Here is a 115,343-nt window from a genome sequence, read left to right as displayed (position 1 = left end):
CACTTGCGATCCCAAACGGACTGGACAACAGCGTCGAACGCCCGGGCGAACGTGCCCCGTTGGTGTTGGGCGACACGACCTTTCACGACATCACCGAAACGGTGTGCTGTGTTGCCGAACGAAAGCCAAACAAGGCGTGGGTGATCGGGTTCCTGATCTCGTTCGCGTTGCTGCAGTGGTTCGGAATCTGCATTGCGTATCTGCTGTACACCGGTGTCGGCGTGTGGGGAAACCGCTCGCCGGTTTTCTGGGGCTGGCCGATTGTTAACTTCGTGTTTTGGGTCGGTATCGGTCACGCAGGTACTCTGATCAGCGCGATTTTGTACTTGTTCCGACAAGACTGGCGAACGGGAATCAACCGAGCTGCCGAGGCGATGACGATTTTCGCCGTCGCATGTGCCGGTACCTTTCCGGGTATCCACGTTGGCCGAGCTTGGCTTGCGTTTTGGTTGGCACCTTACCCGAGTTTGAACCTTTGGATGTGGCCACAATTCCGCAGTCCATTGCTATGGGACGTGTTTGCTGTTTCGACGTACGGCACCGTTTCGCTGCTGTTCTGGTACATGGGCATGGTGCCTGACTTGGCAACATTCCGTGACCGATCCAAGAACAAGTGGCGACGAATGGCCTACGGCATTCTGTCCCTCGGTTGGTCGGGATCATCGCGTCACTGGATGCGTTACGAAAAAGCTTATGCGTTGCTGGCTGCTTTCGCCGCTCCGCTTGTTTTGTCGGTACACACAATCGTTTCGTTTGACTTCGCGGTTTCGCAAGTTCCCGGTTGGCACACGACGATCTTTCCACCGTACTTTGTTGCCGGAGCGATCTTCAGCGGATTTGCGATGGTGCTGACACTGATGATTCCCGCCCGCACCATGTTAGGCCTTGAAAAGCTGATCACGATTCGCCACTTGGACAACATGTGCAAGATCATTCTGGCGACGGGTTCAATCGTGGGCTTGGCCTACGGCACTGAATTCTTCATCGCTTGGTATGGCCAAGTCCCCGAAGAAAAGTTTGCATTCCTCAATCGTGCCTTTGGGCCGTATTGGTGGGCTTACTGGACGATGATCAGTTGCAACGTCATCAGCCCTCAATTTTTCTGGTTCAAGAAAATCCGCACAACGCCTTGGATGATCGTCATCGTCTCCATATTCGTGAACATTGGAATGTGGTTCGAACGTTTTGTCATCGTCATCAGCAGTCTGTCGCGAGATTACCTGCCCAGTGCATGGGCTTACTTCTCGCCAACTTGGGTTGACTGGTCGATGTTGATCGGATCGTTCGGGTTGTTCTTCACGCTGTTCTTGTTGTTCTGCCGCTTGATGCCGGTGATCAACATGGCCGAAGTGAAATGGACGTTGGCGAAGCAGCATCATATGACCCATGAAGACGAGCACTGAAATAACGATGTCAGAATCTAAAGATAAAAAAATCCACGGGATCGTCGCAGAATACGCAACGGTCGACTCGTTGATGGCTGCTTGTCGCAAAGTCCGCGATGCCGGTTACACCAAGACGGATGCCTTCGCACCGTTCGCGGTTCACGGCATCGACAAGGCGCTCGGCATCAAGCCGACGAAGCTGCCTTGGATTGTGCTTTGCTGCGGCCTGACCGGCACTGCAACAGGCCTGCTGATGCAGATCTGGATGAACGGTATCGACTACCCGTACATCATCTCGGGCAAGCCCTTCATCTCGTTGCCGGCATTCATTCCGGTAGCGTTTGAATTGACCATTTTGTTTGCATCGTTTGGTGCGTTCTTTGGCATGTGGGCACTCAACGGTTTGCCAAAGTTCAGCAATCCTGTTTTTACCGACCCGCGTTTCGACCGCGTCACCGACGATCGTTTCTTTGTCTACATTGACTCGACCGACGAAAAGTACAACCAATCGAGCGTTGAAAAACTGTTCGGCGAAACCGGTAGCGAGTACATCCAATCGGTCCTCGAAGACGACTCGCCCAAGAAGGTGCCGAAGTTCATGATCACGACCTGGATCGTGGTGATGGCGTTGTCGGTGATCCCGTTGTTGGTTGTCTTGCGAATGCGAGTAACCAACAGTCCGCTGCCGCGTTTCCACGTCTTTTATGACATGGACTTCTCGCCATCGAAGGACGCCCAGCAAAACACGACTCTGTTTGCTGACGCTCGTGCGATGCGACCGAACGTTCCCGGAACCGTCGCTCGTGGCCAGATGGACCTCAACTTCCAAACGGGTATCGACATCGACGCGCTCGCAAAAATTGACGGCCCTCGCGCCGCCATGTTGGTGCGAGCTCTCGATGACGCTGACTTGGCTGAAGAGGACGAAGCTGTCAACGAAGAAACTGCCAAGCCAGCAGCCAGCGTGATGGATACGACGCCGTGGTTGAGCGAGAATCCACGCGAAATATCGCTTGAACTAGTGGAAAAAGGACAGCAACAATTCGGCATCTACTGCTCGGTCTGTCACGGCATGAACGGCAGTGGAAACGGATTGGTCAATCGCCGCGCACAGAAGCTGTTGTCGGCGACCTGGATTCCACCGTCCTCGCTGCACCAACAAAGTTTGTACGCCGAAAACTATCCGGACGGCAAACTCTTTAACACAATCAGCAACGGCATTCGCAAGATGCCTGGCTACGCCTCGCAAATCAAGGTTGAAGATCGCTGGGCCATCGTCGCCTACGTTCGAGCACTTCAGAGCAGTCAAAATGCGTCGATGGACCAAGTACCGGCTAGCGAAAAGAAGCGAATCGAAAAGCTAAAGACGCAAGTCGACAAGAAACTGAAAGAACAAGCCGAAGCCGAAAAGAAGGCTGCTGATGAAGCAGCGGCAAAGGCTAAGGAAGCCGAGAAAGAAGATGCCGAGGCTGCCGCAGCCAAGACACCTTCGGCGTAACTAAGTTTTCTTGATTGAAACTTAGTCAACATTCACCCTCCACTTGAATTTTACAAGCGTCCGCACTGATGTCACACGCACGCCCCGTCGTTAAGCCAGCCGACGACCCAGCTTTCAAGCTTCCGGCTTCGCTATCTGCAATGACCCTGCCGCTGTTGGGCGGTGGTTTGTTGTTGTTGATCGCTGGTTGGGCAATCGGCAATTTCATGGGCAATGCCCGTGTCGCCATGTCCGCCTACTTGGCCGCGTTCATTTACTGCCTGACTCTGGCAACTGGCTCGCTGTTCTTTGTGCTGATCCAGCACTTGGTCCGAGCGGGCTGGAGTACCGTGATTCGCCGCATCGCCGAATTAGTGATGATGATGCTGTTCCCGCTGGCAATTCTGTTCCTGCCGATCCTGATGACTTTGTTCATGGGCGAAGGCACCCTGTTTCGCTGGGACGACCCGAACTACGCGTCGGCCAATCACTTGCCGATGGACGCTTGGACTGAAAAGTCGCGTTGGCTCAATCAATCTTGGTTTACGATTCGGGCCGTCATCTACTTTGCCGTTTGGTTGGGCTTGGCACTGTATTTTTTCCGCGGCAGCACCCAACAGGACGAAACCGGCGAACGTGCAATGACCGATCGCCTGCAGTACTGGAGCGGCCCCGCCACGATGGCATTTTGCGGCGTCACTTCATTCGCAGCCTTCGACTGGGTAATGAGCCTGTCGCCGATGTGGTTTTCGACCATGTTCGGCGTCTATTTGTTCGCAGGAAGTGTGCTTGCCACCCACAGCATGTTGGCGGTCGCCGCCTACAAGCTGCAAAAGAGCGGCGCGATGCGAGACGAAGTCACGACAGAACACTACCACGACCTGGGCAAGCTGATTTTCGGGTTCCTGCTGTTCTGGATGTACATCTCTTATAGCCAATACATGCTGATTTGGTATGGCAACATCCCGGAAGAAACCGAGTGGATCTATCACCGGCAATTGGGCGGTTGGGGAATGTGGACAGTCTTACTGATCTTTTTCCACTGGCTGTTGCCGTTCCTGGGCTTGATGAGCATGTATGTTCGTCGCCGTCCGAAAATGGTCGTGTTCTGGGCTGCTTATGTACTGCTGGTCCACTTCGCCGATATCACCTGGATCATCATGCCCGAAGCATCCGAAGCCAGTGCACTGCCTTATGCAGTCAATTGGATCGGCATCCTTTCAGCATTTATGTGCATGGTCGGCATGATGTCGCTGTTAACCGGACTGGTCTTGAAAGTTGCCGGTGATACGCGAGTGATTGCGGCTCGTGACCCCCGGTTGGCGGAGTCCATGGCGTTCGAAAATGTTTGAGCGAGTGAGTTATTGACCGGTCAAGAAATTTCCCGGAACAGTTTGGGCTGTGTCGTGATGACGCAGCCAGCATCATTTTTCATCTCAAGAAGCACATTTTACGCGACAATAAGACCATGGCAGCCTACGACGACCTAAACGCAAAGCGAATTTTTACCGTTGCAATTATCTCGGTGGTTGTGACCGCAGTGACTGCTTTAGCGGTTCAAGTACTGTACTTCTCGATGAAACAGTGGCACGAAGCCGAAACGGTGTCGCAAAACGACTATCGCCGACAAAACAAGATTCTCGATGATCAGACCGCACAGATATCAAGTTTTGGCGTCGACGCAGATTCGGGCAACATCACGATTCCCGTTTCTGACGCGATGAAGTTGATGGTCGAGAACAAAACCAAAACGAACAGCAGCGAAAAGAAAAGTGACAACGACGAAACGTAACCTTCCGATTCAGCATGCTGGTCGGCGTAGCAACAGCGGAGTGCTTGCGGTAATTGCCGTAATCATGACATCGATGGTTGCGCTGCCCGTCTCGGCGATCGCACAGGGCTTGCAAAACGGTGCCGAGGTTTCGCTCAACAATGGTGTCCCCCGCGAAGTCGCGAACGTCACAGTAGAACAGAATCTTGGTGCACGGATTCCGCTGAACCTACCATTAACCGATTCTAACGGTCGCAAGGTCAAGACCGGCCATTACATCGACGGCAACAAGCCCACCATCATATCACTCAACTACAGCAACTGCCCCATGCTTTGCAGCGTGCAGTTGAACCAGCTGACAAAATCACTAAATGAACTTGATCTTCAGATTGGCCAAGACTTTCAATTGCTTAGCGTGAGCATCGACCCGAAGGAAAAGCCAGAGACCTCACTGAAGACTAAACAAAAGTACGTCGAGCAACTTCGAAAGAGTCAGCCCGGCGCCGCACAGGGCTGGGAATTTTGCACAGCCCAGCAACCGATCATCACCAAGTTGGCCGAAATACTCGGCTTCAAATATACCTATGACAGTAAATCTGGCGAATACTATCACCCGGCGATGTTGGCGTTCGTATCTCCAAAAGGCATCGTCACACGATACTCGTTGGCTGTTGCGTTCGAACCAGAAGATTTACGCAAGGCGATCATCGAAGCTGGTGATGGAACCGTCGGAACGCCAGTCGATCAATTCGTGCTGTGGTGTTTCAGCTATGACCCGGACAGCAACAGTTACGTACCTCAGGCATGGAAGATCATGCGTCTAAGTGGAGCAGCGACCGTCGGATTGATGATTGCTTGCCTGACGCCCTACTGGATCGGCCGTAAAGGACGAAACCATCCTCAAGACAGCGACGACTTGGCGGAAAGCCCGCCGTCACCACCGACGCCCAGTGCGTAATTTGTACAACTCACAACCGTAATTCAAAACCGTTTCAGACCCCGTCATGATGTTGATGAAACTTACAAACGCATTCTCGCTGGTCGGTGACTACGCTGAACCGTATGCGTGGTTCCCGGAATCGGCTTCAACGTTTTCGGAAACGAACGACTGGCTTTACAATTGGATCACGTACACCTGCGTCGTGTTCTTTGTCCCGATCATGTGTGCTTTGTTTTACTTCGCGGTGAAGTACCGAAAGCCCAAGGGAGCGAAAGCTGAAAGCAATGTGTCGCACAACACAGTGCTGGAATTGACCTGGTCGATCGTTCCATCGTTTTTTTTGGTCGGCATGTTCGTGATGGGCGCGCGTGCTTACTTGGACATGCGAGACGCCCCTGAGGGTGCAAACGAAGTCAACGTCCAAGCCTTCAAGTGGGGCTGGACCATCGATTACGGCTCGGGCGTTTTCCACCCTGAATTGCACCTTTTGCTAGACGAACCGGTCAAGTTGTCGATGCGTTCAACCGACGTCATTCACAGTCTCTACATCCCAGCATTCCGTGCCAAGAAAGATATCGTTCCGGGTCGCTACAACTTCATGTGGTTCAAGCCGACCGTCGCCAGTGAAAAAGTCAGCGATGAAGAGTTGGCAGCGGCTACGAAACAAACCAAAGAACGCGGCGAATCGTGGAGCTATGACGACCACCAATTTACTCCGGATGGTTACAGGTTTTTCGACCTTTACTGCGCTGAATACTGTGGCACCAATCACTCGGAAATGCAGACTGTTGTTGTCGTCCACGAGACGCTTGAAGACCTGAACGCGTGGATTAAAAAATATAGCGCTCGCCCCACGGGTGTCGACCCAGCAACCTACGGCGCGACGCTGTACAACAACCGCGGATGTGCGGGTTGCCACAGCCTTGATGGTAGTAAGCGCGTCGGACCTTCTTTCCAAGGGCTGTACGGGCGTCCCGAGGAAATGGTCACGGGTGAGTCGATCAAGGCAGATGAAAACTACATCCGCGAATCGATTTTGTACCCGAAAGAAAAAGTGGTTGCCGGATACCAGCCAGTAATGCCAAGTTATAAGGGTCAACTTAGCGACGACGACATCTACTCGATCGTCGAGTACTTGAAAACACTTTCAACGACCGGCGCCGCGACGAAATAGATCGTCGCCCGATTCGCCGTATTTATCAAACACATCGCATCATCAGTTTTAGAGGTCCCTTCCATGTCAGCCGGTTCTATTCCGAAAGGCTCCGTCGTTCGCGATCCGGGGTATCCCACCGCGAGTGAGAATTACCTCACGAATTCGAAGGGTGTCCTTAGCTGGATCTTTACGCTTGATCACAAACGGATCGGCGTGATGTACTTGGTTGGCGTCACCTGTGCTTTCGCATTCGCAGGCCTGTTGGCGTTGCTGATCCGGCTGCACTTGTTTCAGCCCGACGGGATGATCTTCAAGGGTGCCGAAGCAAACAACTATTACAACCAGTTGTTCACACTGCACGGTGCGGTGATGGTGTTTCTTTTCATCATCCCCAGCATTCCCGCAGCACTAGGCAACTTTTTGGTCCCCGTCATGTTGGGTGCGAAGGATGTTGCCTTTCCGCGGCTGAACCTTTGCAGCTTCTATCTCTGGTGCGCTGGCGCGATGTTTTTCATCGGCGCATTGTTCAGCACTGGTCTTGATACGGGCTGGACGTTCTACACCCCATACAGCACAACGACCGATACGTCCGTAATCGCTGCCACGATGGGTGCGTTCATTTTGGGTTTTAGTTCGATTTTCACCGGACTGAACTTTATTGTCACGATCAACACGATGCGTCCGCCAGGCATGACGTGGTTCCGAATGCCGCTTTTCTTGTGGGCGACTTATTCGACCAGCATCATCCAAGTTCTGGCGACGCCAGTTCTAGGCATCACGCTTTTGTTGTTGATCGCCGAACGGACAATGCACATCGGTATCTTCGACCCTGAATTCAACGGCGACCCGGTCACGTACCAGCACTTTTTCTGGTTCTACAGCCACCCCGCCGTTTACATCATGATTTTGCCAGCATTCGGCGTTATCAGCGATTTGATCAGCGTCCACAGCCATAAACGAATCTTTGGTTATCGATTCATCGCGTATTCATCGATCGCAATCGCCCTGCTGGGATTTCTGGTATGGGGACACCACATGTTCACCGCGGGCATGAGCCCGATGACGACGATCATTTTCAGTGCTTTGACGTTCACCGTGTCGGTACCTTCGGCGATCAAAGTATTTAACTGGATTGCAACGATGTACAAGGGATCGATCAGCTTGACGACTCCGATGTGCTTTGCCATCGCGTTCATTTTCTTGTTCACGATCGGCGGATTGACAGGACTGCACTTGGGAACGCTTGCGACCGACATGCACTTGCACGACACGTACTTCGTGGTCGCTCACTTCCACTATGTGATGGTCGGCGGAACTCTGATTGCCTTCTTGGGCGGCGTGTTCCACTGGTGGCCAAAAATGTTTGGTAAGTTGTACAGTGAGTTTGGCGGCCGATTGTCTGCAGCGATCATCTTCGTCGGTTTCAACCTGACGTTCTTGCCACAATTCGTACTGGGCAGTCGCGGGATGCCTCGACGCTATGCGACTTATGACCCCGAGTTTGCATACTTGCACCAAATGAGCACCATCGGTGCGTTGCTGCTGGGTGTCGGTTTGTTGGTCGCCTTAGTTGTCTTGCTGACCTCGCTGGTCAAGGGCAAGAAGGCGCCGGCGAATCCATGGGGCGGTGCGACACTTGAATGGCATTGCACCAGCCCGCCACCTTTCTACAACTTTGAACATGCACCGGTCGTCGGCGATCCCTACGATTTCAGCAATGTCGAATGGGACGGGGCGAACGAACGCTACGTTTCCACCGAACCTGAACGCAAAATCGCACCAAGTGAAATACCCGATGCGGTGCCCGCGCACGCCAAAGACGGTCACTAAGACGCGGTCATTCGCTCACCAGAGAAAAGCAGTCCCTGACTTGCGTCGAGCGGGTTAGGACGCTAGTGCTAAATCAAAACAACGACCGGTCCGTCTCTGGACGTACCGCCCATAATTTGTAGGATGACAGTCTGTCATCTCGGACCCTCTTTCAGATTCAATCCATGTCCACCATCGACGTTGCTCCCGAAAATGCGCACGACGCGCACGGTCACGATCACGACCATCCGTCGTTTTTGGCGCACCATTTTGACACTCCCGAGCAGCAATTTGACAGCGGTAAGTTGGGCATCTGGCTGTTTCTCGTTACTGAAGTGTTGTTTTTCGGCGGTATGTTCTGCGCCTACGCGATCTTCCGCATGCTCAGGCCCGATGTTTTTGAAGGTAGCAGTCAGTTTTTGAACACCAAACTTGGTGCGATCAATACCGGCGTGTTGTTGTTTAGCTCGCTGACGATGGCATGGGCTGTGCGTTGCTCCCAGACCGAGGAATACAAAAAGCTGACCGCGATGTTGGCGTCGACGCTGTCCTGTGCCATGATCTTTTTGGGCGTCAAGTCCATCGAGTATTCGCACAAATGGGGCATGGGTTTGTTGCCCGCCGGATCATTCTTTTACGATCCCGCCAACCCACATCCAACTGCGACCGAAATGGTCGAAAAGCATGGTTTTTCGGCGGGCACGGCTTTCTTCCTTGAAAACGGCCTGTACTTTTTGTGTGCGCCATTCGCGTTGCTAATGGTTGGCGTTCTGGTATGGCTAGCGGTTTCAGTTTTGAAGGGCGACAAGTTCCAGACCGCGTGTGCGATGCCATTGTCGGTCGTCTGCATCTGCTTCTTTGTGGGTGTTGGACTTGGTATGATCTTAGAAAGCGGTAGCGACGAGGGACACGGTGCACACACAGTGGCGGGCGAACACGCCGGCGATGGACATGTGGCGACTGGCGATCATGATCATGACCACGCGTCCCCAGCTAAACATGCTGCGGTCCAGGTTGGCACTGACTCGGACCTGACAATCCGCGAGCGCCTAGCGACAGACGTGACGAACTCGGGAATCAGCAGTGAACTGTCTGCTCGAGAACGTCAAACGACTTTGGCCCAAGGATCGGTTGTCACCGACACTTCAACGATCGAAGGTGGCATTAGCGAAACAGAACAAAATGTTTTGACTCCCCGGACTGCTGGCATCTTCTTCGGCATCTACTACTGCATGACCGGCGTTCACGCGATCCACATTTTATGCGGGATCGGGGTTCTGACTTGGTTGTTGATCCGGTCAGTCCGACATGACTTCAACCGTCAATATTTTGGCCCCGTCGATTATGTTGGGCTGTACTGGCACTTGGTTGACTTGATTTGGATCTACTTGTTCCCGCTATTGTATTTGATCCGTTAGACCGACAGGTTGAATCAAAACGCGAAGAAACATTACCAACGAATTTAGATTAGAAAAGAATAAGATGTCAGCTCACTCCCATGCAGAAGACGGCCACGGCGAACATCGCGAAGGCTATGACTTTGCTCACCCGATGCCGGTATCGATGTTGCTGACAGTCTTCGGGATTTTGATCGGCTTAACGATCTTGACCGTCGCCCAAGCAAGCTTTGACTTTGGCAGCTTTGACTTGTACATCGTGATGGGAATCGCGACCGTGAAGGCACTGTTAGTGGGCCTGTTTTTCATGCACTTGCTGTGGGACAAGCCGTTCAATGCTATCCTGTTTTTGGGGTCATTCGTCTTCTTGGCTTTGTTCATCATTTTGACATTGACCGACAGCAGTCAGACGTCGGATTCATTCGAACCCAAGATTGATGACGTCGTCCCAGTTGTCGCGGAAGGTTAAATCCGGTTTCGAAAAAGCCTTAAATGTGGGCCTACGACGTCGGGCAACGGCGTGAAACCCACTTCGGGGTTCCTTTTGGGTTCTTCATTTTTCGCGAGCCGCTTTACCTATTGGCTCGCTACTCAAGAACACTTCCATGTGTTTACCACTGAGACTCTTCTAAATTAGTGGCATGTTCTTGGTCGCTAAAAGCGCATTGTTTACCGGTTAGGCGGATTATGCCGTGCTAGAGCGATAAGAGCTTCTAGGATCGTGTTATCCGCCCCTGGGGATCATGACGGCACTGATTTACACTGGCGTTTAGTCGTCGGCACGAAAGTAGCCGGTCGCTTTTTGTTTCGTCACGCATTGCGGGCACCGAGATTCATGGCGCTGATCATTCTTCGTTTTCTGTTTTTGCTATGCGCCGGTGGCGTATCGGCAATTATCAATACGCAGTTGCTCGACACGTCGACTTCGGTGCCTTGGCTGGTGTTTGCCGGGACAATGGCGTTCGCCATCGTGATCGTGATCGCTGACATTTTTGCCCCCAAAAAGAAGATCGACACGATCTCGTCGATCTATTTTGGATTGCTAATCGGCGTGTTACTGACTTACGTCTTGTCGATTGCAATCGCGCCTCTGCTTGCGCAAACAGTGATCGGGCCAGCGATTCCGCAAATGGTGATGGCGTTAGTGCTGTGCTACATCTGCGTCAGTGTGCTGCTTCAGACTAAAGATGACTTCCGTTTTTTGATTCCCTATGTCGAGTTCGTCCGTGAAGTGAAGGGTTTCAAACCATTGATCTTGGACACCAGCGTGGTGATCGATGGCCGGATTGCTGATTTAGTTGGTACGGGAATCTTTGACAACCAGTTAATCATGCCTCGATTTGCGTTGACCGAATTGCAGGCGATCGCCGACAGCAGCGACAAGCTTCGTCGAACACGTGGACGCCGCGGGTTGGATGTGCTGAACCGAATGCGCGCGGACGACAATGTTGACCTGATGATTTTTGACCGCGAGCTTCCTGAACTCGCCGGCCAAACGGTTGATTTAAAATTAGTGCTGTTGGCAAAGCACCTGGAAGGCAAAGTGGTCACGGGCGACTTCAACTTGAACAAGGTCGCCAAACTGCACAATGTTCCCGTGATCAACTTGAATGAGATCAGCAATTCGCTTCGACCAGTTTTCTTGCCAGACGAAACATTCCGCTTGAAGGTCATCAAGGCTGGTGAAGGTGCCGAACAGGGCATCGGATACCTGGACGACGGCACAATGGTCGTGATCGAGGGTGGGCGTAATCGGATTGGACAAGAGCTTGATGTGCGAGTGACCAGCACGCTGCAGACCAACGCTGGCAAGATGATTTTCTCGAAAGTCGAAAGCCGCTAGAGCCGAAGCCTGGCTGATCGGAAGCGATTGATGTGGTTCCTGTTGATTCCAATTGCGTGGCTGTTGGTGTCATTTTCGTTGGCTCGAATGAGCGGTTGGGCGCAGCTGTCCAAACGATATGCTTGCCGTGAGTTTGCAGCCGATGAAACGGGACGGTTTCGCACCGCCACGTTCGGTCCTATCCAGTACCATTCTTCGCTGACCTTTGGCGTCAACAACGACGGGCTCCAGATTGCCATGCCGTTTCTGTTTCGGCTTGGGCATCCACCGCTGGTCGTGCCGTGGGCAGAGATGCATCGCATCGAACTGGACAATCGCCTGTACTCGCACCGCGTCAAAGTTTCCTTTGGCAAACCGGCGATCGTACGAGCGACGCTGCCCGGATGGGTCCGTTATCGAATGCCGATTGAAATCAGACCGCACTGAAATCGTGCACGGCGAATCAAGCCGAAGTTTAGAGAGAACCGGCCCATGATCCGTCGGCGGTTACCGGACGGATCGGACAGCGCATCGACGCTAGCGCCGATACGATTTCGGTGACGGCCCAATCTTGATCGTCAACTTCCAAACGGTATTCAGGCCATCTGCCACCAGCTGGCCACATTTGATGCGGTGCGGGCCAGCATGTCGCTGGGGTGATGCGTTGGATCCTTACGATCAAACGAGGCGTCATCGGCAATGATTCATCGCTGCCCGATTCCATTGGAAGCGGTGGAACAAAGCTGGACACCCACGACGCGTGATCGCGACATTTCGCCGGATCCGTTTCCGGATCAGTGAACGTTTTGACGCCATGCTCGGCCTCGAGCCGTTGGCAAAGATCTTCGCGAATCGTTCCCTCACCGCCGATCATCGAAAGCGAAGCTGCGCCTTTGCTGAGGTGACAAGAGAGTTGCTCGATCGTCCAGCCGAAACGAGGATCTCGATAGTGCGGTGCGACATCACAGGCGGGCTGCAGCACAAACTGACGCGCGGTGTAACGAGGATGGGGAACCACCAACGCACTTGACCCGCCAATCAACTCGCCGTGTAAGACGACGTCCAAGTCAATCGACCGTGCACCCCAGCGTTGCCGTCGCAGTCGTCCCAGTCGATTTTCGGTGTCTTGCAGTAGTTCGAGAACTTCGCGTGCGGTCGCCGTGGTATCGAATGCAGCGACCGCGTTCAGAAAGGGTTCCTGGCCGCCCGGGCCACCAATCGGTGGCGTTTCAAACAAACGGCTGGCCAAAAAATTTTTGACTAGCGGCGACTGAGAAACAATCGCGGCCGCATCGGCGATTCGCTGGTCTCGGTCGCCAAGATTGCTGCCGAAACTGATCAAACATTGTGCGTTCATGAGATTGGCCTACCGTTCCGATCGATCGGCGGGTGTCACCAGTCGCCGCACCAGGTAGCGGGCATAGGCATCACAAACGTCCCGTCGGCAAGACAGAATCGCCATTTGCCCCTCGCGCCGCGAATGGATCAAATTCGCCGCCACCAGTTCCTTCAGATGGTGCGAGATCGTGGCCTGAGTCACGGGAAATTCCGCGACTAACGTTTTGCAGGGAATCTCTGTCGTCGCTGCGATGCAACTTAGAATGGCAAACCGCTGGGGGTCAGCGATTGCTTTGGCGATCCGGTGAAACTGTTCCTCGGATAGTGGGTCATCGATTTTCGAATCGCAGCTCGGCGGTGTAAACGAATCATTCATTGCACCACTCTAGGCTGATCGGGACGACCTTTGAAGTCCCAAACCGTCACAGCACTGACGCGTTTGATGTTGCGGCGGAAACCGTGCTGTTACGACCGGTGATCGAATCAGCAGCCCCATTTCTGTTGGGATGGCGGGTCTACACGACCGTGTCGACGTGACACAATGTAGCGGCAGCCTAGGCTGACAGTCGTCGCTGCTGCCGGCCGCCTGCGGCAAACGATTTCCTACTGAAAAATAGTGTGTCTGTGGACGAACTTGAAACCGACGACCCTCAATCCGACGATCAATCGCCCGAGGATTTCTTTTTTACGGCAGTACTCTTCGAATCAGCGTTAGGCGCAGTTGCGATTCTATTGGGTTGGCTATTGGGCCCAGACACTCGGGCGGCGATCCCCGAAATCGATCTGGCATGGCCAATCGATTGGGAATCGCTGCAGCCAATCGGCATCGGCTTGGGATATGGCTTGATTGCGACCATCCCGATGCTAGTGGCGATTGACGGTTTACGGCGTCTGCCGTGGGAACCTGTTCGCAAGCTGGAACGCCTAAGCGACGATGGCGTGATCCAATCGCTGTTGCAATTGCGAGCGTCCGAAATGATCGTGATCAGCCTGTGCGCAGGGATCGGCGAAGAATTGCTGTTTCGCGGCTGGCTGATGCCTTGGCTATCGCGGGGCTGGACGGCCGTGCAGCCAGCCGAAATCTCGGCACCAATGGCGATGGCGGTGGGGCTGGTCGGTTCATCGATTGCATTCGGCTTGGTTCACCCGCTGACGAAGCTCTACATCGTCGTGGCGACCGTGATGGGGTTCTACTTCGGCGGTCTGTTGATTTGGAGCGGCAATCTGCTGGTCCCAATCACTGCCCACGCAGCTTACGACACGGTGCAATTACTGATGACGGCAAGATCTGCCAGAAAATTGCAAACTGCGTAGCAGGATTGCTCGGGTTCGACCAACGAAAAAAATCCCCTCGGCGATCCCACATCGGCTATCCTAGGGCGGTTCTCTAATCCCACTTCGAGAATCCCCGCCTTGCAAAATCTCCCCCCAAGCCGTCGCAGTCGTTTCGTCCTTGTTGCCACATCCATCGCGGCAATGGTCGTCGCTGTGTTATGTGCGTTTCCGTTTTCGATCTTGGCAAACGCCGAATCCAAAGCGGAGACGAGCGAACAATCGATGCGTTTTTTCGAGTCTCGCATTCGACCAATCTTGATCGACCGCTGTTACGAGTGTCACAGCGGCGAATCCAAAGAGGGCGGATTGCGGCTAGATCAACACGATTCGATTTCGGTGGGCGGCGATAGCGGTGCGGCGGCGATCGCGGGTGACCCTGACTCCAGCCTATTGATGGCGGCGATCCGATATGACGGTCTTGAAATGCCACCGGATCAGCCACTTAGTGACGCCGAGAAAGCCGACTTTGCGACTTGGATTCGACAAGGTGCGTTTTGGCCGATCGCGAAAACGGCAAGCTCAATTCCCGGCGGCCCTGGTTCGGATGAAACCGATCCTGCGTCTGATCAAGGCTGGGCATCGCATCCCATCGCGACAGGCCCGTTGCCCGATCCAGTCCCCGGCATTCGATCTCCAACCGTCATCGATCGCTACATCGACGCGGGTCTACATAGTGCCGGACTTCATCGTGCACCGACGGCCGATCGCATCCGATTGATTCGCCGCTTGTCGTACGACTTGCTCGGCGTCCCGCCATCCCCAGAATCGATCGATCGATTTGTCGCCGACCGTCGTCCGAATGCTTACGTGCGATTGGTCGATTCGATGTTCGCTGACCCAGCGTACGGCACCCGGATGGCTCGGCTATGGCTGGATCTGGTTCGCTATGCAGAATCCGATGGATGGCGAGCCGACGCTTATCGGCCCCAAGCATGGCGGTATCGTGATTTCGTCGCCGGCGCGTTCAATGACAAAATGCCGTACGACGAATTCGTATCGCTTCAGATCGCGGGCGACGAAATTTCGCCTGGCGATGATCGTGCGCTGGCAGCCGTTGGATTTTTACGCCTTGGGATTTTTGAATACAACCAACGCGATGCCGAAGGCCAATGGCAAAACATCGTCGACGAGATGACCGACGTGACGGCCGACGTTTTCTTGGCAACGGGTTTAGCGTGTGCAAAATGCCACGACCACAAGTTCGATCCGATTCCCCGGTCAGACTACTTTCGGCTGCGGAGTGTTTTTGAACCCGTCGTGTTTGTCGATCGCGCGATCCCGACGGCGGTCCCAGAACAAGAAAATGAAGTCAATGACCTGCTAGCCGAACTGTCGTCGGTCGAGGGTGAAGAAGTCCGCAAGATGAGCGACGCACACGCGGAACGTTTTCCAGCTGACGTGCTGTCGGCGTACCGCAAATCACCATCCGAACGCAATTCCTACGAACATCAACTCGCTTACTTAGTCGCTCGGCAAGTCTTCGAAGAAGGACTGCAGGACGGAAAAGTCAAAAGCGCATTAGGCCCCGAGCGATACAAAAGACGCGGTGAAATCTTGCACCGGCTCAGCGAGTTGGGTGCGAATCCGTATACGCTGGACGTCATGATCAGCGTCGCCGACGCGACCGGTCCAACCAGACCGACTCGTTTGCCAGGACGCAGCCAAGGCAGCGAGTTTCAACCTGGCATCCCACAATGGTTCGGCGGTCAGGATCTAGAACCGACGCCACCAGCCGAATCACCTCAATCGAGCGGTCGTAGATCTGCACTCGCCGCTTGGATCACGTCGCCGGACAACCCCGTGACGGCGCGAGTGATGGTCAATCGGCTGTGGCAGTATCACTTTGGACAAGGCATCGTCCGCAGCCCTAACGACTTTGGCAGCCTTGGCGAGCAGCCAACGCATCCCCAACTGCTGGATCATTTGGCTAGTCGGTTCATCGACTCTGGCTGGTCTATCCAATCGATCCAGCGAGAAATTGTGACCAGTGAGACTTACAAACAATCCGCCGTTAATCCGGATGCCGAATCAGCGATGGATATTGATGCCGGCAACCGACTGATCTGGCATCACCCGGTTCGTCGCCTCGATGCGGAACAGTACCGGGATTCGCTGTTGATCGCGATGAACAGTTTGATCGATGAAGTTGGCGGCCCAGGGCCTTCGGGTACTCAAGGTCGACGGTCGATATATCTGCGTCGGTTCCGAAACAAGTCCGACGAAATGCTTGCGACCTTGGATGCACCGCCCGGCGTGGTCGGGACCGCCCGGCGAGACGTGACGACAACCGCTCCCCAGTCGCTAATGATGATGAACAACCCGCGGATCTTGTCAGTCGCAAAGTCCTTTTCGGCTCGTGTCCGAAAAGACGTTCAAGGGATTGCACCTGAGCAGCGTTCAGATGCGTTCATCGACCGGGCGCACCGCATTCTGACCGGCGTCGCCCCGGATGACGAAGTTCGTCATTGGCTGTCGCCACTGGTTCAGTCAGGTGAAGACGGCGAAGTCAACGTTTGCCACGTCTTGCTAAACAGCAACGCATTCCTGTTCGTGGAGTAAAACAGTGAAGAATCCGAACGAATCGAGCCTGTGCCGCAGCTTCGGTGTGCCACACGTGCAACATGCGCATAACAGGCGTCAGTTCCTAGCTTCGGCTGGTGCGGGCTTTGGTGCGTTAGCGTTGCAAGGCATGTTGTCATCGCAGGCCAGCGACACGGCACATCCTTTAACACTGCACCACCGCCAGACCGCAAAGAGCGTGATCTTTCTGTTCATGGAAGGCGGCCCCAGCCAAATGGACACGTTTGATCGCAAGCCTCTATTGAATAAGCTGGCGGGCCAAGGTTTACCGTCCAGTTTCAAAACGCCGATCACGGCGATGGGCGAACATGGCGCGCCGCTGCTAGCTTCGAAACGAAAATGGTCGCGTTATGGCGAAAGCGGTCTTGAGATCAGTGACTGGTTTCCGAACGTCGCCCGGCATGCGGACGACTTGGCGATCATCCGATCTTGCTATGGCGAAGGCATCAATCATTCCGGTGGCTGCAATTTGATGAACACCGGCTCGATCCTGGGTGGCCGCCCATCGCTGGGGTCGTGGATCACCTACGGGCTGGGCAGTGAAAACCAAGATTTGCCTGCGTTCGTAGTGATGACGGACCAGCCGAAACCGGCCACCAACGGCGTGCGAAGTTGGGGACCGGGGTTCTTGCCGGCGACCTATCAAGGCACGCCGGTTGGCAACGGCCCCAACGGTGAAGCGATTGCGAACCTTAAACGGCCACCTGGTGTGACGTTCGAAACCCAGATGCAAAAGCTGGACCTGATCAACCGCATCAATTCCCAGCACGCAATGCGGTTGCCAAACGTTTCGACACTCGACGCCAGAATCCGATCATACGAATTGGCCGCCCGAATGCAATCGGCTGCACCAGAGGCGGTGGACCTGTCAATCGAATCCGCCGAAACGCAGAAGCTTTACGGATTAGACAATAAACGGACCAAAAACTACGGCGAAATCTGCTTACTGGCTCGCCGCTTAGTTGAACGAGGCGTCCGGTTCATCCAGCTTTATAGCGGCACCGGCAGCGGCTGGGATGCCCACGCCAACATCGAAGGCAATCACGGCCGGTACTGCGGCGAAGTCGACTTGCCAATCGCCGGATTGTTGACTGATCTGAAACGTCGCGGATTGCTAGACGAAACGTTGGTCGTATGGGGTGGTGAGTTTGGACGGACACCGATGAGTGAGAAAGGCGATGGGCGCGACCACAATCCAACGGGGTTTACGATGTGGATGGCGGGCGGAGGCGTGCGCGGCGGACAAGTGATTGGCGCGACCGACGAACTCGGCTTGTACGCCATCGAAGAACGCGCTCACGTCCACGACATTCATGCAAGTATCCTGCATTTAATGGGACTCGATCGACTAAAGTTGTCCTACAACCACCAAGGCCGACTCGAACGTCCCACCGTCAATGAGGGAGCGATGATCCGGTCTCTTGTCACGTGAAATCTAAAGCGATCGAAACTCCCAAGGCAATTGTTGGCCGACAACCATTGCTGCCTAGCATTTACCACCTACTTTTATCCGAGACTTTCAAAATGCGTTTTTTTGCGTTTCTATTTTCGATGGCTCTTTCGTTTGCAGTTGCGACGGCCAATGACGGACCGCTCGTCTATCAGGGCGATGCAGGTGTCGGCGTCGGCAAGCACATTGTGTTTCTAGCCGGCGATCACGAATACCGAAGCGAAGAAGCACTGCCAGCGCTCGCTCGTATCATGGCAAAGCATCACGGTTTCAAATGCACGGTGCTGTTCAACATCGACTCCAAAACAGGATTCATCGAGCCAGGCAATAGCAACATGCCACATACAGACGCGATCGCGGATGCGGACTTATTGGTGTTCGGCCTGCGATTCCAAAACTTTCCCGCCGAACAAATGCAACCAATTGTCGATTACCTCAATCGCGGTGGCCCGGTCGTCGGCACGCGAACAAGCACGCACGCCTTTAAGATCCCGAAAGATTCACCATTTGCCAGGTTCGACCATAAATACAGCGGTGAAGAAATGAAGGGCGGATTCGGCCGGCAGATCTTGGGTGAAACCTGGGTCAGCCACTACGGCAAGAACCACGTCATGAGCACCCGACTAGACATTGCACCGGAGCAAGCAGGGCACCCGATCCTGCGAGGTGTGAAGAACCCTTGGGTTGAATCTGGCGGCTACTGGGTCGATCCAATGCCAAACTCGGTGGTACTGGCGAACGCCCAACCGCTCGAAAGCATGAGCCCCGATGCTGCGCCGGCAAAGGATAAAACTCCCTGCCCAGGCGTTTGGACACGAACCTATTCGGGTGAAAACGGAGCGACCGGGCGTGTCTTCACGACGACCTACGGCGCATCGGAAGACTTGCGCAACGACGGATTCCGACGTCTGATGGTCAACGGAAGCCTGTGGGCGATGGGTCTGGAAGACTCGATCAGCGCGGACCTGAAAACGGACTTTGTCGGCCCCTACCACCCGACCACTTTCGGCTTCAAAGGATTCCGCCGCGGAGTGAAACCGCTGGACATGTCCGACTGGGACACACCGATCATGAATCCGGAAAATCCCAGCAAGGATTAGGCATCGATATTAGTCATCGATTAGGCGCCCCCTCGGGAGGTGATTCTCAGCGATTGCGGTTCCCAAGGGAGCCCGTGTGGGTCTTCTTTAGTGACTTCGTCCTCCGTGAAGTTAGCTAACGATTGATTCAGATCCCGGTCTTTTCAGGCAAAAAACAGCTTCGTGGCAGATTCGGCCACGAAGCAATCGGAGGCGTCCTCTGCGCCTCGGCATTTCTTTGCTATTCTGCCTAGCAATTTGCGTGTCAGCGACCAAAATCGCCACATCACGGATGTTCACCTACGCCTCTCACCTCACGCCGGAAAGACACAGTGCCCGCCCGCGACGACATCAAAACCATCATGATCATTGGCAGCGGCCCCATCGTGATCGGCCAAGCCTGCGAGTTTGACTATTCAGGCACTCAAGCCTGCAAAGCACTTCGTGAAGAGGGTTACCGGGTCGTTCTGGTTAACAGCAACCCCGCCACGATCATGACCGATCCGGCAACGGCGGACGCGACCTACATCGAACCGCTGACCTGGCAGATCATTGAAAAGATCATTGCCAAAGAACGCCCCGACGCATTGTTGCCGACTTTGGGCGGCCAAACGGCACTCAACGCTGCGATGGAACTGGAAGCCAACGGAATTCTGAAAAAATACAACGTCGAAATGATCGGCGCGAACACAGCCGTGATCGCTAAAGCCGAAGAACGCGACCAGTTCAAATCTGCGATGGAAAAGATCGGGCTAGATGTCTGCAAAGGCTTCACGATCGGAACGCTTGAAGAAGCTCGCGCAGCGCTAAAAGAAGTCGGTTTGCCCGCCGTCGTTCGCCCTAGCTTTACGATGGGTGGGTCGGGATCGGCGATCGCCTATAACAAAGACGAATTCGATTCGCTGGTTCAAAACGGGCTCGATCAATCGCCGGTTACCGAAGTCTTGATCGAAGAATCGATCATCGGCTGGAAAGAATACGAGATGGAAGTGATGCGCGACGTTGATGACAATGTCGTCATCATCTGCAGCATCGAAAACTTTGACGCCATGGGCGTGCACACAGGCGACTCGATCACGGTGGCCCCGGCCCAAACGTTGACGGACAAAGAATACCAACGCATGCGTGACGCATCGCTGGCCGTGATTCGTGAAATCGGCGTCGAAACCGGTGGCAGTAACATTCAGTTTGCGATCGAGCCCGATACCGGCCGCATGATCGTGATCGAGATGAATCCACGGGTCAGCCGGTCTAGCGCGCTTGCGAGTAAGGCAACCGGCTTCCCCATCGCAAAGATCGCCGCCAAGTTGGCGGTCGGATATCGATTGTGGGAATTGACCAACGACATCACGCAAAAGACCAAAGCGTGTTTTGAACCAACAATCGATTATGTCGTCACCAAGATTCCGCGATTCGCGTTTGAAAAATTTCCCGAAGCCGATGCGACGCTGATGACGCAAATGAAGAGCGTTGGCGAAACGATGGCGATCGGTCGCAACTTTCGCGAGTCCTTTCAAAAGGCAATGCGGGGACTCGAAGTCGGCGCATTCGGCTTGGGTAGCGATAACCGCGATAAGTGGGGCACCGACGAACAGCCCGACGAAGACGAAATCACCGCCAAGCTGAGCATCCCGAACGCCGACCGGATCTTCTATATCCGTTACGCGATGAAGGCGGGAATGACAATCGAACAAATCCACGAACTGACGCACATTGACGTTTGGTTCTTGGATCATCTCTCGCAAATCATCGAGGAAGAAACTCGCCTAATCAAGATTGAATCGCTTGCAACCATTACGGTTGATGAAATGCGATCGGCCAAACGCAATGGTTTCTCGGATCGCCAATTGGCGAAGATCTTCGGTTCGACTGAAAAGAAGGTCCGTGCTCACCGCAAAGAAATGGGCATTCGCCCGGTCTTCAAGAGCGTCGATACATGTGCCGCCGAGTTCGAAGCCTACACGCCGTATTACTACAGCAGCTATGAATCTGAAACCGAGTTGCCGCCCAAGGGCGATCAAAAGCGAATCATGATTCTTGGCGGTGGACCGAACCGAATTGGCCAAGGGATCGAGTTCGATTATTGCTGTTGTCACGCCAGCTATGCCCTCCGCGAGATCGGCATCGAAAGCGTGATGGTCAACAGCAATCCCGAAACGGTCAGTACCGACTATGACACGTCGGACATCTTGTTCTTTGAACCACTGACAATCGAAGATGTGCTGAACATCTGCGACGACATTCAACCGGATGGCGTGATCGTCCAATTCGGTGGTCAGACGCCATTGAACCTAGCACGCGGATTGCAAGAAGCGGGTGTTCCGATCATCGGAACTAGCGTCGACACGATCGATGCAGCCGAAGACCGCGAACTATTCCAGCAACTGATCAACGAACTTGGTTTGCGACAACCGCCAAGCGGCATCGCGAGGAACATGGAGCAGGCGCGTCGCCAAGGTAAGATCATTGGGTTCCCGATGCTGGTTCGTCCTAGCTTTGTGTTGGGCGGCCGGGCGATGGAAATCTGCTATGACCAACCGCAGTTCGAACGGTATGTTGCCGAGGCCTTTGTCGTTGCCGACGGACAACCTGTGCTGATCGACCGCTTCTTGGAAGACGCCACCGAAGTCGACGTTGATGCGATCGCGGACGGCACGGACTGTGTCATCATGGGAATCATGGAACACATCGAAGAGGCAGGCGTGCACTCGGGCGACTCGGCCTGCGCGATCCCAACGTTCAGCCTCAGCGAATCTATCCTAACTGAGATTCGCGAAGCGACCGCCAAGCTTGCTGCTCGCTTGAAGGTCATCGGCTTGATGAACATCCAGTTCGCAATCAAAGACGAAGAAGACGGCCAGAAGGTTTACGTTCTGGAAGTCAATCCGCGTGCTAGCCGCACCGCTCCCTTTGTCGCTAAAGCAACCGGCGTCCCCGTCGCCGGAATCGCGACCAAGGTCATGACCGGCATGACCCTGAAAGAACTCGGCATCACCAGCGAACCGACTCCGCGGCACGTTTCGATCAAAGAAAGCGTGTTCCCGTTCCGCAAATTTGCGGGCGTCGACATCGTGCTTGGCCCAGAAATGCGCAGCACCGGCGAAGTCATGGGCATCAGCAGCGATTTCTCGATGGCGTTTGCCAAGAGCCAGATTGCGGCCGGTAGCGTGCTGCCCGAGTCCGGCAAGATTTTTATGAGCTTGTCGGCTCGTCACAAGGAAGCTGCAATCGCGATTGGTAAAGAACTGATCGGCCTGGGCTTTGAATTGTTGGCGACCGCCGGCACCGCGGCTCGCTTGAAAGAAGGCGGCGTCGCTGTGACGCAGGTCAAGAAGATCGCCGAAGGTCATCCCAACTTGATCGACTTCCTAAAGAACGACGATGTCCAGTTGATTCTCAACACGCCGAGCGGCAAAGGTGCCCGAACGGACGAAGGACGCATTCGCGCGGCCGCTGTCCAAGCGGGCGTTCCCTGCATCACGACGATTGCGGCTGCGGAAGTTGCAGTCAAAGCGATGACTGCGATGAAAGCTGGTGCGATGAATGTTGAATCGCTGCAAAGTCGTTACGCGACCACCTAAATCATTATCCTTTCGACCGCTCTTCGTTCGCCTTGGCAATGTGAACGGAGCAGTAACAGGATCGTGCGAGAAAAAAAGCATCTGACCAAGTCATGTCATCCGATTCCCACAACGTCGATTTTGATCCCGCTAGTCTGAAGTTGTTGGTCGTCGACAACGAGGCCGCGCACGCGCGGGCGATGACCGAAAGCCTGGAAAAGGTCGGATACGTTTGCGAAGTTGCAACTAGCGGTCCAGAAGCGGTCAAATTGATCCAGCGTGAAACATACGACATTGTCATCACCGATATGGTGATGAATGACGTTGACGGCATGAAAGTCCTCAGTCTGGCAAAAGAACGATTGCCAGACTGCGAGGTCGTGATGGTGACCGGCCACGCGACCGTTCCTATCGCCGTCGAGGCGATGCAGCAAGGCGCGTTCAACTTTCTAGAAAAGCCAATCACCCCCAACCGTTTGCGCGCGATCGCTGAAAAAGCAGCCAAGGCTGTTCTACTGCGCCGCGAGAATACGGAACTGCATCAGCGACTCGACGAACGGTTCGGCTTCGAAGGCATCATCTACACCAGCAAGAAGATGCAGGATGTCGTTGACCGCGTCCGACGGATCGCGTCGACCGACGCAACGGTGCTGATCACCGGCGAGAACGGAACAGGCAAAGAAGTCATCGCTCAAGCAATCCACCAAAACAGTCCTCGCCGCGCCAAACGAATCGTGGCGATGAACACCGGCGCGATCGCCGAGAACCTGGTCGAAAGCGAACTGTTCGGACACGTCAAAGGATCGTTCACTGGCGCGGTTTCCGATCGTGAAGGTGCTTTCCAATATGCCAACGGCGGTACCTTGTTCTTAGACGAAGTCGGCGACATGCCGATGGCGACACAGATCAAATTGCTGCGAGTGCTCGAAGAAAACCAAATCACACGGGTCGGCGATAACAAAACGATCAAGGTCAACGTTCGATTGATTTCGGCCACCAACCGGCCGCTCGAAGACATGATCGAAGCGGGCACGTTTCGCCGCGACCTGTACCATCGATTGAAGGTCGTCACTATCGAATTACCGGCGCTTCGCGAGCGACGCGAAGACGTCGTCCCGCTGATGGACAGTTTTCGAAAAATGTTCTTGCGGCGACATGACAAAGCCACCGCACACTTCACACCCGCGGTGACAAAGCGTTTCTTTGCCTATGATTGGCCAGGCAACGTTCGACAGCTCCGCAATTTTGTCGAAACCATGGTCGTACTCGATACCGACGGCAAGTTAGACATCGATGATTTACCGCCTGAACTGATTGACGCCCCCGCCGAATCAGACGGCAACGAAACGGCACTGACATTAGTAACGGGCGACAACGACTTAGTCGGACAACCGCTGAGTGTCATCGAACGTTGGGCAATTGAAGAGACCCTAAAGCTAACTGGCGACAACCGCGAAGAGGCCGCCAAGATCCTAGGAATTGGTGCCCGAACATTGTACCGACGTTTGGACCAATACAAGCATGACGAGGACGCCGCCGGCGAGATGCCCATCGACGAAGACTGAACCACAGTTCAATAAGCACTTCGATAGCTACGAATCAATCACCGTGCATGTCGATGTTGCCGTCGCGATCGTCTTACCCCGCTGGTTTGTGAGAACGCAATCCACAAACCCAATTCGCAAGCCTCGCTCGACCACACGGGCTTTTGCGACGACCATGCCTTCTTTGACCGGTCGAATGAAGTTGATCTTCATCTCGATGGTCGAAAAGTCTTGACGATCGACCAGTGTTCGACCGAACGCGATTCCCATCGCGGCGTCCGCAAGAGCGGCAATCAATCCACCATGAACTCGCTGCATCGGATTGTGATGGTGCGGTCCACACATGATTTGGACCGTTGCAATGCCGACGTCACCCGAAGTTTCAGATTCGGCTGGCAGGACATCAAACCCGACAAGCCGAGAAATCGGAGCATCAGAGAAACGATTGGACGATTCGGACAACAGGTGGTCTCACGCAGCAGAATTAGGAACACTAACTAATACGTGTAATGTAGTCCGAGGTGAATACCTTGCACATAAAACGTGTCATACCGAAGACTCGCCGACGGGTTCACGCCGCCCACCAAGGGACTCGACAGATTCGACGAAAGGTTCGGATCCAACGCCCCCGAAACTTGCAGGGCGTCGGTCATCGCAATCAGGTGATAACCAAGCGTGACATCAAACCGCGGGAACCGATGCCACCCCAACGACAGATCCAGTTCGGGAACGACGCCAAACGTGGTATTCGAACGAGTACCGCTGTTAGTATCGCGAACCAGCAACCCTTGCGGATCGGTGAACGAGTCAGCACCGTTTTCGGTGATGGTCACGCCGCTACGTCGGGCAGTTCGTTTAACCGCACCCATACCGAGTTTCGCTAGCGATCGAAACGACCAGCAGCCTTCGCGATAGTTGCTGGCGATCCCCAATTGGGCACCATGAAAATCGTTGATGGCATCGATCGAGTCGCTGATCGAAATCACCGAGCCGGCTGGTCCGAAAGTGCCATTCTGTGAAAGCGACGTGCTTGAGACATTCAAGTCTTCGTCCAATCGCATGTACTGATATCCGTACAACAGATCGACCGTTCCGCCATATCGCCCGTACCAAAACTGGCGGACAGAGATATCGCCACCAAACACGTTGCTGCTGCCATCGACGTGGACCGATCCGGCAGCCGCCCCGGGGAACGCAACCACAATCGTGCTGGGCTCGTTGGGCGTAACAGAAGTGTTGGTGAATGGGCGAGCCAGAACGCTGTTTTGGTCTTGCGTGCTGTCAAATCCAAACGACGACTCAGTCACTGCCCACCCACGGAAAACCATGCTGCGACACTGCGACTCGTCCAGCCATGTTCCAATTTTTAAGAGTCCACCAAACGAGGCATCGCGATGCTCGGTATTGGCGCCCGACAACACCGAGGTCGTCGCTTGGTCTAGTCGGCCAGCCGTTGCCGCGTTAGTCGAGGCGCCAGTTGTGATCAACGCGGGCAAGCGATCGCCACTGCGAAACATAACGCCACCGCTAAATGCACCAAACCAATGGTCACGTCGAAAACAAATTGTTGCATTGGAGCAACTGCCGCACCCGGATCCACCACAACCGTTGCACCCCATGCCATCGCAACCACCCATGCCGATGCCATCGCACGAGCTGCAACCATCGCAGGATGAGTCATGGCCGATCGAGCTGCCATATCCACCGACATCTTCGTAGCTGTCTTCATAAATGGTCGGTGGGTGATTCATGATCGTCGGTGCATCGAGAACCCGCCCCGATCCAACGACCGTGCCGTCGGTGATCTCCGACTGAGGATCAATCAGGACCACATCTTCGTGATTGACTTGCTGCAAACGCGGCTTGGGCGAGACCGCCTTGGCAGACGCGACAGGCTGTGAAGGTTTCGGATCAGCAGATTCCTTGGACGGAATCTCCTCGACTGCAATCGACTCAAGCGTGACAGACTCAAGCGTCGGTGGCTGGTAGACACCGCGGTCGGGACTTTTTACGCGAACCTGAGCCGTAGCGAAGGACATTGGCATCGCGGCGGGCGCCAACGCTGCAGCGCAAACGAGCAGAGTTCGCAACGATCTCGCGAGATGGGGTTTAGTCAAATCCATCGGTGATGATTCCGGCAAACGAATGAATCGGCATGATCGACGGCGAGCGCACCGCGACCTTAACAATTCCATCGACCGCGACGACCATGCGGATTGAGCGTTTCTGGCAAAGTTTGCCGGTTACGCAGCCGAAATCACGATGTTGTGCGATTCGGCCGCAGTATGCCTTCTTCTGAAACCTGCCAATATTCGCGACTCCCCAGATCGACTGCGGTCAACCAACCACCGCCATAGCAATACGTATCGATGCAGATCAAATGCCCAACATCCAAAATCTCGCCATCACGGTTCGCTGTGTGCCCGACCACGGCTGTTTTGCCACTGCGGTGAGGTGCGGGCAGCCCTTCGGTCAACGAATACCAACGCAGCATGTCCGACGTTTGGTGGTCTAAAGCTTCATCGGGATCGTAGGCTGCATGGGTAAAAAAGTACCCGTCATGCTCGAAATAGTCTCCCAGCGAGTCAAAAAACGCCTCGTGCTCGGCCGGCAGAAAGTCCAGACTGCCATCAAAACCATAGCTATCGAGAGTTTCGACACCTCCGTAGCGGAGCCAACTGTGGTGCGGTTCGCCATCGCGAATCACCGCTAGCATCATTTCTTCGTGATTGCCCAGCAGGCAGACCAACCGCGTGCGCCGCCCCAATTCCACCAACACATCGATTACGCCGCGAGAATCGGGACCTCGGTCCACGTAATCCCCCAGCGTCACGACGATATCGTCTGCCGTCGGTGCAATCTCTTCCAGCAATTTTTCAAGTGCGACACGACAACCGTGAATATCACCAATCGCTATCAAACGCCCGGACAAGTTGATTTCTCCCGCTTAAGAAGCTTAAAAATGCGATCAAAACCAGCATCGCATTCGGCATGACCCTGTCGCCGTGATCATAGCACCACCCAGAAGAGGGTATCGATGAGGCGATTTGGGTACAAAGCCGACACCCTCGCGTTCAAAGGGGTACGGTTGAGAACGCGATTGCTGGCGGATTTCTACCATGAACCGCGAAAGTCCCACCTTCGCGTTGAAAGTTTGTCCGGCTTGGGCGAAACTGTCTAGAGCGCCCATCGCATCTCGACAACTAAGCTGAAGCCGAGGTTGCCACGAAATCATTTGCTGCGGAACACCGGAGATTCTTCCTTGTCGACGACCAAAACCGCATCGAACGCCCCCGCCGAACCAGTCTCGGCTGAGAATCCGGACCTCCGCGACGAGGGCAAGACGCTCGTGGACGCCAATTTGGATGCGTGGTCCGAGGACGAGTTAGAAGACGAGTCGCTGTTGGAAAATAACGAAACCGTTGCGATGATCGGCAGCATGCTGGTTCACCTGATCATCATCCTGTCGCTAGCCCTGGTCCCGCTCGCTTCGCAGATGGACGAGGAAGCCGTCGTGATCGTGTCGAAACCGCCTTCGGAAACACTTGAAAAAGTCGACACCATTGACGAGGTCACCTACAGCGATGTGCCGCAATTAAAGGTCGGTGCAAACAGTTTGGCAGAAACCGAAATGGCCGAAGCGTCTGCAGAGATCTTTGCCGAAATTTCTGAAATCCCAAGCCCCATCGAATTGGAACAGTCCGACCGCGGCGATTTCTTGTTAAACGAGATGTTCACGCAAGCGGTTGCTCCCTTGGACAAACTGGACAACCAAAAGGGGAAGGTCGGCCAAGGAGCCGAGGGGGCTGTCGGTGCGGTTGACCGAATCACGTTCGAGTTGCTGCAAGCGATGGAAGAACGTCCGACAACAATTGTTTGGTTGTTTGACCAAAGCGGTTCGCTGCACCGCCAACGCAAAGAGATCCGTGACCGCTTTGATCGCATCTATACGGAACTTGGGATCGCTCAGGCAAGTCAGGCCAAAGCGTTTCGCCGCAACGACAACGACATTCCGTTGCTTACATCCGTGATCGGATTTGGTAGCGAAGTCAAACTTTACACCGAGGAATCGACTGACGACCTCGACGAAATCAAAGACATCATCGACCGCATTCCCGTCGACGACTCGGGTGAAGAAAAAGTATTCTCGGCGATCACGTCGGCAGCCAATGAGTTTCGTTCGTTACGACGCAGCGTCGGTGCCGCGGGTGCGAAGCGAAACGTATTGTTTGTCGTGGTCACAGACGAAAAAGGCGACGACGACAACTTGCTTGAATCATCGATCAACGCCTGTCGCAAATGGGGCATCCCCGTTTACGTGATCGGCGTGCCGGCTCCGTTTGGACGCCAACACACACTGGTCAAGTACGTTGACCCAGACCCCAAGTACGACCAATCGCCTCAGTGGGCGCAAGTCGACCAGGGCCCCGAAACGTACTTGCCCGAGCGAGTCCAAGTTGGCTTCACCGGCAACTTCGAAGAAGAACCCGTCATCGACAGCGGCTTCGGCCCCTACGCGCTGACCCGGCTGTGTTACGAAACGGGCGGCATCTACTTCACTGTCCACCCAAACCGAAACGTCAATCGCGCCGTTCGACGTGGTGAAGTCGACGCTTTCGCATCGGACCTGAAGTACTTCTTTGATCCGGTTGCCATGGCCCGCTATCGACCAGATTATCTTTCACAGGCCGACTACGTCGCGAAGGTCAAAGCCAGTCCGCTGCGACAGGCCTTGGTGATGGCCGCCAACATGAGCCCCACCACGGGACTAAGCCGTCCAGAAACACGTTTCATCCGCCGCAGCGAGGCTCAACTGGCCGGAGATTTGGCCAAGGCTCAGCAAGCAGCTGCGGTTCTCGAAACTCCGCTGCTGCGGATGGCTCAAACGCTCGAACCTGGCATGAAGATGAGAAACCAGGAAGACAGCCCGCGTTGGAAAGCAGGCTTCGACTTGGCGATGGGACGCGTGTTGGCGCAAAAGGTTCGGACGGAAACCTACAACGCGATGCTTGCCCGCGGAAAACTAGGAATGGCGTTCAAGGATGCCAAAAACAACACATGGATTTTGCAACCTAGCGACGAGATCTCCGTCGGCAGTAAATGGAAAAGCGAAGCCGATACGGCACGTGAACTGTTGACCGATGTGGTCGAACAGCACCCCGGCACACCGTGGGCGTTGTTGGCAAACGAAGAACTTGCGGTACCGATTGGTTGGGTCTGGAAAGAGGAGTTCACGGACCTGACACCGCCCAAACCGAACGCTGGTGGAGGTGGCAATAATAACAACGCGCCCCCCAAAGACGACAAGGCTCGGATGCTCAAGAAGGCTCCCAAGCGACAGCTGCCGAAGCTATAGAGCCGACGAAACCACCAGCAAGGTTTCGAACTGGTATAACGGTGAACCTTCCGATTTCATCTCCGTTACCTTTATCGAAACGTCACTTGCGGCATGGACCATTCTGAATCTGAGGCGACGGCAGCTCGTCGCTACAACTCGCGACTTGGGCTGTTGCTCTTTGCGATCTATTCGGCGCTGTACGTCGGTTTTGTACTGACGAGCACCTTCTTTGCCGAAACGATGGACACGATCGTTTTAGCTGGCCTGAACCTAGCGATTGTGTACGGATTCGGACTAATCGTGGCGGCTTTGGTGATGGCGTTGATCTACGGCATGATGTGCCGTACCGAACCGATCCAACAGCCGGCCGAATCACCGACGCATCCGACCAAGAAGGGAGCCGCCAAGTGATTTACGAACCTTCGATGATGGCAGTGTTGGTCTTCTTGGCGTTCGTTTTCGGAACGGTGGGACTGAGTTTCTTTTTAGGTCGAAAAACAAAATCGTCCGAAGGTTACTTCGCTGCGCACGGCCAAATTCCATGGGCCATCAACGGCGTTGCTTTCGCAGGCGATTATCTGTCCGCGGCGTCGTTCCTTGGCATCTGCGGAATGATCGCGACCTATGGGTACGACGGATTCCTGTATTCGATCGGTTACTTGGCCGGCTGGATCGTGGCGCTGTTTGTGATCGCCGAACCGATGAAACGCCTTGGCCGATTTACGTTCGCCGATGCATTGGATGCAAAATTCAATTCTCGCGGTATCAAAGCCGCCGCCGGGATCAGCACTTTGGTCGTCAGCGTCTTTTACTTGATTCCGCAAATGGTCGGCGCCGGCGTTCTGATCCAACCGCTGCTGGGTTACCCGCACTGGGTTGGTGTCGTGATGGTTGGCGTCGTTGTCATCGTGATCGTCGTCACCGCCGGTATGGTGTCGACGACCTATGTGCAGTTCTTGAAAGGATCTTTGCTAGTCATTTTCAGCGCAGTCTTGGTCGTGATGCTGTTAAACAAAGGGCTAAAAACCGACAACGAATCGTTCGAAACAATCGGCCCAATATCCCAAACTGAACTGTCGGGAACGACGATTGACGGCCGAGGCGTAATCCCGACCGCCGATGGCTGGCAGGACCATCCTTATGTTCGGTTATCAAGCGAGGACGAAGCAGGATTTGACATCTACCGTATCGAGGCGGTCGACGGGTCGGACCAAGTGGTGTTAAAGCAAGCACAGACGATCACGACCAAAGACGGCCAGAAAGTGATCGACGGTGCGCTGCTTGGCACCGAGCCTCGCGAAAAGCAACTTCGCCCAGTTGGTCAAATCACAAAACTTCCCGGTGACGAAACGGAAACAGGGCCCCTGGGTCCGATCGAGTTTCTTAACACGCTACGCGACAGCGAGGTGGTGCTATGGGGAAAAGAATCGATCACACACGACGATCAATCACAAACGACGGTCTACTACCAAAAGCCTACGCCGGGCGCCGAAGTGCTACGTCCTGGTTCCCACCCAACGTTCGCCGGAATTCGCGGTGACAACTTTACGGACAAGCTGAACTTCCTGTCGTTGATGTTGGCTTTGTTTTGCGGCACCGCGTCGTTGCCACATATCTTGATTCGCTACTACACAGTCAAAGACGGTGCAGCGGCTCGCAAAAGCACGATCGTTGGGATTGCCACGATTGGCTTCTTCTATGTGCTGACGCTTTACCTCGGACTCGGTGCCATGGTCAGCGGATCGCTTGACTTGACCGATTCCAACATGGCGGCACCACTGCTAGCCCGCAGCATGAGCCCGTGGCTGTTTGCGGTCATTTCCGCGATTGCATTCACGACCGTGCTAGGAACCGTTAGCGGATTGATTCTGGCCAGCAGCGGTGCAGTTGCGCACGACTTAATCGGAGGCGTCCTGGGCATTGAACTCGAAGGTCATCAACAAGTTCGCGTCGCGAAAATCGCCGCCGTCCTGGTCGGTGCAATCGCGATTGTCCTGGGCATTCTGTTCAAAGAATTGAATGTGAGCTATCTGGTTGGATGGGCCTTCAGTATCGCAGCGAGTGCCAACTTACCGGCACTGGTGATGTTGCTATTTTGGAAGCGAACGACCAAAGAAGGCATCATTGCCAGCGTGGTCGTCGGTGCAGCATCATCGCTCGGATGGATTCTGTTGTCCGCTGACACTTACGCCAAGGTCTACGGATGGGACGCGGCCGACGCGATTGCCCCGTTCAGTCAACCAGGGATCGTTACGATTCCGCTGGCATTTGCAACGTTGATTGTGGTTTCATTGTTGACGAAGCCACCAGAGCCCCAACCAGCCACGTAGCTCAGCGATCCCAGGGTCTGCGGGTTTCAAAGCGACGACGAAGTCTTTCGCCGAACCATAAGCCGCAACCCATTTGACTTAGCCAAGAAAAAACCCGGCACGTCGATGACGTACCGGGTTTTGTTTTTGGTTTGAACTTGAAACCGAAGTTACGCGTTTGCGGCTTCCATCAAGCCTTCCAGCGCCCAGCCTTCACGATAATCGCGGCTGACAAACTGGTTGATCTCAGGAACGTTCGGACTCGTCATCGACTTAGCATCCCATTCGATGCGTTGTCCTTCGCCAGCACGCATTGCCAAGTTGCCGGCCAGAATGGTTTCGGTCAAACGTCCGGCATAACCGAAGTTCGACATCGTTCCTGGCTCGTACTCGCCCTTGATGGTACTTACAAATTCCCACTTCTGACGCTCGTCCACTCCGCTATCAAACGGAATCCGCGGCAACGTTTGTGCTGGAGGCTTGAAGTCGACGTACTGCTCGCTCGGCAACAAGACGTACTGCCCGCCGTAATCATCAGGCGAAAACAAGATGCCTTTGCTGCCAACGACAACAGCGCCACTGGTCTTGCGTTGCGAAGGATCGTTCTTCAGTGCCTCGATACGACTACGGAAGCTCGCCGGCAGTTGGCTGGTGATGCGATCGGGCGGCAAGTTGCCGCCATCGTACCAGTGGAAATTGCAAGCAGGCAAACCATCTCGTTCTGGGAACTCGAACATCAATTCCGAGCTGCCGGGGAAAGTTTCGCCTTCGACAATACCTTGGTTCTTGATTGCGGTCATCGCAATCGGATCCCACAAGTTCAGGGCCATCACCGACAAGTTCGTGGTGTGGCAAGCCATGTCGCCCAACGCGCCGGTGCCAAAGTCGACCCAACCGCGCCAGTTGAAACTGTGATAGGCACCAGCCTTGTAAGGACGCATCGGTGCTGGGCCGATCCAACCGTCCCAGTTTAAGTTCTCTGGCACTGGGTCTGAACCCGCGGGACGACCTTGCCCCTGCGGCCACACCGGACGATTGCTCCAAATGTGAACTTCCGAGACATCGCCGATCGCGCCGCTGCGGATCACTTCGACGCCTTCACGAAGACCGTCTTGGCTGGTGCCTTGGTTGCCCATTTGAGTAACAACGCCAGTCTCTTCAGCCGTTTCTCGCATCAAACGAGCTTCGGCAATCGACCATGTCAACGGCTTTTGACAGTACACATGTTTCTTCATCCGCATCGCCTTCACAGCGGCAACAGCGTGCGTGTGGTCAGGCGTACTAACGGTAACAATGTCCGTCTTGTCGCCAAGTTGGTCCAACATTTCGCGGAAGTCGTTGAATTGCTTTGCATCAACAAACTCGCGTCCCTTCTTGGTCAACGTGTCGCCATCGACATCGCACAGGCCAACAATTTGGACGCCGTTATCGGCGATGTGACTGGTATCGCTGCCGCCCTTGCCACCGACGCCGATGCAAGCTGCCGACAACTTTTGCATCGGTGTTTCTTCAGCGAACAATCGCGGAGTCGTGCTCGAGAAGTAACCAACTCCGGCAGTCGCCGTCAGCGCGGCTGACCGGCCCAAAAATGTTCGACGCGTAGACTTCTTGCTCATTCAAAATCTTTCAGATCGGTGGGAAACAGTGGGGGAGAGGCTCAGAACCCATGCAATCGATGTACATGGGAGGACACACGCTCTGCGGTGCATCCAATTCACACTAACACGATAACAAGGGCTGAATAGGTAGACAATCATTCTCTTCGGCCCCATCATAGAAACTCGCTCGATGAAGATGCGTTCGCGCACGCACCCACCGCCTCCCCCCCTGACGCTGATAAAGATCTGAAATGACCGTTCGTTTGCCCATTTTTACCGTCGTTTTCTTCACGGCGACGCTTTCCATCATTTCCATCGGATGCCAAAAATCGGCAGATACGGTTTCCAAGGCAGACGTTTCGCTCAGTGCTGAGACACCTTCGAAACCGGCGCCCGTGGCCGAACCGGATGATGCCGACGCCGTCAAAACACTCTCCGATGCGGGTTTCACTTTGGTGAAAAACTCGGTCGGGAACGTCAACAAAGTATCCGGTGTCGTTTCGGAAGGCGGCAATTCGGCATTGGAGAATCTGGCCGGCCTGAACAGTCTGCAAGAATTGACGTTGTCGGGCCCAGGACTATCGGACGAAGGCTTGACGGTGCTGTCGAAATTGACGGGACTCAAGAGACTTGACCTATCCGACTCGGGTGCCGGCGATGGTGCCCTTGCCGCAATCAAGGAGACCCAAACGTTAGAGGTCTTGTTGCTGCGGCGAACCACTGTCACCAACGAAGGTCTGACCAACATCGAAGGCCTGTCGAAGATTCGCGCGATCGACTTGCGAAACACAAACATCTCGGACCCCGGCACCATTTCGCTGGCCAAACTGACGTCGCTTACGGATGTTCAACTTGAAAAGGCAAAGATCAACGACGAAGGTGCGATTCGATTGGCAGCACTGCCACTGACTTCGTTGAATCTGAACTACTGCACGACGATCACAAACGCAACGCTTGAAGCGCTTGCGAAAAATCCAAATCTGAAGTCGCTGCAAATGGACTACACCAAAATCAACGACGAAGGCATGTCAGCGGTCGCGAACTTTAAAGACATGACACGCCTGCGCATCCGAGGCACCGACGTGACGGGCAAAGGCCTAAAAAACATTCAAGGCCTTACCAAAATGCAAAGGCTTGAACTTCGCGACTCGTCCCTTGACGACGCTGGCATGGCAATCATTGCAGCATTGCCGAAGGTTGATTTCCTAGACATCAGCGAATGCCGCTTGGTTACCACCGAGGGATTCAAAATGATCGGTCGGTTGTCGAACTTGACCTTGCTTAGCCTCTGGGAGACGAAGCTCGACGACGAAGCGTTTGCCGAGTTCAGCAAGTTAACCAAATTGAACAATTTAGACGTTCGCTCGACCAAAATCACTGACAAGTCGTTACCTACTCTGATGCAATTCAAGAACCTTGAACAACTCAACGTCAGCGGCACGAAACTGACCGACAAGACTTTTCAAGAAGTAAGCACACTGCCGAAACTTAAGAAACTGCAGGTCGCCAACACGTCGATCAGCTTCGCCGTGCTGGACGAACTGATTGAACTACGCGACGACTTAGAGATCGTCGATTTCTAAGCCCCGATTTCTTCTGAGAATTCGGACTTCAGAGCACCCTGGCTCTATTCTTGACAGACCACCGAAACGTCTTTCCCGTTCAAGCTTGAAAGGGAAAGACGCAGCAACGATCAGCGGTGACTTCAAGAACGATCCGGATTCAACGACAGTTCTAACTCACTCGTAGTCCCACTTCATGATCCACGGATCTTGCATTTCTTTCTGCAACGCCTTTAGCTTCACTTTGTAGGCTTCCAAGACATCCGCATGCCCTGGGCTATCGGCCAAGTTCGTCGTTTCATCGGGATCTGCGGCAATGTCGAACAACTCAAACTGAGGACGTTGGACGTATCGCCCGACCGTCGTGTTGCCGTAGGGGGCATCGTTGCCCTTGATCAACTGAGCCTGCCAACTGCTGGCCGCCCAAAGATCCGATGCGAAGGGAAACGGTAACGGGTGAGCAATGTTCCAAATCAATTTGTACTTCGAGTCTCGAATGACTCGCATCGGATAGTACATCTGAATCTCGTGGAAAGTATGCGACGCTAAGATCGATTCATGGTGTGCCTCGTCGGGATTCGCTAGACAGTGCAACCAAGACTTGCCCTGATACGAATCAAAGTTATCGCCGCCGTCACGGTTGTCTTTGACCGCTTCGTCACGATCGTTCCAAAACTTCCTGGCATTGATCGGGTTTATCGGCCCATTGGTTTTTGGATCCAATCCACCGGCAAAGTCCAACAGCGTCGGAGTGATGTCGATGTGGCTAAGCATCGCGTCACTTTCGACACCACGCTTTGACTGATAAGGATCCCGAACAACCATCGGAACGCGCAGACCACCTTCATAGACAGTTGTCTTTCCACCGGCGAAGGCCATGCCGTGATCGCTGGTGAACACAATCATTGTTTTGTCGTACAGATCGGCTTCTTTCAAAATCTCGACCAAACGAGCGATACCTTGGTCGACTCGAGCGATCGACTGGTAGTACTGGGCAAGCTCTTCACGCGTCTCCTTTGTGTCGGGCAGAAACGGGGGAACGACCACATCGGCCGGATCGTAAAAAACTTCTTCCACCCCCGGATACGAGCCACGCTTGGGTTTGTTGCCGAACAAGTCGGGTTTGAGTTCCGATTTGGATGTCTTGTCGACACCACCGCCGCGGTGCGGATCGGACGTCGCAAAGTAAAGCATGAACGGGCGATCGTCAGTCGCATCGGTGATGAATTCACGACTCGCTTCTGCCATCTCGACGGCGTTCCGAGAGTTGGCTTGAAGATAAGTTTCGTAATGAAAAACGGCTTCCGGTGCGACGTGATACTTGCCAATCTGTCCGGTGCGATACCCTTTTCGACTAAGGACTTGTGGCAAAGCCAAACGGACGACATCGTGAAACGATGAAAACTTGTGATAATGATGCTGGTGTCCGAACTGGCCATTTCGGTGGTTGTGCACACCACTCATCACAACACTTCGACTGGCGCTGCATGATGCGGTCGTCGCGAAGGCATTGCGGAAAACCATCCCGTCAGCGGCAATCGCGTCGATTGCTGGTGTTTTCGCAGCGGCATCGCCGTAACAACCAAGCGTGGGACTCTCGTCATCGGCAATAATGAACAAGATGTTGCGATCAGCCGCTATCAACGGCCCCGCACATACAAGGGTCAAACAAAAACTTAGGACATAGCGTGTCATCGGCATGGCAAAATCTTGGTGGGTGTCAGAGCGGAGTTCGACCGCCATACTGGACGGCGAAAACGAGCCGGGATCGCTCGTCGTGTGCAGTTTAACCAACAGGAACAATGCGATGGGGAAAACGACCGCGGTGTTTTTTACCTTGGCTTGGCTTTTGTTTGCCGTCGCCATGGATAAGGACGTTGCAGCAGCGGACGTTGACCGGACGACTGTTTACATTCCGCTGGCCGCAAACCATGCCCCAAACGCTCGATTGATAGCGGTACAGCATCCTGCCGAAGCTCTCGGTGATTCCCAAAACGCCGGATGGAATGCCTACCTGCGAGTGTGGCAGTCGCACCATGCCGACCCTTCCGCCACGCCGATTCGCCGGATGCTGGGGCTGCCACTCGGCGACGCTCCGACTTGGTCGGCCAAACGCAGTCGATCGGCGCCAACTTGGCTGGGATGGCGTCCCGGAACCTACGCCGAAGTCGAAACGCCTCACTTTGTCATCTATAGCCAAGCTGGAAAATCGGACTCGGCCGCCGTCGCGAAAGATCTGGAACGATGCTATTGGGCTTGGACCCAAATGTTCTTCCCGATCTGGGAAGCAAGCGACCAAGTCACCGTGATGCTAAAGCAACTCAAACCCGACCAATCCGTAGCTTCGTATTTGGACGAACACCCAAGTCGTCTTTCGACCAAACGAAAACTGCGAATCGTTCTGTTTCGCGACGCCAGCGAGTACGCACGCGTGCTAAGCCGTGATGTACCAGGAATCGAGCGTTCGACCGGCTTCTATAGCGATGTCCGAAAAACGATGTTCTTGTACGCGTCCGAAAACGATGACGCTGCAACCCGGCGGCACGAACTGGTTCATCAACTTTTCCGCGAAGCCACGCGCAGCGGACTGGGCCGATCGATGCCGGGCGAGCAATCGGGATTCTGGCTCGTCGAGGGTATCGCGGGTTATTTTGAATCACTCTTTGTCGGCGACACGTTCGCAACCGTCGGCGGCTGGGATTCGCCACGGCTGCAGTTTGGACGCTACCGCACCCTGGTCGGTGGCGATCAAATGTCAATCGACGAATTGCAAATCGACGGCCGCTTAGCCGCACAGAAACGCGGCGATATCGCTCGCTGGTACGCGCACGCAATCACCCAAACTCATCGCTTGATGGACGATGGTAATGCTTCGGATCGGATTTGGGTGTACCAACAATTAGCCAACCTGTACGACGTCAAAGCCAAACTGCCCGACGCAAAATCACCAAATCCATCGGGCGACGAAAACACGCGAGCTTTTCTGGCGATTGACGACGAAACCCTTATCGACAATGCTCCGGTGCGTTCACTTGAATCGCTTTGCTTGGCCGGTTGCCAAGTGACCGAAAAGGGAATCGCTTCGATCGGCGTCCAACCGGAACTGACGTGGCTCGACCTAGCCCGTTTACCGATCGGAAACGATGCTGTGCGAGGTATCGCTGCGTCGCCGCGAAAAATTGAACAACTGACACTCGAAGCAACACAGGTCGATTCAGACTTGACTGATTGGATTGGAAACGCCGTCAATCTACGCGAACTCGACCTCAGTTGGACCAGAACGGATGACCGCGTGATCGCTGCGATTGAACCGGCGAAGAAGCTGTCAGTCCTTTGGATGACTGGAACCCAGATCACCGACGAATCGATCCCCCAAATTTCGGCAATGCAAGAATTGAAAAGCGTTGATGTGCAGCGGACCAACGTGACCGCCTCAGGCATCGAGTCACTTCGCAAGGCGACTTCGGCAGACATCAATCCGCTGGAACTACGAACCGCAACACCTTGAGTTTCGTTTTTCACGCAAACTGCTTCACTCGCTCTCGCCCCTAAACGACTTACAAAATCAACGGACAAGCCGCCATGACAGACCAAGCCGATTTTCCGCCCGAACTGATCGCCCGAATCGGCAACTGTGCCGCAATCGCGGCGGTAACGATCGATGACGCCGACGCTGCGGTTCCGCTTGCGAAATCGCTATTAGCATGCCGTATCGATGTGATGGAAATCACCTTGGGGACACCGGTGGCGATCGACGCGATGCGACGAATTCGTGACGAGGTCCCTGAGATGCTGGTCGGCGCGGGCACGATCTCGAATTCCAACCAAGTCAGTGCAGTGATCGATGCGGGCGCGGCCTTCGGCGTTGCACCGGGACTCTCACGCAACGTTGTGCTTGAATCCAGACAATGCGGACTCCCATTCGCGCCAGGCGTAATCACACCGACCGAGATGGAAACGGCGATCGATTGGGGTTGCCGCCAACTGAACATTTTTCCGATCGAACCCATCGGCGGCATCAAGTACTTGCGAACGATGGTGATGCCGTTCGAGCACCTTGGCCTGAAGTTCTTTGTGTCGGGGGGGATCAATCCGTCAAACATGACCGCTTATTTATACCACGACGACATCACCGCGATCGGCGGGGCATGGATCGCGCCACGAAGCCAAATCCGAACTCAAGACTGGTCCACAGTAATCGACAATGCAATCGAAGCGGCGTCGATCGTTAAAGAAATGAAGCCTCGCTGAATCGACGCCGAGGCAACCGGAGCACTAAAACCCAAAACCGCCGGTCGTGCACCAAAATGCGACCAACATGCACAACCAAACGCCATCCAAGAAGTGCCAGTACTGGGCCGAAAAATCGACTGGCCAATGACGTTCGTGATCGTACTTTCCAAGTCCGGACCGAATCGACACGATTCCAAGAGAGACCACGCCTCCGGCAACGTGCAGTGCATGCAGCAGTGCCAGTACCGCCACCATCCCGGCGACACCCTTGCCTGTACCGCCGCGCAGTGCCGGGCCGGACAACATTTCCTTCATCGCGAAAAACTGCACGCCCATGAAGAGCGTTGCCGCAAACGCACTGATTACCAACAAGAAGGTTGTCACCCATCGTTGATCCCGGCGAACCGACCGCGTGGACCAATGGACCAAACCACTAACTAAAATCAAGCAAACGGTGCTGACCAAAAAACTGGGCGGCAATGGCACCGTGCTCTGCAAATCGTCCCGTCGAGAATACGCATAGATTCCATACAGCAAAATGCTGGCGACAAAGAAAACCGAAAGCGATCCGAGAAACAGAAACCCGCCGAACCGATAACGCTTGTCGTTAGGAAGCATCGTTGGGAATCTCGAGACGCGATCGGGTGCAGGAGGGACAAGGAAGTTCCTGTCCCTCCAGCATAAACCGCAATCGTATCGCCGTCTTCACCACCACAATGCCAGCGAGGCGCAACGCGGGTCCTGGCGATCAGCCAGTGACAGTCCTTTCCCCCGGCAAGTTCCACCGCGAAAGTCGTCAAAACTTTCGGCAAATTACTAGCTTGGCAGAAACCCGTGACGAGCTTCGTTACCCGAAAACCACTCGGCTGCCAAACACCCGTGACTAGTGATGACCGTAGTGGGGTCCGCGGTGGTAGTCGTAGTGACCTGGATAAACATCGTAGTGATTTCCATGAGGCACAACTTGGGTCGGGTGATAATCGTAATGCCCGCCATAGTTACTTCGATATGATTGATACCGAGGAACTTGATAGCTGGGGACATGACCGTACCGCGCTCCATAGGATGGGCGGTACGAGTTGTAATGGCCGCCATAGCTAGGGCGATACGAGTTGTAGTTGCTGTAGCCGAATCCACCGTTTCCGATCGAAATCGAAAATCCGCCAGCATCAGCGGCTGGAGTATCTGCAGCGAACATCAATCCGGCGGCAAGCAGCGGTGCCACCATCCATTTGGTGAGCGTAAACATCTTGGGGGGTGCCTTTCATTCGAGAGCTCGCTGCGGTCAGTGACCGAGCCAAGCAAGTGTTTCTTGTGCAGGAAAAGTCTCCTGCGGGAGGGTCTTTCGATTACAAAGCATCGATCACGCCAAACATCGAACATCCCGTCGTCATCATTGACCGGGTTCTATCGTAAGTCACTTCTGTGAAACACTTTAGACATGAAACAAATTTTTACTCGAATTTTTTCTCTCTGAGGGCTCGTGTCGGTAATCGACCAACCAGCGACGTCACAATGATGGCGCGGCTGTCGCAATATGGGCTCAGGGCTGCCAAAGTCCGACCGGAGGCCGATTTTGGAAATCACCATCCCAAGCCGGCCGATACAGCGGCGGCGGACACCAAGGCACTGGCCGATAACCGGATACAAACCAGGGATCTAGTAGGAGTCGATTCAAATCGAGGTAGAACGCGCCGAGTCCTTGGCTGGCAAAGCCACGACCAGCGAAACCAGGATGAATCAGTCCTAGCTCGGCAAAATGATCGCGACGCTTTTGAAGATCGGCAGCCGGTTTGTAGTCTCGATATCGCGGCAGACTGAGGCCAATTCCAGCGTCACTGGGATCACGCAACAGTTCTTTGCGGCTGCGAATGGGCGATTGAGCGGGCGATATTACGCAGACACTGATCATCGCGTTTAAAAGTACGATTCGAAACCGAGCATACATCACGCCAGCCTCCTTCTTGCTCAGTCGACGACCGCCGCACGCACCATCAAACAGCCCCCAAGACCAGGCGCTGTCGAACACCCCGCGTTTTAAGACTTAACAATGTCTTTCATCTTCGGTTCAAGATAGGTGACCGTCGACTGCATGCTTGCCAAATGGCCATAGTCTTCCTCAGGAATCTGAACGCGGTGTCGCTTTCGCAACTCCATCACGATATCCAGAAAGTCCATGCTGTCGAGTTCTAGTTGCTCGCGAAACGCCTTCTCGTCGTCCAGACCGTCAAGGTCGTCGTCCGGCGAGATGTCCTCGAGGATGTCTAGAATTTCGTCTCGAATTTCGGCTGGCGTCATCGCTTAGGTGGCTCCCCAAACGTCGGTTCCGACGATGGATGTTCAGAAAGGTTGGAAGTAAACGCGTTGAAGTCTTGGTCGGATCGGACAGGACATCAAACCCGGCCGATGATCACGACCGAGTTGATGCCAAGCATTCCAAACGAATTATTCAAGATATAGTCGACTTTGGCGACCTCCTGCGATTCGTTTAGGACGAGTCCGGGCAGTGCACAATTGGGATCCAGTTCATCGACATTGATCGTCGGATGAACCACTCGGTCTTGGAAAGACGATAGGTTACCAGCCAATTCAAGTGAACCCGCCGCCCCCATCGCGTGGCCAATGTAGCTTTTTGTATTGTTGATTCGCGTGTTGGTGCAATTTCCAAAAACATTGCGGAGGGCCAAACATTCTTGCGAATCACCGCTGCTGGTGCCAGTGGCGTGGGTACTGACGATGTCGATCTGGTCGGCGGCCAATCCGGCCCGCTTCAGCGCCAAGTTAACGCATTCGGCTTGTCGTTCAGGGTTGGGCAACACAAAGTCGGTCGCATCGGTGTTCATCGCGTATCCGACCAATTCGCCGATGATATCCGCACCGCGAGCCTTCGCATCACTGAGTCGTTCAAGCGTGTAGAGACATCCGCCTTCGGCAACCACGATTCCGTTTCGATTGACGTCGAACGGGCGAGACGCCTTAGTCGGATCTTCATTGGTGGCCAGTGCGTTTTGGCTATTGAAGCTGGCGAAAATTCCAAACGTGTGAATGCTTTCGCTGGTTCCGCCAGCGATTGCAACGTCACATTCGTCCAACCGCAGCATCTGGGCACCTTGGATCAACCCAGCATTACCTGCCGCACAAGCTGCGCCGATCGTGTAGTGAGGACCGGTGATCCCCATATTCAACGCGATTTCGCCAGCCGGATTGTTGGCGACTGTCCGCGGGTTGTGATGGTGCGACCAACAGTTGGTGTCGTAATCGAAACCTTTGATCAAGAAGATTTCGTTTTCGGTTTCGACGTTTCCGTGCTCAGTCACACCGACATAGATGCCGACCCGCGACTTGTCGACGTTTTCCCAGTCGAGTCCCGAGTGCTTGACGGCTTCATTGGCAGCGTAGATTCCAACGCTGCCCGCACGCGTGCCGCGGCGAATGTCTTTTTTGGATTGGTAACGCAGCGTGTCAAAATCGCAAATCCCGGCCAGTGTCTTGCCGAAATAACGAATTTCGTAGGGGCTAACGCCGCTGCGGCCTTCGAGGAGGGCGCTGCGATAAGATTGCCAGTCATTTCCATTCGGAGCCGTCAAACCGATTCCGGTGATAACGATCCGTTGATGATCTGGCAGTTCGGAGGCGCGGCTGGGTGCGATCACGGATTTGTATTTCTAGTTACGGTCATGGGGCGACTCCAATTACCGAATCGTACCCTCAAAAGTAACGGCAAAGGCTAACGCCGCCAACCTTTTTAGGCAACGCCCGGATACATCGAGAGAACTCTGCCTGAACGTCCCGCTCGGCCGGCTAAGGACAAGGAACCGCCATGCCTATCTACTTTGCCACGACTGCCGCAATCGCTCGAGTCCTTCATCGACTCCGATCCGAACTTGGTACCCCAGCCGATCCTTGGCAGCGGAAATGTCAAAATAGTGATCGCAGGCCAACTGGGCTGCGACAAAACGCGTCATTGGCGGCTCGTCTGTCTTGCCGATTGCTCGATAAACCATCTCAAGCATGGCACCTAGACGATAAGCCGCCGGGCCCGAGATCCGCTTCTGAGGTGGCTCTACTCCGCCAATCCGACATATTTCGGCGATCCAATCCCAGCAATTGACGGGCTCGTCCTGAGCGATGAAGTAGGCCCGCCCGGCCGCCCGATCGGAATCGCGACCAAGCGCATCGAGAGCGTCCAAGTGAGCCGCCCCCGCATTGATGACATGAACCGTATCAACTCGGTTTTTGCCGTCGCCGACAATCCGAAGCCGCTTGCGCCGAGCCCGGTCCAACATCCGAGGCAGTAAATGCGGGTCGTTTTCGCCCCATATCAAATGCGGTCTCAGCGAAACGGTTCGCATTCCTCCCACTTGATCGGCCGCCAGAATTGCTTGCTCTGCCAACGCCTTGGTATGCGGATAGTGACACAGCCACTTGGTGGGGTACGGTTCCGATTCATCGACGCCTTGCTGATGTTCGCCGGCAAAGGTGACACTGGGACTGCTGGTAAAGATCAACCGCTCAACGCAGCCCGCCTTGCTCGCAGCAATCACATTCTCAGTGGCCAATGTATTGTTGCGATAAAAGTAATCCCACGGCCCCCAAACGCCCGCGACCGCGGCGGTGTGAACGACGCCATCAAACCGACGGCCCGAATCGTCCGACGCGATTGCCGACCTAACAAAATCCGCGTCGGCCAAGTCGCCACGGACAGACTTCATCCCGGCTTGCACCAAATCGGGATAATCTTTCCGAGAAATTCCGACCACTTCATCGCCGCGATCGATCAATTGGCGAACAATTTCGCTGCCCAAGAAGCCGCCGCAGCCGGTCACCAAGATTCGCATTTGCCGTAAATTCCGTATTCAAAACGCACTGAACTGCTGTCGGCCGGCCTGAAAATTCGCCCGTCAAAAGAATACGAAAATCATCCTCGAAGTGAACCTTTCGCAAAACCCTTCCGTCAGCTAATCTGTGCGAACGTTTGAGGAAAACGGCTTCCCAAAAGCTGGTCAGCGAATCAAACTGTCCGAGTCAAACGATCTATCAACGGATCGAAAGCGATGGACCGAAAGACACGGGGCGTAGCTCAGCCTGGTAGAGCGCCTGGTTTGGGACCAGGAGGTCGCATGTTCGAATCATGTCGCCCCGACTCAGTTGAAGACAACTTCGGTTGCTGACAACTAAAAAACAAAAGGCACGTCGCAGTACTTTGCGGCGTGCCTTTTTTTGTATGCCAATGGCTTGCAAACGAATGACTTTGGACACTCACGAGGCAAGTTACCAGCCGCGCCTATTTGTTCATTTCACGAACTGCGATCCGGGCGGTCATCGAATACGACCGGCCGGGCAACAACTCGATCGCCTGGTCACCAACATTGGCAGTTTCGATACAGACCATCGACTTCCATTCATCATCGCCAAAGTCAGCCATCCGGGCACTCTTTTCGATCCACGGATTCCAAACCACCGTGTTGTGCGAATGAGTCTTTGAGACCTCGATGGTTCGCTTTTTGCCGGGATCAGTCATTTGGCAAGTGGATGTCGTGTCCAAGTAAACTCGATCACATTCACCATCGAAACGAATGGGTGATCCCGTTTCCATTTTTGTCGCGTCGCCGTCAACCTTGTCGATGTATCCAGCCATCTCCAAACCGTTGATCTTGATGCTCTTGATGTCTGACACCGCAAAGTAGGTGTGCAAGGCTTCTTCGAACGACACCGACGCGGTGGCATCAGACGACAGCTTCACTTGCAATTCCATCGACAGCGTCTCGCCAAAACGAACCGTAAAGGCCAGAAAAAACGATTCGATCACGGTGCTTAGCACCATCTCGATGGCGCCATCATCTCGCACCGACGCCGTCGCGACGTCCCAGGACCGAGTCCGCGCCCAACCATGGCCGGGTGCTTGGGGATGCCCAACTCGAGGGCCGAACCAAGGAAAACAAATCGGCACGCCTCCCCGAATCGCACAGTCAGCTTCGAACACCGACTGCTTACTGACCCACAGCACGGGCTGGTGCCCGGTAGGTTGAAAATGAGTCACGTGCGCACCGTGCATGTAGATTTCTCCGGTGCAAACACCGGTATCCACCACAGCTTTGACCAAACCGCCGTTACCGTCCACAAATCGCAGACCCTCAACACGGTACTTTTCGTTCAACTGATCGGCGTTCATCGGTTTCGCATCCATCACTACGACTCATCAAGAAGAAAAAACGGATAATGGCAAAAAGGTGGTACAGACGTCGCAAAAAAGGACTGCCGTGCTGGACACTTATTTTCTGCTGGGCCCCGAGGGAGTCGAAACCGAGTGAGCCGAAACCAAGCACTGCTATCGTTTCGCGTTACCCTCCCGCTTGGTTTCATCGTACCACACGAGCATTTAAGCTCCGCAGGAGAACGACCAACACTCCTAACGCTCTCAACCGTTCGCCATTTTCAGCACCGTGTCAAACTCTTTCTTCTTAACCGGCTGGACACTCAAACGACTGCCCTTCTGCAATAGCACCATACCCTTTAGCCCCGCCCGTTCTCGCATCGACTTTAGCGTCACCGGACTTTCGAGTTTCTCATCCAATTTGATGTCGACCATGAACCACGTCGGATTATCGGGACTGCTCTTTTGGTCAAAGTACTTACTGCGGGGATCAAACGCGTGACTGTCGGGATACCCAGCCCGAACGACCGTCGCCGTGCCGACCACAGCCGGTTCCTTGCACGCCGAGTGATAAAACAAAACACGATCGCCGACACAAAAATCATCGCGAAGCAAGTTACGAGCCTGGTAATTCCGCACGCCCTCCCAGCATGTCGTTTGATCGGGATCGGCAGCCAGATCATCGATTGAAAACGTTGTCGGCTCGGTTTTCATTAGCCAGTAATTTGTCATGGTGATTACGTTCAAGAACAGATTGAATGCGTGGGAAGCTGTGCCGACTGGGCAACCAGTAACAACCTAAAGATTTTCTTCTCAGTTTATCAAGCGGGGCAACCGATCTTATCAATGTGCGCCGGGATAGGCGTGCAGTGAAGCGACCGTAGCATTCCAAGAATCGGAAAATGCCGCGCAGTCGGGCCATGGAACGGGCCAAGAACCCTCCCGTTTCCTCTCAGAATAGGCCCGCTATGAACGTCGACGCCATCCACACCGCCCTCGGCCTCACCTTCACCTTCGTCTGGCTGCTAGTCGGCCAAATCTTGGTGGGAAACCGTTAGACGAAATCCCGCTACCAACGCCCCGCCAGCAATGGCGACCTAAACTATCCAAAGTCGATTTGCGGCGCCCCCGACGTCGACCGGCGATACGGCTAATCCTGCCCCAACAACTTCGCATAAGTCGTTTGCAGATAATCGATCGGAAAGACACAGAACGGGTGCTCGCGGCTAGCCATCAAACGCTGGGCCGCATGTGCTCGCTCACTCTCTGCTAACTCGGAACGCAACTGACCACGCAGCTGATCGAGTTGCTTGGAAAGTTCGGCGTTGATCGTTGCGATTTCGTCGTGCCACTGTTTCTTTGGGGCCGGCATCTTTGAAGCCAGCAAGTCGCCCGACTTGGGCGTGGCGACCATCGCAATCAGCTCAGCCTTTCGGGCTAACAGATTCTCGTCAAGGTCGACGCGGTCAGCGAACCGCTCGGGTTGAAAAACGAGATCGCGAAGTTGTCGGCGAAGGCTGCGAATCCGCTTGTCGTGGTCCACTTTCACCAAACCAGGCAATTGAATGGTCGCTGAAATGACCATGAACTGTAGCGGTTCGACCTGAAAGAACTCAGCGCAAATTTGATCGCCCAATTGATCGTACTTGCCGCCACCAATACCGTGCAAAAACAAGTCGCTAAGCACCATCCGCGCGTACATCGTTGTCACCAGTGCTCGCGGACGCAGCTTAAAATTCGGCGATACCAAATTCGACAACTGTTCCGCCGCCAGCTTTGGATGGCGCACATCGATTCGCAATTCTCGCGGCCCCTCCGCAACTCGATCACTGATGACCAAATGGTCATCGGACATCTTTACCCAAGCTGCCTTTCGATCTGGCGAATCGTTTCCATAGATCCACAGCGGCGCTTCGAACCAACCGTCCTGCTCGGCCAAGTTGGGGACCGGGTGTGCACTGCTGCGGATCCCATGAGCGCTACGATAGCGATCGGCCGAATCGTTGTAGCAGCCATGAAAGCGGGGCAATTCTGTCAAAATCGCCAGCACAAACTCGGCGTACGCACTTGTCCGACAAACGACGCCGAGAGGAAGCTCAAGCGTGCGCAAGCCCAACTCGCCTTCCAATCCGTGACGTGCCTGTGCTAGCGCGCATCCCGCCACACCGCATCGATCAATCGCTGAAAGTGCATGCCGCCAAAGCCGCGTGACTGACGGATCATCGACCACCCCGCAAACCGCTTCGGCAACCGCTTCATCGAAATGGTCGAAAAGATCGCGGCGGCGGACCGTGGTTTGCTCATAAGGAACACCGCCGCCGGCTTCGTCGTAGGACACAACTTCATAGTGAGGCTGCGCGGCACCCGTCGCACCGTGTGGACGCACGCTGGGAACACGAATCGAACTGCCCGACGCCACATCGTTATCGACTACCAAATTAATACCGATGCCACCAACGCGGCGAGCAATGTCATCGAGCGCAAAGTTTTTGAACCAAACGCCAGGATGAAAAAGCGATGGCTGATGTCCAGCCATCACGATCGGCCCGATCGATTCAACGTCGACCCAGCTTGTATCGCGATAAGCAGACGTGTATCGAATCGCATCTTCGATCAAGCTGGCTCGCGCCCGCGTTCGCAGCGAATCCCAAAACGGACCTTGCTCTGCCGATTTTGCCACATTGCTGCCAAGCAAATCTGCGGCATCGGACAACGGCGGCTCGATCAACGACGAACCGTTTTCGACGGGAGCTCGATATTGACGATAGCTATTCAAGGAAGGATCGCATCGGCGAGATGGTGATGCCGGCGTTGAGGATGACGTGGGCGGCGAACTAGCAAGCGGTGACTGAAAAACGACCATCAGATGCTCAGAGCAACGTCACGACCAGGGAAAACCCGCCCATCCGCTGCAGCCACCGCGAACGCGCTATCGAGCACCTGATGATAGTATCGCAAACGTGTCTCGGCATGATCAAGCGAGCCACCGAACGATCGCTCCAGGTCCAAGTAAATCAGCGGCACCGGGATCTCTATCACTCGCAAATCGGCTGCCGCCGCCTCGACCCACAATTGTAACGGCATCGCGTAACCTTCGTCCGTGATTTCCAACTGCGACAGCGCTGACGTTCGGTAAGCCTTGAAGCCACAGAACGCGTCCGTCAAATTGAAACCAAGTCGCTGATTCAGCTCTCGTGTGATCCGACGATTGATGAACAACCTTTCTTCCGGCGGCGCATCATCCCCTTCGTAAACCTTCAAATAACGACTCCCCGAGACAATATCCGCATCCGAAGCGGCCGCAATGAACTCGGGAATCCGTTTGGGTTGATGTTGGCCGTCGCAATCAAGCGTCACCAAACCCTCGTACCCTTCGGCGATCGCATAAGCGAACGCCGTCATCAACGCCGCGCCGTAACCGCGATTCTCGGGGTGGTGGATGACGTGAACGTCCGAACGCGAATCCAGCACTGCGGCCGTTCCATCACTCGACCCATCGTTCACGACCAATACGTCCGATGCATAGCGAACGACCTCATCTAAGACCCCAGCAACGTACTGAACCTCGTTGTAAACCGGCAGTGCAGCCAGCCAACGCGACGATTTGCGGTCGGGGATATTCGATTCAGCCATCTTCTTACTCACTTGGAACCTACGCCAAAAACACCTTTTGGCCCACAGACTGTACTAGCGAAGCAATCGCCATGCCGGCCGATTGATTCTAGAGACATTTAGATGATGGCCAATATTTCACTCGGTCCGCCGCAACCAGCGGAATCCCCGCAAGTACGCTCTCCGGACTCTGCGCACTTGCACTGAGACAGGAACAGATTCTCAATCAGCCTGTTGCAACGGGTCGCACTCGTCTCGGCTCGCCCAGACGGTCAAATCGGGCAATTCAGCTGCTAACGCCTCGCTAAGTCGCTCCATCGCGAATCGCTCGCTGTGAAAATGTCCCAATAACACCAAACCGATACCCATCGACCGTGCCTCGAGACAAGTGTGAAACGTCGCCTCGCCAGTCACCAAAGCATGGCAACCACGACGTTTCGCAGCCGCAAGAAAACTGCCGCCACTGCCACACGCAAACGCCACCGCCTGCACCGACTGATCCGCCGCTCCGACAAGACGCGGCCTTGGCCCGCCGCTAACTTCGCCCGCCATCGATGCTAACGATTCCAGCGTGACTGGACTCGGCAAGCGACCATATCGCCCGGATCCTTCAACAGTTTGGCCTGACGAAACGGCGACAATTGACGAGCCCACCTGTTTTGTGCCCGCTGCGATCGGCAATTCAACTAGCGGCCGGATTCTATCCAGCCCCAATGCCTCGGCCCACATCTGGTTGACTCCGCCGGTTGCCGAATCAAATGCAGTATGAGCACTGTAGATCGCAATTTTAGCGCCGATCAACTTCCACAGCATTGCGCCTGGAATAGAATCCGTCGTGATTTTGGCCATCGGCTTGAACGGCAACGGGTGGTGCACCACGATCAGGTCAGCGTTCTGGGCAATCGCTTCGTCGACCACATCGGGCGTGATGGTCAAACAGGCCATGATCTTCTCGACCTTCGCTGCGCGATCACCCGCCAGCAGACCTACATTATCCCAAGATTCCGCCAACCGTAACGGCGCAACCCGAGCCATGATCGTGCAGACCGCATCAAGTGTCGCCATCGAATCCTCGTTTCGGATACTCGGTACCAGACAATTTGGGATTTTAGGCGTGGCCAGAGAGACCGAACGCCCCAATCCAATTGCTGATTCCTACTTAGGCGCAATCATGCAGATCATTCGACGACCGTGCTGCTGAGGCGATGTTTCAACCTTGCCGATTGCGCTAAGCGTCTCAATGACCATCTCCATGACCTTTCGGCCTTCTTCGATGTGAGCCATTTCGCGACCACGGAACAAGACACTGACCTGGACCTTGTCCTTGTGCTCGAGAAACTTCTCAGCTTGGCGGATCTTGGTCCGGATGTCCTCGCCACCAGTCTTTGGTCGCAGACGAATTTCTTTCGTCTTGGTATGCGACTGTCCGGTATTCTTCTTTTTGTTTTTGTCGTACTTGTACTTGCCGTAATCCATGATTCGGCAAACCGGCGGGCGTTCACCCGGCGCGACTTCAACAAGATCCAGGCCTGCATCGCGAGCTCGCTGAAGAGCATCGTCGGTGGAAATAATCCCCAACTGCTCTCCTTCCTCGCTGACGACCCGAATGGGCGTGATCCGGATATTGTTGTTGATGCGTACGCTGTCGCGACTCTCAGGCTGAGTGTTTTTTCGTGCCAATGCCACTAAAAGCTGTCTTCTCCGGCCGGTGGGCGTACCAGCGCAAAAGGAATGAAAAATCACCCCAGGTCCAAAACCCAGTGGTAAATAAGCGGTCAACGGTCAGATAAACATCAGCACGAAAAGGAAATCCTGTCCGGCGACGTTACCTAAATGTCAACCCCAACCACGAGAGTATCCGACGAGCGGGTGGCAAGCGTCAACAGTGAAACTGCAGAAAACGCAAGATTTAACCATTCACTCCCCCCACCCCAGCCCGTTCAACCGGGTCGCAGGAGTCAAAATGTCGCGGTCGTCTCCCCGCCGGACAATCGCTTCAAAACACCGAACCAAACCATCTTGACGATTTCAGATCTCCACCCCAAACTACGCGGACAGATCAGCAAGGCTCGGCTCAACCCGAGCCACCAGAATGCCCGATCTAACCCTTGGCGGCCACAAGCCGACAAAACGGACGATTAGCTCAGTTGGTTAGAGCGCCACGTTGACATCGTGGAGGTCACAGATTCGAGTTCTGTATCGTCCATTCGAAAAGAGCCCGCAAAGTGCGGGCTTTTTTTGTGCGCCGAAAGTTTCCCTGCGGCAAGCAATGCGTAGTATTCCCCTTTCCGTTCCCTTTTCAGGAACCATTGAGGGTGAAGCCATGCCAAGAGAACCACGACCGTACTGGAAAAGTCAGCAACAGCGATGGGTCTGCACCATCGACGGGCAACGTACCACGCTTGGGGCCGAGAAGGAGGCGGCGTTCGACAAGTACCACCAATTGATGCTCAATCGCCGGGCGGTCTCGGCGGAAGTGTCGACCGTGTACGAACTTTCGCAGTCGTACCTCGATTGGTGCCAAGAAAATCGGAGTGCCGGCACCTACAGCAATCACCGCCTCTACTTGAAAAGCTTCATCGGAGCGATTGGTAAGACGCTCAAAATCTCTGCCCTGAGGAAGCACCACGTCTTGAACTGGTCGAAGGGCGTCGGGGTCACGACGAGCCAAAATGATGCCATTTCGGTTGTGCAGCGAATGTTCAATTGGGCGGTCGAGCACGAATACCTCCATGCATCCCCGATTCCCAAAATCGTTAAACCGAAGCGAAAGCGACGAGAGATCGTTTACACGCCCGAGCAGTGGAAAATCATCCAGTCGTACGCGAGCCCCCAACTGGCCGCGTTGATCAATTTCCTCTGGTCGACCGGGTGCCGACCGAAAGAAGGTCGCACCGTTGAGGCACGCCATGTCCACGATGACCTCGTCATTTTTCCGCCCGACGAAAGCAAAGGCGAAACCGACTCGCGAGTCATCTTCCTCACCGCAGAGGCCAAAGACATCGTTGCTCCGCGTTTGGAGGAGAAAGGTGTCCTCTTTAAAAACACGAAAGGAGTCCCTTACACCAAAGACGCCCTCGTCCAAGCGATGATCCGTATCTCGAAAAAAGCGGGGTTCCGGTGCATCGCCTACGGGGCCAGGCACAGCTACGCGACCAACGCTCTGATCCGCTCTGTCGACACTGTTTCGCTGTCGCACCTGATGGGGCATCGATCGACCCGAATGGTATCCAACTACGCCCACCTGTCCCAGAACATCGAGCACCTGCGGCGACAAGCCGAAAACGCTGCTAGCCGGAAGTGAGCAAGCAAAAATGTGCCCGGAACTACGCCGGCGTCGGCCGCCGGTGCACGCTAGCCAACTGGCGAAACCCACTGTAGCAGGATGAGCTTGTCGGGTTTTGTCGGCTCACGGTGCCTTGCCCTATGCGGACTCTCGCACGCTTGACTGCTTTTGAGTCCTGGAACCTTCTCTTCCTCAATGCGAAGCTGAATCTGCGCGACCTCCCGCAGTGGCAACTTTTTTGGGACTACAAAGCGATCACGCCCGAAGCCACCGACGATGAACTTCGCACGTTCATCGAGACCAAAGCCATCCCGCAGTGCGGCTTGTGCCCGAGCAAACGCACCGCCTTCGTCCATCGCGATCCTTTGCAACGGAGTGCAATGCGATGGCCACGCCCGGACCCTACGAACCTGAGATGCAGCCGTACCCGTTCGTCCCGCCTTTTGATTCGCCCGGCGACGATCCGCCGTACGAACCAAAAGAACCCGACGGCCCGATCATCCTGACGCCTCCGCTCCCACCAGCGCCACCGGTGTGGCCAGACGACTATCCACCCGTCACACCCGATCCAGGTCCGCGCCCACCGTGGTGGCCGGACGACTACGACTGGCCGCCGCGACCGGAAGAACCGGTCGTGATCGAGTCCCCGTTGCCACCACACATCTGGCCGCGGCTGCCGCCGGACCACCCCTACCACGTCCCGCCCGGTTATTCCGCCCCCGACAACCTCCCACCCGGCCATCCCTGCGAATACTACCCCAACATGCCGCCCTATCCCGTCGTGCATCCCGGCGACTGAGGCAACGATTGGCCCAGCTACCCCGGCATCCTCGACGACTGGTCGCCGAACCACGAAGACGACGAGGAGCAAGACTCGTCAAAGCAGCAAAACGAAAGCCTGAGCAGCGAATTGCTGCTCGGGCTTTTTGTATTTACGCTAGCGATTTTGCACTGGTACGGCTTGTTTCCACCGCCATCTCGCGAACCTGCCGGGGTTCGATAAACTATTGGGACTTTTGTGTTTTTACAGGGTTTAGGGGTTGGCGGTATGAATGTCGAAGAGGAAGTCAGACAGCTCAGCGGTTTGTTGAAGGTCGGTGCAGTCGCTTCGATGTGTGGGGTGACCGTTGAAACGCTTCGCAACTGGGATAAAACGGGAAAATTGGTTGCTAAGCGGCATCCTTTAACCGGCTATCGATTTTACGAACGCGACGACGTCAAGAAGTTCATCCAGCAGCGTTTGCGGGAACGTGGACTGATTCACCGCGAGGGTATTCATGAAAATTTCGACGATAGTAGTGGTGACATCGGAAGTGTGGGGACATCCGATACGTCTTCGACCCGGGTTTGATCAGATGAGCGAGAAGCAAACGAACGATTGCGAAGTCGACGCAACTTGTTCAGAAGAAACGCAACCGCAAGAGCAGGCATCCTGGAATGCAAAGCGGAATCCGTACGATGAGCGTCCGGTGGTCGTGAGTGTTGGTGCCTCTGCCGGTGGACTCGATGAACTCATGCGAATGCTATCCAGTTTGCCAGATGATCCGCCAATGGCGTTTGTCGTCATTCAGCACCTGGATCCGACGCATGACAGCGCATTGACCGCCATACCGCCGACCGAACGTGACGCCGAGCCATCGCTGCCGCTGAACACTTCGCGAGGTTCAGGCCGAAATGCGGAATCGACTGGTGGCAAATTGGCAACGCTTGTTCAAAGACAATTGATCCGCGAAGCCGACATGGTTGTGTGGATAGTCAACGTTGACGACCGAGTGACGTACCTGCAAGGCCCGGTCGATCTTTACTTGCAGAGCGGCGTTGGCGAACAGGGTGGCCATGGATGGATACCAAGCGGCGAGCGAGCTGCGACGACTTGGCTGCGGGATTCCAATCATTGCCTTGACCGCCAACGCGATGAAAGAAGACCGAGACCGCTGTTTGGCCATCGGTTGCACGAGATACACGACCAAACCGCTGGATAGCAGAACAGTATTGACAATAATGCAACGACTAGCTCAATCTCGGAAACCGTGATCGATGGATAAACGCGATCGAAACTTAAGAAAAGACCCAATCCTTACCCTAGCGGTCGGTGCTTCCGCTGGCGGTCTCGAAGCGTTCGAGGAACTGTTGGTCGGACTGGGCGACTCGCCTGGCCTAGCAATCATCTTCGTGCAGCATCTCGATCCCAGCAGCAAATCGCTGCTGGGCGAGCTGCTGACCAAAGTCACCACGATGGAAGTGGTTGACTTGACCGAGGGGCGCGAGAAGATCAGGCCGGACGTGGTCTACGTTTGTCCGCCGCATTCGCTGCTTCAAATCCAAAACGACTTTCTGAACGTACAGCCGTCAGCCGAAGAAGGGCGGGCAACGCACCCGATCGATCATTTTTTCCACAGTGTTGCCGAAGAAAAACGCGATCGCGGTATCGGCGTGGTGCTTTCAGGTTCAGGTAGCGATGGAACGTTGGGTCTGAAGGCGATCAGCGACCAAGGCGGTTTGACGTTTGCTCAAGACGGCAAGTCGGCGAAGTACGATTCAATGCCACGTAGTGCCGCGACGACCGGTGTGGCCGATCACGTGATGCCACCAGGCGAGATCGCGGCGGAAGTGCGGAAGTACGTCGAGCATTTGAGATCGCTGGGCGATTTGACTTCGTCGAAACGTTTGCAAGGTGAGATCGAAGAAGCGATCCCGATGATTTCGGAGGCGTTGCTCAAAGCGACCAACCATAACTTTCAACATTACAAAACCAACACATTGGTCCGCCGCGTTCAACGTCGGATGCAAGTGCTGAAGATCGTGTCGGCGAGCGACTATGTCGACCTGATCTTGCACCAAGAGGACGAAGCTCAGTCGCTGTTTCGCGAATTGCTGATCGGCGTGACGGCGTTCTTTCGCGATCCCGAAGCTTTCGCAACTTTGAAACGGGATGTGTTGCCGAAGTTGCTCGATCAGCGGGGGCCGGATGATTGCGTTCGCATCTGGGTGGCCGGCTGTGCCAACGGCGCTGAAGCCTACACGATGGCGATGTTATGTCGTGAAGTTTTGGATGAGCTGTCTCAATCGGAGGCGTCACCGTCCGTCCAAATCTTCGCGACCGACATCGACGAACGAGCACTGGCCATCGCACGCGAGGGCAAATATCCGGTCGGCATCGAAGACCAAGTTTCGCCCGAGCGTTTGAAACGGTTCTTCGTCAAACGTGGCAAGCGGTACCAAGTCACCAAAGAGATTCGCGAGCTGGTGTTGTTCTCCGCTCACAACCTGATTAGTGATCCGCCATTCTCGCGGCAAGACTTGATCTCGTGCCGCAACTTGCTGATCTACCTTGGTCCGCATTTGCAGAACAAGTTGATCCCGCTATTTCATTACGCACTGCGCCCTTCCGGTTTCCTGTTCCTCGGTCCCAGCGAGAACATCGTTTCTCATGGCGAATTGTTTCGGCCGGTCGATGCCAAAGTGCGAATCTCGCAACGGAAGGGAACGGCGGTAGGATTGGCCGCCGGGCTGACGTATCGACCGGGCACACCGCTTCGCAATTTGGAACGGAACACGCCTGATCCGGCGGTTGATCTAACGACGATGATGCAAAAGATCGCGTTGGATGAGTTCACACCACAGACGGCTGTGATAGACGAATCCGGGCAAGTGTTGACTTCATCGTCGAAAATCGACAAGTACTTGAAGTTCGCTGGCGGGCCAACACAGACCAACATCCTAAAACTCGCAACAAGCGGACTGCGGATCGGATTGCGAGCGGCCATCTCGGAAGCGAAGCAAACCAAGCGACGCGTCGAACACGAAAATCTGTCCGTGCGTGTGGGAGACTTGGTGCAGCGAGTAATGGTGACGGTCCAGCCAATGCCGAGACTGGGCGAAGACGATCCGCTGTACATGGTCGTCTTTCATGACGTCGGCTTGCCGGTCGATCGTGACGCAGCTGACATCGATGCGGTCATTCACAACGATGAATCTGATTCATTGATCGCCCAAATGGAATTGGAACTGGAAACGACCCGGCAGGATCTCGACAAATCGTTGCAGGACATGGAGGCGACCAACGAAGAATTGAAGTCATCCAACGAAGAACTGTTGTCGATGAACGAAGAGCTTCAATCGGCGAACGAAGAACTTGAAACCAGCAAGGAAGAGATCCGAGCCAGTAGTGACGCCGTCGCTCGCGCTAACGACGACCTGCAAAACCTGATCAAGAGCACGCAAATCGCGACGGTGTTTCTCGACCATGAATTTCGTATTCGCAGTTTCACTCCGGCCATCACGGCAATTTATGACTTGATCCCGACCGACATCGGTCGCCCGCTGTCGATGTTCTTGCCCAAGGTCAAGGACATGCCGCCGCTACCGCCAGTCGATCAGATACCGTCGATCGTTTCGGATTCTGGCAGACCGGCGGCGTCGTTTAGGTCCGAAGACGTCGTCGAGGCAGACAACGGTAGCTTTTACGCCCGCCGAATTCATCCCTACACGACCAACGACGATCAGCGTGACGGGTTCGTCGTCACCTTCGCCGATGTTACGGAATTGCAGCGTGGTCAAAAATTGTTGATGGAACGCGAAGCCCACCTTCGCCGGGTCATCAACCATCAACTCGGACTCGTCGGCGTGATTGACCGAGAAGGCAATTTGGTCGAGGTCGATGATCGATCGCTGCAGATCGCCAAGACTCGCCGTGAGGACGTGATCGGCAAGCCCTTCGCCGAGGCAGCCTGGTGGTCGTACGACCAAGCGGTATCGAAACAGATCCGAGATGCGATGGATCGTGCCTTCGGCGGAGAAGTCGTCCGATTCGACGTTTCGTTGTTCGCGCACGGAGACGACGGCGTCTACATCGATTTCATGCTCGCACCCGTTCGAGACGAACACGGCGACATTGAGTATTTGATTCCTTCGGGTGTCGACATCCGTGATCGTCGCAACAGCGAACGACTCGTGCGGACCATCGCGGAAAACTCCACTCATGGACTGGTGATGATGGACGAGCGAGGGTTTGTCATCTACTGCAATCAAGCGTGGCTCGACATGACCGGGTTCGATGACAAAGAAATTCGGTCGATGCCGCTTCACGATCTCGTTCATCATCACTATCCCGATGGTCGCCCCTACCCAATGGATAAAAGCCCGATCGATCGAGCGTTACCGGAGGATTTTTCGGTTCGCGCGCACGAGGATCTGTTCTTTCGCAAAGACGGCAGCACGTTCCCCGTTTTGTGTGCGGCAAGTCCAATCTTTGAGAACGGAGTCCCAGTTTCGACGGTGATCGAGGTTCGTGACATCACCGACCAGAAACAGCGAGAGACTGATCTCGTCGCGTCGGAAAAATTCGCACGCACCGTGCTCGAAAGCAGTCCTGATTGCGTCAAGGTACTCGACGGAGAGTGCGGTCTGCAAATGATGAACGCGGCTGGAATGTGCCAGATGGAGATCGAAGATTTCGATGCATTGCGAGGTCAACCCTGGTGGTCGCTATGGCCCGAAAACAATCGACACTTGGTGAAAGAAGCGGTCGAACAAGCTAAGCAAAATGGCAAGGGACGTTTTCAAGCGTTCTGTCCGACTGCGAAGGGCACGCCGAAATGGTGGGACGTGATCGTCACACCGGTGAAATCCGGCGACGATCGGATTGAGACATTTGTTTCGGTGTCCCGTGATATCACCGAGCAACGTGAGTTCAATACGAAACTTGCCGAGCGTGATCAGCGTTTACAGCTCGCCATGTCTGGCGGCAGGATGGGTGCGTTCGATTGGTTCGTCCAACAGAATGTTTTGGAGTGGTCCGCTCAGACATACGAAGTCTATGGCTGTGACCCCGAATCATTTGTTCTGACCCCGGAAACATTTTTCGATCTCGTCCATCCCGACGACCGCGAAGCAGCCCGTCAGCGTGTACACGAAGAGTTCGACACGGGGGCAACGCAGCACCGATCGCAATTCCGAGTCATTCGACCGACCGATGGACGAACGATTTGGATTGAAGGCCGCGGAAGGATCGAGCGAGACGAATCGGGTGACGTGGTGAAGGTCTATGGCGTAAACAGTGACATCACGGACCGAAAATCGTATGAACTCGAACTAGCCGATCGTGAAGCTCATGCGCGACGTATCATCGACAACACCGTTGGCTTTGTCGGCGTACTCGATCGCGACGGCCGCATGGTCGAGTGCAATGCGACCGCATTGGCGATCACCAAACTCAATCGCGAAGACCTTATCGGCAAAGATTTCCCCGAGACTTACTGGTGGAACTTTGATTCCGCAGTTCAGGACCAACTTCGTGGCATGATCTCGCGAGCTCAACAGGGCGAGATCGCTCGCGAAGACATCCGCTATCAGTCGCTCGATGGCGAAATTCGTGAAGTCGACTTTATGTTAAGCCCGATCCTCGACGCCGACGGCAACGTCGAATACATGATTCCATCGGGGTTGGATATCTTCGACCGAAAGATTGCTGAACGTGAGTTGGAGATCGCGAAGGAACGGCTCGATTCCTCGATGGCGGCGGCCAACATTGCGACATGGAACTGGAACATCGAAACGAACTCAATTCGTCCCAACCCCAGCATCAACGCCATGTTCGGCTTCGATGCCGATCATCCGACCACCCTCGAAGAATTACTCGCTCGAATCGAACCGGAATATCGCAAATCGGTTGCGGATGCGGTCAATGATTCGCTTGCAAACCAAACGGACTACATTCAAGAGTTCGCGATCCGCTTGCCCAACGATGAACTTCGTTACATGCGTTCGCTGGCCCGTGTTCGTGTATCGGAAACGGGAGAGTTCGAAGATTTCCACGGCCTCAACCTCGATATTACCAATGATCGGCGTCGCGAAGATTACGCGAAGTTCCGTGCCGAGTTGTTGTCGAAGCTAAGCGTACTGGATGAACCGCCGGAGATCAAACAAACCGCGGTCAACAGCATTGCAGGATATTTTGCCGCTTCGCGATGCTATCTCGCCGAATACAATTTGGAAGAGTTGACCGCTCTCGTCGAGGCCGAAAAACACGATGGCGACCTTACGCCACTGGTTGGCAAACACAAGTTGTCGAACTTTCTCACCGACAACGAGATCGAAGAACAATTGAGCGGTCGTTCGCTTCGGCTTAATGATCTTCGTCAGACTCATCGTAGCGATGAACAGATCGATCAATTCGTTCAATTGAAAATTATCGCGCTGGCCGAAGGCAGGTTCGAGCCGAACGCCAATTTTCCACGGAAATTGGTGGTCGCGAAATCGCGGCCGTACGTTTGGCGCGATGATGAAATGCAGTTCTTGAACGAGCTAGCTGAATTGGTTTATCTGAAAATCGAACGCGCCGAACGGGATCAAATCGTCAAAGCTTCGGAAGCGAAGTTGCAATTGGGAATGGAAATCGGACGGTTCGCGTTGGCCGAGCTCGACTATCGCAGCAACACGATCGATCTGTCCGCCGAAGCTGCTCGCATGTACGGCTTGGGTGACAAGGCAATGACGGTCACTCGCGAGCAACTTCACGACACGTTTCATGTCGATGATCGCGACGAATTGTTGCGACGCATCGACGAGTGCATCCAACCAAGTAGCGATGGAACGATTAACCTGGAGCATCGAATTACTCTACCCGATGGAAGTCAGCGATGGTTGTACGTACGCAAGCAGGTGCAATTTACCCGCGTGAGAAAAAAGTCCGGCGAGCAAGCTCGTCGCCCGGTCTCAGGAACGTTGGTTGCGGTTGATATCACGGATCGCAAGTTATCGGAGCTGGAAATCGTCGACAGCCGCAAACGACTCGAGATGGCGATGGAAGCGGCGAAAATGGGATCGTTTTGGTGGGAACCTGAATCGGACCGTGCCGACTGGGACTCCCAGTGGATGGCCGCATTAGGCGTTTCAGAAGATGCTGAAAAAGTTGGCAAAACCTTCTTCGATCTGATCCATCCCGACGATCGAGCTATGTTGGAAGCGGCAACTCCGAAGCCTAGCAATGAGCCTCAGGTTTATCGAACCGAATACCGCATCCGCAAACCCGACGGTAGCATTCGTTGGTTTGCGGGCAATGGCCAAATGCTGCCTGCTGAAAACGGGCGAGCCGCTCGATTGGTCGGTTTGAACTGGGACGTGACGGAAGTTCGTGAAGCCACCGATCGGATTCGTCGCGGTGAACAACGGTTGCGTCTGGCAATGGGTGCGGCCGAGTTGTCACTGTGGGAATGGGATGTCGTCAATGATCAAATTTATTGGACCAACGAGCTGTACCAGCGGCAGCAAATGCCGCAGGAAGAATCGTTCGGTTGCTTCGCGGATTTCCTAAAACTTGTGCATCCAGACGATCGTGATTCGGTACAAAGCCGAATCAACGAAACGCTGGAAACAGGGTCAACCTATCAATCAGAATTTCGGATGCAACGAGCTGACGGATCGTATCGCTGGGTGCTTTCGATGGCTCATCTAACAACGGATGACAACGATGGTCCGGTCCGAATGGTGGGCGTCGAGATGGACGTGACCCAGCGTCATGCCTATCAGGATGAATTGGAAACGGCCCGCCGACAAGCAGAAGCTGCCAATCAATCTAAGAGCGCGTTCGTGGCGAATATGTCCCACGAGATCCGCACACCGATGACCGCGATCCTGGGTTACGCCGAATTGGTTCGTGACTTGATCGATCACCCCGAAGCGAACGGCCACTTGCAAACCATCCGACGCAACGGCGATTACTTGCTCGAAATCATTAACGACATCTTGGACTTGTCGAAGATCGAAGCCGGCAAGTTGGACATCGAATGTGAACGTTTTCAACCGGTCCGAGTGATTGAGGATGTGCGCAGCATCATGGAAGTCCGGGCACATGAAAGCAAACTCGAACTGCAAGTCGAGTACGACGGCAAACTGCCCAAGATCATCCAGTCAGACGCGAAACGCTTGAAGCAAATTCTCATCAATCTCGTCGGCAACGCGATCAAGTTCACTCGCGAAGGAAGGGTCAAAATTCGTGTTCGATACGAAGATCTTAGCGGGAACGATTCAAAAGACTCTCGTCAGATGTCCGGGCAATCCGCTCCGTCCCGCACCGGCGAGTTGCACTTCGATGTCATCGACACCGGCATCGGCATGAGCGACGAGCAACAAGAGAGATTGTTCAAACCGTTTTCGCAGGGCGACACCACCACCGCTCGAGATTTCGGCGGCACCGGTTTGGGGCTGGCGATCAGTCAGCGACTCGCCGAAATGCTCGGCGGCAAGGTCCAGGTCAGCAGCACTTACGGCGTCGGCAGCACCTTCACCGTTTCGATTTCAACTGGCGATCTAACAGACTTGGAATTCGTCGATTATAAGCAAATCGAACTTACCGGCCATCACACTCCTTCTTCGGCCGACACCGAGATCGGCGGTCAAAGTAAGGCAGACGCACCACGGCTCGCTTGCCACGTTCTGGTCGTCGACGATCGACGCGACATACGGTTCTTATCTAAACGGCTACTGACCAAAGCCGGCGCGACGGTTGACGAATGCGAAGACGGACAACTGGCGGTCGAACACATGACCGATTGTCTAAAGAAGGGCCACTGCCCTGATCTGATCTTGCTCGACATGCAAATGCCCAACCTCGACGGCTACGGAACCGCTCGACAATTGCGGCGTCTGGGCTACGACGGGCCAATCATCGCCTTGACCGCCGACGCCATGCAAGGCGACATGAATGAATGTCTCAACGCTGGCTGCAACGACTACCTCAGCAAGCCAATCGATGCGAAGCGTTTGGTGGAGTTGGTCGACGAACTGACGATGGATTAACCGACCAAGCCGCTGGATAGCAAACCGTTCGTTGCCATGATCCAGCATGTATGCCAAGTCATCTCGTAGTGGACACAGCCAGACTTCCAATGCAGTTCATCATGACGGCAAAGGTTCTGGTATAGCAGTTGCTACTCGCACGAGGACAAGGAGGCGGATCATGTGCCGTTATGAAATGACCGACGGTCAACGACCGCAAACGCTGGAAATCATCGCGGCAGACGACAATCGCTCGCAACGATTGCTGCTGCGTCGATGCCTCACCGCCGCCGGGCATCATATTCGAGTAGCCAAGGACGGGCGAGAAGCGTTGCAACTTGCCAATGAACAACAACCCGATTTGATCGTCACCGATTTAGAAATGCCGGGCGGCAACGGCTTTGATTTGATCGACGCCATTCGCGGGTCCGACAATCAATCCCTGCGTCACGTCCCCATCATTGTCTGCAGCTCTCGTAGCGAAACCATCTCGTTGAACCATGTGCTGGACCAGGGTGCCGATTCGTTTGTCACCAAACCGGTTCACGTTCATGAACTGCAGCTCGCGATTCAAAACCTAACCACTCTGTAACGAACGACGGCTGGCCTTTTCGGTTTGGAACAAAACTTACGTCACGTTTGAAGCCGTGGCGTCGAATGAACCGCGACCGCGAGGTCTGGATTAACGCATCCGCCGCCCGCGACTAGGTGAACTTTCCTGTAGATGACCATGCTGGGTTGGGCTTTGACGTTTAATTATCGCTTTGATTGCCGGTGCACTTGGTTTTGGCATCCTCGGCGGCACCGCTGCAATGATCGCCAAGATACTTTTCGTCGTCTTCCTTGTGCTGCTTGTGATTGGCCTGATCACTGGACGTCGCGGCACCACGACCCAAGGCGATGATCATGCCACAGTGGAGCGACAAAGACGGGGGCCAGTACGAGCACGTCAAAGAAATCCGATCGGAGGCATGATTATGTCATCGACCAGCGACTTCACCACCGACATGAACGCGGCACCGACGGTGAAGCCGATCGCCAGATCAACCATGTTGCCGCGCAAGGCGAACTTCTTGAATTCTTCAACGATGTTCATGTTGAAGACAAACCTAAACTCATGAATCGACGCCGCGACCGGTTTGCTCTTGGAGCTCTTCAATCCGCTTCGACGCGTCCGCCTTCGACAGACTCTCGTCGAAAGACTCGTCGGCTTCCTCGCAAAGCGTTTTCAAGTAGCTCGCCTGAGCGTCAGTCATCTTTTCGTCGCCAGTCACCCAATTGTCCGGATCTTTCTCCGCGTTGCTACCAGGCTGTGACGGTTGTTTGGCTTCGTTCATGGTTGTCCTGCTATTTAGAAGCATTCCGTTGCGTTGATGGCATCCGTGTAACGACACCTAATAGCAACTGGCATACCATTTCAGAGATCCGTTTCCCCTGCCGTTTTCGACAGCCCTTTCGATCAATTCCCAAAGAGCTTCTTGACGTTTTGCGGGATGCGGATGCGGATGCGACTGCAGAAATTCTGGACCCGCACGACCACCGGCTTGCATCAATGAATTAAGCAACTCGATCATCGCGTCAGGATCGTAACCAGCGCCCATCATCAAACCGACGCCCTAAGAGTCGCTTTGCAGTTCCTGCTTTCGACCGTACGGCAGATCGAGCAGGTCGCCGACCAGCACCGTGGCCGCACCCAGTTCCTCATCGTCGGCCGCGATGCTTTACGCTCCCGCGACTCGCTGCTTGAATTGTTCTTTCGCCATCCGCTGAGCACCGTGGCGATGAATGACATGACCAATTTCATGAGCCAGCACGGCAGCGACCTGACAATCGCGAGAGATTGATCCGCCGCCGACACCGCTCAACAACTTGCTTGGTCCAAGCAAGGAATCGCCATTCCCAATGCCAAGCTTCCCAAGACGATCGCTGCCGGCACGCCCCATCCCTCGTTTGGTTCTCTCTTTCTCCAAATCGCGTTACCCAGCGTTCTCGATTTCTCTCCCGCAAAACAAGCTAGCGGCCACCCCCTCCCGTGAGAATCGCTCGAAAACCCAACAACTTGCCGTATGAATCCTTTTCGAATCCGCTTCGACCCCAGGGAGTCGGACAGCTCTTAACCCGGAGCAACAGAGAAACGAAGAAGTCAAGAAATTCGGCCAAATTACCCTGATCTCATAACCCCGAGGTCGTCGGGTTATCTCGGCTTGCCAAGAAACGAAGAACGCCGCCGGCGACGCGAGAACGCGGAAACAACGCGATTTGCTGGGTAAAAACGAAAAAAGGCCGGCATGAAATTCATGCCGACCTTTTCTTTACTTCCGGGTCTGGGAACCGTTTTATGTCCCAGAGAAGTTGCGGGAATGGAATTCGAAGCGGAGACTGCGAGGTTGTGAATGGCCCGGTCATTCGCCGCATCGGTCAGGTCGACCGATGCGACTTAGAGGTTGATCCAAGTGCCGTCAGTTGGACCAACCTCAGCAGGTTGGGCGATCTCAAACTGCAGGAGGTGCAGAACACCGATACGGGTTTTCACCATTCTGTTCGATGCACCGGCGGCCGACGCCGGATGCCCGGATTGTCTTTTGGTAGGAGAATTCAGACGGTCTAGTGTTTTTGGTTGCCGGGTCCGGGAGACCACGTCGCGCTCGAGGTCACCGCGACAGGCTAGCGTCAAGGTTTGCTATCTTATTGGATTGCTCGGAGGCGTTAAGACCGGCCAATTTGAGAGAACCGAAGACATCGACCAGTTCAAAGCACTCAACGAAATCCTCGGCGATTTGCCTCGCGGTCGTGGACCTGACGATGTCGGGCGGCCGCCCAATGCGCACTTTGAGCTCCCTCAGAATATCGTCTCGACGAAGTCGCTTCGGTTTGACGTCGAAGGTAATCATGAATCGAAGATCTTTCTCGGTGTAGTCGGCGGCTCGATCTCGATAGGTGATCGACTACCCGACGGTCGAGCGACGCGATGGGTCGTTGGCGGTTTCCCTATTGGCGTTGCTGATGATCGCCACCACCTTCTCGTCGCGGGAAGCCGTGCCGGCAAAGGGCGATCGGTGCTTGTGCCGAACTTGATTATGCTTCCAAAAGAAACGTCGACGCTCGTGATTGATCCCAAAGGAGATCTCGCGAAAGCCACCTGCCGATGGCGTGCAGAAGGTTTGGGGCAAGATGTCGCCGTCATTGATCCCTTTGAGTGCTCCGGAGAAGGCACCCGTAAATACCGGGTTGGTTTTAATCCGATCGAGATGCTCTCGCGGTCGGATCGATTTTCGTTCGTTCCGAATGCGTTGCTCATCGCCAGTTCGCTGATACCGGACTCACAGCGAAGCAAGGACCCGCACTGGAATGACTGTGCTCGCGATATTTTGAGCGGTCTCTGCGCTCACGTTGCCACGCACGCCCGATACGAAGGTCGACGCAACCTCGTCACCGTTTGGGAACTCGCATTCCGTCTGGCCGAACCTTCCAACGATGATCCGAACAGTTACACGCTCGAAATCGAAATGATGGACAATGACGCGGGCGGCGGTACCGTCCGCGCGTCAGCGAGGGCTTTCTATGATCGTACGGGGCAGGAATTTTTTGGGGTTCTGTCGAACTTGCGGAAGCACTTGTCTTTTATCGGGATTGAGTGCGTGCAGGATGTGTTGACCGGTCCATCCGTTGACCCTCGCCGCTTGAAAAGTGGATCGCTATCGATCTATTCAAGCATCCCCGCGATGCGAGGCGAAACGATGAGTGGGTATCAGCGAATGATCGTTCAGCTTTCGATCGCCGCCTGTGAGGAAGAGAAACAATCGGTTGGAAATCAAACCGTGTTTTTCTTGGAAGAGTTTGCTGCGTTGCAACGGCTCGAATGCATTGAAGTCGCAATCGCGCAACTGGCTGGCCTCGGAGTCAAACTGTTGATCGTCGTGCAAGATCTCAATCAGCTGAAAGATAAGTACCCGGGTTCCTGGGAGACCTTCATCGCCAACTGTGGCGTGATGCAAGTCTTCGGTGGCAATGATCAGACGACATTGTCGTATGTGTCGAAGCGAATGGGCGATAGCTTGACCGCAAAATCTTCGAGTACCGCGACGACGTTTTCCCAGGTGGCCAATGACGCTCAATCGGGCAAGAACTGGTCGATCGATTCCACGCCGCTGATGACGCCGGCAGAAGTCGGGATGTTCTTCGCCCGAGACGATGCAAAACTACGGCAGTTGATTTTACGGCCTGGTTTTCATCCGATGATTTTGCAACAGGCGTTTTACGACAAAGCCGCTTTCCTGCAAGGGCGATACGATCCGTTCTAGATCGCCGAGTAACTCCCCTGCTCGTCCGGCGCGGTCCAGTCTTTGTACAGGTGAGACACTGCATCTTGGATGGCCAGGGAAAAGGGTAGTCCAAATTCCTGGGTGGTATCGTAACCGTAGCCAATCAACTGAGCTGGAGTGAAAGACCATTCCTGGATCAGCGTGTCGAACATCGTCCAAAACAGAACCGATTGTTCAAGCTTAATTTCTTTGCCTTTGGCATCAGCAATGATCCGCGTCTGCGGAGCCAACATTGCTTCAATCTCGTTTTCACTGTAGGTCACATCGCAACCTAACGCGCCGTGTCCTCGTTGCGCAAGTGTTTTATCGTTCTCGTTGTCCACTGTCTCGTTCCTTGCTCTTTGCGACTTGAAGTGAGTGTCGTCCCATCGCCTTCCGATTGAATTGATCGAGACGTGGTCTCGCCCTCTCCGGCATCACTTTTGGAAGTTTCTTCGCGTCGACTGATGCGATCGCGCGAGTTCGTTGTTTCTTTGGTAGCGTACGAGCCCCACGCGGTGTCAATTCGAGTGTTGGCATCGAGAATGTCTTTGCTTCTTGCTTGGACGCTTTTGCAAATGCCGGCTTCGCCGACGCCGGGGTTGCGGCCCGGGCAAAGTCACGTCGCAACGTCACTCTCGGCTTGGCCGCTCTCTGGTTGAACGATTTTGTGTGGCTGGGGCCGTTCGGTGATGATCCGTTTTTGCTCATATCGTGTTTCTGCTTATGGGTTAAAAGTGTCGCTTGACCGCTTCGGGCAGACGTTGGTGCTCCGTTCGGCAACCTTCCAGGTAGTCCTTCAAGTCATCCTCTGCCACGCGACGGGCGCTGCCAATTTGATAGGATGGAAGATCACCCTGCGAGACGATTGCATAGGCTTTGCTGAGGCTGATGTTCAATCGTTTCGCGACGTCTTTGATCGTCAACAGCATTTTAGATGTTCCTTTCACGGGGCTCGGGAATGTCGATGTCAACTCCCTGCGTCCACTTGGACACGTCGTCGAAATGATTTGGACCCAGTGTCATTCGACTTGCTGTATTGAGAACGATCGTGAATTTTGACACGTCACGCTGTCGAACCGACGCCACGGGATAGCAACGCATCGCACATTCCGAGTCGTTGTATTCGGAGCCGCGGGGCTGGTCGGGCGACCGAATGAGGAGTTGGATCAATTTTGATTCCTCTTGGAAGATCTGCCGTTCCCCTGTCTTGGGACCGCTGCGATGTCGGTGCTCTGTGTCCTCAGGGTCTTCCGCGCTGATGAATTGCAAATTCAGTGGCGTGCCCGACCACTGCCGAGGCACCCGGAAGGGCTTCTCGTAAAGCCGGCTGTCGATCGCGATCGCTGTGGGTGTCATCCACACGCGGAGCCGAGTGCCAAAGATGCGACGAGCGAGAAACTTCGGTAGAAGCAATCGAAATGACGTTCTCATGCAGGTGGCCGAAACACCCCAGACGACCATCCACCCAAGCAAAGTCGCCTGAATTTCGGCATATATCGGCACGGCTTGGTAAGCGAGCCAACCGCACGCGACATATCCAAGGCAAACGAGTATCTCAGTGCAACGGCAGCCTCTGGCGTGCGATCGCCAGTCTGCGTATCGCACTGAAAGGTAAGCTCGCCTTTTGGATGCGTCGAATTGCATTTGCGGCCACCTTGGAACGCTCACGCAGTGATAGGGTTTTAGCATGGTTGAGCTCTTTCGTTTGATCGTTCTTTGTTTCCAATTGCCGACTTGATTCGTTTCAGTTTTCAGTCAAAGATGGGTAACGTTGGGTTCTCCACCAGGTCATTCGAGATCAACGAGTAGCCGGGGTCGAATCCAGCTAGATCGAAGATTCGGCGCCACCGCTGAGTCTCGTTCTGGTCGACGCAATAGCAGGCGATGGCCCCGCCCTGCTCTCGATACCGTTTGAGTGATTCCAGCATCTTCCGTCCCTGCGTTGTGCGTTTGGATTGGTCCGACTCGGATTCACGCATGTCGCTCAGGATTACCGTGAGCACACGAGTGCTGTCTCCAATGCCGTCAATCCCGACGACATAGTCGATCGTTTCACGGGTGGCATCGAAGATGGGTGATCGCTCTGGTTGTGACTTCAATCGAAGGAAGCCGGCAAGCTCTTCTGGTGATGCGAAGCGACTTCTCAGTTCGGACGCAGTGCCATCGAATAAGACCACCCGGCTGTTGCCACTCATTTGAGAGAGCACCACGCGGTTGTCTTGCCCCATGCCCGTGCGGAAAAATCGATCCGTTACATCGAGCAAAAGCGGATAAGCTTGTTCGCTGAAGCGATTCGCAAATGAACCGGATAGGTCCACGCTGACCGCGAGAACCGAGTCGAGTTCCTCGGTTTCGAAGGGCGGTGGCGCCAAAACGTTAGCACTTGGAATGCACCCGCCGATGAAGGCGATCGCCGCCAGCAGGGGCAATTGGAAATGAAGCGTCGGTGTTCTTGGTCGAATTGACATCGTGCAGCCTTAAACCTTCGTGGAGTTTTTGTAATCGCAGTGCCAGCTCCCCCAGAGAGCCAACGATGCGGTGAAGAGAAGCGTGGCGAGAATCGGTACGTAGATTGGGGTGTCCGCCCAGCCGACGGTTGAGGTTGACAGCCCAATGAAAAACAACGCGCTGTCCACGCCAATCACCGTCGCGCAAATGAAGGTGTGCAAATAGAACAACACGGGCTGATCGCGGCGTTTGCGGGTGAGCGATCCAGCATCTTGCAAGCAAGCGAATATCCGGATCCACAGCAACGACACAGCCAGGCAAAGCCCCGCCGCAAAAATCAATGCGAGTGAAACGCGGTTCCAGCCGCTATAGTTCTGTAATCGCTCAATCGCCGGAATCGGCAATTGGTGCAGTCGCTGCTGAGTGATGGGCAGCACTTCCGTGATGCCGGCTGCTCCGACACTGAGGTAAACAACCGCGATGATCGAACCGAGCACCGCGTTGAGTGCCCAGAACTGCAGCACATCTTTCAATGGTTTGCGGCGACGCGGCGGCTGTTCGGGAACAGCCCTTTCGCCCCCTGGCTGTTCGACAGGGAGAACATTGTCGAAACTATCAAGTTTATCCCACATCGGCGTATTGCTCCTCGTTCGAGTCCTGGATTGGAGAGTTACCATCACTTATTCGTTCACCTTCAATTCGCCTGAGTGCTTCGCGTAGGGCGTAGATCATCGCGTCGAGGTCGACAGCTCTTTTGGAAGCCGGTTCGATGATCACGCGAACGAGTCGGTCGCAGTAACGCCAGAGGACGCCAGACGCGACCGGAGCTTCTACGACAAGCGTTTCTTCGGAATTGGCAAGCAGCCCGACGTCGCATGAAGGTCGTTCCCCATGGTCGGCGGGATCTTTCGGCAAAGAGTGCTTTGCGATGATTTCCCTTGCCTTTTTGATCGTGACTGCCTGACCCTTCCGAGCCAATTCGGTTGCTTCGTCTCTTGCTGCTTGCTCAGTACCCGAAGATGAAAGCAGCTTGAATGACTCCATCGGGAATCGATGGCGTAGACCGGGCTCTTTGATGAGCAAACGCCCAAATGACAAGTGAATGTCTTTGAGTCGGTAGAGCTGAGATCGAGAGATCTTCACCTTTGTCTCAAATTCTGCGACTAACTCACCGCGACCTCCATATTGGGTCGCAGTCAGAAACATATGAAACAACGCACCCGTAAAGATTGCGTTGAACTTCGCGCTATCCAGAACCTCGCTGACAATCCAATCGGCGACCGTTCTAAATTGTGTGTCCGTCAGTGATCTCGCTTGCGTCCCCAGATCAAAGTCACTTGTTTCAGCGAGTTGATCCAACACCGACCTTGCTAGATCCGGGCGAGTGGAGTTTTCGCAGATGAGGTGATATAGATTGTTCATGGCGTTTGCCTCGTTTTAGGAAATTGTGTTGCCCGCAATTTTGCGATCCGAGCTGGCGTGAACGAAATCAGCGTTTTGATCGCGGTGGTGAAACAGAGCTCGATCAGCTGACTGGCTGAAACGAGAAATAAGGCGACGAAGCTCATTGCGCTGACATAACCCGACATATGTGCGACCAATCGAGTGCGAGCGACAAACTGCTTTGGGTTTTCCAACTCTGCGAGATACTGGATCTTGCAATGTTCACAGACCGAAAACAGCGAGTCCGTATGAGTCTTTGGATCCGTGGTTTCAACCGTTTCGCACCAAAGCGATAGGCCGACAGAGACGGCCATTAATGTGGTAACGATGCAAAAGAGCATCGCGGAAAGATTTTGCATTCTTGTGTCTCCCGATGAAAAGGGTTTTGAGTGGACAAGGTCAAGTTGGTCCGTTGTCTAGAGAGGGTTCATGAGAAAGTTAAAAAGCCATCCGCAGACGCTCAGCGTTGCGAAGGAAACAGAAAAGATCCAAACCGCATTGAGTGCCAGCCAGTCTTTCGTGGGGCTACTAATTCCCTTTCGAAGAGTCAACTTCGGCGACAGTGGCGATCGCTTCACGCTGCGACTTTCATCGTTTCGGCGTGCCGGACGGACGTCGCCCCAGCCCTCGAAGTCGAATTCGATTTCAACTTCATTCGGAGTCGATTCACTCATTTGATTACTTTCCAAAAGACGCCGCGAAGATGGACTTGAAGATTTCGGCAGGATCGCTGCCGAAGCCACTCTCTTGATTGGCTTGCCCAAGACGCTCGTAGAACGCACGCGCCGGATGCGTTTCCACGCCGGTGTGCAATCCGAGAACGCGACGGTGTTTTCCGCTGGCTGTCGCCCACGCTGCCACGGTGCGCACCAGCTTGTCGTCGTCACCGGGGCCGTGATGAACGCATTCACCATGACTGACATCGCCGCAAACCATCAGCAGTTGTCGAGACTTGTCAGAGTTGGGTGCGGCGTCCAACATCTCCATCGCTTCGGCGACAGCAAGACCGATGTCTGCTTGTCCGCCGGCGCACTTCATTTGCGTGGCAAAGTCTTGCAGTTCCGCGAGGGAGTCACCGCCGTCCTGATCGATTTGCTTGATACGCTGCAACGGAAACGTGACCCGGGGGCCGTTTCCGTAAAGAACGACTCCAATGTTGAAGTTGTCGGTCGCCATTGGGAACATCTCAGCGATAGCGAGCAGAACGGCTCGCAGTCTCGCGAGGACGTTTGCCATTGATCCCGTTTGGTCACACGCGATCGCGATTGAAACTCCCTTGGTCGCGATTGCTTGGCCTTCGAGTTCATCAATCTTTTTGACGAGTTGCTCACCCTCATGGATCGCATCGTCACGCTCGCGTTCGGCGGTGTCTCTTTGCGACTTCGTTTTGTCTAACTCTTCACCTTGGCGGGCCTGGACTTGGGCGGACTGGTCGAGATCAACTTTTAATTGATCGATCGTTGTGGCTCCGACTCGCACCAATAGCATCAGCACAAAGACGATAATGGCGAATATACCTATAGTTGCGTAAATCAGGTCATTTGATCCAGTTTGCACATCGAGCTGGTCTCTCAATTCCTGCTGCTCATCCATCATTTTCCCTCCTCGTTTGGGTTGTCAAAGTCAGTGGATCGAAGCCACAATTCCAAAATCGCCAGAAACTCATTGAGATAGCGGCCGGTGATTAAATTCACTCGCGATACCAGCACACCGCCAAAGAACGCCCCGGCGAGTGTGGTCATGAAAGCCGTTGCAAGCCCCGCAAGTGCCGACTGAAGCGACTCCGTCACCGCTACGATGTCCGACGTGTCGCTCATGCCCGATGAGATCGCTGCAAACGTTATCGTCAGACCAAAAACTGTGCCGATCATTCCAAGGTTGAAAAGCAAAGAGCATGAGCTTCGCGAAACGTAGAGCGGACCGTTCAACTCCGTCCGTCGATATCGCAACCAAGCACTCACGGCTTCGGTGTTACCCGTGCCATTCCGGTAAGCAAATTTTGTGAGTTTGAAAAAGAGCGATGGCTGGGCTGCCGCAGCGGAATCCCAAAGCGACTTGATGCCTTTCTCCTTGGCGTGGCAAAAGTCTCGGTAGCATTCCCTTCGTTCATCCATCAGCTTTCTCAAATAGCCACCGGCGCGATGAAGTAGGATCAGGCCAACGGCGATGATTTCAACCGTCATCACAAATCCGGTTTGACCGGTCGCGATTCCAAGGCATGCCGCGAGTGAAAATCCCAGCACCATGGCAAACCACTGCCGGATGTCCGCGAATGGATTAGCAGAGCTCTTCATAGCTTCCCTTCTCCCATTTCCGCCGCGCCGAAATCTTCGTCGGGCCGAGGCCGCACAATCTCAGACTTCCGCTGACTGATCTCGCTCACCAAAAGCCCTAGACGGCGATTGAAGGAGAAGTAGAGTGCTGCGATGCCGAGAGAAACGACCGCCCAAGTCAACGCTTGATGCTCGCCGATGTTCGCGACGTTGGCGGCGAGCCATTGCTTCGTCTCGCTGTCTTTGATCGCTTGAACTCTCGTCTTTTCCAATTCGGTTGCGAGTTGCTGCTCATGCTGTTGCGTCAAATCAGCAATCTTTGTTTCGTGCGACTTCTTTAACGCCTCGGTTGCCGCTTCGTTCTCCTTGGCGATGCTCGCGAGCTCTGCGTCGTGCTGTTCATTGAGCCGAAGCAGTTCCTCTCGATGATTCGCGGTCAGCGTTGCACGTGTTTGTGCGACGGCGGAAGAAACCGCCTGGCTCTTCTCGCCCTCAAGCCGCAATTCTTGCTCCTCCAGTAAACGCTCATGTCTCGCTTGAGAAACACAGCCAGATTGGAGAAGCAAGCAGGTCGCTATGATGAGGATGTACCCCAGGCCGGCAGTCACTGCACCCATTGGCTTTGGCTTGCGCGCCGGGGGGATCCTGTTCTCGCTCGTTTTCATTGTGGCTATCCCATTCATTCATTGCAGAAGAAGTGATTGAGCTTCGGACGCCCGTCGCTCGCAAGAATTCGTCATCTATCGATGCGCACGGTCTTTTGGGGTGAACCGGCATCCTGATCCAGAACTTTTTTGCAAAGAATTTGTCCCGCGACTGTTACGGGGGCGTTTGGGTAACCCATGGAATTGGATGTGCCCCAAGCGAAGCAGTAGGGGCTCCGGTGGAAATCATGGATTTTCGGAGTACGCCTGCGGCACTATGGAGTGCTTTTGCGTAGAATCCTCCGTTCACGTTTTCCCGAAACACTGCCTGCCAACGGAAACATGCCGATGCGTGATCAAGAAAGCCCAACAATCGACGGTGACCATACAACTGGCGAACGACACGAGGAGCTTGCTTTGCCGGAGGTCGAACAGCAGGTTTGGGATGTGATCCTGCGATACGCATCCCGTTACCTAAGTTTCGATAACCCCATCGGAACACCGCTCGATTTAGCGGTCACAACGTTCAAGAGCCATCTCAAAAACCACCCGATGCCGTTGACTACGGACAAGAACGACCCGACTTTCAAGCTGTTGTTGAAAAAGCTGAACGCGAAAAACGCACAATACCACCGCGATGCAGTGAAGTATTACCAGCTGTTTCGAAATGACGCTTCGCTATCAACAAATGGTGACGAGGAGGATGGGGGATCTTTTCTAGCAAACCTAGAACAGCCCGACCTGCCACCTTCCAACGAGAAGGGAAAGGTAACCAAGGCTGATCGCATGAAATTGGCGGCGATTGCAGAAACCGGTGAGTGGATCAAAGAAACACTGTCAGCGATGCTAGAAAATGGTGTTTGGGTCCAGATCGCGTTGCTAGGGCTGAGTGGAAAGGAGAACTCAGAGGTTGCATCCGCTTTGAAAATTTCCATTGCCAAAGTCGAGAGGAGCCGCCAAAAGATCAATCAACTGATGACGAAGGCTTGCCTTGATGCGGCCGAGCAACGCCTCGAATAAAGTGCTTCGCAAACCTCGGCTTATCTGATATTCGAGGCTAAATTTGGTAAGTCATTGCGAATTTTCGGCTCGCCTCGCTCATGGTCGCTCTGCGGTGAACTCGATCACGCTGATCGGCATCCGGCCACGGCGGTGAGCTCGATGCGAACTCCTCGAACATCTCAGGGGAAAGGAGCGACTTCATTAGGTTGCGACGTTCGGTTACAGGGGCTTTCCAAGGATTCCCGATATATCCTGACTGTCTCAATAGATGACATGCCTGCAGAACGGCAGTGGCTGGATAGATTGACCGAGCTGACCAGACGGCGGCGACGTTTCGCGTCTCGGGCGAGACTCCCGCGTATTCGTTCAATCGAGTCATGACGTCTGCGATAATTACTGTCAGGTCACCAATTGGATGAGCATCTGGGCTTGCTGACAACCAGATATCCCTCGCGTCTTTCGTGGTAAACTCGTGAACGTAGAACATCAACAACTTCAGCCGATCGTGAATCTGCTCTTTCAGTTCCATCGCACCATTCGAGATGATCCGTGCTTGAAATGGCGGCGGTGTGGGAGTCCCATCCGCCGCAACGGCCGCACGACGTGAAGACTCTGGATAGTTTCGAACTAGCTTCTTCCATAAATTTGACAGCATATATAACTAGTATGCTGTTTTCTCGATTTCCGCGCAACTTAAATGCAATTTGACAGTGATTTCAATACATTGAACAAATCTGAGGATCCGTTTTTAAGTCGATTGTCGGAGAGCGAGAGTGATGCAATCTCGGATGTCTGCGATATGTTCGCAAGCGAATTCCGGCATTATGCGGACCCCGAGAATAATGACGTCTTGACCAAGCCAGCTTTAGATCGCGCCTACAGAAACTTTCTTAAACGGCAGCCTGAAACGTCAACGAGTTTTCGGGTGCAACTGCTTGCAGCCCTAATGAAAGAAGAGTTGCATGCGTCTTACCTGTGCCTAGGCAAACCGGTGCCTTCCGCTGCTGACTACGCGTCACTTTATCCGAAGATGGCTGCGGCGATTGAGTTCTCTTATATCTTCGTAACACCGGAATATCGGTCGGAGGTTTCGATTGGCGGGTATCGAGTGATACGTCCTCTCGGTGTCGGCGGCGAAGCAAGCGTTGTCGAGGTTGCGGCATTGAGAGGGCGTGGTACGCGTGGTGCTCTCAAGTTCGTTCGATCAGATGATCCGGCTGGTGTTGAACGCATTCATCGGGAAGCTGCAATTATCCGTCACATCCAAAAGGCACCCAAAAACCACAACATGATTGATTGTGGTCCCGAGGAAGAAGCGGAGGGGTTTTGCTACCTGTGGATGCCGATTGTCGAAGGTGTCTCGCTGGCAGACAAGCGATCAATGCCGGTCGCGCACTTGGGCAGTGTCGGAATGCAAATCGCAGACGCAATCACGCACGTGCATCGAGCGAACTGCCTGCATCTCGACATCCACCCAGGGAATATCCGCTTGACGCAGCGTTGGGAAGACGAACCTCCAATTGCCACGTTGATCGACTTTGGCTTGGCAAAGAATCGCGATGCGGGAAACGGTTCGCTTGCACTGGTTAAAGCTGATAACGACACTCCTTTCTTTGCAAGTCCAGAACATTCGCTCACGAAAATTGATGACGAGTCCAACGAGCGTGGTTATCTGGTCGACGACAAAGGTGCGATCTACGTTGACGAGCGATCTGACATTTACGGGTTGGGAAAGACGCTCGCCTACGCTCTGCTCCGAGAGGCTGTCTTGGATCGGGCAGAGTTCATCACCCGACTCAGACAACTTGATTCGGTTCCAACACTCTTTGTTGACGCGATCATCAAGGCCACCGAATCGTTCCCGAGCAAACGCTTTGAGTCGGCTTCTGAGTTCCGTGACACGCTAAGATCCATCTTTCCTGAAGAAGCATCTCGCTCCCGCTCGGGCAAGTCAATCGCAATGGTCGCGGCCGTTTCTTCGCTCGTGTTGGCTTTGGTTGCGTTTGTACTTCTAAAGCGACAACCTTCGACAGACGAAGCGATCAATTCGAAGTTTGAATCCGCAATAGAATCAATCGACGAGCAGATAAAACGTTCGGTCGCTTCAATGAATCCTCAACCGGAACCAACATGGGTCGAGCGGATCCTACAAGACAAAGCGATCTCACCGGGTGAAATCAGCCTGGATGACTTCGCGTTCACGTACGATTTTTCTGACTCGACTCGCAATCTCTACAAGCTCGGCAGTCTGGACATCGTACTCAGTGATCGAGTGGATGATTTTGCAAGCGGGGTTGAGCTACGGCTCGGTGATTCGCCTTGGCGGTCGTGTGTGAAGTTGAGTGACAACTCCGTTGCGATATCGTTTACCGAAGAGGATCTGCTTCGAGAAGGATCGATTAATATTCAAATTGACGATGAGCCTGGCCCAGTAGTTGGGAGGACTTCAATTGGACCGTTCTCATTGGGACACAGCCTCAAGGCCATCCATGCGACGTACTTGGACAGCGAGCAGGCTCAACTTGATCGGCTGAACATGGTCGACCTTGATAACTTCGCCTGGATCACCTTTGATGGACACTGGAGATTTACTCCCGAGATCCAGCCCTACCTTCAAGACATCAAAGGTATGACCATTTATGCCGACGAAGGCGGCCATTTCGGGGAGTACCATTTGCCATCTGAGCAGCTTCAGGACGCGGCGCTCGCTCTCCCTCACCAATATGATCGCCTCGACCGCCTGTATGTTCAGCTGAAACTTCCCGGCAACAAGGAGTCATCGAAACGAGTTTTTGATCGTCGCGCAGCGTTTCGCCTCGAAACGCTCACGGCTGAAGAGAAGGAAACATTCCCCAAACGCCTCTTTGCCTATTCGGCCAAAGAGGGCTGGCATTTCACTGAAGATTTCTACACGAAATGGGAGAGGCATTTGGAGTCATTGAAGCTATCTGCTCCGCCTTCACGTGGAATCTACCATGCTCCGGAAACGAGTATTCCAATCGCTTGGAACGCCAAAACCCCATTTGGAGCCAGTGGTGGTTTTGCCAAAACCCCTCCTTTCGTCGGGACACCTGAGCAATTGAATCGGAATCTAAGAGCTCGCGGTGAAAAATTTCGTCATGCTTCCGTGCTTTATGTTCGAGCGTCCTTTGTCGACCGGTCTGCTTCGCTGCGCATCCCACTGTATGCAGATGGTAGTCACGGCGAAAGCGGCAACGATTCGCGTCCGGTTCCGCGCAGTGTTTCTTCAGCTGATGGCGGAAGCAACGGTGTGATTGGCCCATCGCAACCTTCGCCGAAGGCACAACTCAATGAAGAAAGAAAACTGCGGGAGGACCGATCAGTGATAGGCTTCGGCGGGCGTGGTCCATAGCTTTCTACGACAAACCCCTACGAGCGTTCCACTTCCGACAGAAGCCGATGAAGGCAGCGTTGACGTTTCTTGGTGGCTGGGCGTCTGACATGGCTAGCCAATCCCGCCACTGTTTTTCCAGTTCTCGAACATCCCAGCCTGGGCATTCAAGCCGGGCGTCGTGGTAGGTGTCAGGGTCAAGTTCGGGGATGAATGCCGCTGCTTCCTTCCCAGCAATCGCAGGAATGCTCCCCCTGCTCTGAAAAACAACCTGATCTTCTTCCCCATTGCCCCGCTCCAGCAACCGAACGCGGTAGTCCGGGAAGTGACTGTTCGCCGCATCGTCCTGAACCACCTTCTTGACCAGACGCTTGAACTCTTTGCTTGTGCTTCCTGAGCCGCATTTCTTGCGCAGTAGATCGAGGGAAATCTTCCACTCCGTCTTTCGGCCGCAATGTTTCCTTGCCAATTCATACATCCGGCGATCCAACGGACGGCGGAGCCTGAAGTACTCTCTCGAAAGGGTGAGCACTTCACGAGCATGAACCGCATTGAAAATCCAATCGGATAGGTTCACGCGGATCTCAGACATCCGCCCGGATTTGGTTTGACGAACGACTCGCCAACTGTCGATCAGCCCGAATCCTTCGGTGATCTCTTCGCCACCCGCTTTTAAGTTCGTTTTGATCCGCGTTCCGCTCAGTCGGTCGAACGCTGCGATAAGTTGTTCGTATCCGCGCCCGTCGGTCGTGCGGTTGGTTGTCACCAATAGGTCATGGGCAGTCAGGTGAAGTGCCCGCTTGGCTTCTTGACCGTCATTCAGTTTGGCAATCAGTTGGCTGATGCAGTAAATCAGTATGTCTTTGTCGTGGATGGTCGCTAAACCACTGCTGCTCGGTGTGACCGTGATGTTGATGTCGTTGTGGTTGTACTCACGAATTCGCGTGTCTGGTTTCGTCGACAGAGAAAAGATTGGATGTTCCATGCTTCCCATGTCATCTTTGGGAATCGCATCTGTGATGTCGCATATAAATAGATCGTCGGAATAGCGTTCCGGCAGCAATGGGTTTCGCGTGATCGATGATTCGTCCTTCATCTTTCGACATTCGTGCTTTTACACGCCAGAGTCAAGCACTTTGTGTTACCGCACACCGAAACGCAATGATTGTGCTATCAAACACCGAGTGGTTCAGTTCGTGCTTTTGCACACCCAAGAGCGTGTAGTTGCACACTTTCTTTCGTGCTTTTACCCACCCGTCGCCGGAAAACTCTCAATTCGAACAATGAGTTGCAGACGGTTTTCGATGGTCTAACACAAACTAAACTCCGTTTAACACACCCAGTCGATAGTTCGCATCGCTCAAGGCGTGATTTCGATGAACCCAACTGGCGTGATGTCACTTGGGCGATTGGAAAAGAAATTGATGACTGGTTCGATGAACCGAATCGGTTGCTTCGTCACCTGATCGTCCCATGAACTTTCATTAGCAGTTGGCGTCTGAAGTCTGGCCAGCACGTTGCCACCGGTCCCCTCCTCCGTCAATGAACTGCCCGCACCACTTTCGCTTTGCTCAACCGGGTTGTTCTTGACTGACTCAGTCAAGCCCGTTGGCTTCTTTCGTGCGTCCTCAAACGCAACCAACGAAAGGAGCACATCATGGGACTCGATATGTACGTAAAGACCACGACACAAGAACTCGATCGTGAAGTCGATTTCAAAGTCAATGACGCCGGAGAACTGTTTTTCTGGAGGAAACATCCCAATCTCCACGGCTGGATGGAGCAACTCTACTACGACAAAGGCGGTACTCAAGAATTTAGCTGCGTGCCGGTTGTCTTGACGCTCGATGATCTTCAACAGTTGGAAGCAGCGATCATTCATCATGAACTTCCGGAGACCGCCGGTTTCTTCTTCGGTCAAACGCAGGGTGATGAATACGAGGAAGACCTCCAATTCATCGAGAAAGCCCGCAAAGCAATCGCCAATGGCTACACGGTGTTCCATGACTCGTGGTGGTAACCAGCAGTGGTCGGAGCAAACCCCGCTCCGGCCACTCCACAACCAGCAATCTTGTCGTCGTTTCATCGTGCCGTCGTGTTCGCGCTCAGACAGAAAAATCGGCTCGGTGGACAAACATGAAAACAAACTTGAACGTTGTTTGCTGTCCGCGCTACTGTGGAATCATGCTTGATCGAAATGACGAATTGGAGAACTTCAAAAAGTTGAATCTCTGCGACTACGCGGCGTCACGTGGATTCGTCGCTGATCGCCGTGCGAGCTCCAAGCACAGCATGGTGCTGCGACATCCTCGCGGCGACAAGCTGATCATTGGTCGCGATCCGTCGGGCAAGTATTACTACTTCAATGCCAAAGGTGGTGATTCGGGAACGATCATCGACCTGTGCCAAATGCTCGATGGTGGCAACCTTGGCGACGTACGTAAAACGCTTCGCGCATTCGATGGTTCGATCGATCATCATGTCCCCTCCTCACCATTGCCGTTCGTTCTGCAGCCGTCTGAACATGATGCCGCTCGCGTCTTGGCCGCCTGGATGTCAATGCGGCCGATCAATTCAGGCCACGCCTACCTGACCAACATCCGCAGCATTTCCGCCGAAGTTCAAACTGACCCAATTTTTCGGGACCGTATCCGGATCGACGCGAAGGGCAATGCGGTCTTCCCTCACTTCAATCGTTCTGGTCTGTGCGGATACGAACTCAAGAACGGGAATCATAATGGAACCACCTTCACAGGGTTTGCGCCCGGCGGCGTGAAAGCCCTCGCCTGCTCTCGCCCCCGTGACACCGACCGCGAAGCCGTAATCTGCGAGACATCCATCGACATGCTCAGCATCGCGGATCGTGAAGGTACTGATCATCGGCGGTTCTTCAGCACGGCCGGTCAAATCAGTCCCATGCAGGCCGAGTGCCTTCGATCCGCAATCTCTCGAATGCCCGAAGGATCACGGGTCGTACTCGCCTTGGACAACGACGATGGCGGCAGAAAAATCGCGGCACGGATCAAAGAAGAACTCGCACATTCAGGTGTCCCTATTGTGGAGCACTATCCGCCAGTACCCGGACAAGACTGGAACGACGTATTGCAGGATCGTCGCAATGCCGCAAAGCCAGAAATGCGATTGGGCTGATGAACGTATTCACGGCGACACAGAATGCTTGTGTTTCGTAGTCACGATAATGCGTTGATACGTGTTTACTGAACAACGTTCAATCGTAATTGCGGTTTGTCGTTTCCACGCTTGGTCTAAAGCACGCTTTTGCAGTAATACGGCGCAACGTTTTCACGACGAAGCGTCTTGTTGTGCTTCTTGCAAATCGTAAATGCGGCTTTCTGCAAATCAGAAATGATTGCCGGCTGGAGGTGGGCGTTCTTGACCCGAATCTTGCTGGGGTTTCCCAGAACCTCGCTTCGTTCTTGATTTCGCTTTCGGGGCTGCTGGTAACTTGCCGGCCTGAGCCTGAAAAATGCAACGCAGCAGTCCGTTCAGCTCGTCGATGCTTTGACGGAGTTCGCGAATGTCTTTGGCAAGTGATTGGTTTTCGTCCTCTGACATTGGCATCGCCTAAAACAAATCGCCTGGAAGCGGAGGAGGGGGTCTGGGACTTACATCATCGTCTAACTCTTCAGCATTCAACGCGATTGGGCAATCGTCATCAATATCCTTGGCATCGAGCAGCGTTGATGGTCGTTGTCGATCATTCGCTGATGCTTCCGCGAACTCAACCACGATCCGCCCGTTTCGAATGGCGTGCTCCAGTGCGGTCTTTAGTTGGTCAACGCTTTCCCGAAGGACTTGAACTTCATTGGTCAGTCGTTCGATCGCCTCATCCATGTTGCGGATCTCGTCCTGGATTGGGCTGATGGACTGGTCTTTGTTCGGGCAAGCGTAGTGCTGTTTCAACGAAGGCGCGGCTCAAGGCAGCTGGCAAGATCTGGGGGCGCCGCGTTCCAATCTTCAGTTCAATCGAAGGCACAAAGCCTCCCCGACGCAGCCAATCCTTCAGATCCTGGGCGTGCTCGAGGGCTTGATCCCGATCGCCGCTTGCCAAAGCGTCAAACATCGCTGAAAGGGTTTCTTCTGGGTCCATGGCGCGGACAGTGCCACCCTTGGCGTTGCCGGTCAACAGGTTTTTGAATCTCGCGTGACCGCCTCTCCTTTCGGTTGACTGACTTTTTCATGCAGCGTCCCGCCTTGCCAACCTCGCGGCAAGGGTTTTCCTGCCAGCTACACCTTCGGCCGCTTCGGAAAATCGCTACGCGAAAACCCTTGTCACGATGCCGGCGAACCAGGCGGGGTAATCGCAGCATGGTCAATCAACAAAAGGAGAAACAAACCATGCCAGACATTGAAATCATCCATGTGACAGGAAAGCCAAAAGAGGAGGGACCGCTCACGGAGCAAGAACTCCGACACTTCACCGGCGATCTAGAACGCACACGACACGGGCTGAATCGACAAGTCATCTACACACCTGGAGTCGAGCATGTTGCCGAACGAGGGCAGGCGTACTGGCTCATCGATGCGATCGCATCCTGGATCGGTAGCGAACCATTCAACAAAGCTGCGGCCGATGATCCACGCATCAGTCAAATGCACTTCTGGACGCTCAAACTCGGGGAAGGGACCACCGCTCAGCTTTTTGCCAAGGCAGACAGTCCCGATGAACCATTCATCGTCCAAGAGATCGAATACACCGACTTCCCGCTCCAACAGATTGATATCTGGGCCGCTTTCGACGGCGAGCATTGGACGTTGTATCTGCCGAGCGAACACTAAACCGACACACGATCGGGGCAATCACGCCCCGATCAAACTTAACAAATAGGAAATGAAAACATGACAATCGTCATTCAATTTGAAAACAACAACTGGTACGCCGAAGGTGTCGCTGTAATGACAAACCGTCTCTACGAACATCCGACAATGCAATGGGCACTGGAAGCCATCGCCAAAGAGAACGGCTTCGACTTCGTCAGTGCGTTTGAGCGAGAAACCGACTATCAACTCATTCATCATCTGGCCGACGAGTCGGATGGATAAAGAAATGATTGACGTGACCAGCCAATGCGTGCCACATACGCATTGTTCCGAAAACCAAAGAAGAGAAAGGGCAGTCCAATGACTCCAACCACAGGAACCGCCCGCCCGAAAGCGTAGGGCGGCATGACACAACAAACCAAACGCAAAGCAAAACGCGACATCTATCAAGAGGTAACCGACAAGATCATCGGACATCTCGAACAAGGCACCGCACCATGGCGAAATCCAATCCAGCGCGGAACCGGCGACGGATGGCCGAAGAATCTCGACAGCGGTAGACGCTATCGCGGCATCAACGTCTTTCTGCTCGGCCTGACCAGCTGGGAACGCGGCTATTCATCCGACTTCTGGCTGACCTTCAAGCAGGCAGCCGCTGCCGGCGGTCAAGTTCGCAAAGGCGAGAAGGGATCACTGGTGACGTTCTGGAAGATGTATGTAACCAAAGACCGCGAAATCGGACTGGATGTCGAAATCCCGATGCTGAAGCACTACACCGCATTCAACCTCGATCAGATCGAAGGCATCGCGTCACCGGATGTTCCGAAACTGCCCTCTGATGCCAGCCCCTTTGAGCGGATCACAGCTGCGGAGCGGATCGTCGACGGATACGCCAGCAAACCGACGATTGAACATGACGGAGGAGGGCGGGCGTTCTATCGACCCTCGACGGACACCATTCACATGCCTGAGCAGGGGCGTTTTGAAAATCCTGAGAGTTACTATTCGACTTTGTTCCACGAGATCACACACTCCACTGGACATTCGAAGCGGCTGGATCGAGGGCTTGATACGAAGCTGGCACCTTTCGGCAGTAACGACTATTCGAAAGAAGAACTTGTGGCCGAGATGGGGGCCGCATTCTTGAGTGCATCGGCCGGGATCAGTCCGCCGACGATCGAGCAGTCTGCGTCCTATCTGCAAAGCTGGATCAATGTCCTTCGCGGCGATAAACGATTGGTGGTCAGTGCAGCCGCATCCGCGCAAAAAGCCGCCGATCTGGTTCTGGGAACCACGTTTGAAACCGTAGCCACGCCGACACAGAAAATCGCATCGTCGCAACAGCGTATCGACGACCTGGAACAGTTCGTCAACAAACCAGCCGATCCTGCTTCAATCCAATTGGATCTGTTCTAGGTATGTGGGACGAACCTGACATCACGTTTGGCCTTTCGGCTTCGGATGACAAACCAGGACACGCTGCCACGATCGATATTCTCTCAGCAAGGGGCCGTGTACTCGCTTCGCTGCGTGCCGCACCAACACCCCTTGCAGACAGAACCCCGACCGCGGCTTGCACGCGGACCATGGTCAACCAAAACGAAAGGAAAAAACGCCATGACACAAGAAACCAACAAACCAGCTTTCACCGAACGCTTCGGAGGACTGAAGGGAACGATCTGGAGAAATCCGGGGACGGATGGAAAACCCGATCGATACACCGTCAGCTACAGCCGCAGTTACAAGACCGCCGACGGGCAGTGGAAGGAAACGACATCCTTCAGTGCGATCGACAATCTGAAACTTGGGCACTTGGTCGGCAAAGTCACCGACCGCATCGCCGAGTTGAAGGCGATTGACGCATCAGGTCAAACGACAACGTCCGAGAACGAATAAGACGATCGAGGGTGCCGACATGTGGCCGGCATCCTCCACCAAACCGAAACCAGTTAGAGAAAGGGCAGTCCGATGACTCCAACAACAGGAACCGCCCGCCCGAAAGCATAGGGCGGCATGGCAAAAGAATTCTTCACGTTACCGGCGAGCAAAACACTCGTCGAACTCTTCGCTCAAACCGCTCGGCAAACCGGGCACGCGAGAGGTCGAGTCTTTACCGACTTCTTAACCGTCAGCAAATGTGCTTTGGCAGGCCAGACGATGGAAGCCGAGTATCATGCGACCATCGAGCAGGGTTACACCGACGGCCCGAAAGGCAAACGCGGCATCGACACGCTTGCCCAAGGCTTTGCGATGCTCGTGAACGCCATGGAAGAAACCCAAGCCGATGTGCTGGGCGATATCTTTCAAGGTGCCATCACCTACGGCGAGAACGGCCAGTTTTTCACACCCGACAGTGTTTGTGATTTGATGGCGTCGATGACGGTGCCGGCCGAGCGGACCGATGAACCCAAGTCCGTTTGCGACCCTGCCTGCGGATCGGGTCGGCAACTATTGGCCGTCGCCAAGCATCAACCACACTGGGAATTGATCGGACAAGATATCGACCACCGTGCCGTGATGATGACGGCGATCAACCTCGGCTTGAACGGACTACACGGCTGGGCCGTGCATCAGAACACGCTCACCCTTGAAGTGCACCGCGTTTACAAGATCGGCTTCAATCCGGCCGGTGGCGTCATTGCGGACGTGCCCGTCGAGCGATCACCGTTTAATGTGACGGCGGTGACCAATGCCAACGCCCCAATCCGTCAAACGTCAGCGAGCGAGCTCACTATCAGAGACACGACGAGTCGTGACCACGATGATACGGCCTCACAGCTTGACCTTTTTTGAAGTTGCCACCAGTCCGCCTGAGGGCTGGCGTGGCATGCCTTGAAGCTGTCACATCGCGGCGAACTCACGCTCTTGCTCAGAGTTGGGCTCGTCATCAAAGCACCCGGCCCGAATCTTCGTTTCCCATTGCCCCGCCGAAGACGCTTCTTTTCTACCGATTGGAAGAAATCCCAAATTTGGGATTTTGGGCTGACTCATCCCGCATCGATTGGTTCGATGCTGATGCTGTCGATCTCTGGTGACGTTTCAGGGCGTTCCTCACCGCGTGGATCGGCTTCCGAGATCCATCGAATCATAGCCATGCCAAGCAAGTTCGTTAGTTCTATGAGATTGCGGCCTTCGATGGTGATCATGACTCGGCTCATTGCGAACACACCGATCTGTACGAAACCCGCATCGCGGCTACGAATTTCGCGAACATCGCTGTAGGCGAAACTGACCGTTTGCCCGTTGTTCATCCGAATCTGAAACATCATTGGCGGCAGCTCGCCGTTGCGAATTTTTCCATAGGGCAGTTCGTCAGATTTGGAGGCGGGCGTTTGTCCAATGTTATGCACATTGGCGCCGCGATGGTCGGCAAAGGCCTGGGCGGGACGTGTCACGATCAAATACTCCTTCCGAATTCGGGGAACATCACTCCAGTCGCAACAGTGCGACCTCGGTCATTCAAAGAGCGATGGCGGGTGTCGGGTGATAGCGGTTGCTCGCGTGTATCGCCTCGCCACCACCCAACGACGCGGTCGCGGAAGGAACGCCAAGCATGCCGGCTTTGCCTTGAATCTTGTTGATGGCGAGTTGGTTCAGGCGACGGAGACTTCTGTTCTCGTGAATTGGCTGGCTGCTTCATCATTTCGGTTGCCGACAATTGCTCACCGCTTCGCATGATCGCTTGCCGTATCTTTGCCTTGTCATCAACGAAGATCATCACATCTTCGCTACCACGCGAGACCGTCACGTAAAACTGTTTCGCGTTGATTGCGGGGAGGGATGACTCACCCATTGCCGCCATCGCGATGTGGCGGTCTTTACCTTGGCTTGCGTGACTGGTGATGACGTACCCCAAATCCATGTGCCCGTAGTCACGCTCGACGATCCAACCGTTCTTCAAAATTAGATTGCCGCTTTTGTCGAAGCCTTTCACTTCGTCTAGCCGCCCGTTGCTAATCCGTTGCTTTCCACCTCGGGCAGTTCCGCCCAAGCTGAAGCGGATTTTGTCGCCGGCCGCGATAGCGATCTTATGTTCGGCGTAGACCTCGAACCGATCCGCCGCTGCCAAGGGAAGCTTTTGCTTTTCACCACCACCGACGGGCGCGATAAACACCTCTTTTCCGATTGCCCCCGCGATGCGGTAGCGAGATCCCCGCTTGAAACCACCTTTTGCGTTCTGATGAAACTGCACGATCCCACCGGACTGGGATGCGTAGGTGATCGCTTCACTCTTCTCCGCATTCGTCAGGTTCAGCGATTTCAATCGAATGAACTCACGTTCGTCGTTCGACAAAGCCCCTTCGTCGCGAAGCGACGTCCGAATATTTTCGGTCACCGCCGCCGCTTCCGCATGCGTTGGTGCGACGACAAGCGTGGACTTGCCAGACTTTTCGGCAGCGAGATAGTTATCGGCGAGCTTCTCATGCCTATCGTCCAAGTCGATTTCATGGATCTTGCCCAACGCGTCGAGTGCGTCAAAGCCCGCGAGCAATCCCGTTTGCCCGGTCTCGGCATTCACGACTTCGTTGCCACGGCTGATGAGTTCGACGGCTGCTTTGTAGCGGCCTTTTTGTCTCTGGATCGCTTCAACGCGGGCGATGTTCAATCCGGCTTCGCGCTCGAGCAATCGCATCGCCTCGCCACGACTCGGTGATGAGTGCTGCCGCGTATCGCCCGATAGGATGACACGAGCGTTTTGTTCTTTGGCGATGTTGAATACGGCATTCATCGAACGCACATCCATCAACCCGGCTTCATCGATCCACAACACTTGATCACGCACGTCAGCGTGAAGCTTTGTGTTGCAAATCAAATGCTCGACCGTCTGAGCATTTCCAAAACCCTTTTGCTGCAATACCTCCTTCGCGCCAGTACTTGGAGCGAACGTGTAAACCGTCTTCCCGAATTTCGCGATCGCTTCGGCAGCTTCCTGCATCAGGGAGGATTTTCCCGTTCCCGCGCCACCTGTGACCGCCATGACGGCGTCGCGTGACCGGACGACATGACGAACGGCGTCCTTCTGTTGATCATTCAGCCACGTTCGCGAGAACTCATGTTCTGAATCACCGATCGCCTTTCGCGTCCCACGTCCGTCACGGGCGTAGTCGATCAAGCGTTTTTCTGCATTCAGCACTTCGCGAGTGGTAATCAGTTCTCGCACGCAGCCATGGTCCGGCATCGACCGCTCGATCTTGTCGACTCGATTCAGGGCATCTTCGATCTGTTCAGGCTTGATTGTTAGGGCATGCTCGAGAGCCGTCCCGACGATCTGATGTCGCTCGACGGTCGATTGACGGAACAGATGATGATCGAGAGCGTATTTCACCGATGCGATCGCTTGGCTTTGCTCGTCTTCCCCCTGGTCAATTCGTTTGCCGTCCAACAGACGGGAAAAGGCCAATCTCTCTTGGTTCGTCAGTCGGGATTGCCATTCGTCTCGCAATTTCTCGACGGATGCACCGTTGTCCTTTTTTTCGCGAGTCTTTTTCCCGAGCGAACCTTTCTCTGCGGCACCGTGAATCCCATTTTCTTTGGCATGTTGTTCGACCTGTGCGGTGCGTCGGCTGTACTTTTCAATCGTCTTGCGGTCGATGCCATCGATCTCCCAGCCCGCTTTGATCTTTCCCGATTGTGTGAACCGCGTTTGAGTGACCGCATAGCCAAGCTCTTTTTGAAGCTTGCTTGCCAGGCGTGATTCGAACTTTGCTTGGAGGCTCGGACGTTGCCGAACGATCTCGCCCATTTGGCCGGCGTAGTGAACGCCATTTTCTTCGGTCCAGTTAATAACGAAGGCATGGACATGTAAATGCGGATCGGCGGTGCCATCAACCGGGCGAGAAGTCTTGTGAAGGAAATCGGCGTAGACCAGTTTGCCGGTCGTCGCTTTTTGTTCCGAGTTAGCGTGCTTGCCTGTTCGCACGCGCCGCTGCATCAGCGGTTCAACATCTCGCTCCATCGTTTCACGCACCGCTTCGCGGAGGGCTTCGATCAAGCGTTCGTCTTCGTTGATCGCCCACGCGAGTGAAACGCTTTTAGGAACCGAGAACGTCAGGTCCATTCCGGGACGACGGTCTTTCCGTGATCGCTGCGTTAGGTCTGTTCCGTTGACAGGATGTTTGCCGAGAAGCACTTCGCTGAACTGTTGTTTGGTGACGTCACTGCCGAGTCCAAGACCCAGCAGTTTGGCACCGCGACCATGCCACTGGCCGTTCACTTCTTGGCCGAGATAGTAGTCACCCTGCGTCAGAACTTGGTCAAAGTATTGACAGGTCGCAGCGACGTTTTTTCCTTGAGTTGCGATGAGCATGTTGAACCATATGAACCACCTGACTCAGGGGCAAATGAAGAAGTAAAAATTAGATAGGCTTGTCCCCTAAGCAGAGCTTTGGACAAACCAAGACTTCCACGCATGGTCCGAAATCGCAACGGTTCACTGCGAAACTGTCCACAGCCATTGCGTGGCTTTGCCACTTTTACTTCCCATTCTGGCAGAACGCAGGGGCAGAGAAATTCGGTATTTTCGAGTCGTAGTGGCCTCGCCAATATTCGCTGTTGGACGCGCGATCGCACATGCAACATACTGTATGACATCTGCAATGTTCTCTTAAAAGGCAGGGCATTCCGATGAGTAAAGCTTCGTTGATTCATCGACCGGATTGGCCTCGGACTTCTTGATTACTCGCGAGAATTTTGGTCGCTTCAGGATCTCAGAAAAGCGACTGCGAGAGCTTTAGTCATCTCACGGACGAGTCCTCGAATGGTGCCCCAAGAGGATTTGTGGCGTCCTGCAAATTCGCTTCCCCAAGACGTTTCTAGCCAACGTCAGCCTTCGCGATGGTCTCCAAGCTCGCACGCTTCACGCCATCTACATCGCGACTGATCCCGGCTCTCAATCGCAAATTAGATGAGTCGAGCAAAGCGTTCCTACCTTCTAGTGAAATGAACCCCGGAATTTCCTTGACACAGGCTATTGGGAGCACAATAACTAGCCGACCTCCCCCTGGGCGAGGAAACGGTTTCAGCGAGACGGGCAACTCTTTTTAATTCAACCTGAGCGGGCACAATGCGTTTCTTTCAACATCTTGACAGGGTTTCTGCGCGCACAGCCGATCGAAAGCGAAAGGTGCTTCGCCGGAAACAGCGAATCGCTTTGATTGAAACACTCGAATCACGGCGCGTTCTGGCATCTACGCTGGGGCCAATCGCCCCCAATTCATTCGTGTCGTTCCCGGAAGACGCTTATGGAGACACCATAGGAGTGGCTTCGCACCCAATTGCACTTGCGCCTGGCGAACGAGTTTCCCTTGGAGGATCGATATCGAGGGAAAAGACGGTCACCAGGGAAATACTGGGAACGGTAGATGTCCTATCTACGCAATTGTTAGACCGCGACATATTTTCAATTCAACTCGATTTCGGTCAGTCCATTCAGATCGATGTCGATTCGCAGTTTCGTGACAATTTTGGCAGACAGGGATACGGCCCCAATCAGGGCGACGCGCTGCTAGCCGTGTTTGACTCCTCCGGGGATCTGTTGGTGTTCAACGATCACGCTCGCAGTGCAAATGACTATCCCATCGACGGAAACGACCCGTACATTGAATTCACTCCACCAGCAGCAGGGACATACTACGTTGCAGTGACCTCCATGGATCTTGGGCTGGTCGGTTCACTTCCGCCAATCTGGAGTGAATCCAACCCACAAACGTTCACAACACCAGCAACCTACGACGCGTTTCAATACTCAATCGAGTTTGTATCAAGTCATTTGACATCGCAATCCGCCTCGTTCACAGGACATCCTCAGAACGGAATGTTCGCTGAAGAAAAAGGCCTTCGGGTGACTGGTGGTGCCACAACCGAGGGTAGCCAGGTTGAATTTACTGTCGACATCAACGAGTCTTACTTGTCATCGCAAACTCGCGATGAGGCATATGTTTTAACATATGCCACGCGTGATTGGACCGCGACATCAGGCGATTATGACGCAGTGTCCGGCTCACTCGTGTTCCCACCAGGCAGTACGACCGCATCAGTTTATGTTGACACAAACAAGGACTGGGTATCCGGCAACGAGGGTGACGAACAGTTCTTGCTTGATGTCTCTGCTCCCTGGGGCGAGGACGCCATTGGCGTTGGCTCAGTTTTGGACGACCCAAGCAACATTCCAACGATTGCAATCACTGATGCCACAGTGCTTGAGGGTGAGGCTGCAGAGTTTCAGATATCGATCGTCTCACCTTCTGGCGTTCGGCAAGACGATTTAGTCGTCTCTTATTCAGCTTACGGCTGGTCTGCAAGTAGCAATGATTTCGAGCAAGTTGTTGGGTCTGTGACATTCAAGCCGGAAGACGTCACGATTGCGGTTTCTGTTGCCACCTTTACTGACTGGACGTACGAACCCACTGAAGACTTCTTTTTGCAAGCGGTAACCCAACATGGATACCGTTACGTCGGACGTGGTGAGATACAAGACAACCGCGAATCGATACCAAAGGTCTCCTTCGCGGGCGCGCGAGGGGCAGGTCAGGCCCAGTTGAGAGTCGTGGAAGGTGCTTCAGCTACGCTTGCAGTTGAGTTGGAGCGGCCTGAGTCCTTGCCGGTCACATTTACCTATTCGGCTCTCTATGGCGGAACAACGCCAAGTGACTTTGTGCCGCTAGGAGGATCAGTCACCTTCAGTCCAGGTGAGGTTCGAAAAACGATTGACGTTACTGCAAATACGGATCTACTTTGGGAAGATAGCGAGATCTTCTTTGTGCATTTGGAAACACCATGGGGGGACCACGACGAGGCTACGGTCACGATTCTGGACGATGTGTACCCGCTTGTAACCGTCGACGACGTGCTGGTCTCCGGTGGGTCAACTGCTACTTTCAATGTTTCGCTTTCATTCCCGCTCGACCGTGAAGCATCTGTCTTCTACCAAACGGAACTTGGGAGCAGTTATTCGTTTACGGGAGCAAGCGGCACGCTGACATTTAACGCCGGGGAAACGACTAAGTCGGTACAGGTCCAAACCCAGAGTTCTGGAGGCTACGGAGGAGGTTACGGCGGCGGATATGGAGGAGGAAGCGGAGGGCCTGGCGCGGGTGATTTCTTCTTCAATGTAGAATCGCCGTGGGGGAGGTTTGATAAGGCAAGAGCCGTTGTGACAAACCCAGGGCAAGGTTCTGCGACAACTGGCAGCATCCAAGCATCAGGAGAAACAATTTCGATCCCTTATAGCCAACACCTTTCAGAAAATTACTACGGTTACGGCTATGGGTTCGGCTATGGTTACGGTTATTCAACGGGGTTTGTGCTAGGCAACGACCATTACACTGGCGGAAGTGGTCCTGGACACTTTCGAGTCCAGCTCATTTCAGATGCATCTAGGGGTGATCTGAATCTTTTTGCTGATGGGCACTTTAGCTACGCGCCCAAAGGTCAAGGCAGCTTGACCGGAATTGACACGTTTACCTATCAGGTCACAGATGGAAATGTGACTAGCAGTGTTGTTACAGCGACGCTCGAAATGATCAACGACCCACCAGACATCGAGTCGGAAGTTGTGCTGCAAGTCGAAGCTGGTTCGTTCAATAGTTTTTTCGATCGTCAATTGGATTACAGCAATACTTACTACGGGTACAGCGATGGTGAGTCCGTTTCATTCTCCGGCCCTCGGTCCGCGAACCCGCTACTTGTCTTTGAAAGTGGGAGCGTCTTAGTTGCTGACGCGATTGAAACCTCGGCGTTTTTCCAGGCTGCCGACACTGGCGGGGCATCATCTCAAGGGTTGCTAACTGTTGAAGTGAACGAAAGTTACTGGCAGGAGCCGACCGCGAATGATGACCTATTTAGCTATCAGGGGTACGGCTATCAATCGACGATTGACTCACCTTGGATTTCATTTACAGACAGCGTTCTCGAAAACGACTACAGCGACGGAAATTACCCGCTCTACACATACCAGGCACGCGGATGGCCAGCTCACCCATTCCCGGGCTATCCCGCCGATTTTTTACAGCGATCCGATTTCTATTCCTATGTGCCACCTTCCTCTTTCCTAGTTTTGAGTCAGGGCTCCACTGATACCCAGGCCGCTTCGTCCGGGTTGACGATGTTCGCTGATGGAACTTTTAATTTTCAACCGCCTAGTGGTTTTGAAGGCGTTGCTGAGTTTTATTACTTTCTCAGCGACGGAAAAGGCTTGATGCAGGATGCAAAGGTTGAGATCAACGTCGAGGACTGGAACGGACCACTGATTGCCCGCGATGACCCAAGCGACACAGCCTGCGGCAGTTGCCCGACTGGTGCAGCCTACACGGAATGGACTCACGACGCTGATGGCGATGATATCTATGTAGACGCCGAAGCGAATGGTGGTGGATACGGTGGTGGATACGGTGGTGGATACGGTGGTGGATACGGTGGTGCAGCCGGAAGCAACACTGCGAAGTTCTACGCCTGGAACGATCACGACGCCGGAACGGCTGACCTAATTGTCGATGGCCTGGGTGTGTTGGCAAATGATACCGGAGGCAATCGACTATTGAGCGTGGTTGAATCCAGCTGCAGCCATGATGGCAAGGTCACTCTTGATGACGACGGCCAGTTTGTCTTCAGTGCCCGTCCGGGATTCGTTGGCGATTTCTCGTTCACGTACGTTGTTACCGATGGCAATGACACCGATACAGCTTCGGTTACGATCGCGGTTCACGGTTCGCAATATCGGCCGTTCCCCCAAACCGGCACGCTGGTAGCGACGGAGGGTCTGGAGACGACATTTAGTCTTGGTCATTTTACGGTGAACGAGCATCAAGCCTGGGATTGTTCTGATTCTGATTTGGGGATCCGGCGGTCCTTGCTTATTGACACGCAAAGCTACGAGGAGATATCGCCAAGTACCGGCGCAGTCGTCGAGCAATCTAGGCAGATTTTTGTTCCGGCGTCGGAAGTGATTTCCTATCCATTGGTTCGCCCCGACGGGGTTTTCCTGCTTTCCATTCGTCCTCAAAGCGATGTGGATATGTTGACAACCGATGTGGAAATGGTTCGCTACGACGCAGGTTCTGATCGGCTAGGTTTTTCGGGGCCCTTCGAGTACACGCATCTGGAACTGGGCGAACAAAACGCGACCTTGCCATTCCAAGAAGACGGATGGCTGGAGAATCCTGTCATTACTGATCACGGACGGATATTCGTGCAGGGTGAGCGAGTGTTTTTCGTCTCTTTCGGAAAAGATGGCGAAGTCGGATACACGCTTTCTGAATTTGACAGCAGTGAGTTTCAGTACTTTGATCTAGGTGTTGGTACTTACGATACCGGCAATGACCTTTATCGTCGGCTTGTTCCCGGTGATGCTGCCTGGGAACCCACCGAGGAAGCATCGGCCTATACGAATTGGTTCGTGAACAGCAGCGGGCACCTCGCACAGCTGTTCGATAGTGGCGACACTGCCACACCGGGGTTCTTAATCTATGGATTCGGTGCGCCCAAGATCGATGTTGGGTGGGGTGATGGCCAGTCGAGCGTCATTCAACTTGACGCGAACGACGTTTCCCGCTCAGTCTTTGGGGCTTCGCCTTGGCACGTCAATACGGATGCTGCGACGTACCGAGAATTTATTTCCCCAGATGGCGTGCTCCGATCGGGCTACTTCGCGAGCGAGAGCTGGGCCGATCAGAACCCGAAGCAGCTCATTTATTCATCGCGATTTCTGATCAACTCCGTCTACTACATGAACGGCGGGCCGATATCGAGAACGAAGCTTGCCGATCTACCTAAGGATCTTCGTTCGTTGAACTTCTCATTGTCACATTTGTACAACTCTCCGGGTAATTTTCCGATTTCGATTGCGATCAGCAATCTTTCGGTTGATGCTTTCGATTTGGATACTGGATCCGGAAGCACCTTGCTTCGCCCTACCAATGTCCTTGTTTCAGCCGCTTCTCTTCGGGTGGTTGGAGTTGATACCTCTCAGGACTCGCTGTCCTTCGATGGCGCAATTGCCACCTTCTCGGATGTCAACTTGAATGATGCAAGCAGCGACTACACGGCCGATATCGACTGGGGCGACGGGACCTTTACGAAAGGTATAGTGACAGGAGCAAACGGCCAATTTAGTGTCAATGCTTCGCATCGATTTGAACGATTTGGCCTACATGACGTTTTGGTATCCGTCGTCGACAAAGACGACCAACAGGCATCGGCGATTAGCGAGCTCAGCCTAAACGAGATTCCGGTTGCTTCGTTCGCTGAAACCGTCGTTGTTCGCGAAGATTCGACCACCGGATCGGCAGTCGTCGAAGTCACACTGAGTGTTCCTCGCAACGATCGTGTGTCGATATTCTACGAGACACTGAACGCGATGGGTACCGCCACGGAAGGTGTTGACTTTGTTGGTGTGAACTCTGGCGTCGTTGTTTTTCTTCCCGGAGAAACTCGTCGTTCGGTTCGGATCCCGTTAATCGACGATAACGAAAACGAACCATCGGAGACGGTTTTCGTTCGCTTCTTTGCTGGAGAGAACGTCACGATCCCGAATCCGTCGGATCCCTTTCATGTCGCGATCACCATCATTGATGATGACATTGGACCAATTGGTGACGATCGCTACGCAGTGCTCCAAGGGCATCTGCTGAAAGTGAATGCCAGTTCGGGGGTTCTGCGCAACGATGGCGATTCATTGAATCGAGTTGAATTACGCGTTAAAGAGCAAAATGGAATCACTCCAAATGGCGGTTATTTGTCGATCGGGGAGTTTGGTGGTTTTGAATATACAGCACCCAATAGCTTTGTCGGGACTGAGACTTTCACGTACCTGGTGAAGGATTCCGATTCTGGATGGGGAAGTGGATCGCTGACGGTTGAAGTGTTGCCCTGGTCAACCAATCAGGATCCGTATTTCATGGGGTTACCTATTGTCGACGCCTATGTTAACCAAGAGTTTGATTACACTCCGACAGCAATTGACCCGGATGACGATCCCCTCACTTTCGCACTAAATGTTGGCGGTGAAGCACTCCGTTTGGAGCATCCAGGCTCCGGCAGAATCACGTGGACACCGTCGGTTTCAGATGTCGGCAGAATGGTCGACGTCGAGATACATGTCGAAGATCAACACGGTGGTGACGCCACTCAGAAATTTCTAATTCAGGTGCACCGATCAAACTCCGCGCCACAATTTATCAGCGCCCCCGATCTTAGTCATGAGCTCGCTTCAGAGTTGCAGTTGAAACTTGGGACCGCTACACCGTCGACAATTGGCCTAACGCTGGATCCTGGCGAGAGCATCTCGCAGCCGATTGCAATCAATGTTTCAGGATCGTCGAACGCATTTGTTCCGCCGTCGGGGCCGGAAGGACTACTCACAGTTACGCGGGAACGAAATCCCATTCGACTAATCGATGTGTTGAGCAGTGGAGGCAATTCGGGAATCGAATTTGGTGTCCCGAGTCTCAGTAGTCACTTTGTAGATGCTCCAGGCTTTGAACCGATTGGCAATCAAGTAATTTCTCTGGGCGATCGACTGGAGCTGCCATTGAGTATTGGCGGAAACGGAGACTATTCTCAAGTTTCCCTAAAGCTACGCCTTGTTGAGTCCACTGCGATCCAGGATCTTTCAGAGTCCGAACTGTTCGATCTGTCAGCTCCATTGTACGGCAATTCTTTAGCGACATTAAATGTTGAAAATTCATTGAACGGCCCGGGCTATGCTTATGTCGAAACTGGTTCGGCGTTTATAGGCTGGGATTCGCAAGCTTTGCTTGATGCACTCGATGTGCCTGGTTTTGACCCCAGTCGTTTAGAGGGGCACTACGTGTTTAGTGTTGACGCCAGTGTCATTCAAGATCAGACACTTTTTACGAATGAGAGGGTTCTTGCGAAATCAACACAGAGCTTTGTTTTGACGATTGGTAACACATCTGATTCATTGCCGGCCGCCCCATCCCAAACGATGAGTGGGGGAGTAGGCTCAGTTGGTGTGTTTGCGAATAATTCAGGCGCGTTTGGGATGGCGGAATTTGGCATCGTTCTTAGCACGGGATCAGTTGAGGACTACGGGTCGGCTAGCGTCCATCCATCAGGTCGATCGGCTGGGCTTACCGTTGAATATAGCGACGCCGTTATTGTTCATCCGGGCCTGGACGAACTGAGCCCAGAAACCTTACGTGATCTAACAGAGTTGACGGTGCCTTTCAAGCTCGAGCCCGGTTTTGAGACGGTCTATTTTGATGTGGTCTTTGGTTCTGAAGAGTTTCCTGAGTTTGTTGAATCCGAGTTCCAAGACGTATTTGGGCTATTCCTAAATGGGGCTAGCACTAACTACGAACTTGTCAACGTCGCGTTCACGCCCGGAGAAGCTCCCAATGATTGCGATGAAGGCGGAAATGCTTACTTTGGCTGTTCGACAGCAATCAAGGTTGCTCACGCTGATATGCGATTTCCAGACGGCCGAGACTATTTGCAGCAGGCGTCTGAACATAAGCGTGAGTTACCTCAGCTCGCGGATTCACGGCTGAATGGGATTCTCGCCCCGGACAACAATCCGGTGTTAACGTTTGCTGTTTCGGTACCTGTTTCTGACGCGGAGCATACTCTCACGTTCGCGTTGGCTGACGCTGCGGACGCGATGCTGGACACGACGGTCTACATTTCTCGATTGAGCACCCTTGGTCCTGGGCCGCGAGCTGTCGAGCTCGTCACGCCTCCCGATGCTCCGCTGATCAACCACAGCGGCACGCTTGTCGGATTACCGGGTGAACAGGTCATGTTCGACACGACAATTACAGGCCTTGGGATTCCTCAAGTCTTCGATGTTCAACTGGTGGATGTACTAACGGGAACCTTGTTGGCAAGCATTCCCGTCGGCATCAACAACTCCTACTCATATTTTCTGGATGCGGTTGACTCCGATGGTGATGAGGTCCATTACTCAGTTATCGAGGCGCCGGAAGACGCGACGTTCAACGCCGAGACACGAGAACTTAGCTGGTTGCCGAAAGAGTCTGGTGCTTTCAGCTTTGTGGTAGAGGCCTCGGACGACTTCGGCGGATCAACTCGACAGGAGTTTGAGTTGACTGTTTTTTCGCGATTGGCCAACGAAAATCCAATCATTGACTCGGCTGCTGTCGTTTCCGCAGTTGCCGGCGATAACTATCAATATCAGGTTACTGCCACCGACCCCAACGGTGACGATGTTCGGTTCTTCCTTGCCGAAGCCCCTGTTGGAATGAAGATTAATCCGATTTCTGGTGAGTTTGATTGGAGGCCAACTTACGACCAGCAATTTGAAGTCAACGATGTCTTAGTTCGGGCAGTCGACGGACGCGGTGGATTCGACGAGCAATCGTTCCAGGTAACGGTCAGCCCGGGAGTGAATCTTCCGCCGTCATTCTTGAATGGTAGCACGGTTAGTAAATCGCACACCGTTGCGTTACCTACCGTGCCGCCCCTTGGTACCGTTAGCCCGACTTTGATCGATTTGCAGTTGTTACCAGCACAGCGTACATCACAAGTGATCGACATTGATCTGATTACCCCAAATTCCAATCTGACACTTCCCGTGGGTGTGCCCTATGAACTAGTTGTCTCGGATCGCATCGATACACCAGCAACCGATCTGGCGGGTATGCTGCTGGTAGGTGGTGGTTCTGGGTTGCAATTGCAATCCGTCAACCTAATCGACTTTCAAAACACCGCCCCCATTGTCTCGGACATTGCGGATCAGTCGATTGCTAACGGAGCTAGCTTGGACGTTGGATTCACCGTAACGGATCCTAACATCCCTGATAGTTTCGGTCTGCAACTCGATCGAAACTCTCAGGCCATGGGGGTCACTATTGTGCCTCCCGTTGATGAGAACGACACCTTTCATTTGGCGTGGACGCCAAACGCTGGCTTTGTTGATCGTCAACTTCCTGTAAGACTTGAGGCAATGGACAGTTTAGGAAATACGTCGTCCAGAGTCTTGGTGATTACCGTTGGAACGCCACCCGCCTTGCTCCCTGAATTCGGACCTGAATACGACGAAGAATCCACAACGAAATCATCGACAGGGTATTACGTCAACGACAACCATCTATTTGGGCTCGGGCGTTACGGAGTTGTTCTAAGCACCGGTTACGCTGGGGACTACAGTAGTGGTGACGGTGAATCCGATCACTGGTCAACGGCGTTCGACCCCTTAGCCACTAAAGCCACTAAAGTCACTAAAGCCACTGCTTCGCAAAAGCGGTTGTTGGATAAGGTTACAGGCAAGGACTATGAGTATTTTGATGTTTCGCAACTGGACCTTGATTTTACGGTGCAGCCTGGTTTCGACACGATTTCATTTGACATTGTCTTTGGCTCGGAAGAGTACGAGAAGTTCGTCAACCAAAAATACGTTGACGGATTCGGGATTTTCTTGAACGGAGTGAACATTGCGCAGACCGCAGTGATGACGGAGGAGGGAGCAGCGTCCGAGTACTATCCGATCAATATCAATCACCCGTACATGCGAAGTGCTTTTGGAACTGAGCTTAATGGCATGCTGTTGCCGAGTCTCACTCCTCTGACGACCGTTGCGTCCGACTTCAACGATGTTACCGTTTCCTTCACGGCACCGGTTCTTATGGGTGGCCAAACCAACAATTTAATATTCATTATCGGCGATACTAATGATGACGCGTACGATACGACAGTCTACATTTCGAATCTTGGTGCTACCCAAAGCAGGAGTTTGTCAGTTGTCGACTCCTCCAACGAATTTGTCACAAATGTAACGCCTCAATCTCAAGAGCTAGAGTTTGGGGAATCCGCCAGTTTCGAGGTGCAACTACACGGTGCTAGCGGCCCAACAGCGTTTGAACTAACGATCGAAGACCAGTTTGGAAACGTTCATGGCGTGGTTCCTGTCGTCATGAACAACACGTTCTATTATTTTGCGCGAGCGTCGGACCCAGATGGTGATGAACTGTCTTATCGGCTTATTTCGGGGCCTGAGGATACAACGATTGATCCATCGACAGGCATTTTGTCTTGGAGTCCACCCGTTCTTGAAAGCGGCGTACTAACGAGCTATGTCCTGGAAATTGAAGTTAGCGATGGGTTTAATGCACCGGTCACGCAAGCGTTAACACTCTCGCTCACGGATGTCGTTGGCGGAAACGCGGCTCCAGAGATCCAGACGACGCCGACGATTGACGTTGTTAGTGTTTCAGACTCGTTCACGTACGACGTGGACGCTATTGATACGGACAATGACGAACTGGACTACTACGTCGTCGATGGACCGGCCGGGATGGTAATCGACCGAGTGACTGGTGTCGTGTCGTGGACACCTGGACCAGAGCAAGCGCGGCTGACCTACTCGCCTACTGTTTACGTTCTCGATGGGCGAGGGGGTAGCGACTCGCAGAGTTTTGGTCTCACCGTTCGCAGTCGTCCAGTTGCGATAAATCATGCCCCTGAAATTACGTCGCCACCCGTGCTCGATGCCGTTGTTGGCATTCCATACCGATACGATCTCGTAGCCGATGACGAAGATGGCGACGCGATTTCTTATGAACTGCTACTCGGGCCGAATGGTGCTGGCTTTGTGCGTGACAGTAACGCCGCTAATACGAATCTTCTCGGTTGGGTACCGACTCTTGACCAAGTCGGCTATCACGAGTTCTCCGTCCGAGTGCTTGACAGCCATGACGCATTCGACCTGCAATCGTTTGTCGTGAATGTCGTAAACTTGAACGATCCACCAAAAATTTTGTCCGACCCAAGCGGCATCCAAGCGACGATCGGTCATCCTTGGACCTACCCATTGCAAGCCTCGGATCCGAACGGTGATGACATTCAGTTCTACTTCTTTGACGATAGCCACCCTGCCGATATGCAAATTGTCGAGACCACGGGCGCTGGTGGCGTACATGTTGGATGGGAGATCCAGTGGAACCCCTCGCCCCAATCACTCAAGACAGTCTACGGCCAGTACAACGAACTAGGGTATGCGTATGTGCGACTGGTGGCTGATGACGGCCGTGGCGGTGAAGATCGGCAAGGATTTTATGTGCCGGTCAACGCAAACCAGGATCCGGTTTTCTTCTCACCACCAACGCCTCCTCCATCGGTGACTGAGAACTTTGTCGACATTGCGATGGTTGACCAACCTTATCGGTTCTCGATCATCGCCTTAGACCCCGATCGCGATCCGGTAGTTATTTCGCTGGATGCCGCCTCGACGCTTCCAAGTGGCGCCGCACTCGTGGTTGAGGATACGGACGGCGATGGTACTGACGAGTATTTCATCACCAATTGGACGCCGAGCTCGTCTCAAATTGACGATGAGTACGACGTCGTACTCAAAGCTGACGACCAGTTCGGTGGCGTAACATTCATCACCTACACGATCCTGGTGCAGGCCGAGCCCACTAATTTGCCACCTGTATTTACGTCTAGCCCACCATGGCCCGCCCAGTATCGAAATGAATGGCGTTACACACTTTCGGCCGACGATCCAGAGAACGATCCACTTACTTTTAGCCTGGATACGTCCCAAAATCCTCTTCCTCCGGGGCTCAAGCTTGAAGGCAACGTAATCACGTGGACACCGAGTGACGTTTCCTACATCATCAATGGCGCTCCCCTCTCGATCCGTGTCACCGACGGAAACGCGGGTAACGAGGACTTCCAGACATTTACACTTCCAGTAAGTGCTTACAACGTTCCGAATCACCCGGCGGTGGTTAATTCGATACCCGAAGGTCCTGCGCTAATCGGTAACCAATGGACGTATCCAGTCCTGGCGACGGATGCCGATGGCGACAAGCTGCACTACAGCTTCAACAATGCCCCAGACGGCATGACGATTGATCCGAAGACGGGATTGGTGAAGTGGAATCCCATCGCGACTGGAAACTATCGTGTTCAAATTTTGGTTGATGATGGTTTCAGCTATTCCAGCCACGCTTTCGAGCTTCCCGTTACCACCATCAATCACCCGCCCCAGATCGTGGGCGTGCCATGGGAACCGAAGTATGCCGGTCACTTGTGGCGTTATGAACTGCAAGCCCATGATCCAAATGGGGATGACGTAACCTGGACGATTGACGGCGAAAACCCACACGATTTCGCTATCGTCAATGACACTGTGGCTGGACGAACTTTCCTGGAGTGGTTGCCTCAAGTTGGAAGCTACACGGCGGATATTGTTACATTGAAGGCAGCCGATGGACACGGCGGCGAGACTGTCGAACAATTGGGGGCTTCATGGGATATTCAACTGCCACCGATCGGTCAACCGGCCATCGTTAGCACTCCCACGGGCCCTATTCTTTATGATTCTCCGTCACAGTGGAATTATAAAATTGAGGCGATCGATCCATCAGGCAGCTACCAACCAAGTGACTTCCGCTTTGAAGTTCTTTCGGGTGACGGGTTTGTAGTTTCTGCGACAACGGGGGTTGTTGCGTATCAAATGCCGGTCGGAGTGTTGCCGGGAGACAAGTCGCTGCAGGTTCGTGCTTATATCGATGAAACGGGTGGCCCCGAAACCATTTATACGGTCAATGTTCCACTCGTTCAACGAAATCAGAATCCGGTCATTGCGTCGTCGCCACAGAATAGTGCCGTGACGAGTGGTAGTTCAGTCCAAGCCGTGGCCGGTCAGACATTGACCTATAACATCCAGGTGCAAGACGCCGAGGGCAACCTCACACTCGAAGTTGACCAGCATGCAATCGACAACGGTTTCGTTTTGTCGACGCCTGTATCTGCTGGCGGGATTACTTCAGCCACGTTGACATGGAATCCGACTGTTTCGAGTCCAGTGAGCGTTCCGGTTGTGATTTCGGCGTTTGACGCGAACATTCCAGATCCGTCGGCGTCGGCCGCAGCTTGGGCCGCCGTCGGGCAAGTCGGACATGTCCAGCAAATGTTTGTGGTCACACGCGTTGATTCGGTGGACGTGGACGCCCCCAAGATCCAATCACTTCCGCCTGTCGCAGCTGTGATTGGTGAAGCAACAACGCATCAAATTGTTGCGTTGAACAAGGATGGAAATACCAGTGGACTGAAATACGACGTTACAAGCCCGACAACCGAAGTTCGAACTTCATTGACCGTCAACGACACTGGCCTTGTCACTTGGACTCCGTCGGATCTCTATAACGCTCCTATCTATATCATTGTCACTGATTCCGAAGGCAGGGTCACGACTCAGCAGTTCCATGGTTCCCAAGTCAATCAGTACAAGTTGAACGAAGCGCCCACGGTGCGATCGACTGCTCCTGGCCCGGCAGTTCGGGATTTACTGTACCGGTACCAGGTGATTGCTACCGACGTTAACCAAGACAAGCTTACGTACGAACTGTTCGACGCGAATGGTGGACCCGTTAACAATGGAATGACCATCAACGCCAACGATGGTCTTATCCAATGGACGCCAAGCGTCGCCGACGTATTGGGAAGCGAGTATGTGGTCCGAGTCACAGAAGTTTCTGACGGGGACGCGGAACCCTTGTTCTTTGATCACCGTTTCCGGCTGCGAGTGCTGAAAAATGCAACGCCGATCTTTGAATCGATTGATCGATTGCATGTCTTTGCTGACACTGCTTTCACGTTGGACTTGCGGGCCACTCCCGCAGCGATTGGGAATCACGGAATTGACTTCCCCATAGTTCACGACCCCAACGCAGACGCGCTTTCTATCGAGTTGGTTACCGAGTTCTCCCCGAGCGGGGCAACCATCGATGCGGGGGTGATCACTTGGAATCCGACGATCGACAATGTCGGCCTGAATGTGTTCACCATTGTTGCCACCGATCCCGATGGGGCTCGTGTTACCGGAACGATCGAGGTTCAAGCCTTGGTTTTGGGTGTGGACCACGCTCCGGTCATTGGGAACTCACCGCGAATAACGACGCCAGCCGGTTGGGTGTTCGGACACCAAGTGCTTGCCACAGACGCCGATGGAGACGATCTCAGTTACGCCCTTGTGCTGGACAATGTTAGTGCGGCCGATGTTCCGACGGGGCTGGTCATTTCAGGTTCTAAGGGGCACGTTACCTGGGTTCCTGATTCATCATTTGTTCGCGCCGAACCCTACAAATTTCAAGTCGCAGTGACGTCCTCTCGGGACAACCTTGTCACGCTGAGTGAGATTTATGAGGTCACAGTGACGGATGGGCTGGTCAACAATGCACCTGTGATCGTTTCGGATCCGATTCTCAGTGCAACGTTTGGCTATGGCTACCAGTATCAAGCTTTGGCTGACGACCTCGACAACGACCCATTGGCTTGGGCAATCGTATCGGGCCCGGACGACCTATTGCTTGACGCATCGGGGAAGCTGATTTGGAATCGTCAGTTCGGCACCGCCGACTTAGGCAACCATCCAGTTGAAATTCGTGTCACGGACGCCTACGGGAAGACTGACAGGCAAAAATTTGACATCACCGTACGTTCGCAAAATCTCAGCCCGATCATTGACGGGCAAATCGCTAGCTTGTGGCCGATTGGTTCACCTTTTACTGCGACAATATCGGCAACGGATCCCGATCAGAACATAATTACCTATGGTCTTCGCGATGGTGATGAGATTGTGCCAAGCTTCGGCGGCATGGCCATCGACAACGATGGTCACTTCAGTTGGACGACGAACCTGCCTACCAGTGAAGATACGCATTCGTTTACGGTCGTTGTGACCGACGATCGAGGCGCTGAAGTTGAACGGCGGTTCAATATCGAATTTTATGATCCCACCCTCGATGAACCGCCTACGATCACCTCGTCGCCGACACTGGTTGCCTTGGTGGGGCAACCCTATAGCTACCCAATCGCTGCGAGCGATCAGGGCGTCAACGCGGTCGATCCGCTGACCTATTTGCGTGTGGGAACAAGCACTATCTCGGGACTGAGCGTCTTGGATTCGCACATCGGCGATTTGTACTGGGATTCGCCCACCACAAGCGATATCGGCGAGTACCCCGTCCGAATCGCTGTCTCAGATGGACGGTTCACTGTTGCACAACCGTTCACCTTAACGGTTCGTGACAACGACGAACCGGTCCTTCAGCCAATCAGCCCGGTCACGATTACCGAAGGACAATTGCTCACTCGGCAGGCAGTCGCTTTTGATTCCGATGCGGAAGACGAATTGCATTTCTTTATCACTGCGGACGGTGGTGCGACGGGGGTTTCGATCGATCCGAAGACGGGTGAAATCCAGTGGGATACGACCGATGCTTTGTCCGGCGCGCTTCCCCAGCAGTTTGCATTGCAAGTAAGCGTTTCGGACCGCTTTCGTGATCAAACGCTTAGCACGGTGTCGCGTACTTTCCTTGTGAATGTGATCCCCGACGAAATCGGGCCGACCATCGAAATAACGGTCGCCACGCCCGTGACCGTTGGCACGACCGTTCCGGTACACGTCACTGCGCGAGACAACGTGAGTGGTGTAACACTTTCGCAATTGACAGTCACAGAACCGAATCCGTCGGACCCGGCGAATCCAAACGTCTACACGGTAACACTTGACGCGAATGGAAATGGTACGTTTGACGCGAATGTCCCGACAGATGGCGTCTCGGGCAATGTGCCAGCTTATCAATTGAGCGTGACCGCAACGGATGTGGCGGGCAACGTCACAACAAAGGATCTGAACGTCACTGTTTACCCGGACGGCCAGCCACCATTGGTTTCGCTCGCAATTGCAAACGGTGACACCATCACCGCGCCAACAATTCTGTTCGGCACGATCGACAACGCCGAAAACAATGATCAGATTTCTTATCGACTGGTAGCTGAACGAGTCGATGGCGCGGGCGAACCCATCGTCATTCGAGACAGTGGTGGCTTGGTCAACGAAGTTCGTTCGGGAGCCTTGGGGTCGTTTGATACGACGTTGATTACCAATGGGGCTTACCTGTTGACCTTGACTGGCAGTGACGCAGAAGGGAACACAGCCGTATCACGCCGCCAAGTCACCGTCGATGGACGCCTGAAGTCAGGGGCATTCAGCCTTGCAAACGTCGACATGGAAATTCCCGCACCGGGAATCCCTCTACGTGTGACAAGAGCCTATTCCACGACTCAGGCGGACCAAGACCTCGACTTTGGGAAGGGCTGGAGCTTCGATTTTGGCAACCCCGAATACGAAATTCAATACGCTCAGGGAACGCTGTCGGGCAATGGCGGACGACCTATGCTCGCCGGAACACGAGTTCTCGTCAAATTGCCAGACGGGACTACCGAAGGATTCACGTTTACTCCCATCAAGAAGAATGTTGACGGTTACGGTTTCGGATTTACCGAGGTCTATCAGCCTGCTTTCATTCCTGACGACGGCAACACCAGTGGACTATTCGTCAAGCAAGGTTTTACGTTGATCAAGCTCGGCGGCGGCAACGAATTAATCAGTGTCACCAATGACGCATCCGCCAATCTTTCGTACAACCCATCGCATCCACAATTCGGCGGCTATTTCGAAATCCAGTTAGGTGACGGAACCGTCTACGGAATGGACATCACCGGTCGTTCGGAAGATGTTTGGGTGGAGGACAGGAATGGCAATCGTGTTACCTATTCGAAGGACCGCATTGCTCATTCGAACGGTCGCGAGATCCTGATTCAACGCACGAACGGCCGCATCAGCGCACTTGTTGATCCGCTCGGGAAAACGGTTGACTACGGATACGATCCAGCGACGGGTAACTTGATCAGTGTCACTGATCGCACCGATCGCACCACAAACTTCGTCTACGAAAACAATGCCTTCGCCCATCACATCACCGGAGTGATTGATGCGTTAGGGCGTCGTGCTCTGACGAACACGTATGATGCTGACGGGCGGTTACAAGAACTCGCCGATGCAACTAACGAATCTGCCGGTGTTTCGTTTTCGAGTGATCTTCGCGTACAAGAAGTTCTCGACGATGATGGGAACGTGACCTCCACCATCACATTCGATCATCGTGGGAATGTCATTCGCGAAGAAGGCCCCGGCGAGCGGTTGGTCATCCGGCACTTTGACAATGATCTGCTGAAGCGAGAGACCGTTGTGGTTGGGGACTTAGATTCCCCCGAAAACGGTGAGTATAACGATATCGTTCAACAATACGCCTACAAACCTGATGGGCGTCTGATCTCGTCACGCGATGCTCGTGGGAACAGTGAAACGCTTAACTATCAAGCCGACACGCCCGTCCTTGTTGCACGCGATGGCAATGGAAACCCAGGGTTCCTTGATGGGGATGAGCAGGCAGTCCTCAATGCGTCCGGTGGCACGCAAGGTCAGTTGCAATCGTCGAGTGATTCGTTCGGTAATACGACCGGCATTGAGTACGATGACAAAGGCAACGTCAGTCTCGTTACATCGGATTCCGGCCGGTCTCGATTTGAGTACGACGGTGACGGAAACGCCACGAAGGTTCTGCAAGAAATCGACGGCGTTTTTGTTCCCTCGATCACGAACCACTACGACGCACTGGGCCAACTCGAGCGAGTCGAGAATAACTTTGGGCAGTCGACTTCGTTCCAGTACGACGCTCTGGGGCGTCAAACCCATGTGATTCGAACAGAGACGGGTGATGATGGTGAAACCGTCGTGTTTACCGACATCACGGTGTACGACGCCGAGGGACGAACGACTCGATCTGAACGGCAACTGACTCGCGGTGGAGAGACCAGTACGTTGTCGGTCAACTTGACCGAGTATGACGCACTAGGACAAGTTTCCTTCTCAGAGCAGCGTAGTGGCGATGCCCCGAGTGGCGCTGTCACATCGTATACCTACGACATCCGCGGGCTTGGGATTCAGACGCGAAGCGAGTCTCGCGGATTTGATCCGCTGTCGCCTACGCCCCCCTTGGTCGCCCATCAAGTCTCTCGCACTCTCTACGACGGCGACGGGCGTTCCATTCTGACGACCAATTTTGTCGAAGATGCAGCGACTCCAGTTGGTCAGTTTGATAGCACAACGGTCGCGGACGTGTCCTATACCCTCTACGACGGTCTCGGTCGGGTTGATGCCAGTTACCGTCTGAAGGGTGTGCAAATCATCATCACTGGTGACTTCCCGAACCAAAGGTCCGTCCCCGCGATCCATGGCGTCGTCTACGACAAGACAACTCACGGACCACTCGACGCTTGGCTGTTAGCCAACGCGACGGTCTTGTCCAAGTCAGGAACCACTTACGATGCTCTGGGGCGTGCGGTCAGCACCGTCGATAACAACGGGCTCGAATCTCGCAGCACGTTTAATCAGTTCGGCGATTTGACCGAATCTCGCTCAGAAGTCTCGTTATCCGCCGATTTTGAACGTCCCGCCAACACGGCATCAGCTTGGCTGGTTTCTCGAACCGTTTACGACAGCTTTGGGCGTGCCTTTGTCAGCACCAATCGCTACCTCGTCTTCATCGACACCGATGGAATCGAAACGATTCAAAGCGAAGTAACGGCGACCTACACGCACTTTGATTCCAAAGGGCGTACATGGAAGACTGATCGGTTGTCCGACGTTGTGGTCAGCCTCGATAGCCAAGGCAACACTTCGCTGATGCCGGGCGCCGTCATTGAATCTTCAACGGAAACGATCTTTGATTCTCAGGGACGCACCGTCGCATCGGTATCATCGACGGGATTGGTCACCAACTACGAATTTGACAGCCAGGGTCGCCAGTGGGCATCGGTCGGCCCGCGCATTTTGGCCGCCGAGGTTGAAGGATTGAACCAAGCCGACTTTGCGGCCGGTGACTATGTTCGGGTCCGAAGCGAGACGCAATACGATTCAAAAGGTCGAGCCCGCAAAACGATTACGAACCTCATGCAGGTTGAGTCGGCCGACGGCACCGTGTTGCGAATCGACGCGAGCCAAAGCCGATGGAGTGAGCCTACGTTCGACATGTTCGGCAACGTTGTCCGAACGACCATGAACGACGGCTCGTTCATGGAGTACCGATACAACGACCGAGGCGAATTGGTCGCCGAAGGACAGCAGATCGACGGTCGCTACTTGACCGCTTGGTCGGAAACAGACGAGTCGTTCGTGGTGACGGGCTGGGACGCTAACGGCGATGGGGTCCACGATGGCTTTGTTCCGCCCGAGTTTTTGGCACCTGGGTCGTCGATCCCGACCAAAGGTCAAAATTACGATCCGGATGGCCGGTTGGCCTCGGTTGTATTGCCAAGCGTCTTGGACGCAGCCGAAGTGATGCAACGTCCAACTTATCAGTATGGCTACGACGCGTTTGGAAATCAGGACCTGATCGTGGATCCACTCGGTCGCGAAACACGGTTCACGTTTGACGACCAAGGGCGTCAACTCACTCGAACGCTGCCACTCGGGTTTGGTGACGACGGGATGCTGGGTACCGCCGACGACGTGTCGGCCGAGAGCTTTACCGAGTCGTTCCGCTATGACGATCGGGGCCGCCAGTATCTGCACGTTTCTTTTGAAGATGTCGTTACCGAAACGATCTTCGACGATGCAGCCGATCCCACTAACCCCGATGGAACGTCCACAGGCCGGATGGTTGCCACTCGGTACTATGACGATCTGGCGGCGTATGCCGACGGCGAGGGAGTTCCGACGGAAATTTGGACCTACACCTTTGACGCTTTCGGACGCGAACGAACCAAGACGTTGTTGACCCAACAGTCGACCGGTGGTGCAGCGGTTCTGAACATCGGCGGTACCGATTTCTATGCGTCGCGTATCGAACAAAATTCCTATGACGATTCTGGTCAGCTATGGGTCGTCGCCAGCCCCGAAGGCACGATCGAATACCGCTATGATGACTTGGGCCGTAAGACCCACACGGCCGTCCGTGCGGCTGGAGTTTCCGTTCCCAATCGCTCCACGGATTCTTGGTCCGCTCCCGCCGAGCGTGTCACGATCAACACGTACGATACCTTCGGTCGATTGCAGTCAGTGACCGAAGACCTGACTCCCGCGATTGCCGATGATGCGACGTTGGATACCGAGTACCGTTACACGCTTGCGGGTTCGCTAGGGCGAACGCAGTTGCCCGGTGGCACGACCGAGTCGTACGTCTATGACGCGATCGGTCGATTGGACGTGATGCGTGACACCAACTTTAACGAAACGACCGGTGAAGAAGTCACGGTCGCGGAATACGACTACGCGGTCGCCGCCAACGGAAAACGAATCGGATTGACCGAAACATTCTGGTTCGACAATGGCGACGGAATTCAGCAGCCGAGCGAACTGAAGGAAACCACTTACCAGTGGGATTACGATGACGTCGGCAGACTGACGGACGAAGTGATCAATCACTGGGACGATAACTTCGATCAGACCGAATCGTTTGAGTATGACTTGACCGGCAACCGCCTTTCACTCTCTCGGGATCACGGCAACGACGGAATCGATCAGGAAGTCAGCTATCTTTACGACGTCAATGACCGGCTGCTCGAAGAAACGCTCGAAGATCTTGTGGACAGCACGAATGATCGGACGACGACCTACGAGTACGAAAAGACGCAGCAAACGCTGAAAGAGATATCGAACTCCACCGTGACGCTGACTCAGCAGCACTTCGGCTACAACTTGCTAGGCCGGATGAGTTCGGTTGTCAACGACACCTACAGCAGCGGAACGCTGATCGCTCGTGAGCGAACGAGTTATGAATACGACGCCAAATCGTACCGAGTCAAACTGACCAACGAGGACGACGTCGTCACAAGCGGCGTTGCCTCCAATACGTGGACTGAAACGTCGAGTGTTGAATTCCTAGCTGATCATCGCAATCACACTGGCTACACGCAGACCATTCGGGAAACGAAAGTTGAGAACGGCAATACGCTGATCACCGACTACACATTCGGCCATGACGAAATCGCCCAACGCGTTCACGGTGTCAAAGCAGACGGCACGCCGACTGACGAGACACACGTCTTTGGCCACGACGGCCACGGAAGCGTTCGCGTCATTTACGACTTGGCAGGCAGCGTCGCCCAGGTCCTTACCTTTGCCGCCTACGGAAACATGGTGGCCATCCACGGTCCCGACGCACTTGCGTTGCCGTCGACCGACGCGATCTCGTCACTGGGCTACTCCGGAGAGCACTTCGACGCGAAGGCCCAACAGCAGTACTTGCGGGCCAGGTTCTACGATCCAGCAAATGGTCGTTTTAATCGACTGGACACTTATGGCGGAAACCTGGAAGAGCCGCAAAGTTTGCACAAATACGTATACACGCAAGGCGATCCTATTTCGCTTTCCGATCCGACGGGACGTTTCAGCGCCGTTAGCACCGTATCGTCAATTTCAGTAGGTAATTCCCTCGGGACCGTTTACAACGATGCCGTTGTGGGTGCTGGACAAGATGTCGCAGGCGGCCTACTTGCTAGACAGGTAATGCTTGACCCGATGGGGCTCGCGCTCTCTTCTTTACTTTCCGCGTTAGGAAGTGCAATATCCTTTACGAGCGGTCTGCTGCGACAGGCTCTTCCGTTTCTTGAGGCGGGAATCTTCATAGAAAGTAGCTTCGGCACTAGGGGGGGCACCGTCTCAGAAGAATCTGCGTTGAGTTGGGTTTCGTCTGGAATAAATCAGGCCCTGGGGAGCGGCCCAGCACCCGAGCCGAGCGTAAATCCGCCTCTAGTTGCGAGTGCGGCGATGAGCATTTCCGGCGCCGCTAGAACGCTTTTCAAAGGGGCTTCCAGAGCAAAGTATCCCGTCGAACTGCTCAAGAGATCTGGAAATAGCAAGATCTATGTAGCTGGGCATAGGATGCTTGGCCAGTTTAACCGCGCATCGGGAATCAGTTCGTCAGTGTTCCAGAGAAATCACCTCAGCCAGGATCGCGCTTTCAGAAGTCTCGGTCCCATGGGGGGAATTCCGTATGGCCAAGGCTTGACGGTCAACATGAAAGGTGCTATCGCTGATGGCCTCCAGCATTTCGAATTTCATAAGTCCTTAGACAATTGGTGGGACACCGTTCGAGGTGCGAGCACTCTCCCGACCGTGAGACAGTACAATTCTGCACTTAGGAAAGCTTTAGTTGATTCTGGATTTACAAATACCGAAGCAAGACAGATGGTAAAGCTTGCCGAGCAGCAACAAACCGCTTACAAAATTACGGGGGCCACAAGGTTCCGTCTGAGCGACATCCCTCGACGCACGACTTGATTCAGACAGTTTCTGACCCAGTCATGAAATTAATTCATTTAACGAGAAGTCACGCCATGGAAATTTTTGAATTTATTGCAACCGATGACAGTGGCGATTGTTTCACTTTAGCGCAAGATCTTGTTTCAGAAACTGAAGATGCGAGATTCATTGGTGCTATGGAAGCTCTCGAATCACAAGCGGACAAATGGGTTCCTGTCCCCGTTGAATTTGATGGAGGAGAGGGGGCGCGAGAGCTCGACGTATATCCATTTGACAGTTTTGTAATTGTAAACTCGAAGGCTCTATGTAAATTTTCAGACGTCGAAGGCGTTGAGTTTCTGCCGATAAAAGAATTCACTGAACTTCCAAGCTATTTCCCCGACGATTTTCATGGTTTCGTGCTTCACTTTACTCGTCAAGTAAGCGTTGGCGCGGATTCAGATTTAAAGTACTTCACAGGCACCGACACAATTCGGGACGTTAACGAACTAGTTGTTTCCAGTAAAGAAATCGGAAAGTCTTGTTTGTTTCAAGTAAAAGGAGGAGGGAATTCCATTTTTTGCACATCGGCATTCATGAAGCACCTCATAGAGGCGAGATGCTCAGGTGTGTTGTTTGAAGGAATTAATAGCAGAATCGTGGAATAAAAGTGCAATGCTAGATGACGACTTTGATGAAGAATTGTGTTTCCTACTTCGCGTGCTAATCGGTAATTCACTTCCGTTTCTTGATTCAACGCGATTTAAGTTCGAGACGAACTACCGCGAGGCTCTTGTGTATTTTACGGTGGGGGCCGCGTCAGCGACTGTTGCGGCTGAGCGAATCAGTCGCGAGGTGCTAATTAAATGTTGCAGTACGGTTCTTGTGGAGATATTTGATCTGGGTGCTAGTGAGCTGTTGCCGCTCATCGGTGATGCACTAGCTTCGGAAGATAAAAAGAAACTGAGATTGCGAGAAATGGGGGAGCTTTCGATGAAAGATCTCGAGCGAGCGTTAAAGCGTTTTGCCTATGCGATGGAATCTATCTAGGGGAAAGGCAAGGAAAAGGTGTCAGACAAGGAAAAGGTGTCAGGTACGAATGGCACTTAATCGACGTAAGTCCTATGCCTCGCCTGGTTTGTAGTCGTGCCTTGGCTTTTGCATCAGCTTGTAGTTTTTCTGTCTTCGCTTGAGGACTCTAGGTTCGTATCGGTCCGGACAGGCAAAAGGTGTCAGACAGGCAAAAGGTGTCAGGTACCGTTTCTATGCGCCATGCCTGGCATTTTGTTAGGACAAGGAAAAGGTGTCAGGTACCGTTTCTATGCGCCATGCCTGGCATTTTGTTAGAATCCAGCTTTAACGCGACTGGAATCGGGCGATGGGAAGAGCCAAGCGGGCGGACGCTGCCGGTGCGATCTACCACATGCTCAATCGTGCCAATTGGCGGACTGAGCTGTTCGAGAAGATGGCCGACTATGAAGCCTTCGAACGAATCCTCGTCGACGCGGTCACCCGTTTCGAGATTGATCTGTTCAGTTACTGCGTGATGCCCAATCACTGGCACATGGTCGTTCGTCCGCGACAGGATGGTGAAATGTCGAGATTCGCCCAGTGGTTGCAGTTGACGCATACTCAGCGCTATCACGCCCATCATCACTCGGCGGGCCGGGGCCATCTGTACCAGGGCCGATACAAGTCGTTCCCCGTTCAAGACGATGAGCATTTCCTGACGGTCAATCGTTACGTCGAACGAAACGCCTTCTCGGCAGAGCTCTGTCAATCACCCGAGGACTGGCGATTCGGAAGCCTCTGGCGTTGGAACTCAGGCACGACAACCGAGCGTTCGCTACTTACACCGTGGCCGATTGCCAGACGCCCCGATTGGATCGCTTGGGTGCGGCGGACATTGTCGGATCACGAATTGGAAAGGCTGCGATGGTGCGTTCAGCGTGGAAGCCCCTTTGGCGGTGAAGCTTGGGTAGAATCAATCGCTCGCCGGTATGACCTGGAGTCAACCTTGCGTCCGCGAGGTCGCCCGAAGAAGACTCCGCCACCGGAGTGACGAAACAATCGCAAGGCAGGTCGTTCGATCAAAGCACGGTGGGAAATGTCGACAACTCGAATTCTTGTCATCCAGGGACGCCCACCCTATCCAATGCTTCTTGGTGGTGCGGCGCGGGTTACGCACCGACTGCTACTGGCCCTGTCGAAACGGCCGGAGGTTGAGGTCATGTGGATCGGTGGTGCATCGCCTGTTCAATTAGCGCAGTTTGTTCCAGGCAGAGATGCTTGGGACGCATTGGGCATTCATGCGACCGCAGCCATGGAAACGGGCCTGAGCTTTGACATGGGGTATCGATGTGTCGCCACCACAAAGTTGAATGTCGAATACGATCGGCAACTCGCATCCTTTCAACCAACATTGGTCTGGGGGCAACTGGAGGGAGCACCCGGTCTTGTACGAGAGGCGGTGTCCAAAGGATATGCCTCGATGCAATACATGATGGACTGTGTGTATGACGCTGCGACAGTCCGCTCGACTGCCCTTCTTGGAACGAAGTTTGTGGGCTTGTCCCAGTATATCGCTGATCGGATCGGGAAGGATGCTGGCGGAAAAGCCAAAGTCGTCTATCCAATCTTTGATTTTGATCCCGGCGATAGGGATCTCAGTACGGATAATCGGGAAACGGGATATGTGTTGATGATCAATCCGCATCCGCTAAAAGGAATTGAAACCTTTCTCGGTTTTGCCGCGTTGCTGCCGAATGTGAATTTTCGCTTGCAGCAGTCTTGGCCGATGCATCTGGCCGACGTGAAAGGTCTTTCCAATCGACTCGCAGATTTTCCCAACGTCGATTTCCAACGAGCGGTTCCCGATATGCGTCCCGTCTATCGGGGCGCATCCGCATTGGTAGTTCCGTCGGTCTGGGAGGAGGGGTTTGGGATGGTCGTGCCCGAAGCTCAAGCGGCGGGAGTTCCGGTCATCGCTAGCCGCCGCGGAGGGCTTCCTGAAAGCGTCGGAGGCGGCGGGGTTCTTGTCGACGAGTATCAAGACGCGGCAAGCTGGGCACGCATCATCGAAGAGCTACTTCATAGTCGCGATTTCTACTCGAATCTTCGCACGGCAGGGTGGTCATCGGTGGAACGGCCCCAGTTTTCGGAATCGGCCGTGGTCAAGTCGTTTTTGCGAGGCATCGCTTCTTGAATGGGTAGTAAAATCGCGAGGTAGTTTCGTGTAGAATTGGTGCAAATAACGTGGGTCGTCGCAAGTCTGGGGCAGTGAATCTGATGCAGAAAAATCTCGTTCGTTTTCGAGCCTTTACGCTCGTCGAGTTACTTGTAGTGATTGCGATCATCGGCGTTTTGGTCGGATTACTTTTGCCGGCAGTGCAGTCCGCTCGCGAAGCCGCCCGACGTATGAGTTGCGGAAATAACTTCAAGCAAGTTGGTTTGGCACTTCACAACTACCACTCAGCCTTCAAAAATCTGCCGAAGCAAATGGGCGGAAC

The 115,343-nt window shown here is 54.0% G+C and carries 85 protein-coding genes, 2 tRNA genes and 3 pseudogenes (2 of these 90 running past the window's edge); 49 read left to right on the top strand and 41 right to left on the bottom strand.

Annotated elements, in window-relative coordinates:
- From nrfD to Poly59_RS19635, 11 genes are all read left to right on the top strand, one after another.
- Nucleotides 1-1,403 carry the 3' portion of an NrfD/PsrC family molybdoenzyme membrane anchor subunit gene (gene nrfD, locus Poly59_RS19685; protein ID WP_146535803.1) on the top strand. It extends 4 nt beyond the left edge of the window, so only the last 1,403 of its 1,407 coding nucleotides appear in the window; the start codon falls outside the window, past its left edge; it ends in the stop codon at nucleotides 1,401-1,403.
- Nucleotides 1,387-2,883, top strand: coding sequence for a quinol:electron acceptor oxidoreductase subunit ActD (locus Poly59_RS19680; RefSeq protein WP_390621500.1), 1,497 nt, complete (start codon nucleotides 1,387-1,389; stop codon nucleotides 2,881-2,883). The genes nrfD and Poly59_RS19680 overlap by 17 nt, the downstream gene beginning before the upstream one ends.
- Nucleotides 2,884-2,951: 68 nt before the next feature.
- Complete coding sequence (locus Poly59_RS19675; RefSeq protein WP_146535801.1) at nucleotides 2,952-4,214, top strand: hypothetical protein; 1,263 nt, start codon at nucleotides 2,952-2,954, stop codon at nucleotides 4,212-4,214.
- A 116-nt stretch (nucleotides 4,215-4,330) separates the two neighbouring features.
- Entirely contained in the window at nucleotides 4,331-4,654 is a 324-nt protein-coding gene (locus Poly59_RS19670) for a hypothetical protein (protein ID WP_146535800.1), read from the top strand.
- A complete protein-coding gene (locus Poly59_RS19665) occupies nucleotides 4,635-5,591 on the top strand; it encodes an SCO family protein (RefSeq protein WP_246151777.1) in 957 nt (318 codons plus the stop codon). Before Poly59_RS19670 ends, Poly59_RS19665 begins: the two co-directional genes overlap by 20 nt.
- 55 nt (nucleotides 5,592-5,646) lie before the next feature.
- Nucleotides 5,647-6,747 (top strand): cytochrome c oxidase subunit II, encoded by a 1,101-nt coding sequence (locus Poly59_RS19660; protein ID WP_246151776.1) that lies wholly within the window; start codon nucleotides 5,647-5,649, stop codon nucleotides 6,745-6,747.
- A 63-nt stretch (nucleotides 6,748-6,810) separates the two neighbouring features.
- A complete protein-coding gene (locus Poly59_RS19655; protein ID WP_146535798.1) occupies nucleotides 6,811-8,559 on the top strand; it encodes a cytochrome c oxidase subunit I in 1,749 nt (582 codons plus the stop codon).
- Nucleotides 8,560-8,723: 164 nt separating this feature from the next.
- Nucleotides 8,724-9,956: a cytochrome c oxidase subunit 3 gene (locus tag Poly59_RS19650; RefSeq protein ID WP_146535797.1), complete on the top strand. Its 1,233-nt coding sequence runs from the start codon at nucleotides 8,724-8,726 to the stop codon at nucleotides 9,954-9,956.
- Nucleotides 9,957-10,020: 64 nt separating this feature from the next.
- The gene (locus tag Poly59_RS19645; protein ID WP_146535796.1) at nucleotides 10,021-10,404 is read left to right on the top strand and encodes a cytochrome C oxidase subunit IV family protein; all 384 of its coding nucleotides are present in this window, start codon (nucleotides 10,021-10,023) and stop codon (nucleotides 10,402-10,404) included.
- Between the two features lie 366 nt (nucleotides 10,405-10,770).
- Entirely contained in the window at nucleotides 10,771-11,778 is a 1,008-nt protein-coding gene (locus Poly59_RS19640) for a PIN/TRAM domain-containing protein (RefSeq protein WP_146535795.1), read from the top strand.
- A gap of 30 nt (nucleotides 11,779-11,808) precedes the next feature.
- On the top strand, nucleotides 11,809-12,204 hold the full coding sequence (locus Poly59_RS19635) for a hypothetical protein (RefSeq protein WP_146535794.1): 396 nt from the start codon (nucleotides 11,809-11,811) through the stop codon (nucleotides 12,202-12,204).
- A gap of 28 nt (nucleotides 12,205-12,232) precedes the next feature.
- Here the strand turns inward: Poly59_RS19635 and folK are convergent, their stop codons facing one another.
- Together folK and Poly59_RS19625 are read right to left on the bottom strand one after the other, a co-directional pair.
- Entirely contained in the window at nucleotides 12,233-13,114 is an 882-nt protein-coding gene (gene folK / locus Poly59_RS19630) for a 2-amino-4-hydroxy-6-hydroxymethyldihydropteridine diphosphokinase (protein ID WP_146535793.1), read from the bottom strand.
- Between the two features lie 9 nt (nucleotides 13,115-13,123).
- Nucleotides 13,124-13,471, bottom strand: coding sequence for an ArsR/SmtB family transcription factor (locus Poly59_RS19625; RefSeq protein WP_146535792.1), 348 nt, complete (start codon nucleotides 13,469-13,471; stop codon nucleotides 13,124-13,126).
- Between Poly59_RS19625 and Poly59_RS29695 the strand changes: the two genes are divergently transcribed.
- From Poly59_RS29695 to Poly59_RS19595, 7 genes are all read left to right on the top strand, one after another.
- Nucleotides 13,471-13,632 carry a hypothetical protein gene (locus tag Poly59_RS29695; RefSeq protein WP_186776396.1) on the top strand — a complete coding sequence of 54 codons (162 nt, stop codon included), beginning with the start codon at nucleotides 13,471-13,473 and terminating at the stop codon, nucleotides 13,630-13,632. The genes Poly59_RS19625 and Poly59_RS29695 overlap by 1 nt on opposite strands.
- Nucleotides 13,633-13,719: 87 nt before the next feature.
- Nucleotides 13,720-14,409 (top strand): CPBP family intramembrane glutamic endopeptidase, encoded by a 690-nt coding sequence (locus tag Poly59_RS19620; protein WP_146535791.1) that lies wholly within the window; start codon nucleotides 13,720-13,722, stop codon nucleotides 14,407-14,409.
- 99 nt (nucleotides 14,410-14,508) lie between these two features.
- A complete protein-coding gene (locus Poly59_RS19615; RefSeq protein WP_146535790.1) occupies nucleotides 14,509-16,989 on the top strand; it encodes a PSD1 and planctomycete cytochrome C domain-containing protein in 2,481 nt (826 codons plus the stop codon).
- 4 nt (nucleotides 16,990-16,993) lie between these two features.
- The gene (locus Poly59_RS19610; RefSeq protein ID WP_390621499.1) at nucleotides 16,994-18,442 is read left to right on the top strand and encodes a DUF1501 domain-containing protein; all 1,449 of its coding nucleotides are present in this window, start codon (nucleotides 16,994-16,996) and stop codon (nucleotides 18,440-18,442) included.
- 92 nt (nucleotides 18,443-18,534) lie between these two features.
- A complete protein-coding gene (locus Poly59_RS19605) occupies nucleotides 18,535-19,560 on the top strand; it encodes a ThuA domain-containing protein (RefSeq protein WP_146535789.1) in 1,026 nt (341 codons plus the stop codon).
- 311 nt (nucleotides 19,561-19,871) lie between these two features.
- A complete protein-coding gene (gene carB, locus Poly59_RS19600; RefSeq protein ID WP_146535788.1) occupies nucleotides 19,872-23,120 on the top strand; it encodes a carbamoyl-phosphate synthase large subunit in 3,249 nt (1,082 codons plus the stop codon).
- A 92-nt stretch (nucleotides 23,121-23,212) separates the two neighbouring features.
- Nucleotides 23,213-24,664 (top strand): sigma-54-dependent transcriptional regulator, encoded by a 1,452-nt coding sequence (locus tag Poly59_RS19595; RefSeq protein WP_146535787.1) that lies wholly within the window; start codon nucleotides 23,213-23,215, stop codon nucleotides 24,662-24,664.
- Nucleotides 24,665-24,691: 27 nt separating this feature from the next.
- Here the strand turns inward: Poly59_RS19595 and Poly59_RS19590 are convergent, their stop codons facing one another.
- The 3 genes from Poly59_RS19590 to Poly59_RS19580 form a co-directional block, all read right to left on the bottom strand.
- A complete protein-coding gene (locus tag Poly59_RS19590) occupies nucleotides 24,692-25,105 on the bottom strand; it encodes a PaaI family thioesterase (protein WP_146535786.1) in 414 nt (137 codons plus the stop codon).
- A gap of 35 nt (nucleotides 25,106-25,140) precedes the next feature.
- On the bottom strand, nucleotides 25,141-26,688 hold the full coding sequence (locus Poly59_RS19585; protein WP_146535785.1) for a BBP7 family outer membrane beta-barrel protein: 1,548 nt from the start codon (nucleotides 26,686-26,688) through the stop codon (nucleotides 25,141-25,143).
- 212 nt (nucleotides 26,689-26,900) lie between these two features.
- Nucleotides 26,901-27,575 (bottom strand): metallophosphoesterase family protein, encoded by a 675-nt coding sequence (locus Poly59_RS19580; protein WP_146535784.1) that lies wholly within the window; start codon nucleotides 27,573-27,575, stop codon nucleotides 26,901-26,903.
- Between the two features lie 330 nt (nucleotides 27,576-27,905).
- Between Poly59_RS19580 and Poly59_RS19575 the strand changes: the two genes are divergently transcribed.
- The 3 genes from Poly59_RS19575 to Poly59_RS19565 all read left to right on the top strand — a co-directional run bounded on the left by Poly59_RS19575 (nucleotide 27,906) and on the right by Poly59_RS19565 (nucleotide 32,311).
- A complete protein-coding gene (locus Poly59_RS19575; RefSeq protein WP_246151775.1) occupies nucleotides 27,906-29,999 on the top strand; it encodes a vWA domain-containing protein in 2,094 nt (697 codons plus the stop codon).
- A 93-nt stretch (nucleotides 30,000-30,092) separates the two neighbouring features.
- Nucleotides 30,093-30,392 carry a DUF485 domain-containing protein gene (locus Poly59_RS19570; RefSeq protein ID WP_146535783.1) on the top strand — a complete coding sequence of 100 codons (300 nt, stop codon included), beginning with the start codon at nucleotides 30,093-30,095 and terminating at the stop codon, nucleotides 30,390-30,392.
- The gene (locus Poly59_RS19565) at nucleotides 30,389-32,311 is read left to right on the top strand and encodes a sodium/solute symporter (RefSeq protein WP_146535782.1); all 1,923 of its coding nucleotides are present in this window, start codon (nucleotides 30,389-30,391) and stop codon (nucleotides 32,309-32,311) included. The genes Poly59_RS19570 and Poly59_RS19565 overlap by 4 nt, the downstream gene beginning before the upstream one ends.
- Before the next feature lie 149 nt (nucleotides 32,312-32,460).
- Here the strand turns inward: Poly59_RS19565 and Poly59_RS19560 are convergent, their stop codons facing one another.
- Nucleotides 32,461-33,906 carry a Gfo/Idh/MocA family protein gene (locus Poly59_RS19560; protein WP_146535781.1) on the bottom strand — a complete coding sequence of 482 codons (1,446 nt, stop codon included), beginning with the start codon at nucleotides 33,904-33,906 and terminating at the stop codon, nucleotides 32,461-32,463.
- Between the two features lie 233 nt (nucleotides 33,907-34,139).
- On the opposite strand from Poly59_RS19560, the gene Poly59_RS19555 reads away from it, so the two are divergent.
- Nucleotides 34,140-35,471: a leucine-rich repeat domain-containing protein gene (locus Poly59_RS19555; protein WP_146535780.1), complete on the top strand. Its 1,332-nt coding sequence runs from the start codon at nucleotides 34,140-34,142 to the stop codon at nucleotides 35,469-35,471.
- A gap of 156 nt (nucleotides 35,472-35,627) precedes the next feature.
- Here the strand turns inward: Poly59_RS19555 and Poly59_RS19550 are convergent, their stop codons facing one another.
- Nucleotides 35,628-37,145, bottom strand: a complete 1,518-nt coding sequence (locus tag Poly59_RS19550) for a sulfatase family protein (RefSeq protein WP_246151823.1) — start codon at nucleotides 37,143-37,145, stop codon at nucleotides 35,628-35,630.
- A gap of 112 nt (nucleotides 37,146-37,257) precedes the next feature.
- On the opposite strand from Poly59_RS19550, the gene Poly59_RS19545 reads away from it, so the two are divergent.
- Entirely contained in the window at nucleotides 37,258-38,958 is a 1,701-nt protein-coding gene (locus Poly59_RS19545) for a leucine-rich repeat domain-containing protein (protein WP_146535778.1), read from the top strand.
- Nucleotides 38,959-39,032: 74 nt separating this feature from the next.
- On the top strand, nucleotides 39,033-39,701 hold the full coding sequence (locus Poly59_RS19540) for a bifunctional 4-hydroxy-2-oxoglutarate aldolase/2-dehydro-3-deoxy-phosphogluconate aldolase (RefSeq protein ID WP_146535777.1): 669 nt from the start codon (nucleotides 39,033-39,035) through the stop codon (nucleotides 39,699-39,701).
- A gap of 24 nt (nucleotides 39,702-39,725) precedes the next feature.
- Here the strand turns inward: Poly59_RS19540 and Poly59_RS19535 are convergent, their stop codons facing one another.
- From Poly59_RS19535 to Poly59_RS19510, 6 genes are all read right to left on the bottom strand, one after another.
- Nucleotides 39,726-40,301 (bottom strand): cytochrome c oxidase subunit 3, encoded by a 576-nt coding sequence (locus Poly59_RS19535; protein ID WP_146535776.1) that lies wholly within the window; start codon nucleotides 40,299-40,301, stop codon nucleotides 39,726-39,728.
- A gap of 265 nt (nucleotides 40,302-40,566) precedes the next feature.
- Entirely contained in the window at nucleotides 40,567-40,932 is a 366-nt protein-coding gene (locus Poly59_RS19530) for a hypothetical protein (RefSeq protein WP_146535775.1), read from the bottom strand.
- Between the two features lie 294 nt (nucleotides 40,933-41,226).
- Nucleotides 41,227-41,712, bottom strand: a complete 486-nt coding sequence (locus tag Poly59_RS19525; RefSeq protein ID WP_146535774.1) for a hypothetical protein — start codon at nucleotides 41,710-41,712, stop codon at nucleotides 41,227-41,229.
- 8 nt (nucleotides 41,713-41,720) lie between these two features.
- Complete coding sequence (locus Poly59_RS19520; RefSeq protein ID WP_146535773.1) at nucleotides 41,721-41,981, bottom strand: acyl carrier protein; 261 nt, start codon at nucleotides 41,979-41,981, stop codon at nucleotides 41,721-41,723.
- A gap of 95 nt (nucleotides 41,982-42,076) precedes the next feature.
- A complete protein-coding gene (locus Poly59_RS19515) occupies nucleotides 42,077-43,336 on the bottom strand; it encodes a beta-ketoacyl-[acyl-carrier-protein] synthase family protein (protein ID WP_146535772.1) in 1,260 nt (419 codons plus the stop codon).
- A gap of 171 nt (nucleotides 43,337-43,507) precedes the next feature.
- Nucleotides 43,508-44,521 (bottom strand): NAD-dependent epimerase/dehydratase family protein, encoded by a 1,014-nt coding sequence (locus Poly59_RS19510; protein ID WP_146535771.1) that lies wholly within the window; start codon nucleotides 44,519-44,521, stop codon nucleotides 43,508-43,510.
- Between the two features lie 231 nt (nucleotides 44,522-44,752).
- Between Poly59_RS19510 and Poly59_RS19505 the strand changes: the two genes are divergently transcribed.
- Nucleotides 44,753-44,826 (top strand) — tRNA-Pro (locus Poly59_RS19505).
- A 141-nt stretch (nucleotides 44,827-44,967) separates the two neighbouring features.
- Here Poly59_RS19505 and Poly59_RS19500 read toward each other — a convergent pair.
- The 6 genes from Poly59_RS19500 to infC form a co-directional block, all read right to left on the bottom strand.
- Complete coding sequence (locus Poly59_RS19500; protein ID WP_146535770.1) at nucleotides 44,968-45,870, bottom strand: D-hexose-6-phosphate mutarotase; 903 nt, start codon at nucleotides 45,868-45,870, stop codon at nucleotides 44,968-44,970.
- 231 nt (nucleotides 45,871-46,101) lie between these two features.
- On the bottom strand, nucleotides 46,102-46,569 hold the full coding sequence (locus Poly59_RS19495) for an EVE domain-containing protein (RefSeq protein ID WP_246151774.1): 468 nt from the start codon (nucleotides 46,567-46,569) through the stop codon (nucleotides 46,102-46,104).
- A 418-nt stretch (nucleotides 46,570-46,987) separates the two neighbouring features.
- Nucleotides 46,988-48,613, bottom strand: a complete 1,626-nt coding sequence (locus Poly59_RS19490; RefSeq protein ID WP_146535769.1) for a hypothetical protein — start codon at nucleotides 48,611-48,613, stop codon at nucleotides 46,988-46,990.
- 86 nt (nucleotides 48,614-48,699) lie between these two features.
- Nucleotides 48,700-49,470, bottom strand: a complete 771-nt coding sequence (locus tag Poly59_RS19485; RefSeq protein ID WP_146535768.1) for a glycosyltransferase family 2 protein — start codon at nucleotides 49,468-49,470, stop codon at nucleotides 48,700-48,702.
- 201 nt (nucleotides 49,471-49,671) lie between these two features.
- Entirely contained in the window at nucleotides 49,672-50,514 is an 843-nt protein-coding gene (locus Poly59_RS19480) for a Nif3-like dinuclear metal center hexameric protein (RefSeq protein WP_146535767.1), read from the bottom strand.
- 90 nt (nucleotides 50,515-50,604) lie between these two features.
- Complete coding sequence (infC, locus tag Poly59_RS19475) at nucleotides 50,605-51,135, bottom strand: translation initiation factor IF-3 (protein WP_146535766.1); 531 nt, start codon at nucleotides 51,133-51,135, stop codon at nucleotides 50,605-50,607.
- 446 nt (nucleotides 51,136-51,581) lie between these two features.
- Here infC and Poly59_RS19470 point away from each other — a divergent pair.
- The 8 genes and pseudogenes from Poly59_RS19470 to Poly59_RS30795 all read left to right on the top strand — a co-directional run.
- Nucleotides 51,582-51,655: transfer RNA gene (locus Poly59_RS19470), tRNA-Val, on the top strand.
- A gap of 117 nt (nucleotides 51,656-51,772) precedes the next feature.
- Complete coding sequence (locus Poly59_RS19465) at nucleotides 51,773-52,753, top strand: tyrosine-type recombinase/integrase (RefSeq protein ID WP_146535765.1); 981 nt, start codon at nucleotides 51,773-51,775, stop codon at nucleotides 52,751-52,753.
- A 1,030-nt stretch (nucleotides 52,754-53,783) separates the two neighbouring features.
- Nucleotides 53,784-54,086, top strand: coding sequence for a helix-turn-helix domain-containing protein (locus Poly59_RS19455; RefSeq protein ID WP_146535763.1), 303 nt, complete (start codon nucleotides 53,784-53,786; stop codon nucleotides 54,084-54,086).
- Nucleotides 54,013-54,330, top strand: a pseudogene (locus Poly59_RS30430) (chemotaxis protein CheB); the annotation flags it as partial. The gene Poly59_RS19455 and the pseudogene Poly59_RS30430, both read left to right, overlap by 74 nt.
- Nucleotides 54,331-54,571: 241 nt before the next feature.
- Nucleotides 54,572-54,769: pseudogene (locus Poly59_RS19445) on the top strand (response regulator); the annotation flags it as partial.
- Between the two features lie 3 nt (nucleotides 54,770-54,772).
- Nucleotides 54,773-62,533, top strand: a complete 7,761-nt coding sequence (locus Poly59_RS30260) for a PAS domain S-box protein (protein WP_246151773.1) — start codon at nucleotides 54,773-54,775, stop codon at nucleotides 62,531-62,533.
- A gap of 160 nt (nucleotides 62,534-62,693) precedes the next feature.
- Complete coding sequence (locus Poly59_RS19405; RefSeq protein ID WP_186776395.1) at nucleotides 62,694-63,104, top strand: response regulator; 411 nt, start codon at nucleotides 62,694-62,696, stop codon at nucleotides 63,102-63,104.
- A gap of 172 nt (nucleotides 63,105-63,276) precedes the next feature.
- A pseudogene (locus tag Poly59_RS30795) lies at nucleotides 63,277-63,321 on the top strand (hypothetical protein); the annotation flags it as partial.
- A 140-nt stretch (nucleotides 63,322-63,461) separates the two neighbouring features.
- On the opposite strand, the gene Poly59_RS19395 reads toward Poly59_RS30795, so the two are convergent.
- The 4 genes from Poly59_RS19395 to Poly59_RS30730 form a co-directional block, all read right to left on the bottom strand.
- Nucleotides 63,462-63,608: an MscL family protein gene (locus Poly59_RS19395; RefSeq protein ID WP_146535759.1), complete on the bottom strand. Its 147-nt coding sequence runs from the start codon at nucleotides 63,606-63,608 to the stop codon at nucleotides 63,462-63,464.
- A gap of 19 nt (nucleotides 63,609-63,627) precedes the next feature.
- Nucleotides 63,628-63,849, bottom strand: coding sequence for a DUF3072 domain-containing protein (locus Poly59_RS19390; RefSeq protein ID WP_146535758.1), 222 nt, complete (start codon nucleotides 63,847-63,849; stop codon nucleotides 63,628-63,630).
- A 57-nt stretch (nucleotides 63,850-63,906) separates the two neighbouring features.
- Nucleotides 63,907-64,116, bottom strand: coding sequence for a M48 family metalloprotease (locus Poly59_RS19385; protein WP_146535757.1), 210 nt, complete (start codon nucleotides 64,114-64,116; stop codon nucleotides 63,907-63,909).
- Nucleotides 64,117-64,233: 117 nt separating this feature from the next.
- Nucleotides 64,234-64,455: a M48 family metalloprotease gene (locus tag Poly59_RS30730; protein ID WP_146535756.1), complete on the bottom strand. Its 222-nt coding sequence runs from the start codon at nucleotides 64,453-64,455 to the stop codon at nucleotides 64,234-64,236.
- A 510-nt stretch (nucleotides 64,456-64,965) separates the two neighbouring features.
- On the opposite strand from Poly59_RS30730, the gene Poly59_RS19375 reads away from it, so the two are divergent.
- Nucleotides 64,966-66,813, top strand: coding sequence for a type IV secretory system conjugative DNA transfer family protein (locus Poly59_RS19375; RefSeq protein WP_261343508.1), 1,848 nt, complete (start codon nucleotides 64,966-64,968; stop codon nucleotides 66,811-66,813).
- On the opposite strand, the gene Poly59_RS19370 is transcribed toward Poly59_RS19375, so the two are convergent.
- From Poly59_RS19370 to Poly59_RS19315, 12 genes are all read right to left on the bottom strand, one after another.
- The gene (locus tag Poly59_RS19370) at nucleotides 66,810-67,157 is read right to left on the bottom strand and encodes a hypothetical protein (RefSeq protein WP_246151771.1); all 348 of its coding nucleotides are present in this window, start codon (nucleotides 67,155-67,157) and stop codon (nucleotides 66,810-66,812) included. The two genes, Poly59_RS19375 and Poly59_RS19370, sit on opposite strands and share 4 nt — an antisense overlap.
- The gene (locus Poly59_RS19365) at nucleotides 67,138-67,524 is read right to left on the bottom strand and encodes a hypothetical protein (protein WP_246151770.1); all 387 of its coding nucleotides are present in this window, start codon (nucleotides 67,522-67,524) and stop codon (nucleotides 67,138-67,140) included. The genes Poly59_RS19370 and Poly59_RS19365 overlap by 20 nt, the downstream gene beginning before the upstream one ends.
- Nucleotides 67,525-67,544: 20 nt before the next feature.
- Nucleotides 67,545-67,745 (bottom strand): helix-turn-helix domain-containing protein, encoded by a 201-nt coding sequence (locus tag Poly59_RS19360; RefSeq protein ID WP_007340348.1) that lies wholly within the window; start codon nucleotides 67,743-67,745, stop codon nucleotides 67,545-67,547.
- 1 nt (nucleotide 67,746) lies between these two features.
- Nucleotides 67,747-68,247, bottom strand: a complete 501-nt coding sequence (locus tag Poly59_RS19355; RefSeq protein WP_246151769.1) for a hypothetical protein — start codon at nucleotides 68,245-68,247, stop codon at nucleotides 67,747-67,749.
- Between the two features lie 320 nt (nucleotides 68,248-68,567).
- Nucleotides 68,568-69,284: a hypothetical protein gene (locus Poly59_RS19350; protein WP_246151768.1), complete on the bottom strand. Its 717-nt coding sequence runs from the start codon at nucleotides 69,282-69,284 to the stop codon at nucleotides 68,568-68,570.
- 9 nt (nucleotides 69,285-69,293) lie between these two features.
- Nucleotides 69,294-69,896, bottom strand: a complete 603-nt coding sequence (locus Poly59_RS19345; protein WP_246151767.1) for a hypothetical protein — start codon at nucleotides 69,894-69,896, stop codon at nucleotides 69,294-69,296.
- A complete protein-coding gene (locus Poly59_RS19340; RefSeq protein ID WP_146535753.1) occupies nucleotides 69,886-70,686 on the bottom strand; it encodes a hypothetical protein in 801 nt (266 codons plus the stop codon). The genes Poly59_RS19345 and Poly59_RS19340 overlap by 11 nt, the downstream gene beginning before the upstream one ends.
- Nucleotides 70,683-71,066, bottom strand: a complete 384-nt coding sequence (locus tag Poly59_RS30250) for a hypothetical protein (RefSeq protein ID WP_246151766.1) — start codon at nucleotides 71,064-71,066, stop codon at nucleotides 70,683-70,685. The genes Poly59_RS19340 and Poly59_RS30250 overlap by 4 nt, the downstream gene beginning before the upstream one ends.
- A 57-nt stretch (nucleotides 71,067-71,123) precedes the next feature.
- The gene (locus tag Poly59_RS19330) at nucleotides 71,124-71,381 is read right to left on the bottom strand and encodes a hypothetical protein (protein ID WP_146535752.1); all 258 of its coding nucleotides are present in this window, start codon (nucleotides 71,379-71,381) and stop codon (nucleotides 71,124-71,126) included.
- A gap of 4 nt (nucleotides 71,382-71,385) precedes the next feature.
- Nucleotides 71,386-72,300, bottom strand: coding sequence for a vWA domain-containing protein (locus Poly59_RS19325; protein ID WP_222436139.1), 915 nt, complete (start codon nucleotides 72,298-72,300; stop codon nucleotides 71,386-71,388).
- Nucleotides 72,300-73,001 (bottom strand): MotA/TolQ/ExbB proton channel family protein, encoded by a 702-nt coding sequence (locus Poly59_RS19320; RefSeq protein ID WP_146535750.1) that lies wholly within the window; start codon nucleotides 72,999-73,001, stop codon nucleotides 72,300-72,302. The genes Poly59_RS19325 and Poly59_RS19320 overlap by 1 nt, the downstream gene beginning before the upstream one ends.
- Nucleotides 72,998-73,645, bottom strand: coding sequence for a hypothetical protein (locus tag Poly59_RS19315; protein WP_146535749.1), 648 nt, complete (start codon nucleotides 73,643-73,645; stop codon nucleotides 72,998-73,000). The genes Poly59_RS19320 and Poly59_RS19315 overlap by 4 nt, the downstream gene beginning before the upstream one ends.
- Nucleotides 73,646-73,972: 327 nt before the next feature.
- On the opposite strand from Poly59_RS19315, the gene Poly59_RS19310 reads away from it, so the two are divergent.
- Nucleotides 73,973-74,644 carry a hypothetical protein gene (locus Poly59_RS19310; RefSeq protein WP_146535748.1) on the top strand — a complete coding sequence of 224 codons (672 nt, stop codon included), beginning with the start codon at nucleotides 73,973-73,975 and terminating at the stop codon, nucleotides 74,642-74,644.
- Between the two features lie 37 nt (nucleotides 74,645-74,681).
- Here Poly59_RS19310 and Poly59_RS19305 read toward each other — a convergent pair whose 3' ends face one another.
- The gene (locus tag Poly59_RS19305; protein ID WP_146535747.1) at nucleotides 74,682-75,281 is read right to left on the bottom strand and encodes a hypothetical protein; all 600 of its coding nucleotides are present in this window, start codon (nucleotides 75,279-75,281) and stop codon (nucleotides 74,682-74,684) included.
- A gap of 270 nt (nucleotides 75,282-75,551) precedes the next feature.
- Here Poly59_RS19305 and Poly59_RS19300 point away from each other — a divergent pair, with 270 nt between their 5' ends.
- On the top strand, nucleotides 75,552-77,999 hold the full coding sequence (locus Poly59_RS19300; RefSeq protein WP_186776394.1) for a serine/threonine protein kinase: 2,448 nt from the start codon (nucleotides 75,552-75,554) through the stop codon (nucleotides 77,997-77,999).
- Between the two features lie 4 nt (nucleotides 78,000-78,003).
- On the opposite strand, the gene Poly59_RS19295 is transcribed toward Poly59_RS19300, so the two are convergent.
- Both Poly59_RS19295 and Poly59_RS19290 read right to left on the bottom strand, forming a co-directional pair.
- Nucleotides 78,004-79,074: a replication initiator protein A gene (locus Poly59_RS19295; protein WP_146535745.1), complete on the bottom strand. Its 1,071-nt coding sequence runs from the start codon at nucleotides 79,072-79,074 to the stop codon at nucleotides 78,004-78,006.
- A gap of 264 nt (nucleotides 79,075-79,338) precedes the next feature.
- On the bottom strand, nucleotides 79,339-79,581 hold the full coding sequence (locus Poly59_RS19290; protein WP_146535744.1) for a hypothetical protein: 243 nt from the start codon (nucleotides 79,579-79,581) through the stop codon (nucleotides 79,339-79,341).
- A gap of 54 nt (nucleotides 79,582-79,635) precedes the next feature.
- Here Poly59_RS19290 and Poly59_RS19285 point away from each other — a divergent pair, with 54 nt between their 5' ends.
- The gene (locus Poly59_RS19285; protein WP_146535743.1) at nucleotides 79,636-79,998 is read left to right on the top strand and encodes a phosphoglycerate kinase; all 363 of its coding nucleotides are present in this window, start codon (nucleotides 79,636-79,638) and stop codon (nucleotides 79,996-79,998) included.
- 164 nt (nucleotides 79,999-80,162) lie between these two features.
- Nucleotides 80,163-81,128 (top strand): DUF3991 and TOPRIM domain-containing protein, encoded by a 966-nt coding sequence (locus Poly59_RS19280; protein ID WP_146535742.1) that lies wholly within the window; start codon nucleotides 80,163-80,165, stop codon nucleotides 81,126-81,128.
- 435 nt (nucleotides 81,129-81,563) lie between these two features.
- On the opposite strand, the gene Poly59_RS19275 is transcribed toward Poly59_RS19280, so the two are convergent.
- Nucleotides 81,564-81,902, bottom strand: a complete 339-nt coding sequence (locus tag Poly59_RS19275) for a hypothetical protein (protein ID WP_186776392.1) — start codon at nucleotides 81,900-81,902, stop codon at nucleotides 81,564-81,566.
- A gap of 435 nt (nucleotides 81,903-82,337) precedes the next feature.
- On the opposite strand from Poly59_RS19275, the gene Poly59_RS19265 reads away from it, so the two are divergent.
- The 5 genes from Poly59_RS19265 (at nucleotide 82,338) to Poly59_RS19245 (ending at nucleotide 85,553) form a co-directional block, all read left to right on the top strand.
- Entirely contained in the window at nucleotides 82,338-82,778 is a 441-nt protein-coding gene (locus tag Poly59_RS19265; RefSeq protein ID WP_246151765.1) for a DUF6876 family protein, read from the top strand.
- 60 nt (nucleotides 82,779-82,838) lie between these two features.
- Nucleotides 82,839-83,042, top strand: a complete 204-nt coding sequence (locus Poly59_RS19260; protein WP_146535739.1) for a hypothetical protein — start codon at nucleotides 82,839-82,841, stop codon at nucleotides 83,040-83,042.
- A gap of 123 nt (nucleotides 83,043-83,165) precedes the next feature.
- Nucleotides 83,166-84,176, top strand: coding sequence for an ArdC family protein (locus tag Poly59_RS19255; protein WP_146535738.1), 1,011 nt, complete (start codon nucleotides 83,166-83,168; stop codon nucleotides 84,174-84,176).
- A gap of 201 nt (nucleotides 84,177-84,377) precedes the next feature.
- Nucleotides 84,378-84,656, top strand: a complete 279-nt coding sequence (locus tag Poly59_RS19250; RefSeq protein ID WP_146535737.1) for a hypothetical protein — start codon at nucleotides 84,378-84,380, stop codon at nucleotides 84,654-84,656.
- A 117-nt stretch (nucleotides 84,657-84,773) separates the two neighbouring features.
- Complete coding sequence (locus Poly59_RS19245) at nucleotides 84,774-85,553, top strand: N-6 DNA methylase (protein WP_146535736.1); 780 nt, start codon at nucleotides 84,774-84,776, stop codon at nucleotides 85,551-85,553.
- A 194-nt stretch (nucleotides 85,554-85,747) separates the two neighbouring features.
- Here Poly59_RS19245 and Poly59_RS19240 read toward each other — a convergent pair whose 3' ends face one another.
- Nucleotides 85,748-86,155, bottom strand: coding sequence for a hypothetical protein (locus Poly59_RS19240; RefSeq protein WP_246151764.1), 408 nt, complete (start codon nucleotides 86,153-86,155; stop codon nucleotides 85,748-85,750).
- Between the two features lie 2 nt (nucleotides 86,156-86,157).
- On the bottom strand, nucleotides 86,158-89,067 hold the full coding sequence (gene mobF / locus Poly59_RS19235; RefSeq protein ID WP_146535735.1) for a MobF family relaxase: 2,910 nt from the start codon (nucleotides 89,065-89,067) through the stop codon (nucleotides 86,158-86,160).
- A gap of 1,071 nt (nucleotides 89,068-90,138) precedes the next feature.
- Here mobF and Poly59_RS19230 point away from each other — a divergent pair.
- The 6 genes from Poly59_RS19230 to Poly59_RS19205 form a co-directional block, all read left to right on the top strand.
- Nucleotides 90,139-111,873 (top strand): putative Ig domain-containing protein, encoded by a 21,735-nt coding sequence (locus Poly59_RS19230; RefSeq protein WP_186776391.1) that lies wholly within the window; start codon nucleotides 90,139-90,141, stop codon nucleotides 111,871-111,873.
- Between the two features lie 56 nt (nucleotides 111,874-111,929).
- Nucleotides 111,930-112,502 carry a hypothetical protein gene (locus tag Poly59_RS19225; protein WP_146535733.1) on the top strand — a complete coding sequence of 191 codons (573 nt, stop codon included), beginning with the start codon at nucleotides 111,930-111,932 and terminating at the stop codon, nucleotides 112,500-112,502.
- 7 nt (nucleotides 112,503-112,509) lie between these two features.
- On the top strand, nucleotides 112,510-112,884 hold the full coding sequence (locus tag Poly59_RS19220; RefSeq protein WP_146535732.1) for a hypothetical protein: 375 nt from the start codon (nucleotides 112,510-112,512) through the stop codon (nucleotides 112,882-112,884).
- A 328-nt stretch (nucleotides 112,885-113,212) separates the two neighbouring features.
- The gene (locus Poly59_RS19215; RefSeq protein ID WP_146535731.1) at nucleotides 113,213-113,896 is read left to right on the top strand and encodes a transposase; all 684 of its coding nucleotides are present in this window, start codon (nucleotides 113,213-113,215) and stop codon (nucleotides 113,894-113,896) included.
- Between the two features lie 45 nt (nucleotides 113,897-113,941).
- Nucleotides 113,942-115,039, top strand: a complete 1,098-nt coding sequence (locus Poly59_RS19210; RefSeq protein ID WP_146535730.1) for a glycosyltransferase family 4 protein — start codon at nucleotides 113,942-113,944, stop codon at nucleotides 115,037-115,039.
- Nucleotides 115,040-115,122: 83 nt separating this feature from the next.
- Nucleotides 115,123-115,343 carry the 5' portion of a DUF1559 domain-containing protein gene (locus Poly59_RS19205; protein ID WP_146535729.1) on the top strand. The gene runs 1,027 nt beyond the window's last position, so the window shows 221 of its 1,248 coding nt (coding positions 1-221); the start codon lies at nucleotides 115,123-115,125; the stop codon falls past the right edge of the window.

The organism is Rubripirellula reticaptiva (genome assembly GCF_007860175.1).
In the GTDB taxonomy this organism is placed as follows: Bacteria; Planctomycetota; Planctomycetia; order Pirellulales; family Pirellulaceae; genus Rubripirellula; species Rubripirellula reticaptiva.
The sequence above is the reverse complement of the archived record's forward strand: the minus strand, read 5'-3'. Positions and strand labels throughout refer to the sequence as shown.

Bases quoted from the DNA above. Each gene is read 5' to 3' on its own strand.
- Poly59_RS19680 (WP_390621500.1), top strand. From the start codon at position 1,387: ATGAAGACGAGCACTGAAATAACGATGTCAGAATCTAAAGATAAAAAA.
- Poly59_RS19675 (WP_146535801.1), top strand. From the start codon at position 2,952: ATGTCACACGCACGCCCCGTCGTTAAGCCAGCCGACGACCCAGCTTTC.
- Poly59_RS19670 (WP_146535800.1), top strand. From the start codon at position 4,331: ATGGCAGCCTACGACGACCTAAACGCAAAGCGAATTTTTACCGTTGCA.
- Poly59_RS19660 (WP_246151776.1), top strand. From the start codon at position 5,647: ATGAAACTTACAAACGCATTCTCGCTGGTCGGTGACTACGCTGAACCG.
- Poly59_RS19655 (WP_146535798.1), top strand. From the start codon at position 6,811: ATGTCAGCCGGTTCTATTCCGAAAGGCTCCGTCGTTCGCGATCCGGGG.
- Poly59_RS19650 (WP_146535797.1), top strand. From the start codon at position 8,724: ATGTCCACCATCGACGTTGCTCCCGAAAATGCGCACGACGCGCACGGT.
- Poly59_RS19645 (WP_146535796.1), top strand. From the start codon at position 10,021: ATGTCAGCTCACTCCCATGCAGAAGACGGCCACGGCGAACATCGCGAA.
- Poly59_RS19640 (WP_146535795.1), top strand. From the start codon at position 10,771: ATGGCGCTGATCATTCTTCGTTTTCTGTTTTTGCTATGCGCCGGTGGC.
- Poly59_RS19635 (WP_146535794.1), top strand. From the start codon at position 11,809: ATGTGGTTCCTGTTGATTCCAATTGCGTGGCTGTTGGTGTCATTTTCG.
- folK (WP_146535793.1), bottom strand. From the start codon at position 13,114: ATGAACGCACAATGTTTGATCAGTTTCGGCAGCAATCTTGGCGACCGA.
- Poly59_RS19625 (WP_146535792.1), bottom strand. From the start codon at position 13,471: ATGAATGATTCGTTTACACCGCCGAGCTGCGATTCGAAAATCGATGAC.
- Poly59_RS19605 (WP_146535789.1), top strand. From the start codon at position 18,535: ATGCGTTTTTTTGCGTTTCTATTTTCGATGGCTCTTTCGTTTGCAGTT.
- Poly59_RS19595 (WP_146535787.1), top strand. From the start codon at position 23,213: ATGTCATCCGATTCCCACAACGTCGATTTTGATCCCGCTAGTCTGAAG.
- Poly59_RS19585 (WP_146535785.1), bottom strand. From the start codon at position 26,688: ATGCCAATGTCCTTCGCTACGGCTCAGGTTCGCGTAAAAAGTCCCGAC.
- Poly59_RS19570 (WP_146535783.1), top strand. From the start codon at position 30,093: ATGGACCATTCTGAATCTGAGGCGACGGCAGCTCGTCGCTACAACTCG.
- Poly59_RS19560 (WP_146535781.1), bottom strand. From the start codon at position 33,906: ATGAGCAAGAAGTCTACGCGTCGAACATTTTTGGGCCGGTCAGCCGCG.
- Poly59_RS19555 (WP_146535780.1), top strand. From the start codon at position 34,140: ATGACCGTTCGTTTGCCCATTTTTACCGTCGTTTTCTTCACGGCGACG.
- Poly59_RS19550 (WP_246151823.1), bottom strand. From the start codon at position 37,145: ATGACACGCTATGTCCTAAGTTTTTGTTTGACCCTTGTATGTGCGGGG.
- Poly59_RS19545 (WP_146535778.1), top strand. From the start codon at position 37,258: ATGGGGAAAACGACCGCGGTGTTTTTTACCTTGGCTTGGCTTTTGTTT.
- Poly59_RS19540 (WP_146535777.1), top strand. From the start codon at position 39,033: ATGACAGACCAAGCCGATTTTCCGCCCGAACTGATCGCCCGAATCGGC.
- Poly59_RS19535 (WP_146535776.1), bottom strand. From the start codon at position 40,301: ATGCTTCCTAACGACAAGCGTTATCGGTTCGGCGGGTTTCTGTTTCTC.
- Poly59_RS19530 (WP_146535775.1), bottom strand. From the start codon at position 40,932: ATGTTTACGCTCACCAAATGGATGGTGGCACCGCTGCTTGCCGCCGGA.
- Poly59_RS19520 (WP_146535773.1), bottom strand. From the start codon at position 41,981: ATGACGCCAGCCGAAATTCGAGACGAAATTCTAGACATCCTCGAGGAC.
- Poly59_RS19510 (WP_146535771.1), bottom strand. From the start codon at position 44,521: ATGCGAATCTTGGTGACCGGCTGCGGCGGCTTCTTGGGCAGCGAAATT.
- Poly59_RS19500 (WP_146535770.1), bottom strand. From the start codon at position 45,870: ATGGATGCGAAACCGATGAACGCCGATCAGTTGAACGAAAAGTACCGT.
- Poly59_RS19495 (WP_246151774.1), bottom strand. From the start codon at position 46,569: ATGACAAATTACTGGCTAATGAAAACCGAGCCGACAACGTTTTCAATC.
- Poly59_RS19485 (WP_146535768.1), bottom strand. From the start codon at position 49,470: ATGGCTGAATCGAATATCCCCGACCGCAAATCGTCGCGTTGGCTGGCT.
- Poly59_RS19480 (WP_146535767.1), bottom strand. From the start codon at position 50,514: ATGGCGACACTTGATGCGGTCTGCACGATCATGGCTCGGGTTGCGCCG.
- Poly59_RS19465 (WP_146535765.1), top strand. From the start codon at position 51,773: ATGCCAAGAGAACCACGACCGTACTGGAAAAGTCAGCAACAGCGATGG.
- Poly59_RS19455 (WP_146535763.1), top strand. From the start codon at position 53,784: ATGAATGTCGAAGAGGAAGTCAGACAGCTCAGCGGTTTGTTGAAGGTC.
- Poly59_RS30260 (WP_246151773.1), top strand. From the start codon at position 54,773: ATGGATAAACGCGATCGAAACTTAAGAAAAGACCCAATCCTTACCCTA.
- Poly59_RS19405 (WP_186776395.1), top strand. From the start codon at position 62,694: ATGTGCCGTTATGAAATGACCGACGGTCAACGACCGCAAACGCTGGAA.
- Poly59_RS19395 (WP_146535759.1), bottom strand. From the start codon at position 63,608: ATGAACATCGTTGAAGAATTCAAGAAGTTCGCCTTGCGCGGCAACATG.
- Poly59_RS19390 (WP_146535758.1), bottom strand. From the start codon at position 63,849: ATGAACGAAGCCAAACAACCGTCACAGCCTGGTAGCAACGCGGAGAAA.
- Poly59_RS19385 (WP_146535757.1), bottom strand. From the start codon at position 64,116: ATGATGGGCGCTGGTTACGATCCTGACGCGATGATCGAGTTGCTTAAT.
- Poly59_RS30730 (WP_146535756.1), bottom strand. From the start codon at position 64,455: ATGGGGCGTGCCGGCAGCGATCGTCTTGGGAAGCTTGGCATTGGGAAT.
- Poly59_RS19365 (WP_246151770.1), bottom strand. From the start codon at position 67,524: ATGAGCAAAAACGGATCATCACCGAACGGCCCCAGCCACACAAAATCG.
- Poly59_RS19360 (WP_007340348.1), bottom strand. From the start codon at position 67,745: ATGCTGTTGACGATCAAAGACGTCGCGAAACGATTGAACATCAGCCTC.
- Poly59_RS19355 (WP_246151769.1), bottom strand. From the start codon at position 68,247: ATGAGAACGTCATTTCGATTGCTTCTACCGAAGTTTCTCGCTCGTCGC.
- Poly59_RS19350 (WP_246151768.1), bottom strand. From the start codon at position 69,284: ATGTCAATTCGACCAAGAACACCGACGCTTCATTTCCAATTGCCCCTG.
- Poly59_RS19345 (WP_246151767.1), bottom strand. From the start codon at position 69,896: ATGTGGGATAAACTTGATAGTTTCGACAATGTTCTCCCTGTCGAACAG.
- Poly59_RS19340 (WP_146535753.1), bottom strand. From the start codon at position 70,686: ATGAACAATCTATATCACCTCATCTGCGAAAACTCCACTCGCCCGGAT.
- Poly59_RS30250 (WP_246151766.1), bottom strand. From the start codon at position 71,066: ATGCAAAATCTTTCCGCGATGCTCTTTTGCATCGTTACCACATTAATG.
- Poly59_RS19330 (WP_146535752.1), bottom strand. From the start codon at position 71,381: ATGAGTGAATCGACTCCGAATGAAGTTGAAATCGAATTCGACTTCGAG.
- Poly59_RS19325 (WP_222436139.1), bottom strand. From the start codon at position 72,300: ATGGATGAGCAGCAGGAATTGAGAGACCAGCTCGATGTGCAAACTGGA.
- Poly59_RS19320 (WP_146535750.1), bottom strand. From the start codon at position 73,001: ATGAAGAGCTCTGCTAATCCATTCGCGGACATCCGGCAGTGGTTTGCC.
- Poly59_RS19315 (WP_146535749.1), bottom strand. From the start codon at position 73,645: ATGAAAACGAGCGAGAACAGGATCCCCCCGGCGCGCAAGCCAAAGCCA.
- Poly59_RS19310 (WP_146535748.1), top strand. From the start codon at position 73,973: ATGCGTGATCAAGAAAGCCCAACAATCGACGGTGACCATACAACTGGC.
- Poly59_RS19305 (WP_146535747.1), bottom strand. From the start codon at position 75,281: ATGCTGTCAAATTTATGGAAGAAGCTAGTTCGAAACTATCCAGAGTCT.
- Poly59_RS19295 (WP_146535745.1), bottom strand. From the start codon at position 79,074: ATGAAGGACGAATCATCGATCACGCGAAACCCATTGCTGCCGGAACGC.
- Poly59_RS19285 (WP_146535743.1), top strand. From the start codon at position 79,636: ATGGGACTCGATATGTACGTAAAGACCACGACACAAGAACTCGATCGT.
- Poly59_RS19280 (WP_146535742.1), top strand. From the start codon at position 80,163: ATGCTTGATCGAAATGACGAATTGGAGAACTTCAAAAAGTTGAATCTC.
- Poly59_RS19265 (WP_246151765.1), top strand. From the start codon at position 82,338: ATGCCAGACATTGAAATCATCCATGTGACAGGAAAGCCAAAAGAGGAG.
- Poly59_RS19260 (WP_146535739.1), top strand. From the start codon at position 82,839: ATGACAATCGTCATTCAATTTGAAAACAACAACTGGTACGCCGAAGGT.
- Poly59_RS19255 (WP_146535738.1), top strand. From the start codon at position 83,166: ATGACACAACAAACCAAACGCAAAGCAAAACGCGACATCTATCAAGAG.
- Poly59_RS19250 (WP_146535737.1), top strand. From the start codon at position 84,378: ATGACACAAGAAACCAACAAACCAGCTTTCACCGAACGCTTCGGAGGA.
- Poly59_RS19245 (WP_146535736.1), top strand. From the start codon at position 84,774: ATGGCAAAAGAATTCTTCACGTTACCGGCGAGCAAAACACTCGTCGAA.
- mobF (WP_146535735.1), bottom strand. From the start codon at position 89,067: ATGCTCATCGCAACTCAAGGAAAAAACGTCGCTGCGACCTGTCAATAC.
- Poly59_RS19225 (WP_146535733.1), top strand. From the start codon at position 111,930: ATGGAAATTTTTGAATTTATTGCAACCGATGACAGTGGCGATTGTTTC.
- Poly59_RS19220 (WP_146535732.1), top strand. From the start codon at position 112,510: ATGCTAGATGACGACTTTGATGAAGAATTGTGTTTCCTACTTCGCGTG.
- Poly59_RS19215 (WP_146535731.1), top strand. From the start codon at position 113,213: ATGGGAAGAGCCAAGCGGGCGGACGCTGCCGGTGCGATCTACCACATG.
- Poly59_RS19210 (WP_146535730.1), top strand. From the start codon at position 113,942: ATGTCGACAACTCGAATTCTTGTCATCCAGGGACGCCCACCCTATCCA.